Genomic DNA, 112,848 nt, shown 5'->3' with positions numbered 1-112,848 from the left:
GCTGACATCTTTACGGAATAGAAATCTTCATATTCACTGAAAGCCAGACATACCTCGAATATCCTCTCGGCAACCTGCCTCAACTCGTAGGGAGCCCTCCTTTCAGGCATTCCCGAGCGTACGATATAAAACACACGATGACCATGAGCGGCAAACTGAGACATCATCTGCTGCGGTCTTTGATACCGGGCAGACCATTCGATGTTGGCAAAACAGACAATATCAATTTTATCGTTGCATTTTTCGCCAACGAGGGGCACAGCTAGCGGCCGGAGAAGCGGAACTTCCTGGAATTGATTGCGCAGTGATTCTGCATGGAGTCTTCTTTTGAGGCGCCTTGGCAAAAGCAGATTTCCGAGCGTACGGGCAATCGGCGAGCGGTCGGCCAGCAGATACATCAAATCGATCAGCAGATATTTGAGACTTTTGCGACGCCACTCCAGCGCCATCTTTGCAGCTTCTGCTTCTTTTTTCAGCCAATCAATGGCGATGTCTCGGGACGCAATCGTCTCCCTGCTGGTAATCAACTCTTGCTCAAGTTGAGTAATGGCCTGCCGCATCACTGCCATTTCGCCGCAGGAAGGGCATTGATGCGGGCCTTCGGGGTCCCCGATGGCATTCCCGTGAGCTGGGGTGGGCAGTAGGTTTTCCGATTCGTCTGATTCTGGCTTCATAAGAAAATAGTATGAATCTGCTTCAAGCTGACAGGCCTTGCAACCAGCGCCACGCCCTGCGCAAGGGGGCCGTCGTTTTCCAGGACATGGATTGGTGCAACTCCAGCAGTTGGGTTTCAAGATCGAGCGATCTGCGCGTTACCTCCGACAACTGCGCTTTTGCTTCACCAAGCGAATCCTCGCAGCCTATCAAACGAGCCTTCAGATCCCGCAGATGGTCGGCGGATTCCGGATCGCCTGCTCCTGCCTGCCGTTGCCCATGCTCCAGAATGCCAGGCAGCGACATCAAAAAAGCACTCGTCGCGGTCGTGGAGTCCGTCTTGCCCGCTCGAACCACAGCGGCAACATGATTCCAGTAGTTTTCCAGCATGTCATTAGCCTCGACCACCACATCCGACGGTTCTTTGCGGCCCATTCGTTGGGACAACCATTGGGGATCGTCGCAGCCTTCAGGCGGCAACGGATGCACGGTGTCGTATTTGGCTAGCGCCGTGAACTTTCCTTGGGAGAGATCGCTGGAGCTGAATACCGGAACACCACAGGACAGTGCAGTAATCGCAAGGTGATAGCTGTGTCCCGCGACTGCTTCGGATCCGCCTATCAGCGATGCCAGCACCATCGGAGATGGCCATGCGCTGAGACAAAACGTCCCCTGCAGCTCGCTGTCAATGAACGATTCGTGATCACAAAGCACCGGCCCGAGACGGAGCAGAAGCACGCTGAGATTGGGCAACTCCGTACGAAATTTCTTCAAGTAATCGGTAAGCCGCTCGAGATTCTGGGTCGCCTGAATCACGAGATATGGGGCTTTCAGGCCCAGAGCGTCGCGAATCGCAGCCGCCTCATCGGTCGCGGCATGGGATTTCAAACAGCGCCCGATTGAAAAGGCGGTATCAGGCATCACATGCACGCGCTGCGGCTCAACAAATGGCCTGAGTGCGGTCTTCGACGGTTCGTCTCTCACCGCGATATGAGCGCTGGAATCAAGCGCAAGAGAAAGCAGCGGGTGGCTCCAATCTGGAATCTCGTTGCAATGCATGCCCGGAGCATTCCATATGACAGGCACACCATGCTGCGCACCCACCAATGCCGGCGCCAGCCAATATCCCGTGGGATGGTGAATCCACGTTGCCGGTGGCCCATATCCCGGAGCGATGAATTTGTCAAAACGGACAATGAACCCGCCGCCAATCAGGATTGCATCAAGATCACTGGCCATGCGAGGCAATTCCGCCAGTGACTCCACACCATATGGCCAATCCTCCGAGGATTTTGCGTGATAGGAAAATGGGGTGAGTTCAACGCTTCCCAGCCTGCGGGACAACTCCAGTTCTGCAATGATCGGGAAAAGCAGATCACCATAATTCTCTACATCAAACGTGCCAAAGATGCCAATGCGCCAAGAGCGTTGGTTCTTCATTGCATTGGAATCAGTTGCATTCATTTATAGGGTTATAAAAACTGGGCGCTCGCACTTTCAGTCCCATTTGATTATTCATGCCAGAGAAATTCTGAAAATCTAGCGGGCTCCACAGCGAGCCAGCTCCATTTTTTTAGTTGCATGCGCATTTTCCAGAATCTTCAACGTGGCCAGTCCTGCCCGCTCCCATGAAAAACCACGGGAATGCTGGAGTGCATGCGCACCAAGTTCCCGTCTCAATTCCTCATTGGTGACGAGCTTGGTAAGACCTTCGGCAATGGAATCCACGCTAAGGGGATCTACAAGAACACCGCCTTGCCCTACCACCTCTGGAAACGCTGAGGACATGGAGGCCAGCACCGGAGTTCCAAACGACATTGCCTCGGCTGCCGGCAAACAGAAGCCTTCCAGGAGAGAAGGCGCGGCCAAGCATTGCGCATGACAGTACAACGTCGACAGAATCTGATCGTCAACGTTATCCAGGACAAGCACCTTGCCCGCAATCCCCAAGGCTGCAATGTCACTTTTGACAGAGTTTTGTCCCCAGCTCGCGCCCCCCACCAATACTAAAAGTATTTCAGTGTCGCTACGCTTGATCACCTGTTGGAAAGCCTGCAGCAATCTTGCCAAATTCTTTCGTGGCTCGAAACTACCCACAAAGAGTACATAGGGCATTTCAATGCCAAAGGTCTTTAAATGGGTGATCGGCAAGGGGGATGGCATATGCGCCCCACCTTCGGTTGCGATGGACACTTTTTTCCAGACTGTCTCATCAAAATGAAGCCTGATGTCTTCCGCCGTCGATTCAGAAATCGCAATGATCTGTTGGGTGGAGGCAAGGCTTCTGGGCATCAGCACGCGGTCAAGGTGATACGTGACGCGACGCATCGTTTCTGGTTGCTTCAACCAGCACAAATCATGAACAGTTACAGTGGTGGCTGTTTTTCGCGGCAAGAACCATGGCAGCCTGTGCGCAGGACTCCAGTAAACATCAGGTCTATCAATACTCCCCCAAATGACTTGGGAGCAAAACAAACTGGCGATGCGGCCGGCATCCCGAGGTAAATAATCAGACCGACAAGTCACATTTGGCAGATGAGCATAATTCCCTGACGGGCACGCCCTACCATAAAGCAACCAATGATGCCGACCCTCGCTCTGCTCTATCATGATTGGCAGCAGGCATTTGATGTACCTCGCGATGCCTGAACCAGGTACCTCAAGCATGCTGATGTCAACGGCTATACGCATCAATACCTTCCCTTTTCCTTGTTTTTCATGCTGCTCTCTATACGACCGGCATTTTCATGCGGCCCTATACACTCATCGATCACGCCCTTATAGTGAAAGGCTCTTTTACCCCAAGCAAACTCTGCAATGGTGTTTTCATCACGCAGAAACATTGATTGCAATGCCCCGCTTGTCCATCGCGCATGAATTTCGCGGAGGATGCGTTCGATGGAATCTGCCTGGTTCTGGACAACCCATCCTGCCCGGACGCGCATGATCAGTGCGCCGGCCTCGTCCATTGGGGTATTGGCAATATGCAAGATAGGTGAACCTATACCGAGATACTCATAAATTTTTCCTGGAACTTGAAACGGCTGGCTGTTGCCCACGCTAAGCAGCACATCGGAATTCTGCTGCGCGGAAATGCACGTGCCATGATCGACTATCCCGTGAAATTTGACCCCTGGAATGCCATCGAAAAGTGCTTGGTATGCAGCGTGATTTCCATAAAATGTGACTGAAATATCCAGATCACGAATCGACCGCAGCGCCCTTGCAAACTCGACAGGAGAACGGAAGTCTGCATAAAAATTCCCGGTATAAACAAGATGCAGGGACTTGGAATGATGGCTATTTTCTACACGTCCGCTATTTCGACTGGGAAATCCCTGTGCGATGCAGGTGAATTTATTGTCGGCGTCTTGTAATCCGTGGCGCCTTTTCAGGAGATCGACAACAGCCATCGTCGTTACCACTATAGCGTCGGCACGGGCAATAACTTTTGCTTCAAAGACTAGATCGATGCGCTGGCGCCAGCGCGGCGTATAGGGCGCAACTACAGGATCAGCGAGGTCGACGATAAGCGGAATTCGAGTGATCCGTTTGGCCAAGAGACCCAACAGAAGGTCTACGCCGGGCTCGTGCGACGCCACTACCGCGCTGTACCGGGTTGTTCGGAGCAACTGAATCAAACGCAAGGACGCGCTGGGTGCCCATTCGGTACGTAAGTCTGGAAATATAATCTGATCGAGTACCCGGCGCCCCCACCGGTGCATTTTTAACCAGACCGAATCGCCACCCAGCGGCCCCACCGCGCCACCACCTCGTCCCCACCTGGATAAATGTAAATAGGCTTTTTGAGAAAAACCGACATATGGACCAGGCCAGACCCGATGGACGGTAACCCCAGGCGCAAAATCCTCATGAAAAGGGGGCAGCGCAGGCATGTCCGAGCAAAGCACATGCACTTCCACACCGAGCTTTGCCAGTTCATTCGAAAGATAGAACCATCGTAGTGATTGGGCTGCGATGATGGGGGGAAACTCATAGGCAATCAGAAGAATGCGCATAACTGTTTTTTCTCAATGCCTTATGCAATATATCCACGATTTTTTCTGATGCCCTGCCATCGCCGTAAGGGGAATTGCCCCGTGAAAACGATTTGTACACAGTATCATCATCAAGCAGTTGCAGCGATGAATTGACGATGGATTCAAAATCATGCCCCACCAATTTGGTAACGCCGGCTTCTAAGCCCTCAGGCCTTTCGGTTTCATTGCGCAACACGAGCACCGGCTTACGCAAAGATGGGGCCTCCTCCTGGACCCCCCCTGAGTCAGTGAGTATAAAAAACGAAGATTTCATGGCCGCGATGAAATCAATATAGTCAAGCGGGGGGGTCAAACGAATCCGTGAATGATTTGAAAGATACGAGTACGCCGCATCCTTTATAGCTGGGTTAGGATGAACAGGGAAGAGAATAAATACATCGTCCCTCACGTCAGCCAGATATCGCGCCGCCCGGCATATTTCAGAAAATGGCTGCCCGATGTTTTCCCGTCTGTGCGCGGTAAACAATATCATTTTACAGTTCGCGAATTCTGGAAGCACGAAGGGCGGACAACGATCTGCGGTATAAAGCAAGGCATCCACTATCGTATTGCCCGTCACGTAGATGGTATCGGCAGATTTCCCTTCGGCGACGAGATTTTTTTTAGCAATATTAGTCGGTGCAAAATGCCATTGCGCCAGGTTTCCAACCAGTACGCGATTCATTTCCTCGGGAAATGGATTTTTATAGTCTCTCGTTCGCAAGCCCGCCTCCACGTGAGCAAAGGGAATGCGAAGATAGAACGCAGCGAGTGCGGCAACCGTGACTGACGTTGTATCACCTTGTCCAATCACGATATCAGGCTTTTCAGCCTGAAAGCAACGATCCAGTTCACCAAGCAATCGGATGGTCAGTTTTGCCAGGCTCTGATTTGGCTCCATGACGTCGCAAATAAAATCCGGAGTCAGCGAAAAATGCGACAGCATTTTTTCGACCAAGACAGGGTGTTGCCCTGTCGAAACAATCCGTACCGATGCCCAATGGGTGTTGCGCAGCGCAATAATCAGTGGAGCCATTTTGATGGCTTCCGGCCGGGTACCCACTACACAAATGATATTTATCCGGCTAGATGATTGCATTGCAAAGGAATAGAGTTGGGACAAAAATGGTACGCCCGTTGATTGCTTGGTTGGCTTCGTTCTATTCTGGGCCAGTCACAATTTGTTCAGTCTCGGGATTTCGGTGAATGACGCTTTGCGCAACACAAGGTGCAGACCAGCGCTTCAGGCCACATCGCCGTGGCCCCCATCGTACGCCCGCGCCTTTTCGATTGAAGCGTCGGGCCATTGGATCCATAGCAGGTACGCGTGCATGAGAGCTTGACCTGAATCACAGGAGCACACCGCGACGCATGTTTTCCGGAGACCCCAGCGAGCGCTGCGTTTGCCCCATGTCGGCGCTGCGCCATGGGCTTCGTGCGCGATAGCCGGACCCGGCGGACTCTGGCGCACTGCAAGCGATGGCTGGACCACGGCAACTTTTTGCATGGCGCCCCTGCATCTTGCGCTTACCATGCGCCCCTGATTTCCATCAAGGAGCACCCTCCCATGAGCATGAAAAAGCGCAACTTCGTCGCCGCCGGCATGGGCCTGGCAGGCCTGTGGACTGCCACGGGCAGCAGCCACGCCGCCACGCCGGCCAAGGCCCCCAGCGGCCCCACGCTGCTCACCATCAGCGGCGCCATCACCCAGTCCAACCGCGGCGCGCTGGACACCACCATCGACCAGATGATGGGCAAACACGGCATCCAGTTTGACAAGGCCTTCGCGCTGGACGCCGCCGCCCTGGCGCGCATGCCCGCCGTCACCATCAAGCCCACGCTCGAATACGACAGCAAGCCCCACACGCTCAAGGGCCCCCTGCTCACCACCGTGCTGGCCGCCGCCGGTGTGGCAGCGGGCAGCCCCGTGCAACTGGGCCTGCGTGCGGTGGACGGCTACAACGTCAACATCAGCATGGCCGACGCCCAGGCCTACCGCATGATCGTCGCCACCCACATCGACGGCCAGCCCATGGCCCTGGGCGGCTTGGGCCCCCAGTGGGCCGTGTACGACGCCGACGTGCTGCCCGCCTTCAAGGACAAGCCCGTGAAGGACCGCTTTGGCCTGTGCCCCTGGGGGCTGTACCACATTGAGGTGAAGAAGGCCTGAGCGGACGCGTGTCATTTCCCACCTGCTTCAACTGCCGCGCCAGCGTCCCGCCAGGTACATCCAGGTGCCTCAGATGCGGCCGGTGGGCAGGCGGCAGTCCTTCCGCGTCGCGAGATGACCTCAGCCCCAGGGAAGCGGGCTGGGGTCTGCCTCCCTATGTTCTGGAAAGCGCTTCATTTCGCTGGACGTCGCTGCTGGCCCCTTTGTGGGTGCCGCCTTTGGTGATGATCTGGCTTGGGGCCCCTCCCCCGGCAGTGGCCGCCATACTGGCTCTGTTCATCTTCATCCCCGGGCTGTATGTCATCACCAACCTGCCACGCTACTCGCGGTGGGCCAAACTGGTCGCCTCGCTGGGCTATGTGGCGCTGTCTGGCCCCTTGGGTCTAGCTTGCCTGGTTTGGATGGACCGCTTGCTGCAAAAAGCGTAACCCTTGCCTTGCGCGGATTTCGCTCTCATTTGTATAGCTGCCAGCGCATGATCCACTAGCGCTACAGCCATATTTCACCCCAAATCAGCCCCGGCGGCGCCCCATGCGCACCGCCAGCGCCGCCAGCGACCCCACCGTGGCCAAGCCCACCACCCCCAGCCAGCCCCACTGCGCCAGCGCCAGGCTGCCCAGAGCAGCCCCGGCCGACATGCCGATGAACATGCCGGTGAACAGCAGCGCATTGAGCCGGCTGCGCGCTGCGGGGTCAATGCCGTACACGATGGTCTGGTGCGCCACCAGCGTGGCCTGCACGCCAAAGTCAAAGCCAATGGCACTGGCCACGATCAAACCCAGTTGGGCCTGCGCAGGCAGCAGCGGTGCCAGCGCCATCACCGCAAACGACGCGGCAGCCAGCCCGGCGCCATAGCGCGTCACCACCTCGGGCCCGCGCTTGTCGGCCAGGCGCCCGGCCAGTGGCGCTGCCAGTGCCCCTGCAGCCCCGGCCAGGCCAAACGCACCCGCAGCCGCCGTACCCAGCTGAAACTGGCTGTGCAGCATCACCGCCAGCGTGGACCAGAACGCGCTGAAGCCCACGGCCAGCAGCCCCTGCGCCCAGGCGGCGCGGCGCAACGCACTGTGCTGGCGCCACAAGGCCACCATCGAGCCGATCAGCGCGCCGTAGCCCAGCTGCGTGGTGGGCGCAAACCGCGGCAGCCCACGCCACACGGCCACCGTCAGCAGCGCAATCGCCACGGCCGCCGCCACATACACCGTGCGCCAGCCCCACTGCTGCGCTACAAAGCCGCTGACTACGCGCGACAGCAAAATGCCCAGCAACAGCCCCGTCATCACCGTGCCCACCATGCGCCCGCGCTGCGCCGCCGGGGCCAGCGTGGCGGCGGCGGGCACTACGTCTTGCGCCACCGTGGCCGCCAGGCCCACGGCCAGGCTGGCCGCCAGCAGCGCGCCCATGCCGGGCGCCAGGCCGCTCAGCAGCAGCGCCAGCATCAGCGCGATGGACTTGATGACGATGATGCGGCGCCGGTCAAACCGGTCGCCCAGCGGCGCCAGCAGCAAGATGCCCAGCGCATAGCCCAGCTGCGTGAGCGTGGGCACCAGCCCCACCACGCGGCTGTCGGCCTGCATGTCGGGCCCCAGCACGCCCAGCATGGGCTGGCTGTAGTACAGCGACGCCACGCTGAGCCCCGCCGTGGTCGCCAGCAGCAATAAGAGCGGCGCACTCACCGCCCCCTCCGCAGGCGACGCCACCGGGGCAAGCCCCACTGCGCCGCTTGCATGCACGTTTTGAATGGAAGACATCACAACACCATTGGTTAGAAAGGAATGGTGCGATTGTTCTAGCACGCCGCAGCGCTGGGTAGTAGGCTGAATTGCAGATTCGTTATACGCTTGGCGTATGACCAACACCCTGCCAGCCTTGCAACCCGGCGCCGACCGCATCGAGCTGATGCAGACCTTTGTCCGCATCGTCGAGGCCGGCAGCCTGTCTGCCGCCGCCCAGCAACTGGGCACCAGCCAGCCCACCGTGAGCCGCCGCCTGCAGGCGCTGGAGCGCAGCCTGGGCATCAAGCTGTTGCAGCGCTCCACCCATGTGATGAAGCTGACGGAAGACGGCGACCGCTGCTTTGCCCACGCCAAGGCCCTGCTGGAAGACTGGCGCGCCATGGAGGACGACCTGCGCGGCACGGCCGACACCCCGCGCGGCACCCTGCGTGTGCTGGCGCCGCACGCCTTTGGGCAAGACCAGTTCATCGCCCCGCTGATGGCCTACCTGCGCTGCTACCCCGAGGTGGATGTGGAATGGATGCTGCACGACCGCCGCCCCAACTTCATCGCCGAAGGCATCGACTGCGCCATTCAGGTCGGTGCGGTGGACGACCCCAGCGTGGTCGCGGTGCGCCTGGCCGAAGTGCCCCGCATCGTGCTGGCCGCCCCCGCCCTCATGGCCGGGCGCCCCACGCCCCAGCACGCGCAAGACCTGCAGCCCCTGCCCTGGCTGGCCCTGAGCACCTTCTACCGCCGCGAGGTCACGCTGAACCAAGAGCCCGGCGGCGAGGCCCACACGTTTGGCATCACGCCCCGTTTGGCCACCGACAGCCTGTACGCCCTGCGCAGCGCCGCCCTGGCCGGGCTGGGGGCGTGCATTTCATCGGCGTGGATCGTGGACAACGATGTGCGGCAGGGGAAGCTGCTGCACCTGGTGCCCACTTGGCACGCGGCGCCGCTGCCGGTGTACCTGGTGTACCCGTATGCGCGGTTTTATCCGGCTAGGTTGCGGTTGTTCTTGGAGGCGATGCGGGGGGCGATGCCGGGGTTGGTGGGGATGCGGGCGGTGGGGAGTTGAGCGCAATCGGCCTGCGAAAGACTGCGCTGATATGGTGGAATCCTGTCACCTACAAGGGGGATTTTGATGACTGACCAAGAACACAAAGAATGGTTGATGCGTTACCTTGAGGACATGGAAAGATTCTCCCGAGAACGGTTGTCTGCCTCCGCAGATCTAATTGCGAAGTTCACGGCTCTCGCCGCATCCAAGGGCGTGAATCTCAGCACGGATTCATTCGAGTACATCCAGACCACCGGCATCGTCGCAAAGGCACAGGGCATTGCAAAGGCGCTCTTGGGGCCGATAAAGATCGAGCGCGACGGATTACTTTCGTTCAAAGAGATCGCGAGCCGATTCCCTCCCAGCACCTATTCCGAAGGGTGCTTTGCGGGACCTGACTTTATTTTGATGGCCCATCCCTGTTACCGGCGTGGAATGCACCCGGTCAACAATTGGGCACCGAGGTTTATAGACTTATTCTGGCGGTTCGATGAACCCGGTGTAGAAAAGTACATTGCCCTCGATGAAGACCGAGTCCGGATCGACGTTGACGGCTTGGGCTATTTCGAAGCTGACACTTGGTACGGGGCCCCCTTCGATCAGGACATACGAAACATCAAGCCCGGAATCGCCAAGCTGCGCCCACCCCTGGACATTGAATCTCGAGCTGCCTCCTACCTCTTTGCCAACACCTACTGCCTTGACATCAAGTGGAGTGAGTCGGACGGCATCAAGTCGTTCCAGGCCCTGGAAATCAAGACAGAGGACATCCGTATCGAGATCGGTGGGCAGCATTACTTCCCAGCCCGCTACCTGCATGCCGAGTTCGACATTGCTGCCAATTGTTTTAGACACTTCGATGGCGCGATTCAGCTTTTCACGAACGAAGAATATCTACATAGGCGCGACTCCGACTTCAATATGACGTTGAAGAACCCAGCGCATATAAAAGCCAGATCGAGCAAGGTATTCAAAATCAATGGCCCGCTGAAAACTGCAAGCTGGGTCGAATTTTGTTGTCACTTCTACACCGCTAACCCACTTACTTTCGAATACTTCAGTGGTGAATACCCGCGACATGTCACTGAGTCCCTTGAAAGAATCAGGAGCAATGCAGCGCAACACACAAACGGACCTGCCTGACCGCTTTCGGTGAAGGCTGCAAGCGGCGACGACCTCGCCACCGCCGCCAACTCTGCAACGCACTACGCCGGCATCCTGCCCTAAATCGCAAGCCGCCCAACACGCTCAGCAGCCACCGCCACATGACGCAGCAACTCAACGTTGCAAGCGTCAAAACCCACGCTGAATCCTTGTTCATCCTCCAACCGGCGAACAAACACCTGCGCCATCGCAAGCGCCTCTTTCCAAGCCGCCGCGCTGACCTGCTCCCCCACCGTCAATTCAAGCGCCCGCTCCGGCAAACCTCCCCCCGCCGTAGGTGCAAACGCCATGGGCGTCATGTCATACGCAGGGGCCAGCTCGTAAGGCCTGCGCCCCTCAGACAAGCACGACAGATTGCCGCTGTGCATGTCGGTGTTGCCGATCAGCGTGCCAAAGGCCCACAGCAGGCAGGCCGTGTCCAAGGCCTGGGGGGTGATGACGCCTTCCTTCCACAACGCCCTGGCAATCACCGGCCAGTTGCCGCCGCTGCCGACAAACTCGGCGTCCAGCGCGGCGAAGGAATGCAGCGCCCTGCGTCCGCGCGCACCCAGCCGGTCAAACCGCTGCACCTCCAGAAACCGTTGGGTGCCGTGCATCCAGGTCACTGACTGCGCGGCAGCCACGCCGTGGTCGCGCAGCACCTGCAGGGCGATGTGTTCGGCCAGCAGCAGGTCGCGCCAGCGGGCGCTGACGGGGGTGTCGAGTTCTGCGGTGAACTTGACCATTACGTGCGCGGCGGTGCCATCGGCTTGTTCTGCATAGGCGGTGAACTTGGGCTGCTCGCCAGCGGCTGAGGAGCCCGCCACTTCGCCGCGCGCGGCCAGGTCGGCCAACCGGGCGTAGGTGGGCAGCTTTTGCGCAGCTGCAATGGGCACCGGGTCGGGCGCGTTAACGAACTGGTCGCGCGCGGCGGGGCCGATGAGCAGGTTGCCGGGCATGTCGTCGCCCTGGTCCAGGATGGCGCGCAGCACGTGGGTGTCGCTCCAGTCGCCCAGCCGCTCGGGCAAGCCCAGGCGCTGGCCGTGCCGCTGGCAGTAGGCGCGCCCCAGGTAGCCCTGCGGGCGCATGTCAAAAATCCACCAGGGCAAGCCGTCGCTGTGCAGCCGGGCCCCGCCCGCTTCGACCATCACAAAGCCCTGGGGGCACACCGGGATCAAGGTGCCCAGGGTTTCCAGCGCGCCCTGGGGGTTGACGCGGTACACGGTGGCTTCCAGATCGGAGCGCAGCGGATCGCGGAGCGTGTATTGAATAGATCTGGCGGCGCCAAAAGGCACCACCTCGTCACCCAGCGCGCTGAGCGCCCGGGAGACGGTGGGCTGGCTGACCTGCAGCGCCTGGGCCAGCGCCTGTGCCTTGGCAGGGCCGGGGCGCAGCAGGGGGCGGATGGCGTTGGCGTAGGTCTGGGCGGCGGAGGGCATGCCCTAAGGATACGCCGTTTGAATTGAAAATTGAATAGATAAAAGAATAGATAAAACGGGCTGAATGGACGTATCGAGATCGCCCGACTACGCCGGCAACCGCACCGCAGCCTCCCGCAACGCCTCGGCAAACGCCATGGCCGCCGGCTTTTGCTGCGTGCCCCGGCGGTAGGCCAGGTACAGGTCCAGATGCACCACAGGTTCGCGCAGCATGGCGACGTCCAGGCCCTGGCGCAGGCATTCTTCCAGTGCGAACGAGGGCACGATGGCGCTGCCACGGCCTGCGCGCACCATGCCGATGAGGGTGCCGATCAGGTTCATGCGAGGGCGCTCCTGGTGGGCCAAGCCCAGGCGGGAGAGCTGCTTTTCAATCACCACCTGGATGGGGTTGCCCGACGGCAGGCTGACCAGGGGCACGTCTTTGAGGCGGCTCCAGGGCTGGCTGTCGGACAGCTGGCCGCTGGTGTGCGCCGCATCGGGCGGGCTGATGCGCATGAGGCGGAACTTGCACAAGGGCTGGCGCGACAGCCCCACGGCGGGTTTGACGAAGAAGCCAAAGCCGATGTCGGCCTCGCCGTCGAGCACACGCTGGCGCACGGTGCCTACCTCAACGTCGCTGAGCTGCACCTGCACGCCGGGGTGGCTTTGCGCAAAGCCGCGAATCACCTCGGGCAGCAGGCTGGCCGAGATCATGGGGGTGGCCGCCACCAGCAGGCGCGAGCGCACAGCGGCCTCGTTGCCGTCCAGCACGGCGCCCAGGGCGCGCAGCTCGCCCACCACGCGCTCGGCCACGGGCTGCAGGCGGCGCCCGGCGTCGGTCAGCGTGATCGACCGGGTGGTGCGGTCAAACAGGCGGGCGCCCACCTGGTCCTCCAGCTCCTTGACCAGCATGCTCATGCCCGAGGGCGACAGGTGCACCTGCTCGGCCGCCTTGGCAAAGCTTTGCAGGCGCGTGACCTCCAGAAAAGCGTGGAGCTGGCGGGTGCTGACATTCATCAGCTTTGATGAAGAATTCATCAGAATTTTCCGTTTGATCAATGTCAAGAGTGTCGTTGTAATTGTCCTGTAACGCCCTTTCAACGACTAAAGAGACAAGCCCCATGTTCGATCAGCCTGCATTGCGTGCCCACACGCGCCCGCCCTCCCCCCAACGCCGCAGCCTGGTGCTGGGCGCGCTGGCCGCCACGGCTGCAGCCGCCACGCCCAAGGCCTGGGCGCAGACGGGGGCCGATGCACCGGTGCGGCTGGTGGTGCCGTTCACGCCCGGCACGGGCATCGACCTGATTGCGCGGCAGATTGCGCAGCCGCTGTCCGACCGGCTCAAGCGTCCGTTTTTTGTGGAGAACAAGGCGGGGGCGTCCGGCATCATCGGCACGCAAGAGGTGGTGCGCGCGGCGCCCGACGGCACCACGCTGCTGGTCAGCGTGAACACACTGGTGATGAACATGGCGCTGTACCCCAAGCAGGGCTTCAACCCGCTGACGGACCTGGTGCCGGTGAGCCAGACGAGTTGGGGGCAGCTGCTGCTGGTGGCGTCCGCCGGGTCCAAGATCGAATCGCTCAAGGACCTGATGGACCGCGCCCGGGCCAAGCCCGGCTCGCTCAACTACGGCTCGCCCGGTGCGGGCACTCCGCACCACCTGGCCATGGAGCTGCTGAAGAACCGGGCCAAGATTTCGCTCACCCACATCAGCTACCGGGGCACCGCCCCGGCCGTGACAGACCTGCTGGGCGGGCAGATCGACGCGATGTTCTTGCCCATCCACGTGGCCTTGCAGCATGTGAAGGCGGGCAAGCTGAAGGCGCTGGCCATCAGCTCGGACACGCCGCACCCGCTGCTGCCCGAGGTGCCGTCGCTGGGCACGCTGAAGCTGGGCGACCTGAACGTGGACATGTGGTACGGCGTGTTTGCCCCCGCAGGCACGCCCCGCGCCATGGTGGACCGGCTCAACACCGAGCTGCGCGACGTGCTGGCCTCGCCCGCCGTGGCCAAGTCGTTCGAGACCCAGGGCATGACGCCCGCCCACAGCTCGCCAGACGCCTTCCAGAAGCTGGTGACGGCTGACGCCAAGCGCTGGGCCGACCTCATCAAGGCCCAGGGCATCACCGCCGAGTAACTACGACTCGCCCCGCACCACACAGCAGCGCGCAGCGCAGCACAGCACTGCGCAACCCCGCATCGCGACCCGTACCGAACCGAATCGAACAAGACCAACAACATGAACCAGCAAGCAACCGTGGCGCCGCAGCAAGACGCCGAAGTGATCATCGTGGGCGGCGGCCCGGTCGGCATGGGCCTGGCCATTGAGCTGGGCCAGCGCGGCGTGAGCGTGATCGTGGTGGAGCGCTATGTGCAGCCCCAGCCCATTCCCAAGGGCCAGAACCTCACGCAGCGCACCATGGAGCACTTTCACTTCTGGGGGGCAGAAAAGCAGCTGCGCGCAGCGCGCACCATTCCGGTCGAATACGGCATTGGCGGCCTGACCGCACATGGCACGCTGCTGGGGCCCTACAGCTACGACTGGCTGCAACGCGACCTGGTCAAGCCCTACTACTTCACGGCCAACGAACGCCTGCCGCAGTACGCCACCGAGGCCGTGCTGCGCCAGCGCGTGGCCCAGCTGCCGTCGGTGCAGACCCTCTACGGCTGGGAGACCAGCACTGTTGCGCAAGATGACGCGGGCGTGTCCGTCACCATTCAGCAACGCGGCGACGGCAAGGCCCAGCGCGTGCTGCGCGGCGCCTATGTGGTGGGGTCGGACGGAGCGCGGTCGGTGGTGCGCGAGCAAGCGGGCATCACCCACACCCGCACGGACCACGACCGCATGATGGTGCTGCTGGTGTTCAAGTCGCAAGGCCTGCATCAGCTGCTGGAGCGCTACCCCGGCAAGTCTTACTACAACGTGCTGCAGCCCGAGCTGAAGGGCTACTGGAAGTTTCTGGGCCGGGTGGACCTGGGCAGCACCTGGTTCTTTCACGCCCCGGTGCCGCCAGGCACCACCAAAGACAACTTTGACTTTGCCGCCTACCTGCACGATGCAGTGGGCGCGGAGTTTGAGGTGGAGTTTGAGCACATCGGCTTTTGGGACCTGCGCTTCATGCTGGCCGACAGCTACCGCAAGGGCCGCGTGTTCATCGCGGGTGATGCCGCCCACAGCCACCCGCCCTACGGCGGCTATGGCGTGAACTCGGGCCTGGAAGACGCGCGCAACCTGGGCTGGAAGCTGGCTGCCACGCTGCAAGGCTGGGGCGGCGAGCGCCTGCTGGACTCGTACGACGCCGAGCGGCGCCCGGTGTTTGCGTCCACCATCAATGACTTCATTGCGCGGTCCATCGAGACAGACAAGGAGTTTCTGGACACCCACGACCCGGCGCGGGACCAGGCCGCGTTTGAAGCCGCGTGGCAGGCGCGTGCACAGGGTGCCGTGGGTGAGGTGCATGCGTTTGAGCCGCACTATGAGGGCTCGGGCATCGTGTGGGGCAGCGAGGGCCGCGCCAGCAGCGCCAAGGGATCGCACCGGTTTGAGGCGCGGCCTGGCCACCACCTGGCACCCGCCACGCTGCCCAGCGGGCGCAATGTGTTTGAGGAACTGGGCCCGGGCTTTTCGCTGCTGGTGGTGGGCGGCGACGGCGCGCACGCGCCATCGGTGCAGGCCTTTCGCGAGGCGGCGGCGGGCCTGGGACTGCCGCTGCGGCTGGTGGACTGTGGTGACGGGTGTGAAGGCACCGAGCCTGCGCGCTATGGCGCACCGCTGGTGCTGGTGCGGCCCGACCAGTTTGTGGCCTGGACGGCGCCTGCTGGCGGCCCCCTGGTGACCGCCGAGCAAGCCCGCGACGTTCTGGCGCGCGTGGCGGGGTAACCGCACGGGCGAGGCCGCTGCGTTAGCGGCAACGCCCCAGCCCGGGAGTGATCCAGGCCAGGGCGCGATCCAGGCCGGGGCGCTACGCAGCCAATCGCTCAGGCGGCCTTGCGCAGCGCGGCGGGTGCCACCGGTGTCTGCTGTCCGTCGCGCTCTGCCACCTTGGCGCGCACCAGGGGCAGCAGCTCGCGGCCGTACTCGATAGCGTCCACCAGCGGGTCAAAGCCACGGATCAGGAAGGTAGTGATGCCCAGGTCGTAGTACTTGAGCAGTGCGTCGGCCACCTGCTCGGGCGTACCCACCAGCGATGTGGAGTTGGACCGGCCGCCCAGCTCGCGCGCAATGGCCGTCCACAGGCGTTCGTCGACACGGTCGCCCTTGGCAGCGTCGGCCAGCAGGCGCTGCGCGCCTTCGCTCTGCTGCGGGCCCACGCCGCGCGAGTAGCCTTGGCTCACACGCAGGCGGCGCGTGTCTTCCAGAATGCGCTCGGCCTTGGCCCAGGCTTCGTCCTCGGTCTTGCCCAGGATGGGGCGGAACGAGATGCTGAAGTCCACATGCCGGCCCTGCAAGGTGGCCTCGGCGCGCACACGGCGCACCAGGTCGCCCGCCTGGGCCAGCGACTCGCCCCACAGCGCATACACGTCGGCATGTTTGCCGGCCACCTGCAGCGCGGGTGCAGAGGCACCGCCAAAGTAGATAGGCACGCGCTGGCCTTGCAGGGGCTTGACTTCCGACACCACCCCCTTGGCGCGGTAGTAGGTGCCTTCGTGGTCAAAGGGTTTGTCTTCAGCCCACACGCGGCGCAGGACGGTGAGGTATTCGTCGGTGCGCGCATAGCGCTCGTCGTGGTTCAGGAAGTCGCCATCGCGCTGCTGGTCTTCGTCCGAGCCGCCGCTGATGTAGTGCACGGCCAGGCGGCCGTTGGTGTAGTGGTCCAGCGTGGCCAGCTGGCGCGCGGCCAGGGTGGGCGCCACAAAGCCGGGGCGGTGCGCCAGCAGGAACTTGATCTTGTCGGTGACCGATGCCGCGTACGTGACGGTCAGCAGCGTGTCGGGGCTGGACGAGCTGGCAGGCACCAGGATGCGGTCAAACCCCGCGTGCTCGTGCGCCTGGGCAAACACGCGCACATAGGCGGGGTCCACCGCCGGGCCCTTGCGGGCGATGGTTTCAGAGACTTCGTGCGGCTGGATCATGCCGATGAACTGGACGGGCATAGCGGGCTCCTGTGGCGATGGGGTGAAACAAGGTTGGGTGAATGGTTGGCAACGTCACGCGTGCGGGACTGCAGCCATGATCTGCCCGCCCCTGGTGCGCGCCAACGAAGAAAAACGCGTTTGCAAAGTTGTGCGGCGCATAGGCCCCGCCGCACACGGCGATGGGGGTACACCGCCGCCGTGCTCGCCGCTATGCTGTGGCGGGTTGTCATCCAGACTCTGCCGCCTGGCCGTCAACGTCGGCATGGATCGGCCAGTGCATTGCCAACCTGAACGCCTGGCCCTGGCCTCTGACCGCTGGCGCCTCGCTCCTAACTCCTCACAATGGCCAGCCCACTTCGCATCCAGAAAGGACCCGAACCACCATGCTCTCGCACGTTTTTGTTGGCATCACAGATTTCGAGCGCGCCCTGGCGTTCTACCGGCCGGTGCTGGCCTCGTTGGGCATTCAGGAGCGCTTTTGCGAAGCCGAGCGGCCCTGGGCGGGCTGGGAGTCCACCCCCGGCCCCCGGCCGCTGTTCGTGATTGCCCGCCCGTTCAACGGCGAGGTGCCCCACCCCGGCAATGGGCTCATGGTGGCTTTCATGGCCGCCACGCGCAGCCAGGTGGACGCGGCCCATGCGCTGGCGCTGAGCCTGGGCGGCCAGTGCGAGGGCCGCCCCGGGCTGCGGCCCGAGTACCACGCCAACTACTACGGCGCGTATTTTCGGGACCCGGACGGCAACAAGCTGTGTGTGGCGTCGCACGGACAGGCGTAGCGCAGGGTGGCACCGGGTGGGCGGGAGGCCCCTGCGCTGCTCATTTAAGGAGAAATGGCCTCAAGCGCTAGTCAATAAAGCGCTGGCCGCTATTCTTTTAAGAGTAACCTGAACGCGACCCAGGCGTTCGCTCGCGGCCCGCTGCCAACACGCTGGTGGCAGGCACTGTCAGTGCGGGAAGCCACCCCGCACCAGCCGCACGGGCTCTGCGTCCATGCGGCGAATCAGCACCTGCAGGCCATCGCCCGCAGCGTTGGCAGCTACATCGGCAGAAGGCAGCTGCTGGGCCGCTGGCGCAGTGCGGCAGACCAGATCGTCCTCCGACCACGCGGCCTTGCCCGGCTGGCCCCGTGCGCGCAGCCAGCCCGCGCGGTCTGCGATGAGCTGGTGGCCGGGCAGGTCGCTGGCGGGAACGCCCAGCACCAGGGCCAATGCCAACGGCGCTGCAGTATCGGTGGTCAGGCATTCCGCATCGGCGGCAGCAGCATCGGGAGTGTGCGGCGCGCCAGGCCCGGGGTGCGCCACCACCAGCGAGACGAGGCGTGGATCATCGGCAGGCAAGGGGCTGCCGCTGCCTGGCAGCACCACGCGCAGCCGCTGCCCCACCAGGCTGCGCGCCGTGTGCTGGCGCCCCTGGCGGCACAGCACGGCCACGTCGGGCAGGCGCACCGGGCGGTCCCAGGTGCCCGATTCGCGCAGCATCTGGCCTGCGGCATGGGCTTGCAGGTAGTCCAGCACCTCCCACACCTGCGCGTCGGTGAGCTGTGTGGTGTCAAAGCCGGGCATGGTCTGCGCGCCGTTGCGGCCCTGCATGCCGTGGCGCACACGCCAGAAGAGTTCGCCATCCAGCCGCTTCCACAGCAGCGCGCCGTTCAGGTTGGGCGGCCACATGGCCAGCCGGGCTGCATCGGGCCCTTCGCCGTTGGCACTGGCGCCGTGGCAGCGCACGCAATGCTGCTGGTACACCGCCTGGCCGCGCACGATGCCCTGCGCAGTGAAGCCCGTGGGTGACTGGTGCAGGCTGGTGGTCACGGCGGGCGTCAGCAGCAGGTGGCGATGGGGCCAGGGCGCAAACACCACCAGTGCAGCGGCCAGCCACCACAGCGGCTTGCGGCCGCGCCGCCATGCCGCTGAAGTCGCCAGCGCCAGCAGCGCCACACCCACACACAGCAGCGACAACAGCACGCGCCGCGCGTGGCCGGCATCCACCACCAGCATCTCGGCGGCCACACGGTGCGCAAACGGCCAGGCGGGCTGGCCGTGCACGTCGGGCGCCAGGCCCACCGCATGCAGCAGCGTGCGCAGGCCCTGCTGGGTGGCCTGCAGGCCTTCGAGCAGAGCGGCCAGCCACTCGGGCGGCAACGACAGCCAGGTCAAGGCGGCGGCTACCAGCTGGCGTCCAGCCCCAGCAACGCCAGCGCCTCGTGGCGCAGGGCCGCCAGGTGCGGGTCGCCCCGGTGGCGCGGGTACGGCAGGTCGTTGACCAGCACCTGCTTGACGCGCGCAGGCCGGTCAGAGAACACCACCACGCGCTGCGCCATGAACAGCGCTTCTTCCACATCGTGCGTGACGAGCAGGGCAGAGAAACCCGCACGCTGCCACAGCTGCACCAGCTCGGTCTGCATGGACAGGCGCGTGAGCGAGTCGAGCTTGCCCAGCGGCTCGTCCAGCACCAGCAAGGTGGGGTCGTTGACCAGCGCACGCGCCAGCGCCACGCGCTGCGCCATGCCGCCCGAGAGCTGGTGCGGGAAGGCCTTGGCAAAGTCCTGCAGCCCAACCAGGGCCAGCGCTTCGTCCACTCGATGGCGCTGGGATTTGAGGATGCCGCGCGCCTGCAGGCCCAGGGCCACGTTGTCCCACACGGTGCGCCAGGGGAACAGCGTGGGGTCCTGGAACACCACGATGCGCGACGGGTCGGGCTGGGTGATGGGGGCGCCATCCTGCAGCAGCTCGCCGGTGGTGGCGGGCTCCAGCCCCGCCACCAGGCGCAGCAGCGTGCTCTTGCCGCAGCCGCTGGGGCCCAGCAGGGCCACGAACTCGCCGGGTGCTATGGACAAGTCCAGCTCGTCGATCACGTGCAGCGGGCCTGCGGGCAGGTCAAACCAGTGGCTGACATTGCGCACGTCAATGCGTGCGCCGGTCACACGGGCCGCCGTAGAGACTTCAGGAATCGTCGCGGAACTCACCATTTCACCACCCCCTTCTGCCACGACAGCACCCTGTCGCGCAGCACGAACAGCAGCGTGATCACGCCCGAGAACAACAGCGCCATCACGATGAGCGCCGCATACATGTTGGGATACGCCGCCCAGCCCTGCGCCCAGGTGAGGTACCAGCCCAGGCCCGCTTTCACGCCCAGCATCTCGGCCACCACCAGGGTGGAGAACGCCGCGCCCAGCCCCATGAACAGGCCCACAAACACCTGCGGCAGCGCCGCCGGGATGGCCACGCGCAGCACCAGAAACCAGGGCGACGCGCCCATGGTGCGGGCCACGTCATAAAAGTTCTTGTGCACCCCGGCCACGCCCGACCAGGTGAGGATGGCCACCGGGAAGGCCGTGCCCAGCGCAATCAGAAAGATCGCGGTGGACCAGCTGGATGGAAAGAAATAGAAGCTGACCGGCAGCAGCGCGGTGGTGGGCACCGGGCCCAGGATGCGCAGCACCGGGTGGATCCAATAACTTGCCTGGCGCGACCAGCCGATCAGCACGCCCGTGACAAAACCTGCAGCTGCTCCAATCGCAATGCCCAGCGCCAGCAGGCGGATGGAGGCGCCCGCGCTCTCCAGGAGGCGCGGCCAGTCGGTGGCGTACACCTCCACCAGGCTTTGGGGCGGTGCAAAGAAGGGCGGCGGCAGCGTGCCCAGCTTGGCGGTGAACACCTCCCACACCGCCAGGCCGACGGCAATGGCCACCAGCCACGGTCCAGCCGCACGCACGCGGCGCACCACGGCAGCCAGCGGACGGGCCAGCACGGTCAGCGCCAGCAGCAGTGCCGACACGCCCCCCGCACCCCAGGCGAACTCTTCGGTAAACGCCCATTCGCTGAAACCCGCCGGCTTGTTGGGCCACAGGCCCGTGAGCAAGGCCAGCCCCGCCCAGGCCACGGCGGCGGCCAGCCCCACCCACCAGAACCCCAGCGCCGCTTTGGCCGCCTTGAAGTCGGGCGCGGTGGCAGGCTGCGCACCCGCAGCATGGGGCGCACCGGATGATGGGCTGGGCGCACGCAGCGGGGGCTGCGAAGGCTTGGGGCTGATGCCCGGCGGGGCGCCCAGGATGTTGTCGGCAACAGTGCTCATGGAGAGGGTCCTTGCACGGAATGGGAGGAGGCTCAGGCCAGCACGTCAGCGTGGACGTGGGCCGCGAAGCGCGCTGGGTCGGTGCCGGGTTTGAGCACGCCCACCAGCTTGAAGTCGCGGGCATAGAACTCGATCTCCTGCCGCAGCGCCGTGCCCACCGGGTGGCTGCGGTGCGTGAGCGTGCCCAGCACGGCGCGCAGGTCCTCCTGCGGCACCTTGGAATACGGGCTGAAGATGCGCGCCGTTTCGTTGGGGTTGTCGGCCACGAAGTCCGACGCCTCGATGATGGCGCGGGTCAGCGCGGCTGCCGTGCCCTTGTCGTTGCGCACCATGGCGCCGCTCACGCCCAGCACGCAGCAGGTCTTGGCCGCGTATTCGCCCGACAGGTTGGACGCCAGGTCCACCAGGCCCTTGGTGCGGCGCTGGATCAGCAGCAGGTTGGGGTCGCCATCGGCAATGGCCTGGGCCTCGCCTTTTTCCACCGCCAGACCCAGCATGTCGCCAGGGAACTGGCGCCAGGTCACGTCCTTCTCGGGGTTCAGCCCGGCCTTGGTCAGCAGCACCGAAAAGAAATTCTTGCCGGGGCTGTTGAGGTCCGACACCGCAATGGTCTTGCCCTTGAGCTTTTGCAGGCTGGTCACGCCCGCCGCCTCGTAGCCCACCAGGCGCGAGCAACCGCCGTGCGAGCTGCCCACCAGCTTCACGTCAAAGCCTGACTCCAGCGGCTTGATCCAGCGGTGCACCATGCCCAGGCCCGCGTCAGCCTTGGAGGTGGCGATGGTCTCCAGCAACTGGTCGGTGGAGCCCGCAAAGTTGATCAGCTCGACCTTGAGGCCATGTTTTTCAAAAATGCCGCGCTCGATGGCGACCGGCGCGGCCGACAGGCAGATGGCGTTGGCGTTCCACGCCAGCTTTACCTCGCGCAGCTTGCCGGCGGCCAGCACGTGGCTGCCCACCACACTCGACGCCCCCACCACGCTGGCCGCGCCCGCTGTCTGCAACAGCTGCCGGCGCGTCCAGCGCCCTCCCACCCCACCTTGGCCTTGAAGCTTGCTCATGTTGTGCCCTTTTGGTTGTCAAATCCTGATCGGCGCTGCGATTGCCCGTGAATTCCTGTGGATGCCTGCGAGCCGGTCCGCACCGCCGTTACGATGGATTGGCATTGAACTGAAAGACGCCTCGCAACAGAACGAAGAAAAACAGGGATGCATATGCAAAACACGCAACACACGGGCAGCCCGGGCGCTGGTGCAATACCGGGCATGAGTGCATTGCCCAACCCATCGACCCCACCCACGTCCCCCTCCGCCCCCCACACCGCCCGCCTGCGCCACTTTGTGCAGCAGCTGGCCGCGCTGGTGGAGCAGCGCCTGCCCGAGCCCGACACCCTGACCCAGGGCGCGACGCTGCTGCGCACGCTGGTGGCCCATGACGACTGGCTGCCCGACACCTATGCCCAGCCCCACCCCGATCGCTACCAGCAGTACCTGCTGCATGCCGACGCATTGGGGCGCTTTTCGGTCGTGAGTTTTGTGTGGGGCCCAGGCCAGGCCACGCCCATTCATGACCACACCGTGTGGGGCCTGATCGGCATGCTGCGCGGCGCCGAGGATTCGCAGGCCTATGCCCGCACGCCCGACGGCCGCTGGGCACCGCAGGGCGAGCCCGTGCGGCTGCAGCCGGGCCAGGTAGAGGCCGTCTCGCCCAACGACCCCGCCATAGGCGATGTGCACCGCGTGGGCAATGCCTGGGAGGGCCACACCTCCATCAGCATCCACGTGTACGGCGCCAACATCGGCGCGGTGCAGCGCAGCGTGTACCTGGAGGACGGCACGCGCAAGCCGTTCATCTCGGGCTACAGCAACAGCACCCTGCCCAACCTCTGGGACCTGTCCAAAAACCCTGCACCGGCTGCCTGAAGCCGATCCGACCCAACACCAAGACCATGACCGCTCCCGCCCTGCCCCAGACTTCGTTCCACCAGGTTCGCGAGGCCCTGCTCGCCCGCCAGGAAATCGCCTTGCTCGACGTGCGCGAGGAAGACCCGTTTGCCCAAAGCCACCCGCTGTTCGCCGCCAACCTGCCCGCCGGCAAGATCGAGCTGGATGCGTGGACGCGCATTCCGCGCCGCGATACCTTCATCGTGGTGTACGACAACGGCGAAGGCCTGGCCGAGCCCGCCGCGCGCAAGCTGCAGCAGCTGGGCTACACGCAGGTGACGCTGCTGGCCGGTGGCCTGCAGGGCTGGCGCGATGCGGGCGGCGAACTGTTCATCGACGTGAACGTGCCCAGCAAATCGTTTGGCGAGCTGGTGGAGGCCGAGCGCCACACGCCCTCGCTGGCGGCCGAAGAGGTGCAGGCGCTCATCGACGCCCAGGCCGATGTCGTGGTGCTGGATGCGCGCCGGTATGACGAATACCACACCATGAACATCCCCACCGGCGTGAGCGTGCCCGGCGCGGAGCTGGTGCTGCGCGCGCAGGCACTGGCGCCCAACCCGGCCACGCAGATCATCGTGAACTGCGCGGGCCGAACGCGCAGCATCATCGGCACGCAGTCGCTGGTGAACGCGGGCATCCCCAACCCGGTGGCGGCCTTGCGCAACGGCACCATCGGCTGGCTGCTGGCCGGCCAGACGCTGGAGCGCGGCGCCACCCGCCGCTTTGACCCCGCCGTGCATGCCGACCGCGAGCGCGCGCCCCAGCGGGCGCGCAGCGTGGCCGACCGCGCGGGCGTACAGCGCGCCACCCGCGCCGACCTGGCGCGCTTTGGGGCCGAGGCGCAGCGCACCACCTACCTGCTGGATGTGCGCACGCCTGAAGAATTTGCCGCAGGCCACCTGCCCGGCTTTCGCAACACGCCCGGCGGCCAGCTGGTGCAGGAGACCGACCACACCGCCGCCGTGCGTGGCGCGCGCATCGTGCTGGTGGATGACGACGGGGTGCGCGCGAACATGAGCGCATCGTGGCTGGCGCAGATGGGCTGGGACGTGTGGGTGCTGGACGACGCGCCCGCCGCCGACTTCAATGAGACCGGCGCAGTGGCCAACACCGTGCCCGAACCCGAAGGCCCCATTGCCTGGGTCACGCCCGCACAACTGGCGGCCTGGCTGAACGAAGAAAGCAAAGAGAGCCCCGGCCACACCGCCGTGCTGGACCTGACCACCAGCGCCAACTACGTGCAGCGCCACATCCCCGGCGCGTGGTTCGTGATCCGCTCGCAACTGGCACAGGCGGTGGCCAGTATTCCCAAGGCGCAGCGTTATGTGTTGACCTGTGGCAGCAGCCTGCTGGCACGCTATGCCGCGCAGGACCTGGCCCGCCTGACGGGTGGCGCCGAGGTGGTGGTGCTGGAGGGTGGCACGCTGGCCTGGATCGCCCAGGGCCTGCCGCTGGAGCATGGCGAGACGCGCCTGGCCTCGCCACGCATCGACCGCTACCGCCGCCCATACGAAGGCACCGACAGCCCGCGCGAGGCGATGCAGGCCTACCTGGACTGGGAGTTCGGGCTGGTGGAACAACTGGGGCGCGACGGCACCCACGGGTTCCGGGTGATCTGATTCACTATCGATTTAATAGCTGCCAGCGCATGATTCACTAGCGCTACCGGCAGATTTCGCTACAAACCCTCTTCTGGGGAGCCCCAGGGCCGCTCACAACGCCCCGTAGCGCCACGACACGTTCATCGCCAGCACCTCGCCCTGCGCCAAGCTGCGCAGGCCGGGCTGGCCCGGTTGGTGAAAGGCATCGATGGGCTGGGTGATGGGCTCAAAGCAGAACGCCGGGCCCTGTGGCGGGCGGTACACCAGGCAGTAGTGGTGGGCCGCGCCGCCGTCCTTGGCAAAGTCTGGCATGTGGGCGGTAAGGCGCAGACCGCGCTCGGGCCAGTCGATCTGCGCGGTGCCGCCCCAGCCGGTGTAGGCGTTGTCGATCAGGCCGCCATTGGCGGGCGCACCGGTGTTCAAGTCCCAGCCGGGCGGGAAGTGCTGCGTGTGCTGTGTGGGCAGGGGGTCGTCGCCACACAGCCACACGCCCTGCACCGGCGCCGTGATGCGCGTGCCGGGCGTGCGCGGAAACCAGGGGTGCAAGCCCAGGCCGTAGGGCAGCGGCTGTGCGCCCAGGTGCCGCACCTGCACCGACTGGTCCAGGCCGCCCTCCACCAGCCGGAAGGTCTGCACGCACTCGTACTCGTAAGGGTTGCCGTCAAAGCGCTCGGAGCGCAGCTGCATCTGCAGCGTGTCGGGCGCGGGCTGGGTCAGCTGCCAGGGCTGCAGCCACCCGTCGCCGTGGATGGGGTACGGCTCGCCCATACGGTTGGGACGCATGGGGTGGAACTGCCCTGCGTGCTCAAACCCGCCGCCGCTGATGCGGTTGGACCAGGGCACCATGGCAAAGGATGCAAGCTGGTACAGGTCGGGCGTGGCGCCATCCCACGGCCGCCACAGGTCGACGCGTGCATCAGCCTCTTGCGGGTCGTCGATCTGCCAGGCCGCCACGCTGCCGCCCAGTGTGGGCACCAGGCCCAGGTGCTGCCCCGCGTGGTGCAGCCAGACGATGGGGTGGGATGGAGAGGCCTCGGTCATGGGCGGTGTGCTTTCTGCAGGATGGAGAAACAAGGAGGCGGAGCCAGGGGCCTCGCTGCTGCGCGCGGGGCTGGCATCAGCTGCCAAACAGATGCGCGGGCAGGCCGGGCGTGCTGATGTCCACGGCAAACAGTGCCCCGGCCAGTGGCTCGGCCGCGAGCTGCTCGGGCGTGAGACCGGTGCGGGCCGACGTGATGTACAGCATGCACAGGTCCGCACCGCCAAAAGCGCAGTTGGTGACCTGGCTCACGGGCAGCGGGATGCGGGCCAGCTCGTCGGCCGTGTCGGCGTCGTGGCAGGTGACGCAGCCACCGCCCCAGTGCGCCACCCACAGGCGGCCCTGCGCATCGGTGGTCATGCCGTCGGGCACGCCGTCAGCCGCGGGCCAGCGCTTCCACAAGGTCTTGTCGCTCACGGTGCCGGTGGCCGGGTCGCAGCGGTAGTGGTAGGTGGTGCCCTGCACCGTGTCGTTGAAAAACATGGCCGGGCCCTGCGCGGTGGTAGCCCATGTGGGACCATTGGTCACGGCAAAACCATCGTCGTGCCGCACGCAGTCGCCGCTGGCGGTGTAGGTGTAGAGCGCGCCCGTGGGCGCCTCGCACGCAAAGTCCATGCTGCCACCCCAAAAGCGGCCTTGGGCGTCGCACTTGCCGTCGTTGAATCGGTTGCCTGTGCGCTCTGGCTCGGGCTGGTGCAGGTAGCGCGGGGCGATGTCAGCAGCGGGGTCGAACAGTGCAAAACCCCGGCGCAGGGTGACGATGAAGCCCGGGGCGTGCGCGCGCTCAGCAATGGCAGAAATCTCTTCGTCAAACGTCCAGCGCTGGTGGGCGCTGGTGGCCGGGTCCCAGCGGTGCAGCTCGCGCTGCAGGATGTCCACCCAGTACACGGCCTGCTCGCGCACGGACCACATCACCCCCTCGCCCAGTGCGTTACCCAATGTGACTACGCAGCGCACGGCGCCGGTTGTTGTGGGAGCAGAGGCGGACGCGCCGCTGGACGGTGGGATGGGGGTATCCAGCGAAGGGCGCACGTTGGTTGTCTCCGGTCGTTTTTTTGCATCGGCCTGCCGCCAGGCACTTGACGAGCGGCATCTTATCAACGCCAATTGATGCTTGAAATGAATTTTTTTGCCATTGATTGATTGCAATATTGATATGACACAGCTTTTTACCCCCTCTTCTTCCTCGACCGACGCCACCGGCGCTCCCCAGGGCCTGGCGAAATTCCCCAGCCTGCAAGGCCGCGCCGTGTTTGTGACGGGCGGCGGCAGCGGCATTGGCGCGGCCATCGTGGCGGCGTTTGCCGAGCAAGGTGCCCGCGTGGCGTTTGTGGACGTGGCGCGCAACGCCAGCGAGGCGCTGGCCCAGCACATTGCCGACGCAGGCCTGCCCCGCCCCTGGTGGCGTGTGTGTGATGTGCGCGATGTGAACGCCCTGCAAGCCTGTGTGGCCGAAGCGGCGGCCGAGCTGGGCAGCGACTTTGCAGTGCTGGTGAACAACGTGGCCAGCGATGACCGGCACACGCTGGAGTCCGTGACGCCCGAGTACTACGACGAGCGCATGGCCATCAACGAGCGCCCCGCCTTCTTCGCCATCCAGGCCGTGGTGCCTGGCATGCGCAGGCTGGGCGCGGGCTCGGTGATCAACCTGGGCTCCACGGGCTGGCAGGGCAAGGGCACGGGCTACCCCTGCTATGCGATTGCCAAGTCGTCGGTGAACGGCCTCACGCGCGGGCTGGCCAAGACGCTGGGGCAGGACCGGATCCGCATCAACACGGTGTCGCCGGGGTGGGTGATGACGGAGCGGCAGATCAAACTGTGGCTGGACGCCGAGGGCGAGAAGGAGCTGGCGCGCAACCAGTGCTTGCCGGACAAGCTGCGGCCGCATGACATTGCGCGGATGGTGTTGTTTTTGGCGTCGGATGATGCGGCGATGTGTACGGCGCAGGAGTTCAAGGTGGATGCTGGGTGGGTTTGACTTTTTGAAGTCTTTTTGGGCTCTGGCGCTTATCCATTAAGCGCTGGCAGCTATTGTTTTTGTAGTTTGTGAGTGTGGGTGCTGGTCTGGCGGCGTGCTCGGGTTAAGGATGGAGGCCGGGAGTCGCCCGGCGTGCGAGTAACTTTCTTTCGCGTCGCCGAAAGAAAGTCACCAAAGAAAGGGCGACCCTACTGTCTGCGACCCCTTCGCTTCGCTACGGGGCAACCTGGGGTGCTCGCGCGCGGGGTGCACCGCAGAACTCGCTGCGCGCCTTTGGCGCTCCGCTCGGACAACTGCGGTGAGTCAGTTCACGAAGCGCGTGTGTACTTCGGCACACGCGCCACCCCGCGCCCTGCGCGCCCCAGGCGCATCCAGAAGGGAACCCGAGGGACATCCACTCGGGCCATTGCTTCGCTGCGCTGCGCTCGGCCCCGTCTCGCGGGCGCAAGCGTCACGCGCTGCGAAAGCTGGGCCGAACGCAGCGATGGCCCGTGTGGCTGTTCGGCTGTTGGATGTTCGGCTGTCCACCCCCTGCTGGCTGCGCCTGCGGCGGGGCGGTTGTGGGGTGAGCATGGGCGTCGAAGCGCCCATGCTTCGTGAACTGACTCGCCGTGGATGTCTGAGCGGCGCGCGCGAGCGCAGAGCGAGTTCCACGGCGCACCCCGCAACCGCCCCGCCGCAGGTTTACCCCTTCGCACAGCGAAGGGGTCGCAGACTGGGGGGCGCCTTTCTTTTGGGTACTTTTCTTTGGCGAAGCAAAGAAAAGTACCTCGCCCGCCGGGGCGACTCCCGGCCTCCGCCCTGAACCCAGGCACCCGGCCACATCAGCCCAAAGACCTAGAACCAAGGAAGCGCTCACCAAAAGACTATCAAAACAATAGCTACCAGCGCATATCTCACTAGCGCATCCAGCCAATATCAACTCAAAACCATCAATCCCCCACCTCCAACCGCCTCCCGTACTGCACCAGACTCGTCTGCTTCAACGCCTTCATCATCACCTTCGCCGCTGGCGACAGCAGCCGGTCCGACCGCGTGATGATTCCGAACGCATCCATATGGCACGGCATCGCCAGCGGCAACACCGTCACGATCCCATGCGCCGCGTAATAGCGCGCCACATCCTCCGCCACCACCGCAATCATGTCGCTCTGCTGCAGCATGCGCGTGATGAACAGCAGCGCCGATGTCTCCACCGTGTGCAGCGGCGGCGCCAGCCCGTCCTGCTGGAACATCAGGTCAAACCGGTGCCGCAGCACGCTGCCCGCCGGCGGCACGATCCAGCTGGCCGACACCACATCGCGCAGCGTCAGCCCGGTCATGCTCGACAGCGGGTGGCCCGGGCGCGTCATGGCGCAGACCAGCTCCTCCGTCAGCGACTCATAGCGCAGGTTCTCCTTGTCGTGCTCCTCGTAGAGGCGGCCCACCACGATGTCGAGCTTGCCCTGCTCCAGCCGCTCCAGCAGCACGGGGCTGGTTTCGATGTCCAGCGAAATGCGCAGGCTGGGGTGCTCCTGCTTGACCTGTGCCACGGCGGCGGGCAACAGGCTCAGGCCCGGTGAGGTGATGGCGCCAATGCCTACCTGGCCGTAGTGCCCACGCTTGAGCGCGCCGATCTCATCGTGCGCCTGGTTCAGGTTGGCCAGGGCCATGCGGGCGTGGCGGATCATGGTTTCGCCGTACCAGGTGGGGCGCATGCCGCGTGGCAGGCGGTCAAACAGCGACACCTCCAGCACATCCTCCAGGTCCTTGAGCAGCTTGGAGGCGGCCGGCTGGGTCATGCTGAGCACCTGGGCGGCGCGGTGGATGTTGCCCTCTTCGGCCAGGGCCACCAGCAGCAGCAGCTGGCGCGTCTTGAGGCGGGCGCGGATGAACCAGTGGTTGTAGGTGCTCATGAATGGGAGGACGGGAAAAGGGAGGGGTTTTCCAGAATGCAAAGAACGATATGTATTTTGTCTAAAAAACGATTGGATTGATATCTAAACCTTCCATAGACTTCGCCGCAACTGCAACAAAGGCCTCTCTCCATGAAGCTCGGCGACCTCCAGCTCAGCCCCCGGCACCTGATCAACGGCCGGTGGGAAATCGGCACCACCACCGGCATCAGCACCAACCCGTCGGACACCCGCGAGGTGGTGGCCGAATACGCCCGCGCCGACCGCAACCAGACCGAGCTGGCCGCGCGCGCTGCGGCCGACGCCCTGCCCACCTGGAGCCAAAGCACCCCCCAACGCCGCGCCGACGTGCTGGACATGATCGGCAGCGAGCTGCTGGCACGCAAGGACGAGCTGGGCGCACTGCTGGCCCGTGAAGAAGGCAAGACGCTGCCCGAAGGCATCGCCGAAGTGGCGCGCAGCGGGCAGATCTTCAAGTTTTTTGCGGGCGAGGCGCTGCGCATCCAGGGTGAGCTGCTGGCCTCCGTGCGCCAGGGCGTGCAGGTGGACGTGACCCGCGAGCCCGTGGGCGTGGTGGGCATCATCGCGCCGTGGAACTTCCCGTTCGCCATCCCGGCCTGGAAGATCGCCCCGGCCCTCGCCTACGGCAACACCGTGGTGTTCAAGCCCGCCGAGCTGGTGCCCGCCTGTGGCTGGGCGCTGGCCGAGATCATCAGCCGCAGCGGCCTGCCCGCCGGTGCCTTCAACCTGGTCATGGGCAGCGGCCGCGAGGTGGGCCAGACGCTGGTGGACCACCCGCTGGTCAATGCGCTGAGCTTTACCGGATCGGTCGCCACAGGCGACCGCATCCTGCGCGCCGCCAGCCAGCGCCGCGCCAAGGTGCAGCTGGAGATGGGTGGCAAGAACCCGCTCATCGTGCTGGCCGACGCCGACCTGGACCAGGCGGTGGACTGCGCGCTGCAGGGCTCGTATTTCTCCACCGGCCAGCGCTGCACCGCATCGAGCCGTCTCATCGTGGAGGCCGAGGTGCACGACGCCTTTGTGGCGCGCCTGCGCAACCGGCTGGCCAGCCTGAGGGTGGGCCACGCGCTGGAGCGCGGCACCGAGATGGGCCCGGTGGTGGATGACAACCAGCTGGCACAAAACCTGGACTACATCGACATTGCGAAGAGCGAGGGAGCGGAGCATGTCTGGGGTGGCGAGCGCCTGGAGCGCCCCACCCCAGGCCATTACATGAGCCCCGCCCTCTTCCTGGCCCGCCCCGAGCACCGCGTGGCGCGCGAGGAAATCTTTGGCCCCGTGGCCTGCGTGCTGCGGGCTGACGACTACGAGCACGCACTGGCCTTGGCCAACGACACGCCCTTCGGCCTGTGTGCGGGCATCTGCACCACGTCGCTCAAGCGCGCCATGCACTTCAAGCGCCACGCCGCCGTGGGCATGACCATGGTGAACCTGCCCACGGCGGGTGTGGACTTCCATGTGCCTTTTGGTGGCCGCAAGGAGTCGAGCTACGGCGCCCGCGAGCAGGGGCGCTACGCGGCCGAGTTCTACACCACCGTCAAGACGGGCTACATGCTGGCCTGAGCCCTGCCCTTTTCGAGCGTTCCTTCTTTCCATCCCGCAACCATCGTCAACCAACCATTACAGACAGGAGACAAGATGATGAAAATGAACCGCCGCACCGTTGCTGCCGCCTTGGCCAGCGTGCCCGTGGCCGCCTTGCTGCCCGGCACTGCCTGGGCACAAAAGCCCCTCGTGCTGGGCTTCAGCCAGGTGGGGGCCGAGAGCGAATGGCGCACCGCCAACACCGAGTCCATCAAGTCGGCCGCCAAGGAGGCGGGCATCGAGCTGAAGTTCTCGGACGCGCAGCAAAAGCAGGAGAACCAGATCAAGGCCATCCGCTCGTTCATCGCGCAGAGGGTGGACGTGATTGCGTTCTCGCCCGTGGTGGAGTCTGGCTGGGAGCCCGTGCTGCGCGAGGCCAAGGCCGCCAAGATCCCCGTGGTGCTGACCGACCGCGCGGTGAACACCAAGGACACGTCGCTGTACGTGACCTTCATGGGCTCGGACTTTGTGGAAGAAGGCCGCAAGGCCGGCCGCTGGCTGGTGGAGAAGATGAAGGACCAGAAGGGCGAGGTCAACATCGTCGAGCTGCAAGGCACCGTGGGCTCGGCCCCTGCCATCGACCGCAAGAAGGGCTTTGAAGAAGTCATCAAGGCCGACCCCAAGTTCAAGATCATCCGCAGCCAGACCGGCGACTTCACCCGCGCCAAGGGCAAGGAAGTGATGGAAGCCTTTCTGAAGGCCGAGGGCAAGAAGATCAATGTGCTGTACGCGCACAACGACGACATGGCGATCGGCGCCATCCAGGCCATCGAAGAGGCCGGCATGAAGCCCGCCAAGGACATCACCATCATCTCTATCGACGCGGTGAAGGGCGCTTTCGAAGCCATGATCGCCGGCAAGCTCAATGTGAGCGTGGAGTGCAGCCCCCTGCTGGGCCCGCAGCTGATGAGCGCCGTCAAGGACATCAAGGCTGGCAAGTCCGTGCCCAAGCGCATCGTGACGGAAGAAGGCATCTTCCCAATGGAAGTGGCGGCGAAGGAAATGCCGAACAGAAAGTATTAACCCCCTGAGGCGCTGCGCGCCCTCCCCCTTTCTCTCGCATCGCTGCGCGATGCGGGAAGGGGGACGCCACCGGCCCGGCGGGGCGGCCCTTGGGCGGTGGCTCTGGCACTGGGCCGCGACAGTTTCGTAAGGCCGTGACGCATCCAAGCGGCAATCAAATCAAAACAACATCAGGAGACAGACTCAAATGAAGCGTGCAATTTTCAAGGCCGTGCTGGCCACCGTGGCACTGGCTGCCATTGGCGCCACGTCCGTGGCATCGGCCCAGGACAAGGGCACCATCGGCATCTCGATGCCCACCAAGTCCTCGGCGCGCTGGATTGCCGATGGCGACAACATGGTCAAGGTGCTCAAGGACCGGGGCTACAAGACCGACCTGCAGTACGCCGAAGACGACATCCCCAACCAGCTCGCGCAGATCGAGAACATGATCACCAAGGGTGCCAAGGTGCTGGTGATCGCGTCGATTGACGGCACCACGCTGTCCAAGGCGCTGCAAAACGCGGCCGACAAGGGCGTGAAGGTCATTGCGTACGACCGTCTCATCAAGGGCTCGAAGAACGTGGACTACTACGCCACGTTCGACAACTTCCAGGTGGGTGTGCTGCAGGCCACCTCCATCGTGGACAAGCTGGGCCTCAAGCAAGGCAAGGGCCCGTTCAACATTGAACTGTTCGGCGGCTCGCCGGACGACAACAACGCCTTCTTCTTCTACGACGGCGCCATGAGCGTGCTGCAGCCCTACATCGACAGCGGCAAGCTGGTGGTGCGCAGCAAGCAGACCGGCATGAACAAGGTGGGCACGCTGCGCTGGGATGGCTCGGTGGCCCAGGCGCGCATGGACAACCTGCTGTCGGCCTACTACGGCAAGGACAAGGTGCATGCGGTGCTGTCGCCCTATGACGGCATCTCCATCGGCATCCTGTCCTCCCTCAAGGGCGTGGGCTACTGCACCGCCCAGCAGCCCTGCCCTGTGGTCAGCGGCCAGGACGCTGAGGTGCCTTCCATCAAGTCCATCCTCAAGGGTGAGCAGTCTTCCACCGTGTTCAAGGACACCCGCGAGCTGGCCAAGGTGGCCGCCAACATGGTGGACGCCGTACTGACAGGCAAGCAGCCCGAGATCAACGACACCAAGACCTACAACAACGGCGTGAAGGTGGTGCCCTCGTACCTGCTCAAGCCCGTGTCGGTGGACGTATCCAACTGGAACACGGTGCTGGTGGGCAGTGGCTACTACAAGGAGTCCCAAATCAAGTGAGCGCGAGCGGCTTCTGCATGTAGAGCCGCCGCCTGCGAATGCTGCTGAGGCAGCGCAGGCGGCGTGCAACCGGGATGGGGCCCAAGGCCCCGCCAACAGACTGAGAGACCATGCTTCTTGAAATGCGGAACATCCGCAAAACCTTCCCTGGCGTGGTGGCGCTGAACCAGGTCAACCTGCAGGTGCAGGCCGGGGAGATCCATGCCATCGTCGGCGAAAACGGGGCGGGCAAATCCACGCTGATGAAGGTGCTGTCGGGTGTGTACTCGCACGGCAGCTACAGCGGCCAGATCCTGTTCGACGGGCAGGAGCGCGAGTTTGCGGGCATCCGCGACAGCGAGCACCTGGGCATCATCATCATTCACCAGGAGCTGGCGCTAGTGCCACTGCTGTCGATTGCCGAGAACATCTTCCTTGGCAACGAAACCGCGCGGCACGGCGTCATCGACTGGATGGCTGCGCACAGCCGGGCCCAGGCGCTGCTACACAAGGTGGGCCTGCGCGAGTCGCCCGACACACCGGTGGGCCAGCTGGGTGTGGGCAAGCAGCAGCTGGTGGAGATTGCCAAGGCGCTGTCGCGCAAGGTGCGCCTGCTGATCCTGGACGAGCCCACCGCCAGCCTCAACGAAAATGACAGCCAGGCCCTGCTGGACCTGCTGCTGGAGCTGAAAGCCCAGGGCATTACCTGCATCCTGATCTCGCACAAGCTCAACGAAATCTCACGCGTGGCCGATGCCATCACCGTGCTGCGCGACGGCAGCACCGTGCAGATGCTGGATTGCCGAGAGGGCCCGGTGAGCGAAGACCGCGTGATCCAGGCCATGGTGGGCCGCGAGATGAGCGACCGCTACCCCCAGCGCCAGCCACAAGTGGGCGACATTGTTTTTGAGGTGCGCAACTGGCGCGCCCACCACCCGCAGCGCAGCGACCGCGAGCACCTCAAAGGCATCGACCTGAATGTGCGGCGCGGCGAGATTGTGGGCATTGCGGGCCTGATGGGCGCAGGCCGCACCGAGCTGGCCATGAGCATCTTCGGCCGCTCGTGGGGCCAGCGCATCAGCGGCGAAGTGCGGCTGCACGGCCAGCCCATCGACGTGAGCACGGTGGAAAAGGCCGTGCGCCACGGCCTGGCCTATGTGACCGAAGACCGCAAGGGCAATGGCCTGGTGCTGAACGAAGACATCCAGTTCAACACCTCGCTGGCCAACCTGCCGGGCGTGTCGTTCGCCAGCGTGATCGACAGCGGTCAGGAACACCGCGTGGCACAGGACTACCGCGAGAAGCTGCGCATCCGCTGCTCGGGCGTGGACCAGAAGACGCTGAACCTCTCGGGCGGCAACCAGCAAAAAGTGGTGCTGAGCAAATGGCTGTTCACCAGCCCCGAAGTGCTCATCCTCGACGAGCCCACGCGCGGCATCGACGTGGGCGCCAAGTACGAGATCTACACCCTCATCGCCCAGCTGGCGGCGGAGGGCAAATGCGTGATCGTGATCTCCTCCGAAATGCCCGAGCTGCTGGGCATCACGGACCGCATCTATGTGATGAACGAAGGCCGCTTTGTGGCCGAGATGCCCACGGCCGAAGCATCCCAAGAACGAATCATGCGAGCGATTGTGAAAGCCAGTTGATATGAGCCAGACCACCCATCCCCCCGCCAGCACGCTGGCAGACGGCAACCCGACAGCAGCGGCGCGGCACGACAAATCGCTGTTGCAGCACCTGCAGCACAACCTGCGCGAATACGGCATGTTGATCACGCTGGTGGCCATCATGGGCTTCTTCCAGTACATGACCGAGGGCACGCTGATGCAGCCCTTGAACCTGACCAACCTGGTGCTGCAGAACAGCTACATCGTCATCATGGCGCTGGGCATGTTGCTGGTCATCGTGGCCGGGCACATCGACCTGTCGGTGGGCTCGGTGTGTGGTTTCATCGGCGCGCTGGCGGCGGTGCTGATGGTCGAATACAACTGGCACTTTGTGCCCGCCACGCTGGTGTGCCTGCTCTGCGGCGGGCTCATTGGTGCGGTGCAGGGCAGCTTTGTGGCGTTCTCGCGCATTCCGTCGTTCATCGTCACGCTGGCAGGCATGCTGGTGTTCAAGGGCCTGGCGCTGGCGCTTCTGGCGGGTCAGTCGGTGGGGCCGTTCCCCTCGGCGTTCCAGATGCTCAGCTCGGGCTTTATCCCCGACCTGTTCAGCGTGGAGGGGCTGCGCCTGACCTCGCTGCTGCTGGGCGCTGCCGTGGCTGCGGCCCTGGCCGTGGGTGGACTGCGCCAGCGCGCCAACCGCCTGCGCCATGGCGTGCAGACGGAGCCTGCGGGTCTGTTCATCGCCCGCACCGTGGTGTTTGGTGGGCTGCTGGTGTACTTCAGCTACCTGCTCGCCTCGTACAAGGGCTTGCCTAATGTGCTCATCGTGATGGCGCTGCTGATCGTGCTGTTCGACTTTGTCACCAGCCGCACCACCATCGGCCGCCGCATCTATGCCATGGGCGGCAATGAGAAGGCGGCCAAACTCTCGGGCATCAAGACCGAGCGGCTCACGCTGTATGCGTTCATCAACATGGGCGTGTTGGCAGCCCTGGCCGGGCTGGTGTTTGCGGCGCGGCTCAACACCGCCACACCCAAGGCGGGCCTGGGTTTTGAGCTGGACGTGATTGCTGCCTGCTTCATCGGCGGCGCATCGGCATCGGGCGGCGTGGGCAAGGTGATGGGCGCGGTCATAGGCGCCTTCGTGATGGGCGTGATGAACAACGGCATGTCCATCCTGGGCATCGGCATTGACTACCAGCAGGTCATCAAGGGCGTCGTGCTGCTGGCCGCCGTGCTCGTGGATGTCTACAACAAGAACAAAGCGTGATGACCCCCATGGACGCGTCCACCGCTCACGCCCCAGCCGCTGCGCCGGTGCTGCAGCTTTCGGGAATCCACAAGCAGTTCGCGGGCATCCCCGTGCTGCGCGATGTGCAGCTCAATCTGTACCCCGGCGAGATCCATGCGCTGATGGGGCAAAACGGTGCGGGCAAGTCCACACTGATCAAGGTGCTGACGGGCGTGCTGGAGGCCAGCGGCGGGCAGATGCGGCTGGGAGGGGAAGCCGTGTGGCCCGACTCGCCGCTGGCGGCCCAGCGCCTGGGCATCAGCACCGTGTACCAGGAAGTCAACCTTTGCCCCAACCTCTCGGTGGCCGAGAACATCTTTGCGGGCCGCTACCCGCGCTGCGGCATTGCACAGGGTTTTCGTATCGACTGGGCCACGCTGCACCAGCGCGCCCGCGAGCTGGTGGCGCGCATCGGCCTGCAGATCGACGTGACGCGCCTGCTGTCGGACTACCCCGTGGCCGTGCAGCAGCTGGTGGCGATTGCGCGCGCACTCAGCATCGAATCGCGCGTGCTGATCCTGGACGAGCCCACCTCCAGCCTGGACGACGACGAAGTGCAAAAGCTCTTTGAGGTGCTGCGGCGGCTGCGCAGCGAGGGCTTGGCCATCGTCTTTGTGACGCATTTCCTGAACCAGGTGTATGCCGTTTCCGACCGCATCACCGTATTGCGCAACGGCAGCTGGGTGGGCGAGTGGCGCGCGCAGGACCTGGGCCCACAGGCACTGATCGCGGCCATGCTGGGGCGCGACCTGGCCGCAGCGTCGGAGCAACCCGCACCAGCGCCCGCCGTGGACAGCCGCCAGGCCACGCTGCTGCAAGCCGAGGGCCTGGGGCAGGACACGCAACTGCAGCCGCTGGACCTGCAGATCCGCGCAGGCGAGGTGGTGGGCTTGGCCGGGCTGCTGGGCTCAGGCCGCACCGAGCTGGCGCGCCTGCTGTTTGGCCTGGAGCAGCCTGACCGGGGCGCGCTGCGCATCGACGGGCAGGTGGTGAAGTTTGCCAACCCCATGGACGCGATCCGCCATGGCCTGGCCCTGTGCCCCGAAGAGCGCAAGACCGATGGCATCGTGGCCGAGCTGTCGGTGCGCGAGAACATTGCGCTGGCGCTGCAGGCCCGCATGGGCGTGGGCAAATTCCTCTCGCGCGCCGAGCAGACGGCACTGGCCGAAAGCTATGTGAAGCTGCTGGGCATCAAGACCGAGACCGTGGACAAGCCCATCGGCCTGCTCTCGGGCGGCAACCAGCAAAAGGCGATCCTCGCGCGCTGGATGGCCATCGAGCCGCGCCTGCTGATACTGGACGAACCCACGCGCGGCATCGACGTGGCCGCCAAGCAGGAAATCATGGACCAGATCCTGCGCCTGGCCCAGGGCGGCATGGCCGTTCTGTTCATCTCTTCCGAAATGAGCGAGGTGGTGCGCGTGGCGCACCGCATCGTGGTGCTCCGCGACCGCCACAAGGTGGGTGAGCTGCCTGCGGGCAGCAGCGAAGACGCCGTCTACGAACTCATCGCCGCAGAACATGCTTGAACGTCCCCCCTCTCCTTCCCTTTTTGCCGCGCTGATGCGACACCGCTTGGCGTGGCCCGCCGTCACGTTGCTGCTCCTGCTGGCCATCAATACGGCTTTCAACGCCAGTTTTCTACACATCGAATGGCGCGATGGGCACCTGTACGGCAGCCTCATCGACATACTGAACCGCGCCGCACCGCTGGTGCTGGTTTCGCTGGGCATGACGCTGGTGATTGCCACACGCGGCATCGATATTTCGGTGGGCGCGACGGTGGCCATTGCAGCGGCCGTGGCAGCGTGGCTGATCGGCGGCTCGGTGTCGGGCACCGAGAGCCGGTTTCCACTGCCCGTCGCCATCCTGGGCGCCATCGGCGTGGCGCTGCTGTGCGGGCTGTGGAATGGCGTGCTGGTCGCCAAGGTGGGCATGCAGCCCATCATTGCCACACTGATCCTCATGGTGGCGGGCCGGGGCATTGCCCAGCTCATCACCGACGGGCAGATCATCACCATCTACTACACGCCCTACTTCTTCATGGGCGGTGGGTACCTGGCAGGGCTGCCGTTCTCTGTGTTCGTAGTGGCCGCAGTCTTCGTGGTGCTGTACCTCGCCATCACGCGCACGGCGCTGGGCCTGTTCATCCAGGCAGTGGGCATCAACCCCACGGCGGCGCGGGTGGCGGGCGTGCAGGCGGGGCGGCTTATCGTGGCGGCCTATGTGTTCTGCGGCGTGTGCGCGGGCATTGCGGGGCTGCTGATCAGCTCCAACGTGAAAAGCGCGGATGGCAACAACGCTGGGCAGCTGCTGGAGCTGGACGCCATCCTGGCCGTCACGCTGGGTGGCACCGCCCTCACCGGAGGCCGCTTCAGCCTGGTGGGCAGCGTGATTGGTGCGCTCATCATCCAGACGCTGACCTACGCCATCTACTCGCTGGGCGTGCCGCCCGAGATCAACCTGGTGGTGAAGGCCGTGGTGGTGTTCATCGTGATGCTGCTGCAGTCGCCCGAGTTCCGGGCGCAAGTCGGCGCCCTGGCACGCCGCCCCGGCGCGGGAGCTCTCCAATGAGCGCCGTACCCAAAACCGCAGGCTTCGGCACCGTGAACCACCCTGCCCCACAGGCCACCGCCGCGCGCGCGCGGTTCAACCCCAAGTACCTGCCGCTGGCAGCCACCATCTCGCTGTTCGTGGCCATGGCCACGCTGGGTTCGGTGCTGTACACCGGGTTCTTCTCGGCCCAGGTGTTCCTCAACCTGCTGATCGACAACGCCTTCCTCATCATCGTGGCGGTGGGCATGACGTTCGTGATCCTGTCGGGCGGCATCGACCTCTCGGTGGGCTCGGTGGTGGCACTGACCACCATGGTGCTGGCCGCGCTGGTGGAACACCGGGGCTGGAACCCCATCGTCGCCATCCCGCTGGTGCTGCTGATGGGCACCGCATTTGGCGCGTTCATGGGTTTCCTCATCGAGCGCTTTCGGCTTCAGCCCTTCATCGTCACGCTGGCAGGCATGTTCCTGGCGCGGGGGCTGTGCTACCTGATCAGCATCGACTCCATCAGCATCACACACGAAGGCTATTCGGAGCTGGCCCAGTGGCGCCTGCCGCTGTGGGAAGGCGCATCCCTATCGCTGGGGGCGCTCATCGCCATCGCCGTGCTGCTGGTTGCCCTGTTTGTGGCGCACTGCACGCCGTTTGGCCGCAGCGTGTATGCGGTGGGCGGCAGCGAGCACTCGGCTGTGCTCATGGGCCTGCCGGTGCGCCGCACGCTCATTGGCGTCTACACGCTCTCGGGCTTTTGCTCAGCACTGGCGGGCGTGGTGTTCACGTTCTACATGCTGTCGGGCTACGGCCTGCATGCCGTGGGCATGGAACTGGACGCAATTGCCGCCGTGGTCATTGGCGGCACGCTGCTCACCGGTGGCGTGGGCTATGTGGCGGGCACGCTGTTTGGCGTGCTCATGCTCGGAATCATCCAGACCCTGATTTCCTTCGACGGCACGCTCAGCTCCTGGTGGACACGCATCGTCGTTGGTGTGCTGCTGTTCGCTTTCTGTCTGCTGCAGCGGCTGCTTTCGCGCCGCTCGGGCAAGGCCCGTTGAGTCTTCATTTTTCCTCTTTCTCTCGCACCCCACCATGACCACCCCCAAGCGCAAACTCCGCTCCGCCGAATGGTTCGGCACGGCCGACAAGAACGGCTTCATGTACCGCAGCTGGATGAAGAACCAGGGCATCCCCGACCACGCGTTCGACGGCCGCCCCGTGATCGGCATCTGCAACACCTGGTCCGAGCTGACCCCGTGCAACGCCCACTTTCGCAAGATCGCCGAGCATGTGAAGCGCGGCATCTACGAGGCGGGTGGCTTTCCGGTGGAGTTTCCGGTGTTCTCCAACGGCGAATCCAACCTGCGCCCCACGGCCATGCTCACGCGCAACCTGGCCAGCATGGACGTGGAAGAGGCCATTCGCGGCAACCCCATCGACGCGGTCGTGCTGCTGGTGGGCTGCGACAAGACCACGCCTGCCCTGCTGATGGGCGCGGCCAGCTGCGATGTGCCCGCCATCGTGGTCACGGGCGGGCCCATGCTCAACGGCAAGCTCGACGGCAAGGACATCGGCTCGGGCACGGCCGTGTGGCGCCTGCACGAGTCACTGAAGGCGGGCGAGATCAACGAACACCAGTTCTTTGCGGCCGAGGCAGGCATGTCACGCTCGGCGGGCACCTGCAACACCATGGGCACGGCCAGCACCATGGCCTGCATGGCCGAGTCGCTGGGCACTTCGCTGCCACACAACGCAGCCATCCCGGCCGTGGATTCGCGTCGCTATGTGCTGGCCCACATGTCGGGCAAGCGCATTGTGGAGATGGCACACGAAGGGCTCACGCTCTCCAAGATCCTCACGCGCGAAGCCTTCGAGAACGCTATCCGCACCAACGCGGCGATTGGCGGCTCGACCAACGCGGTCATCCACCTGAAGGCCATCGCGGGCCGCATCGGCGTGCAGCTGGACCTGGAGGACTGGACGCGCATTGGCCGTGGCACGCCCACGCTGGTGGACCTGCAGCCCTCGGGCCGCTTCCTGATGGAAGAGTTCTACTACGCGGGCGGCCTGCCCGCCGTGCTGCGCCGCCTGGGCGAGAACGGCCTGCTGCCCCACCCCAACGCACTCACCGTCAACGGCAAGAGCCTGTGGGACAACGTGCGCGAGGCGCCCCAATACAACGACGAGGTGATCCGCCCGATCAACAACCCGCTGATTGCCGACGGTGGCATCTGCATCCTGCGCGGCAACCTGGCGCCGCGTGGCGCGGTGCTCAAGCCCTCGGCCGCCTCGCCCGAACTGCTCAAGCACCGGGGCCGCGCCGTGGTGTTCGAGAACCTGGAGCACTACAAGGAACGCATCGTCGATGAGAACCTGGACATCGACGCCAGCTGCGTGATGGTGCTCAAGAACTGCGGCCCCAAGGGCTACCCCGGCATGGCCGAGGTTGGCAACATGGGCCTGCCGCCCAAGCTGCTGCGCCAGGGTGTCAAGGACATGGTGCGCATCTCCGACGCGCGCATGAGCGGCACCGCCTACGGCACCGTGGTGCTGCACGTGGCGCCCGAGGCGGCAGCCGGTGGCCCGCTGGCTGCTGTGCGCGATGGCGACTTCATTGAGCTGGACTGCGAGAACGGCCGCCTGCATCTGGACATCAGCGACCAGGAACTGGCCGCACGCCTGGCCGCATTGGCTGGCGCGGACAACGGCGGACGCGGCGGCTACCAACGTCTGTATGTGGACCACGTACTGCAGGCGGACGATGGTTGCGACTTTGACTTCTTGGTCGGCTGCCGGGGGGCCGCTGTGCCCCGCCACTCGCATTGATGCGCACTCTGAGACGCTCGCCGCAGTCAAACGCTACAAATTCCATAGCCACCAGCGCTTATTCAACTAGCGCTAGAGGCATATTCAACTCAAATTCTTGCCCATACCCGCCATGCCTGCCCCCCATTCCCTCCAGAACCCTCGCTACCGAGGCATCTTCCCCGTGGTGCCCACCACCTTCCACGAAGACGGCACGCTCGACCTCGACAGCCAGAAGCGCTGCCTCGACTTCATGATCGATGCGGGTGTGGATGGCGTTTGCATCCTAGCCAACTTCTCCGAGCAGTTCTCGCTATCGGACGCCGAGCGCGAAGTCCTCACCCGCACATCGCTGGAGCATGTGGCAGGCCGTGTGCCCGTCATCGTCACCACCACCCACTACGGCACCCGCGTGTGCGCCGAACGCAGCCGCGCCGCGCAGGACATGGGCGCCGCCATGGTGATGGTCATGCCGCCCTACCACGGTGCCACCTTCCGCGTGCCCGAGGCGCAGATCTACGAGTTCTATGCCCGCGTGTCGGATGCGATCCGCATCCCGATCATGGTGCAGGACGCGCCCGCCAGCGGCACCGTGCTGTCGGCCCCGTTCCTCGCCCGCATGGCGCAGGAGATCGAGCACCTGGCCTACTTCAAGATCGAAGTGCCCGGCGCCGCCAGCAAGCTGCGCGAGCTGATCCGCCTGGGCGGCGCCGCCATCGAAGGCCCGTGGGACGGCGAAGAGGCCATCACGCTGCTGGCCGACCTGGATGCCGGCGCCACCGGCGCGATGACGGGCGGCGCGTTCCCGGACGGCATTCGCCCCATCATCGAGGCGCACCGCCAGGGCGACATGGACCAGGCGTTTTCGCTCTACCAGCGCTGGTTGCCCCTCATCAACCACGAAAACCGCCAGGGCGGCATCCTCACGGCCAAGGCGCTGATGAAGGAAGGCGGCGTGATCACCTGTGAGGCAGGCCGCCACCCCTTTCCCGCCATGCACCCTGAAGTGAGGCGCGGCCTGATCGATATCGCGCGGCGGCTGGACCCGCTGGTGCTGCGCTGGGCACGTTAATCAGGACACCCATGGCGCCTGCACGTTATCTGGTGCCCGCCGAGGCGGGCCTGATTGCCCTGGACTGGGGCACCAGCGCATTGCGCGTATTCCGCATGGGCGCGCATGGCGAGGTTCTGGAAACGCGGCACCGCCCCTGGGGCATCATGAACCTGCCCCCCTCCACCGCGAGCGTGGCAGACGGCGGGCTCGGCGCCGCGTTTGAACGCGCACTGCAAGACACCTGCGGCGACTGGCTGGCCGCCGCACCCGGCCTGCCCCTGCTGGCCTGCGGCATGGTGGGCAGCGCCCAGGGCTGGCGCGAGGCCAAATACCTGCCGACGCCCACCTCGCTCGATGCATTGGCGCGGGGCCTGACGCTGGTGGAGCGGCGCGACGGCCCGCCGCTGCACATCGTGCCGGGCCTGTTGCAGCAGGGCGCGCTGCCCAACGTGATGCGCGGCGAAGAAACCCAGGTGCTGGGCGTGCTGGCAGGCCTTGCACTGCCTGCGGATGCGCCCGTGCTCATCGGCCTGCCCGGCACCCACAGCAAATGGGTGCTGGCACGCCAGGGGCGCATCGAGCAGTTCCACACCTTCATGACCGGCGAGGTATTTGCCGCACTGCGCGGACACACCATTCTGGGCAAGACCATGCAGGCTGCGGCGGCACCCGACGACGATGCCTTTGCGCGCGGGCTGGAGGTGGCGCGAGGCAGCGATGCCGCGCTGGGACTGCTCTCGCACATCTTCAGCACCCGCACGCTGGGGCTGACCGGCGCGCTGGCGCCTACCGCGCAAGCGGACTACCTCTCGGGCCTGCTGATCGGGCACGAGGTGGCGAGCCTGAGCCGCGCACAGGGTCAAACCCCAACAACACCACCAACGCTGGTGCTGTGCGGCGAGCCCGACCTGTGCCGCCGCTACGCCGTCGCGCTGCAGACCCATGGCTTTGCCACACCCACCATCGCCACGCAGGCCACGGCCACCGGGCTGTGGCAGATCGCGCTGGCGGCAGGGCTGGTCGTTGCGCCCGCACCCTCCTCCTCACACCCCTTCACCGCCGGGAGTCTGGCTGCATGAACCCCATCGACAAAACCCTGTTCCACATCCTGCAGCGCTGCGGACTCATCGCCATCCTGCGCGGCGTGCAGCCGCACGAGGTGGTGGCCATCGGCCATGCGTTGTACGACGCAGGGTTTCGCATCATCGAAGTGCCGCTCAACTCCCCCGAGCCGCTGGCCAGCATCCGCGCGCTGCGCGATGCGCTGCCCGCCGACTGCCTCGTGGGTGCAGGCACGGTGCTCTCCATCGATGCCGTGGCCGATGTGGCCGCAGCCGGTGGGCAGATCATCGTCATGCCTCACAGCGACCCCGATGTGATCCGCGCTGCCCGCGCCGCTGGCATGGCCTGCGCGCCCGGCGTGGCCACGCTGACCGAAGCCTACGCCGCGCTGGCAGCGGGCGCCAACATGCTCAAGCTGTTCCCGGCCGAGGCGCTGCCGCCCCATGTGCTCAAGGCCTGGCGCGCCGTCATCACGCCGCCCATGGCGCTGGTGCCCGTGGGCGGCATCGTGCCCGAGAGCATCGCGCCGTATGCCGCCGCTGGCGCAAGCGGCTTTGGTTTGGGCTCGGCCCTGTACCGGCCCGGTGACCAGGCCCCTGAGGTGGCGCACAAGGCTGCAGCGTTTGCGCGGGCCTGGCAGGCATCGTTTGGCTCCTCGCCCGCGACCGCCTGACCTGCCCCATTCCCTCAAGACAACCCCGTACTTCCGCCCCCTTTGCATCGCCCCATGAAGATCACCCGACTCACCACGTTCATCGTTCCGCCACGCTGGTGCTTCCTCAAAATCGAAACGGACGAAGGCATCACCGGCTGGGGCGAGCCCGTGCTGGAAGGCCGCGCGCACACCGTGGCGGCTGCGGTAGATGAACTGGCCGACTACCTCGTTGGCAAAGACCCGCGCCACATCGAAGACCACTGGACGGTGCTGTACCGGGGCGGCTTCTACCGAGGCGGCGGCGTGCACATGAGCGCGCTGGCCGGCATCGACCAGGCACTGTGGGACATCAAGGGCAAGGCACTGGGCGTACCCGTGTCCGAGCTGCTGGGCGGCAATGTGCGCAGCCGCATCAAGGTCTACAGCTGGATCGGCGGCGACCGCCCCAGCGAAACAGCCGCCGCTGCCCAGGCCGCCGTGGCGCGCGGCTTCACGGCCGTGAAGATGAACGGCACCGAAGAAATGCAGTACGTGGACAGCTACGACAAGGTGGAACGCTGCCTGCAAAACGTGGCCGCCGTGCGCGAGGCCGTGGGGCCGAATGTGGGGATTGGCGTGGACTTCCACGGCCGTGTGCACCGGCCCATGGCCAAAGTGCTGGTCAAGGAGCTGGAGCCCTACAAGCTCATGTTCATCGAAGAGCCTGTGCTGAGCGAACACGAAGAGGCGCTGAAGGAGATTGCCCGCATCTCCTCCACCCCCATCGCCCTGGGCGAGCGCCTGTACTCGCGCTGGGACTTCAAGCGCGTGCTGCAGGGCGGCTATGCGGACATCATCCAGCCCGACCCCTCACACGCAGGCGGCATCACCGAAACCCGCAAGATCGCCAGCATGGCCGAGGCCTACGACGTAGCCCTCGCCCTGCACTGCCCGCTGGGCCCGATTGCACTGGCGGCCAACCTGCAGCTGGATGCGGTTTGCTACAACGCCTTCATCCAGGAGCAGAGCCTGGGCATCCACTACAACCAGGCCAACGACCTGATGGACTATGTGTCCAACCCCGGGGTGTTTGCGTACCAGGACGGGATGGTCGCCATCCCCACCGGGCCGGGGCTAGGGATTGAGGTGAACGAAGACTATGTGCGCGAGCGGGCGCAGGAGGGGCACCGGTGGAGAAACCCGGTGTGGCGGCACCGGGACGGGAGTTTTGCGGAGTGGTGAGGTGGTTGGGCGCATTGTTATTGATACGGGGCGGTTTACTCCAGAGTATCGATGGCGCTGTACCTCAGCTTGCCCAGGGCTTCGGCAACCTCGGCTCGAACGGGGCTCATGAATGGATTGCGCCAGATCAATAGGCTAGGAGCAGTCGCCCAGTTTCATCTTTCGAACGCTTGCTGGTACGGGGATGATTCTGTCAGCTCAGAGAAAGTCAGAGCGGTTTGGGCAAATCACAGGCTGCAAAAAGCGCGACACGAGCTTCATCAAGCACCTCGACAAGCTCGTCTGCAACAAACTGTCTGCTTCCGATTTCAAGCAAACCTTCGCCTTGCAACACGTGTGCCAGCCGGTAAGCCCGCTCTAACAAGGCTGCAGCTTCAGGCAACTCCTTTTGTCCGCTCATGCTGTGTCAGTGTGCCTGGATCAGGTTGGCTGCACCCAATCCGAGGAACACCATAAAAAGTGCCTTCTGGAAGACGGGACCGACAAGGCGGCTACGTAGCAGCTCACCAAGCTTGAGCCCGCTCAATGCGCCGATCAATGCTCCACCGACTGCAATAGCAACAGACGACGAGATCAACCCCAAAGGGGCGGACATCTGCACTTTCACGGCGAGCGACAGAGTGGCCACGGTGAATGAAAGGCCCAGCGCTTGCACCATCTCGTCCTTGCCCAGCCGCAGCGTCTGCAAGTAGGGAACCCAGGGCAATACGAAGACGGCAGTGAGCGCCGTCACGAACCCAGTGGCCGCGCCTGTCGGCAGGCTGAGCCATTTGCTGGTGAGTGAAAGATCGGGCAGCTGAGGTCGCCACAAGCCCCAGATGCCATAGGCCATGAGAATCCCGCCCAGCCAGCCCTTGGTCGTTTGTGCGGAAACGGCGTCCCCCAGACCGGGCGCGCTCACAGTCACGATCGCGATTGCCAGCCAACCAGGCCACAGCCGGGATACCAGTGAGCGCAGGTGAGGACCACGGCATTGCGCGATATTGGTTGCCAGCGAGGGTATGACCAACAGTGCGGCCGCTTGCACAGGAGGCATCCACAGCCCGAGCAAGCTCACGGCCACTGCAGGCAGTCCCATGCCGGTGACGCCCTTCACACCACCGGCCAGAACGAAAACAACGACCACCATCAAGAGCTGCAAAATGTCCATGCCCTATGGTGTGTGCATGGCCCAAGTGCTGTCCATCGGATTGCAGTGAACAGATCCTTCACGTATTCCGTAGGATGGCGGTCATGAGTACCCCTAAGCGCCGCACCACGGACTACCGCGTTGATCCGTTTGACCTGCACCTCTTTGCCGCCGTGATGGAGCACGGAACCATCACTGCCGCTGCTTCGTCCGTGAATCTGTCGTTGGCTGCGGCCAGCGCTCGCCTCAAGGGTCTTGAAGACGCGACCGGTTCGCGGTTGTTGGAGCGGTCCAAATCGGGCGCAATACCCACCGATGCGGGACGCGCTCTGCTGCGCCATGCCAACCGCGTGCTGGCTGAGCTCGAATCGCTGCATGTAGAGATGGCGAGCTTTGGTCATGGATTGCGCGGGACCGTTCGGCTGCTGTGCAACACAGCCGCCATGTCCGAGAGCCTTCCGCGCACGATTGGCCAATTCTTGGTGAAGACCCCTGATCTTGATGTGGACGTGCAAGAGCTTTCGAGCGAGGCGGTTGTGGAGGCATTGCGCCGTGGCACCGCCGACCTGGGCATCGTCGCCGATTACGTCGACACCTCTGGGCTGCTTGTGCAGCCATGGGTCGATGACCGTCTGGTGGCACTCTTGCCAAAGCGCTGGTCTTTGGGCCGCCGCCGTTCCGTGGCGTATGGCGAATTGCTAGTGCATCCCTTTGTGGGTTTGGCCCGGGAGAGTGGACTCAGCCGCTTTCTGGCAGCGCAGGCCAGTCGCAGTGGCCGGGTCCCGCGCCATCGGGTGCGTCTGGGCGGATTTGACGCTGTCGCGCAATTGGTAGCCGAAGGCGTGGGAGCGGCGGTCATGTCCGAGAGCGCGGCTGCGCGCTTTGCCAAGTCAGGTACCCAGATCCTAGGACTATCTGATGCTTGGTCTCGGAGAAAGCTGCTCGTTTGCATGACCCCGGCAGGCAGCGAACTGCCCAGCGTGAGCGCGCTGGGCAATGCGCTGCTGACAGCGCGACCGCAGGTTGGGAACCGGTGAGCAGAGGACGTTGGCAGGGTATGGGATAAGGATTGCTGTTGCCCGGTAGCCTGCTATCAGCGTCAGAACACTGACCGGCCGCAAACGCTACGTTGCAGCCTCACGCAACCGCTTCCAATTTTCCTGCGGCATAGACGGCCACGCGACAACAACTTCCGGTTGTTAGCCCAATGGCGGGCAGGAGCGTCCTCATTCAGGCCCCTGGGGACTCATTGCTTCAACCTCGGAATGTCACCGTGGGGATGCTCACATTTCAATAGCTGCTAGCGCCCACCCATATTGCGCTAGGTGCCGATCACACCCCCAACTCCTCTGCAACCCTGTTCTACCCTTGTTCAAAAAACAGTCCCTCCCAGACACTGTGATTAAAATCAGTATCCTGCCAGCCCACCCACTCCTCCATGACGGTGCTGCCCTCCCCCAACTCGGACTCCCCGCCCTCCATCACCCGCTTTCACCGCACGCGCCTGATGCAGATCTGGCGCTCGGCAGGCTGGCCGTGCAAGGATGGTCTGGAGATCGACCTGCTGGCTGCGGGCCTCATCAGTCTGCACATTGCGGCCGATGGTTACGAAACCCTGCGCCTCACCGACGAAGGCATCCGCACGCTGGCGCAGGCCCGCCAGCGTGGCGTGCGGGCGCTGAGCCTGCACGACCGGCTGGGGCAGAAGTTTGCAGCGCAGTTGCTGGCTTCGGGCCGCATCGTGTGGACCGAACTGTCACTGCGCGCGGTGATCGACACCGTGCCGATGGGGGATGTGGTGCCGACTGCGGCCACGGCCGATGCGCCCGCCAACACTGCGCCCGCCATGGCGCCGCTGTGGGCCGAAGATGACCACGCCCCGGCTGCCCGCGCCGCTGCCAATGTGTGGCGCATGGCCCGGCCCGATCTGTTCTCGGTGCGCAATACCTCGGTGCCCGCCTACCTGCAGCCCATGGTGCACGAGGTGAAGGCGAGCCGGGCCGACCTGCTGTCGGACCTGCGGCACGATGCCAAGCGGCAGGCCTATCAGTGGTTGTGCGAGGAGTGCTACTACGTCTTCCCGGCAGGCATAGCCGAGCCCGACGAGATCCCTCAGCACTTCGGCATCTGGGTATTGCACGGCAGCGTAGATGACGGGCGCTTTGAGCTGCTGCGCCCCGCGCGGCACAACCGCTGCACCCTGCCCTTTTCTGTGTGGATGGCGCTGTGCAAGGCCACGCCGCTGCGCAGCGATGACGACATGGCTCAGACCCATTTGGGCGAGCCTGCTCCTCCCGCCACCGACACCCCGACCACCCCGCCATGACCTATACCGTGGCGGTGCGCGAGCTGTGCGAGTTCACCGCCAAGCAGGGCGACCTGGACCTGCGCTTTACGCCTGCGCCCACCGCGCTGGAGGGCATGGCGGGCCATGCGGTGGCAGCGTCGCGCCGGGGTGCAGGCTATCGCGCCGAAGTGGCACTCAGCGGCAGCTACCAGAGCCTGCGCGTGCGCGGCCGGGCCGATGGCTACGATCCCGCGCAGCAGCGCATCGACGAGGTCAAGACCTTCAAAGGGCGGCTGGACCGCCAACCCGCATCGCACCGCCACCTGCACTGGGCGCAGGCCAAGGTGTATGGCTGGCTGCTGTGCGAGCAGGAGCAGCTGGCGCACATCGACGTGGCGCTGGTGTATCTGGACGTGGGCACGCAGCAGGAGACGGTGTTCACCGAACACTGCAACGCCGACGACCTGCGCCAGCACTTCGAGGCCCAGTGCCAGCGCTTCATTGCCTGGGCCGAACAGCAGGTGGCCCACCGTGCCGCACGCGATGCGGCACTGACCACCTTGGCGTTTCCCTTTGGCGACTTTCGCACCGGCCAGCGCCCGCTGGCCGAGGCCGTGTACAAGACGGCAGTGGCGGGCCGCTGCCTGCTGGCCCAGGCGACCACGGGCATTGGCAAGACCATGGGCACGCTGTTCCCACTGCTCAAGGCAGCACCGGCCCAGCGCATCGACAAAGTGTTCTTTCTGGCCGCCAAAACCTCGGGGCGGCAGATGGCGCTGGATGCGCTGGCGCGCCTGGCCGACAGCGCACAGGCGCTGCCCCTGCGTGTGCTAGAGCTGGTGGCGCGCGACAAGGCGTGCGAACACCCAGACAAGGCCTGCCACGGCGAATCCTGCCCGCTGGCCCGGGGCTTTTACGACCGGCTGCCTGCCGCCCGCGCTGTCGCCGTGACCCCCGCCAGCGCAGGCAACCCCGCGCCCGTCCTGCAACAAGCCCGTGTGCGCGACGTAGCCCTGCAGCATGACGTCTGCCCCTACTACCTGAGCCAGGAACTGGCCCGCTGGGCCGATGTGGTGGTGGGCGACTACAACTACTACTTTGACCTGGGCGGGCTGCTGCACGGCCTGGCCCAGACCAACCAGTGGCGCACGGCGCTGCTGGTGGACGAGGCCCACAACCTGGTGGAGCGCGGCCGCAAGATGTTCACCGCCGAGCTGCACCCCGCCGCCTTGGCCCAGGCCCGCAGCAGCCCCACCGCTGCGCAGCACGCGCCGGTGAAGAAGGCGCTGGACAAGGTGCGCCGCGCCTGGGTGGCGCTGGACAAGGCGCACCCGGCCCCGTACACGGTGCTCGAAACCTTCCCCGACAAGCTGCTGGCCGCGCTGCAGCAGTGCACCACCACGCTCACCGAACACTTCACCGACCACCCCACGGAGCCAGACGGCGCGCTGCAGACCTTCTACTTCGACGCCCTGCACCTGCAGCGCATGGCCGACCTGCTCGATGCGCATTCGATGGTGGACATCACCCAAACTTCGTCAAGCCACCACCAGCGGGCCGCTAAACCCGGCGATTCCGTGGTCTGCATCCGCAACGTGGTGCCCGCGCCCTTCTTGCAACCCCGCCTCGCAGCGGCACACACCAGCACCTTGTTTTCGGCCACGCTGCAGCCCGCGCGCTACTACGCCGACCTGCTGGGCCTGCCCGACCACCATGTATGGGTGGATGTGGAATCGCCCTTTGCCGCACACCAGCTGCAGGTGCAGGTGGCGCGCCACATCTCAACGCGCTACCCGCACCGCGCGGCATCGCTGGCACCGATTGCGGCGCTGATGGCGCAGCAGTTCCGTGCGCGGCCCGGCAACTACCTGGCGTTTTTCAGCAGCTATGACTACCTGCAGCAGGCTGCTGCATTGTTTGCGCAGCAACACCCCGACGTGCCGCAATGGTGCCAGTCGCGCCGCATGCTGGAGGGCGAGCAGCGCGATTTTCTGGCGCGCTTTACCGACAGCAGCCAGGGTATTGCCTTTGCTGTGCTGGGCGGCGCGTTTGCCGAGGGCATCGACCTGCCGGGCAAGCGGTTGATTGGCGCCTTTCTGGCCACGCTGGGCCTGCCGCAGGTCAACCCCGTCAACGAGCAGATCCGCGAGCGCATGCAGGTGCTGTTTGGCGCGGGCTACGACTACACCTACCTCTACCCCGGCCTGCAAAAGGTGGTGCAGGCCGCAGGCCGCGTGATCCGCACGCCCAGCGACGAGGGCGTGGTGCACCTGATGGACGACCGGTTTGCGCAGGCCCAGGTGCGTGCGCTGCTGCCTGCATGGTGGCAGGTGGACTGAGAGGCTAAGAGGCTGAGAGTCTTTTGCCTATGCCCGCCTTGCACGCCATAACACCGCTGCTCGTCGTTGCAAATGCGCGCCATAGCCCGAGCTATGGCTGTGCCTTGCGCCTCGATCAGCGGTGTTATGGCGCACCTTTCGGGCACTGGCGAAAAACTCTCAGCCTCTCAGCCACAAAAAAAAGGCCGGTCACCTGTTGGGGACCGGCCTTGCAAAGGCCGCCAAAGCGGCACACAGAGAGTCAATCTTCAGGATGCAACGGGCTCCGTCACCACCAGCTCCTTGGCCTTGCCACGCTGGCGGAAAAACGCCACCGTTTGCCACAAGACGAATGCGGCGATCAGGCTGATCAGCGTGCCGCTGATAGGACGGTTGATGAACACCTCAAAGCTACCGCGCGACAGCAGCATGGAGCGGCGGAAGTTCTCTTCGAGCATGGGGCCCAGGATGAAGCCCAGCATCAGCGGCGAGGGGTCCATCTCCAGCCGCATGAACAGGTAGCCCAGTGCACCAAACGCCACAGTGATGAACACATCGTCCAGGTTGTTGTTGATGCTGTAGGTGCCAATGCAGCAGAAGAACAAGATCGCGGGGAACAACACGTTGTACGGGATCTTGAACACCGACAGCCAGTAGCGCACCAGCGGCACGTTCAGCACCAGCAGGAAGCAGTTGCCAATCCACATGCTGGCGACCAGACCCCAGAAGAGTTCGGGGTGGCCGGCAATCATGTTGGGGCCGGGCTGGATGCCCTTGATGATGAACGCGGCCATCATCAGCGCCATCACGGCGTTCTCGGGGATACCGATGCTCATCAGCGGGATGAAGCTGGTGCGTGCAGCCGCTTCGTCCGCTGCAGCCTGGCCAGCCACGCCTTCGATGCAGCCGGTGCCGATTTCGTGACGGTACTTGCTGACCTTCTTGTCCAGCGCATAGGCCGCAAACTGGGCGATCACGGGGCCGCCGCCGGGCAGGATGCCCAGGATGGAGCCCACAACGCTGCCACGCAGTGCGCTGGGGATGATGCGCTTGAACTCGGGCCAGGTGGGCATGAGCTTGATCTTGCCGTTGAAGGGCGAGCGCTCTTCACGCGAGTCCAGGTTCTTGGCGATCTCTGCAATGCCGAAACAGCCCAGCGCAATGCTCACAATGCCCACGCCGTCAGCCAGGAACGGAGCGTCCCAGGTGAAGCGGGCCAAGCCGCTGTTCACGTCGGTACCGATGGAGCCCAGCAGCACGCCCACCATGCACATGGCCAGGCCATTGAGCAGGCTGCCGGTGGTCACGAAGCTCACGCATACAAAACCCACCAGCATCAGCGCGCAGTAGTCGGCAGGGCCAAACAGAAAGGCCACCTCGCCCAGACTGGGCGCCAGGAACGCCAGCACCACAATGGCCACCGTGCCCCCGATGAAGCTGGAGAACCCGGCGGTGAACAGGGCCAGCCCCGTTTTCCCTTTCAACGTCATCGCATACCCGTCGATACACGCCACGATACTGCTCGCATGCGGGATCTTCATGGTGATGGCGCTCACGCTGTCGCCGTATTGCGCACCATAGTAAATACCGGCCAGCATGATGAGTGCGCCGGTGGTGTCGATGGAATAGGTCAGCGGCAGCAGCAGGCTGATGGTGGCCAGCGGGCCCAGGCCCGGCAGCAAGCCCACCAGGGTGCCCACCGTGCAGCCCAGGGCGCAGAACATCAGGTTCTGCAGCGTCAGCGCGTGGCTGAAGCCAAACGCGAGGTTGTTCAAGACTTCCATGGCGGCGACCTCAGTACAGCGGCAGGCTCACGCCCAGCAGCTTTTGGAATGCAAACGCGATGCCGACCAGCACCGCAGCGATCTTCAGGTTGCGCTTCCACGAGTACGACGTACCCGCAAACCCCGAGCAGAACACCAGAAACACGATGCCCGCGATCATGTTCACAAAGTGCGACAGCGCCGCAAAGCCGCACAGGCTGCCCAGAATGATGGCGATGTTGCGCACCTGGAAGTCCATGGGCACCGGCGCCACCAGGCGCGCGCGCACCACGGTGATGACCCCGATCACAAACAGCATGCAGCTGACGATGAACGGGAACATGCCCGGCCCTGCGCGGCCGAGCGTCCCCAGCGAATAGCTCATGGACGGCAGGCCAAAGCCCAGCGCCAAAGCCATGAGGGCAAAGCCTCTGAGTAGATTGCGGTTGATCATGTAAAGGTTGTCTCCTGATAGGCTGGACGACCCCATCCGGCGGTGCAAACGGCGCGCAGGGCTGGGGTATGCTGACGGGCAGACTATCTCCATCGAACCTGATCGCAGGCTGATCTTGGCCATGCGTAATTTCACGTAGAACCCCGACCTCCATGCGCCTCCTCCTGGTGGAAGACGACCCGGTGCTCAGCCGCACCATGGCCCAGGGCCTCGAAAACGCGGGCCACCGTGTCGAGCTGGCCCATACCGTCGAAGAAGCCCAGCACTGGTGGGCCGTACAGGCTTTCGACGCTGTGCTGCTGGACCTGAACCTGCCCCACGCTGCCCATGCGCGCAGTGGCCTGGGCAGCGGCCTCACCGCCCTGCGCAGCGCCCGTGCGCGCGGCGACCGCACCCCCGTGCTGGTGCTCAGTGCCCGCGACAGCACCGAGGAGCGCATTGCCGGGCTGGACGCGGGCGCCGACGACTATCTGGGCAAGCCCTATGAACTCAAAGAGGTGGAAGCGCGCCTGCGCGCCCTGCTGCGGCGCGCCAGCGGCACCGCCGACATCGTCACCGTGGGCCAGCTGGTGCTGGACCGCCAGGCGCGCCGCGTCAGCGTGGCCGGGCAACCGCTGGAGCTGCCCGCGCGCGAGTTCGATTTGCTGTGGGAGCTGATGACCCCGCCCGGCCGTGTGCTGAGCAAGGGCGACTTGTCCTCGCGCCTGTCGGACGGCAGTGAGGTGGTGGGCGAAAACGCGCTGGAGGCCTCGTTCTCCCGCCTGAGGCGCAAGATTGCGGGCAGCGGCGCGGCCATCCGCACGCTGCGTGGGCTGGGTTACGTGCTAGAGGATGACGTTGGCCAGTCCTGAACCCGGCCCCGCACCGCTGCACCAGCAGCCGCCCGACCTGCGCCAGCGCATCGGCCGGCGCGTGCTGCTGTCACTGGTGCTGATCTGGGGGCTGGGCAGCACGGTGGTGCTGGGCGTGGGCAACCACTTTGTGGCCGAGGCATTTGACCGAGCGTTGCTCGACGACGCACACGCCGTGGCCGCCCATGTGCGCGGCGGCCAGCCGACAGATCCTGCGCGCGACCCTTTGCGGCTGGACCTCACGCCGCGCGAGGTGGGTCTGCTGCGTTTTGACCAGAGCGAAACCGTATGGTTTGCGGTGTACGCGCCCGATGGCAGCTTCATCGCAGGCGACCCCCATTTGGCGCCGGGCGTGGTGGCGGCGGGCAGCAGCCACGCCTTTTCGCAGCTTTCGCAAGACGGGCGCGAGCTGCGGCGCGCCACCTTGCAGATTGCGGGGCCGCCCTCTTTCACCGTCGTCATGGCGCAGACCACCGCCGAGCGCACGCAGCTGCTGCGCAGGCTGCTGGTGTACTCGGGCCTGGCCCAGCTGTGGCTGCTGGTGGTGCTGGGGTCGTGGCTGCTGCGTGGCATCGAGCGCGACCTGCATCCGCTGGGTGCACTGCAGGACGCCATGGACCAGCGCGACGCTGCCGACCTGCAACCCCTGCCGCCCGCGCTGACGCAACAGGCCAGCACCAGCGACGTGCAACGCCTGGGCGTGGCCCTGGACGGCTTGCTGGCGCGGGTGCAGCAAAGCCTGCACGCGCAGCGCGAATTTGCGGGCAACGTGGCGCACGAGCTGCGCACTCCGCTCGCTGGCATCCGCGCCCAGGCCGCCCACGCACTGGCCCACAACGACCCGGCCGTCTGGCGCAGCGAAATCGAGGGCATCGCCCAAGCCGAACAGCGCGCCAGCCGCACCGTGGACCAGCTGCTGGCCCTGGCCCGTGCGGCCGAGGGTGGCATCGCGCTGACGTTGCAGCCCTTGGCCTTGCACTCGCTGGTGCGCGACGTGCTGCTGCGCTACCTGCCACGCGCCGATGCCCTGGGAGTGGACCTGGGCGCCGAGGGGCTGGACCAGGCCGTGGTGGTGCGGGGCAACACAGCGCTGGTCGAAGGCATCCTGAACAACCTGCTGGACAACGCACTGCGCTACGGGCGCGGCACGCCACCCCGCATCACCGTGGCGCTGCACACCGAGCCCGGCTTTGGTGTGCTGCGCGTGACCGATAACGGCCCCGGCGTGGACGCCACGCTGGCGCAGCAGCTGCAACAGCGCTGGGCGCAGGGCGACCAGGGCCAGCGCCTGGGCCAGGGTGCAGGGCTGGGCCTGGCCATCGTGGCGCGGTATGTGCAGCTGATGGAAGGACGGCTGGAACTGGCGGCAGCCAGCGACACAACCGACGGATCTGGCCTCGCGGCCAGCGTGTGGCTGCCGTTAGCGCCCAATGCGCCTGCCCCCTCCAGCACGCTCCCCACAACCCCATGACGAGCCCGCCCGACCCAGCACTGACCGAGGCAGAGCAAGCGGCCTTCCTGCAGTCCATCGCCCGCGTGCGCAGCGCGGCCGGGCGGGCCTTGCGGGCGGTGCAGGCCCACGCCATGCAGGGCGCTGCAGCCCATGGCACCGAGGCCAACGCCGCCGCCCAGGCCGCCGTCGATTTCATCGCCCAACTGCACAAGGGCCTGGATACCGTGGCAGAACAAGCCCGCGCCACCGGCCCCCAGCCAGCGTGCCAGGCGGGCTGCGCGCACTGCTGCCACCTGCGCGTGGAGGCGACGGAGCCCGAGGTGCTGCGCATCGCCCAGCACCTGCGCACGCTGCCCGGCGCGGACCAGGCCACAACCCTGCTGCGCCTGCAGCAGCACGTGGCGGCGGCAAGCGCGGGCAGCACACGCCAGCCCTGCAGCTTCCTCGTCAATGATCGGTGTGCCATCTACAGCGTGCGCCCTGCCGCCTGCCGCAAGGCGCATTCCTTGTCGGCTGCGCACTGTGCAGAGCAATCTCCCACCATCCCGCAAAACCTGCGCCTGCTGGTGGACGCCGAAGCGCTGATGGCCGGCACCGCCCTGGCCTACCGCGACCAGCCCTTGCCCGCGAGCGCCCACGAACTCAACGCCGCCGTGCAGGCAGCCCTGGGCGGCACACCGCTCGACGCACCCAGCGCTCTGCTGCGCTGGTACCGGGGTGACGAAGGCGCGCTGGCCCTGCCCACCACATTGCCGTGAAAGCCCACGCGCCTTGATGTCCGTCAAGACCCACCGCAACCAGCCGCCCACAATGCAGCCAGCCCCGCAGCCGCCTGGCCGTGCGGCCGAACTTCTCGACGACCCCCCGCCTCACGCCTGATGACCCAGCCCACCCTCCGCTCCTGCGCCCCCCTCCACCTGGCAGCCGCTGCCGCCATGGTGGTGGGCCTGGCAGGCTGCAGCAAGCCCGAAGCCACCGGCCCCGCCACCACCAGCTTCGATGCCATCACCACCGCGTGCACCCAGTTCCTGGCCGCACGGCAACCCCATGTACTGCCTGGCGCCGCGGGCGACTGGACCCTGACCGGCTACAGCCCTGCCCTGGTCCAGCCCGAAGTCACGCGCACCGAATCCACCGTGACACCCTACGTAGGCAAACTCGTCATCAAGGACAACGAGGCCCAGGCCCACGCACCCACCGAAGCCGCCGCCCAGGCCATCACCCTCACCCCCGCGCACCTGCTGTCCAACCGCACGCACACCTTCATCTACAGTTTTGACGGCACCCAGTGGCGCTGGCAGAACGGCCAGCGGCTGACCAAGATACCGGGGCAGAACGACCGGCTGGAGGCCGTGGCGCTGGCGGATGTCTCGGCAGCAGGGCCCAGGGGGTTTGCGGGGTGCTTGCCGCGTTGAGTCGGATCAACACGCTCTCTTTTTGATAGCTATTACCGCATGATTCACTGGCGCTTCCGGCTGTTTTTGATCAAATTCCGCATCAAAACAGCACAGCGCCGCCCACCTCCGCCTCGTGCAGCCTGGTGCCGCACGCCGGCCCTGAGGGCCGTCGCGCAGCCAAGCCATTCACACCGCTCATTCCAGGTCGGCATCCAGCCGGGCGATAAGGCCCTGCGCATTCACGGTGATGTCGAGGTTGCCGATCTCGTGACCAAAATCCCCCGTGAAGTCCACCCGCACCCTCGCGCGCTGCGGCCCCAGGCGTTGCATCGACAGGAACCGGGTCACCGTCTGGTAACCGACGAAGTACTGTTCGACATAGCGGCGTATTCCGGCATGGCCATCAAAACGGTGGCCCGTGGAGGGGTCGTCGATCACGGCATCGTGTGCAAAAAGGGCGAGCACCCGCTCCACCGCCAATGCGTTGGTGGCCGCGATCAGCGCATCCGCCACGTGGCGCAGGTGTTCGTGCGTCGGGGCCATCGCACCATGCCGCAGGCCTGCAGCGTCGTCCCTGCTGGCTGGCCCGCTGGCGCTTTCTGCCAAAGGTTGACCCGGCTGGCTCATGGCAGCACGCTCACCACCACCTTGCCAAGGGCGCGGCCGCTGGCGACCAGGGCGTGCGCCGCTTCGGCCGTGTCCAGCGTGAAGCTGGTCAGGTCGAGCAATGGCTCCAGTTGCCCCGCTTCCGCGAGCAAGGTGGCCTGCTCCATGATCTCGCCGTGGTGTTCACGGAACTCCCCCGTGAGGATGGGAAGCAGCGTGAACACCCCAGAGAAAGTAGCACCCCGGAACGACAGCGGCGCCAGCTTGTGGGTGCCCCAGCCCAGCGAAGTCACCACACGGCCCGAGTAGCGGCGGACCGCCACAAACGACGCATCCAGCACTGGCCCACCCACGGTGTCGTAAACGATATCGAAGCCCTGGCCGTCGGTGAACGCGTGGACATAGGCCTCGACCGAAGTCGTTTCATGGTCAATCGGCGTGGCGCCCAGGGACCGGATGTAACCGGCCTGCGCCGCCGTGCCCGTGGCGAACACTTCGGCACCCCGCGCGCGGGCCAGCTGCACCGCCACATGGCCCACGCCCCCGGCGCCGCCATGCACCAGCACCTTGTGCCCGCTGCGCACGTTGGCGCGGTCCACCAGTCCTTCCCAGGCGGTGATGAAGACCAGCGGCAAGGCCGCTGCCTGGCGCATGGTCAGCCGGCCCGGCTTGTGGGCCAACAGGCGTGCATCCACCGCCGCGTATTGCGCCAGGCTGCCTTGCAGCCCGCCAATGCCGCCGGTAAATCCATACACCGCGTCCCCCACCTTGAAGCGAGAGACGCCCTGCCCCACCGCCTCCACCACGCCGGCGAGGTCCATGCCCAAAACGGCGGGCAGCGGCTGCTGGGCGTGCTCGGCGGCGCCCGCGCGGATCTTGGTGTCCAGCGGGTTCACGCCGCTGGCGTGGATGCGGACCAGCACCTGGCCCGCCGCGGGCTGGGGCCGGGGCAGCAAGGTGGGGGTCAGTGCGCCGTGGGGGGATGCGAGCACCAGGGCCTGCATGGTGGGGACGGGAGAGGTGGACATGGCGTTTTCCTTCGCGGGGTTGAACAGTGCCGCCAGTTTTCACCTTTCGCTTTTGAATGAAAATCCACAAGATTGAAACCTTGTCATTCACTTTTGTATGATCCAGCCAATGAACTGGGATGACGTACAGGTGTTCTTGGCCATTGCCCGGCACGGCACGCTGGGTGCGGCAGGCCGCGCCCTCCAACAAAGCCAGCCCACCATGGGCCGCAGGCTGAAGGCGCTGGAGCTTTCTCTGGACCACACCCTGTTCCAGCGGACCTCCGAGGGTTTCGTCTTGACCGACGAAGGAGCCGCCGTGCTGCGCCACGCCGAGGGCATGGAAGCGCAGGCGCTGTCGTTCTCCCGCCAACTGGACGGCGCAGACCAACAGCTGGAAGGCGCGCTGCGGGTATCGACCTCTGACTGGTTTGGACTGCATGTGCTGGCGCCGCTGTGCGCCGCGTTCACCAACCACCACCCCCGCGTCAGCATCGAACTCCTGACCGATGCGCGCCTCTTCAGCCTGGCGCGCCGCGAGGCGGACCTGGTGGCGCGCATCGTTCCTTTTGACGAGCCCGACGTCATACAGCGGCGGCTGATGCATGTGCCCTATGCGCTGTACATGCAGCGGGGCGCAGACATGCCCACGGACGATGCGGACGTTCGCCTCATCACCATGGACCTGGGCTTCAGCGAGATGCCGGACGCGGCCTGGCTGCGCGAAGCCTTTCCTTCGGCGCGCATCGCGTTTCGCAGCAACAACCGGCACGTGCAGGCCGTGGCCTGCGCATCGGGCGCGGGCCTGGCCGTACTGCCTTGCCCGTTGGGTGACTCACACCCCGGCCTGCAAAGGGTGGAGGTCGCCCCAGCGCCGCCAGGGCGCGATGTGTGGCTGGGTTACCACCGGGACCTGCGCCGGGTCCCCCGGCTGCGCGCGCTGGTGGAAATGCTGATGCAAGCGCTGGGCCCTGCTCAGGGCGATGCAGGCGACCAGGGCGGCTGACAAAACGCTGGGAGCTCCGTCGCAGCGCTTGGCTGATGGCGGTCAGCGACCCAGCCCCGCCCCAACGGCCAGCACATGCTCGATGAAGCTGTGACACGGGTGGCTCTGGTGCGCCAGCACATCTGCCTTGACCAAGATGCCCAGCGGCCCCACCGCCTGTGACTTCCACGGCAAGACCGCCAGCTCTCCACGCTGAACCAGCGGCCGCAGCAGGCTGGCGGGCGCGCACATCAGCATGTCGCTGTCGGCCAGCATGGCGTATGCAATCTCGGTCGAACGGCTCGACACGCGGCACAGCTCGGGCACACCACCCAGTTCATCGAAGAGGCTCTCCACCTGCTGGGGTCCCAGCCCGGTCAGGGGTGGGGCCAGCCAGCGCTGCGCCAGCAGCTCTGCGGCGGTGACGGTGGCCTGCCGGGTCAGAGGATGCTCCGGGCGACAGGCCACCACAAACCCATCCTGCAGCGCGGCGCAAAACGCGAACCCTTGCGGCAGCGGGGTCGGTTCGCGGCAGATGGCCAGGTCCAGCGTCCCCTCCTGGATGCTCTCCAGCAAATTGTCGATCGTGACCTCGTGGACATCGATGGCCGCATCCGGGTGTGCGGCAACGTAGGTCGGGATGGCCATCGTGAGCAGGCCGTTGATGCCCGCCGCAATGCTGCCGATGCGGATCAGCGCAGACGCTGCGCCCTGCTGCAACAGCGCAGCATTGCCTGCGGCGGCCTGGAGCGGAACCAGCGATGCGCGCAACAGCGGCAGGACCGCCTCTCCCAGGCGGGTCAAGCGCATGCCCTTGGAGTGCCGCTCGAACAGAGGGCCGCCCAGAGAGCTTTCCAGCTCGACCAGCGCATGGGTCGCGGCGGGCTGGCTCAGGCCAATGGAGGAAGCCGCCCGGTGCAGGCTCTGCAGGTCGGCGATCGCAATGGCCAGCTGCAGGTGCTTGAGGCGCACCCGCCCCAGGATGCGGTTGAACAGGACGGAAGGCGTCAAATCCGGCATGACTTATTCAAAAATTGAATTCACTTGAAAAAGAAGCATTGGCCTTGCGGAGTCTGCTATGGAACGATCTCGCGCTGGCAAGGGGCAAACCCACGCCAGATGCATTCAATTAACGAATCTTATTCCCGCACCAGCCCGCCGCTGGATGCGAGAGATCTCAGGAGACAAACCACCATGCCATCACCTCAGCGCCAGCCCCTGCGCACGATCACTTTGCGCCCCACCCACTTCCTGCTCGCTCCGGTCGTGGGCGCCCTCCTGGCCATGGGCCAGGCACAGGCCGCAGACACCCTGGACACCGCCTGCAAGACCACCGCCGAATGCCAGGCACAGGTCGCCAAGATCCAGGGTCTGGTCAAGGGGGACGCCACGAGCGCCTTGTCCAAGTCGCAGGACACCTTCTACTGGTTTGGCCGCATCAACATGGCGTCGACCGTGGTCAACGTGGAGCAAGGCATCATCCCCAAAGCCCAGGCAGGCCGCATTGCGCGGGGCGTGGAGTTGTCGATCACGCAGGCAACGGCCCCGGGTGGCAAGCGCCCCACCGATGTGCTGCAGGTCGAGAAGATCATCACGGACGCCGTGGGCCCCGAGGCCACGCTGATCCACACCGGGCGCAGTCGCCAGGACATCCACTCCACCCTGAACGCCGCGCAGTTGCGCCTGGAGATGCTGGACTTTGCCGATGCCCTGGACCAGGTGCGCGCACGGCTCATCACCATCGCACAGGCGCACACCGCCACCTATGTGCCCGCCTACACCAATGGCGTGCAGGCCATGCCCATCAGCTATGGGCACTACCTCATGGCGTTTGCCGATTCGTTCGCCCGCGACTCGGCCCGCATCCGCGAAGCCTACGCGCGCATCAACCTCAGCCCCATGGGCACGGCCGTGCTGGCCAACTCCAGCTGGGGCATCAACCGGGAGCGCCTGGCGCAACTGCTGGGGTTTGACGGGCTCATCGTCAACTCGCTGGATGCCGGGCAGATCAGCACGTATGACATCCCGATCGAGGCCACGTCCATCGCCAGCTCGACCGCCATCCGCGTGGGCGCTTTCATGCAGGATGTGCACACCCAGTACCACCAGACCCGGCCATGGCTGCTGCTGGCCAGCTCCAAGACCTACACCAGCAGCGCCATGCCGCAGAAAGCGAACCCGGGCATCATCCAGAACACCCGCGCCAAGGCCAGCGATGTGGTGGCGTCGGCCCAGGCATCGCTGTGGCGCGCCCATAACGTCACGCCCGGCATGATCGACTACAAGAACACCTGGAGCCCCGGTAGCGCCAAGACTTTTGTCCAGGGCGTGGAGATGCTGCAGCAGTTGGCCGATGTGCTGGACTCGCTGCGCATCGACCCGGCCCGCGCGCTGGACGAACTGGAATCCGAATGGACCACGTCGATGGAGCTGGCCGAAACCCTGCAGCGCACCCATGCCATTCCGTTCCGGGTGGGCCACCACTTTGCGTCGGACGTGGTGGTGTATGCCAAGGAGCGCAACATCCGGCCCAAGGACTTTCCGTACGCCGAAGCCGTGCGCATCTACCGCGAAGCGGGCAAAAAGTACGACATCAAGGACCAGCGCCTGCCGCTCACGGAGAAGGAATTCCGCCGCGCCCTGTCCCCCGCCGAGATGGTGCTGACCCGCACCGGCACAGGCGGCCCCCAGCCCCAGGAGGTCGCGCGCATGGTGGCCGCTGCCAAAGACACGCTGGCCAAGGACCGCGCCTGGTCGGGTGAAGCCCGGCAGCGCCTGCTGGCCGCCGAGGCGGCGCTGAACGCGGCGTTTGAGGGCGTGAAGTCACTGCCCTGAACGGGGGATGTCCGGGGGCGGGCCTGAGGAGAACAAAAAACCGGCGGCGTCGCCTGCGTCATTCCAGCCTGCGCCCGTCGGTGTCATCTGCCACGCCATCACCGCCCTGCTGCACCGCTTTTTCGACCGCTTCGCGCGTGAGCGTCGGCACAAAGCTTTCAATGAACCGGTAGGCATACCCGCGCAGCCAGGCACCTCGCCGCAGACCCAGCCGGGTGAGGTTGACCTCGAACAGATGGCCCGCGTCGATGAGCCGCAGGTGGCGGTCGCGCTCTTCATCGACCGCGATGGACGCGACGATGCCCACGCCCATGTCCAGCTCCACATAGGTCTTGATCACGTCAGCGTCCATGGCGGTGAGCACGATGTCGGGCGCAATGCCTTCGCGCGCAAAGGCCTCGTCGATGTGCGCACGGCCGGTGTAGCCCAGTTCGTAGGTGATGATGGGATATTGCGCCAATTGCTCCAGCGTCACCGGGCCGGGCAGGTCCAGCAGGCGGTGGCCCGGGGGCACCACGATGCTGTGCGTCCAGCGGTAGCACGGCAGGGTGACCAAGGCGTCGTAGCCGGCCAGCGCCTCGGTAGCCACGCCGATGTCGGCCTCGCCGGACAACAGCATCTCTGCCACCTGGCGGGGCGAGCCCTGGTGCAGGTGCAGCGACACCTGCGGGAACAACGCCCGAAAGTCGCGCACCACCTGGGGTAGCGCGTACCGCGCCTGCGAGTGCGTGGCCGCCACCGACAGGCGCCCCTGCGCGCTGTCGCTGAAGTCCTGGCCGGCACGCCTGAGGTTGTCGGCCTCCAGCAGCAGGCGCTCCACCGTCGGCAACAGCACTTCGCCAGGCGGTGTCAGGCCCGTGAGGCGCTTGCCCGCCCGCACAAAAATCTCCACGCCCAGTTCTTCCTCCAGCTCGCGGATCTGGCGGCTCACCCCGGGCTGCGAGGTGTGCAGGATGTGTGCCACTTCGGTCAGGTTGAAGCCCCGCCGCACGGTTTCGCGCACAGAGCGCAGTTGCTGAAAGTTCATGGATAAAAGCCGGTCTCACAATGTCGATGTGACTGCCACCGCGCGGGGACCGTGTTGGCGACGGCCCCATGCGTTCCGTAGCCAGACAGCCCGTAGCGCAGGGGCCTGTAAATACTATGTTTTTAATAGCATCAAGCGCATATTCCACTGGCGCATCAGTCACTTTTCTTTGGTTTTTTGCCCGTACGGGCCTTACATGCCCCGCTGGGACAGGTCGGGCACATAGCGGTCGGCCTGGATGTCGGGCGACAGCCCGTGGGTGATGACCTCGTCGGTGATGGGCAGGAACTGCGCATTCCACTGCTCCCACGCCGCGCGCAGGCGCTCGAACACCTCGGGGTGCTTGTGGCGCAGGTTTGCGCGCTCCAGCGTGTCGTCCTCCACGTCGAACAAAAACTCGTTGTCGTTGATCTTGAGGTACTTGAAACGGCCCTCGCGCACGGCGCGCTGGCGCTGCGACTTGTAGCGCCAGAACAAGGTGCGCGGGTGCACGGGCGCGTGGCCTTCCAGCACGGGCAGGATGTCTTCGCCGTCGGGCGGGTAATCGGCGCTGGGCACCACCCCTGCGCCTGCGAGCAGCGTGGGCAGCCAGTCCATGGTGGCGGTGACCTGGTCGCTCACCTGCGGTGCAATGCGCGCAGGCCAGCGCAGCAGCGTGGGCACGCGGATGCCGCCTTCGAGCAGCTCGGTCTTCTGGCCGGTGAAGGGCCAGGTCTTGGAAAAGCGCTCGCCGCCGTTGTCGCTGGTGAAGACGACGATGGTGTTGTCGGCCAGGCCTTGTGCCTTGAGTGCATCCAGCACCTGGCCCACCGCCTTGTCGAGCGAGCGCACCATGCGCGCATAGGTGGCCAGGTTGCCGCCGTCGTAGTGAAAGAGGTCTTTCAGGCCCAGCGAGATCTCTTCGTCCTCGGGCCCCACCCAGGGCCAGTGGGGCGCGGTGAAGTGCAGCGACAGAAAGAACGGCTTGGCCGCGCTGCGCTCGCCGATCCAGCGCGTGGCCTCATCGGCCAGCAGCTGGGTGTAGTAGCCCACGCGCTCCACCGGCACCTCGCCTTCGTACAAATCGCGCGCCACGGCATCGCCCACGCCGGGCTTGTGCGTGAAGTAGTCGATGGCACCGCCATAGTTGCCAAAGAAGCGGTCGTAGCCACTCTTGAGCGGGCCGAAGGTGGGCAGGCTGCCCAGGTGCCACTTGCCAATCAGCGCCGTGTCATAGCCCGCATCGCGCAGCAACGATGGCAGCGTGGGGTGCTCCGGCGGCAGGCCGTGCACATGGGCCTTGCGCACCAAGGGTTCCTCCAGCCCGCCGCGCAGGCGGTACTGGTAGCGCCCGGTGATCAACGCAAACCGCGTGGCCGAGCACACAGCCGAGTTGGCATAGGCCTGGGTAAAGCGCACGCCCTCGCCCGCCAGCGCATCGAGGTGCGGCGTGATGAAGTCGGCCTGGCCGTACACGCTCAGGTCGGCCCAGCCCAGGTCGTCGGCCAGGATGAAGACGATGTTGGGTGCCTGCGTAGAAGCAGTGAGGGTGGTGGTGCTCATGCAGCCCCCTTGGCCTTGCCAGCGGCATCGGTCTCGCGCCACTGCTTGTCGAGCTTGAGGTCCTTGACGGCCTGCTGCACGAAGGCGGGCTGGAACCAGGCCTTCACGTCAAACGTCTGGCGGATCAGCCCCAGCTTGACGCCGTCATCCAGCACGCCCTGGTAACCGGCGATGAAGCCCTCGTCGAGCAGCGGCGAATATCGGGCGGTCAGGTTGTCGCCCGCCAGCTCTTCGCGGAACGAAAGCTCGGGGTTGCCGCTGTTGTCGGCATACAGCTTGATGAGCGCCTCGCGGTTGCCCTCTTGCGAAGACCAATGGGCGGCGCGCACCAGTTGGGTCACCAGGCGCTGGGTGAGCTGCGGGTTCTGTGCAGCGAAATCCTCGGTGGCCAGGATGCCGGAGTTGATGGTGTAGTCCGGCCCACGGCCCTTGGTGCTCAGCGCAATCTGCGCGCCCTGGGCTTTGAGCAGGAACAGGTCCGAGCCGCCGAACGTGGCGTCGATCTGCCCAGCCACCACGGCGGCCTTGGAGGTGGGCCAGTCCATGTTGATGAGCTTCACGTCCTTTTCGGTCAGGCCCGCCGTGGCCAGCAGGTTGTCGAAGGTGCGCTGGTAGGCGGTGCCCTTGAGCACCGTGACCTTCTTGCCCTTGAGGTCGGCCACGGTCTTGATGCTCACGCCGGGCGCCGTGGCCAGATAGCTGTTGCTGCCCCGGCCCGTGGCCGCAATGAAGCGGGTGGGCAGACCGCGCGCACGGCCAATGACGGCGGCCAGGTCGCCCAGCGAGACGATGTCGAGCTGCTTGGCCGACAGCGCCTCGTGCACGGCCGGGCCTGCGCCGCGAAAGAAGTTCCACTCGATCTTGATGCCGTCCTTGGCAAATTCATCTTCCAGCCACTTGTTGGCCTGCAGCACCGCAAACACGCTGCCGCCCGGCGAGGGCTTGCCGGCCGTACCCAGGTCGGGCGAGCCGATGCGGATGACCTTGGCGGGCGACTGGGCGCGCAGCACCATGGGGGCAGCCAATGCGGCAGCGCCAGTCACCAGCAGCGAACGGCGCGTGGAGAAAACGAGGGGGTTTTGTTGTGTCATGGGAATCTCGGGGATCGGTAAAAGGGGAACAAACAATCAAACGGCAAATTGCCACTGCGCGGCAGGCGCCAGCTGCTCGCCGCGCTTGAGCGGCGGCTCGGCCAGGTCGGCCGCCGGGTGGCCAGAGAACTCGCGCAGCACGCTGTCCTTGATGGCGGTGAACGCGTGGGAGGTGCGCTCGCGCGGATGGGGCAGCCCCACCGGAACCGTGCGGCGGATGCGGCCGGGGCGCGGCTCCATCACGACCACGCGGTCGCCCAGGTACACGGCCTCTTCCACGTCATGGGTCACCAGGATCATGGTGATGCCCTCCTGCTGCCAGATGCGGTGCAGCTCCTGCTGCAGGTGGGCACGGGTCATGGCGTCGAGTGCGCCAAAGGGTTCGTCCAGCAGCAGGATGTCGGGCCGGTTGACCAGCGCCCGCGCAATGGCCACGCGCTGCGACATGCCGCCCGAGAGCTGGTGCGGGTAGGCGGTCTCGAACCCCTCCAGCCCCACCAGCGCAATGTGCTCGCGCACGGTGGCGCGCTGCAGGCCTTCGGTCAGGCTGGAGTTGAGCAGGCCCAGCGCCACGTTCTTCTCGACCGTGAGCCAGGGGAACAAGCGGTGCTCCTGGAACACGATGCCCCGGTTGAGGCTGGTGCCCACAATGCGCTGGCCGTTCAGCAGGATTTCGCCCTGGTAATCGCCCTCCAGGCCAATCACCAGCCGCAGCAGCGTGGACTTGCCGCAGCCGCTCGAGCCCACGATGCTCACGAACTCGCCGGGCTCGATGATGAGGTGGATGTCCTGCAGCACGGGCAGGGCTTCGCCCTTGACCTCGTACTGCTTGTTCAGGCCGCGAATGGCCAGGGTACCGGCGTGTGCCATGGTGTGTTCCTTTTCAAATGACGTTGTTCTCAGCAATGGCCCGCAACTGGCGCGGCCCAGGCCAGTGCCCCCGGGGAGCTGGCTTTGCCAGGCCCCTGGGGGCGTCCCCCTGAGGGGGATGGCGCGCAGCGCCTCAGGGGGCTCAATACCTTGCGATCGTGCGATCACGCCAGGCCAGCAGGCGCTTTTCCAGTGCGGCCAGCAGCGCGTTCAGTACAAAGCCCACCAGGCCCACCACCACCACGCCAAACAGCACCAGGTCCATCCAGAAATGCTCGCGCCCGTCGATCAGCGTGTTGCCAATGCCCTTGCCCGAGGCCAGCAGGTATTCGGCCCCCAGCGTGGCCAGCCAGCTGTAGATGAGCGAGAGCTGGATACCGGTGAACAGTGAGGGCGCGGCGGCAGGCGCCACCACGCGGCGCAGCGTTTGCCACACGCTGAACTCGTACACGCGGGCCACCTCCAGGTACTCACGCGGCACGCTGCGCAGGCCCTCCAGCGTGTTGAGCACCACCGGAAAGAACGCCGCCATGGCCACAAACGCTACCTTGGCGGTATCGCCCAGGCCAAACCACATCGACAGCATCGGAATCCACGCAAACAGCGAGATCTGCTTGAGCGTGTGGAACGTGGGCCCCGCCAGCCGCTCGGCCCAGCGCGACCAGCCCAGCAGCGCACCCACCGCCAGCCCGATGCCGGAGCCAATGCCGAACCCCCAGCCCATGCGCCACAGGCTGGCCGACAAGGCCACCCACAGTTCGCCGCTGACAACCTGGCCCACACCGCGCTGCCATACGGCCAATGGCGATACCAGCAGGGGCGAATCGGACGTTCCCGAAGCCACCACCGCCCACCACACCGCCAGGATCAGCACGGGCAGCAACCAGCCCCGCAGGCGTGCGGGCACTTTTTGGAACACGTTGCGTTGCACGTTCACAGAAGACATTGGCACACCCCGTTCACAAACCCGGCTTGCGCCAGCGCAGCAGCCAGGCCTCGGACACGGCCAGCAGCTTGTCGATCACAAACCCCACGATGCCCACGGCCAGCACGGCGGCCAGCACCACGTCCAGCTGAAAGAGCTGGCGGCCATAGACGATGAGGAACCCAATGCCCTCCGATGACGCCAGCAGCTCCACCACCACCAGCGCCAGCCAGGCATGCGTGAGGCCATAGCGCACGCCGTTCCAGATGGGCGCCGTAGCTGCCGGAAACACCACCTTGCGCAGCATCTGCCAGCGGGTGAAGCCATACACACGCGCCACCTCCACCAGCCGGTTGGGCACGTTCTGAATGCCCTGGCAGGTGTTGATGGCCACGGGCACCAGGGCCGCCTTGGCGATCAGCAGAAACTTGAGCCCCTCGTCAATGCCCACCACCAGGATCAGCAGCGGCAGCCAGCCGATCACCGGCACCTGGCTGAAGGCCTTGAACAATGGGAAGAAGTAGTCACGGAATGTCGGCGACAGGCCCATGGCACCACCCAGCACCAGGCCCAGCGACAGGCCGATGCCAAAGCCCGCAAACACGCGGACCATGCTGATGCGCAGGTGGTCCCACAACTCTCCGCTGGCCAGCAGCTCGCCAAACACCTTGAACACGGCGGCGGGCGGGGGCAGCACCTGCTCGGGCACCCAGCCCCACAGGGCGGAGAGCTGCCACAGCGCCAGCACGGCCAGCGGAAAGGGCCAGGCCCAAAGCGAACGCCTCGCCCAAGTCCAGGCGGCGTTTTGCCTTACCGCTGGGGGGCGGCGTGTGGGAGCATCCGGCAGCGCGTCCAGCGGGCTCACGGGGCTGCCTGGCCCGGCCGCGTTCAGTGCGGGTATCGCCATCTTTTGCATTTCCTTTGTGGGTGGTGGAGCTGCTACCACCTGGGGTGAGCGCAGCGCCATCGATAACAACCAAAAGAAATGTAAAAGACGTTTGTTATAAAAATAAATGGTTAATACTCATATGCAATGACAAAGATGTTTGCGGCATGAGCAGCGACGCCTGCGTTATGAGGTTGCCTCGGCGCAGGCACAAAAAACCCGCCGCGCACAAGGTGCGGGCGGGTTGCAACGAGCGGTGGTGAGCGGCTTTTTCCCGGGCTTGGACACCGTGGTTTGGATTGGAGACCTGGATCAGGGGGCGGCGACCAGATCCCCATTGGCGCCATACACAGGCCAGTAGCTCTCCAGCTTCAGCTCCTTGAGTGCAGCGTTCAGATAGCGGCGGTCAAACCAGCTATCGATCTCTGGCTTCTTGCGGATGAGTTTGAGCTTGTGGGCCTCGTCGGCCGCGTCCTTGTAGCGCGCCACCAGAAATGGGTCGAGCAGTGGCGACAGGCGCACGCGCAGCGGCTGTCCAATAAAGTCTTCGCGCCACACCTTCTCGGCGTACTCGGCCTTGCCCCACTGCGCAAACAGTTCGGCACGGCGGTTTTCGTCGGAATATTTATGGGCGTACAGCACCACCGTCTTGACCACGCGCTCCACCGCCTTGGGGTGGCGGGCGGCGAAGTCGTCGGTCACCAGCAGCGCCGTCTGGCGGGTGTACTTGTAGGAATCTTCCGCAGCCGACCACACCACCTTGGCCAGGCCCTGGTCACGCAGCTTGAAAAAACCCACATAGCCAAATGCGGCGTCGATGTCCTTGCTGACCAACGCCGCCTCAGCGCTGGGCAAATCCAGATTGAGCAGTTTCACATCGCGCTCGCTCAGACCCTTGTCGGCCAGCGCGCGCACGGCTGCCAGATGCAGGTTCGTGCCCTTGAACACGGCCACCTTGCGGCCCTTGAGGTCTTCCAGGCGGCGGATGTTGGAGTCGGGCGGCACCGCAAGGTAGAGCCCGCCGCGCACGCCACTGCCCAGAATGATCTTGGTCTTCACGTCACTGGCCCGGTGCACGATAGAGGGCAGGTCGCCCTGCCACGCAAAGTCCAGTTGCTTGTTGACCAGTGCCTCATTGACGGCCGGACCCGCGCCCTTGAAGAAGGTCCATTGCACCTTCACACCGTCCTTCTTGAACTCTTCTTCCAGCCCGCCATCGGTGTAGGCCAGCGCGGCCGAGGTGCCACCATGGCGCACCGGGTCGCTGCCCACACCGCCGGTGGCGATGCCGATGCGGATCACCTTCAGGGGATCTTGCGCCTGTGCGGCTGCGCTACCCGCCCACAGGCCCAGGGCCACCGCTGCGCTGGCTGTCGTGGCGGCCGCCCAGAGCGCTGTTTTCCATTGCGTTTTTTTCATCTGTTGACCCTTCGTGCCTGTTGTTTTACCTGTTGTCGTTCCGGTGTGCGTGCGCAATGTGCTGCACACGTCGCCGATCACTCTAGGCAGGCCCTGCGCGTGGGCCAACGACCAAAAACAGATATCCAAATTTGCGGATGGCAGGCCCACGCGCGCCAGTGCAAGGCGCAGTTTTCCGACTATGCATATGCAAACTGCTTCGTTGATGCGCGCACTGCGCGCTGTCCCAATCGTGTGGGAGTTCTCTTTCATCACCCCACCGTTTCAGAAAGTAGCGCCATGTCCAAGATCAACGATTTGCACCCCACGTTCACCCGCTTTGCGGTAGAGCCTTACACCCCCACCATCGGGGCAGTCATCCACGAGCTGGACCTGCGCCAGCCCCTGGACGCCGCCACGCAGGCCGAGCTGCGCCAGGCACTGGCCGTGCACGAGGTGCTGTTCTTCCGCGACCAACACATCACGCCGCAGCAGCAGGTGGACTTCACCCGCAGCTTTGGCAATGTGGCCGAGGTGAAGGCGTTCTTCCCCCGGCTGGAGAGCCACCCTGAGATCGAGATCGTGGAGAGCACGGCCGAGCGCCCCAAGGCGTCCAACCAATGGCATGCGGACATCACCTGGCGCGAGCAACCGCCGCTGGGCACCAGCCTCTATGCACAGGTGATCCCGGCCAGCGGCGGCGACACGCTGTGGGCCAGCCTCACGGTCGCGTACGCCAGTCTGCCGCCTGCCTTCCAGGCTTACCTGGAAACGCTCACGGCCGTGCACACCTGGGAGATCAGTGGCTGGACGGAGTACCTGCTGCGCAAGGACGCCAGCGGCGAAGAACTGAAGGCCGCCCGCGCCAAGTACCCGCCCGTGGAGCACCCCGTGGTGCGCGTGCACCCCGTCACGGGCAAGAAGATCCTGTACGTGAACCCCACCTTCACCAGCCACATCAAGGGCCTGCACCGCACGCACAGCGATGCGCTGCTGACCCAGCTGTTTGCCCTGCCGCAGGTGGCCGAGTTCCAGGCCCGCCTGCGCTGGGCGCCGGGCACGCTGGCCGTGTGGGACAACCGCTCCACCCAGCACTACGCAGTGGGCGACTTCTTTCCGCAGCACCGCAAGCTGCATCGCATCACTATTACCGAGTAGCCCCCCTGAGTCGCCTTCGGCGCCATCCCCCTTGGGGAGACGCCCCCCTGGCCTGGCAAAGCCGGTTCCACGGGTGCACTGGCCTGGGCCGCGCCAGTGTCGAAGGCCGCGAGCCATCTCCACAAGTTTTGGAATCTCACATGACCCAACCCGACACATCCAGAAAACTGCGCCTCGGCGCCTTCATCATGGCCACGGGCCACCACGTAGCCGCCTGGCGTCACCCGGGCTCACAGGTCGATTCGGGTGTCAACATCGATCACTACATCGAGGTCGCCAAAACCGCCGAACGTGGCCTGTTTGACCAGGTGTTCGTGGCCGACAGCCCCGGCGTGTGGCACAAGGGCGACCGCGAGTCCTTCAGCCGCCAGGGACGGATCTCGCACTTTGAGCCCGTGACGCTGTGGGCAGCGCTGTCGGTCGTCACCAAGCACATCGGCTTTGTGGCCACAGCCTCCACCACCTACGAAGACCCCTACCTGCTGGCGCGCAAGTTTGCGTCGCTGGACCACATCAGCAAGGGCCGGGCCGCCTGGAACGTGGTGACCACCAGCGCCGAAAACGTGCACGGCAACTTTGGCCTGGACACGCACCCGGACCCCGCCACGCGGTACGAGCGCGCCCACGAATTTGTGGACGTGGTCAAGGGGCTGTGGGACAGCTTTGACGACGACGCCCTGGTGCGCGACCAGACAAGCGGCATCTACTTTGACCCCGACAAGCTGCACGCACTCAACCACGTGGGCAAACACCTCAAGGTACAAGGGCCGCTCAACATCGAGCGCTCGGTGCAAGGCCACCCAGTGATTGTGCAAGCCGGCTCCTCGGAAGACGGCAAGGAACTGGCCGCCGCGACGGCCGAAGCCATCTTCACCGCCTGGACCAGCCTGGCCGAGGCCCAGGCCTTCTACAAGGATGTGAAGGGTCGCATGGCCAAGTACGGCCGCAGTCCTGAAGAACTGCTGGTGCTTCCCGGCATCTCCCCCGTGATTGGCCGCACCGAGGCAGAAGCCCAGGCCAAGTGGGCCGAGCTGCAGGCCCTGATCCACCCCAGTGTGGGCCTGGCCACTCTCACCCCCTTCTGGCCCGGAGAGGACCTGTCGAAGTGGAACCTTGACGCACCTCCGCCGTACATCCCCGAGCCACCCAAGGGCATCAACAGCCGCGCCCACGTGGTGCTGGAGCTGGCCCGGCGAGAGAAATACACCGTGCGTCAGCTGTACGAATACCTCGCCGGTGCACGCGGCCACTGGGTGGTGATCGGTACACCCGAGACCATTGCCGACCGCATGCAGGAATGGTTTGAGAACGGGGCGGCGGACGGCTTCAACGTGATGCCGCCTGTATTGCCCCAATCACTCAACGAGTTTGTGGACCTGGTGGTGCCTGAACTGCAGCGGCGCGGTCTGTTTCGCACCGCCTACGAAGGCACGACCCTGCGGGAAAACCTGGGCTTGGCACGGCCCGCGAGCCGGTACACAACACTGCTCGCGAAGGCGGCCTAGGCATCATGCATGGCGATCCCAATGACATCGGCAGGGCTGTCCGCAGGGCTCCTTCGTCATGTGCCACCCTGCAGCGCCGCAGGGTTGGGATGACTCGGCAGGCGCGGCTGGCCTGCCTTGACACGGCGCACGGGCAGATCGGTCGCCAGGCGTTTCAGGGCGGCCCCCCGGGATGCGGACTGAAAGCCGTGCGGTACCACCAGCACGTCCGTGCGGGCTTCATGGAGGATGCGTTGCGCAACGCTCTCGAACAGCCAGTCTGCGCACCGGGACGCGGGATGCTTGCCCACCACGATCAGGTCGGCCCCGGCACCTTGCTGCGCCACCAGCACCTGCCGCGCCGGGTCGCCCCGGCCGATGGAGGATGAAAGCCGGTTGCGCCGCGCATCGTACGAGTCGGTCAGCTTGAACATGCGGTCCTGCGCATGGCGCCTGCACTGCTCGCGGTAGATCTGGATGGCGCGTTCCGACACTTCGGCATAACGCAGCTTGCCCTCATTGGCAGTGCTGACGGCATGGAACAGTTCCACACGTGCGCGGGGGTGGAGCGCCAGGCCCAGCTCCACCAGGCGATGCGAAGCCTGAGAAAAGTCCACCGCCACCATCAGGCTCTGGTAGGGCTGTGCCGCTGCGCTACGCACCACGATCACGGGGCGCCGGCAGGCACGGAGCAACTGGATCGCAGGGTGCGCGCCGAACCAGGCCCGCAACCCGCGCTGCGGGGCCATGCCCCACACCACCAGGTCGTGACCCGCTGCCGCGCGGGCGATATCCGCCACCGTGCAATCCATGCGCGTTCCGGCATGAACAGAAATCTGGTGGCGCTGCCGAATCTGCAGCGCATGGTGCGACAGTCGCACGGCCACGTCGGGTGGCGGCACTTCGCCGGGTTGGGAGAGATACACCAGCTGCAACGCAGCCCGATGCTCTGCGCCCAGCAGCGCCGCACGCGCCAGCGCGTGCCCTCCCTGTTCAGAAAAATCGGTGACGGCAAGGATGGAACGAGGGGTCATGGTGGTACGTCCTTCTGTGGTGAACAACGCGCACTCCTCCAACGGCTGCCAATGCGATTGGCGCCAGTCTGGTGGGCAGTGATCTGGTGGTACGGCCCGCAACGGGCCGGAATACGGAGGCGACTAGGTGAGGTAGTCGCCCGTGGCCTCAGGCTGGTACTGGATGCTTTCGATGGTGGCGGAGCACTCTTCGCCATGGGGCGTTTGCCAACGGGCCACGTCTCCGGCCCGCAAGCCCAGCAGGCTGATGCCGACCGGCGACAGCACCGAGATGAAGCCCGCCGCAGGCTCGGCGTCCTGCGGGTAGCACAGGGTCAGCACCTGGCGCCGGTGGGTGTGCTGGTCCACCAGCTCCACGCGTGAATTCATGGTGACCACGTCTGCCTGCACGGTGCGCGGGCTGGTGATATCGGCGTTGGCCAGCAGGTCGTCCAGCAAGGGGGCTGGCCGGTTGCCGACCAGCCTGGTCAGGCGCGAATAGTCCAGGTCGGTGAGCGTGCGCTCGCCAGGGGTCACAACTGCATGCATACAAAGCACTCCATCGAATGCGGCGGTGCCCCGTGGGGACAAGACGGCCGCTACCGCGCTTGGCTGGTGCCCGGCGGTGGATGGTTGCGCTACAAGGGGATGAGGAGAGAGGGTGCCGCCGGGCTCAGGAATGTGCTGGCGTCAGCTGACGACGCGCGTTCTTCTTGGCCACCGCTCGCGCGCAGGCCGCTGCGCGGGGCAGCACAGCCAGGGCGGCAAAAGGGTAAACCAGAAAGGTCGTCATAAGCCGGAGTGTAGGCAACACGGGCGGTTCTGGGGGCAATAGCCCCAGGGTTCTTGCCAGATACCCGGCGGCCGGGTGGCCGGGTGGCCGATCTTTGTCGCCACCAGGGGCCACCCAGAGCGTCACGCCAGCTGGGTGGCCCCTGCGCGGCGTACTCAGGCCACTTGCGGCAGGTAGCTGGGTCGCGTGGCTGTCATCGCGAGCTTGACATGCTGTGTGAGCTCATCGGCCAGCACCTCGTCCGCGCCTGCTTCCAGGCCATCCAGCGCGCGCCGAACGATCTGAACCGGGCTGGTCTTGGGCACGTCAAAGCCGCGCGTCAGGTCGGTATCCACATACGCCATGTGCAGGCCCAGGACCTGCGTGTTTTGCGCGGCCAGCTCATGGCGCAGTGCATTGGTGAGCGACCAGGCCGCAGACTTGCTGGCCGAGTAAGCAGCCAGCTCGCCGCCATTCACCCACGACGCCACAGACAGCACGTTGAGCAGCGCCCCGCCTCCGTTGGACTGCAGGACCGGGGCAAAGGCTTTGCTGACACGCAGCACGCCAAAGACATTGGTCTCAAAGATGCGGCGCATCACCTCTTCGCTGTCGGCCGCCAGAAACCCGCCGGGCTGGGCGATGCCCGCGTTGTTGATCACCAAACTCACGTCAGACGCCTGCGCGGCGGCGGCCGCCACCTCTTCGGGGTTGTTGACGTCCAGGCGCAAAGCCTGCACGCCGGGTTGCGGGACGATGGTGGACGGATCGCGCGCCGCGGCGTAGACCTTGCGCGCACCGCGTGCGAGCAGCTCGCGAACAAAGGCCAGGCCAATGCCGCGATTGGCACCGGTGACGAGGACAACAGCGTTTTCGATCTTCATGGGAATCTCCAGGGTTGGGGTGGGACTGAACAGGGATATGCACGGGCTGTGCAACGGATGGATATGGAGTGAGGGCTCGATAGGTGCGAGACGGACGCGAGACGGGTGCGAGGCAGCAGTAAGCGAGCAGCTCAGCGCACCTTGACGACGACCTTGCCCTTGGCACGGCCGGTTTCCACGTAGGCGATGGCTTCGTTGGTTGCATCGAAGGGAAACACCTTGTCGATCACCGGGCGGATGGCCCCTGCATCCACCAGACGCGTGATCTCCTGCAGCTGGCTGCCCTGTGCACGCATGAACAGGAACGAGTAGCCAATGCCCAGCACTTGGGCACGGCGCCGGGTAACGGCGCTCAACAGCCGGAACACCATCCGCAAGAAGCCCGACGCATGAAGGGTTTCGCCGAATGCGGGATCGGGCGGGCCCGAAACGGAGACAAGTTGGCCTCCGCGCTTGAGCACGCGCAGGGACTTGGCCAGCGCCTTGCTGTCCTGGCTGTGCAGCACCACGTCATAGTTGCGCAGCACGTTTTCAAAATCTTGCTGGCGGTAGTCGATGACAACGTCCGCGCCCAGGCTTTGGACCAGTGCGGCACTGCCCGCGCCGGCGGTGGTAGCCACGGTGGCGCCCAAGTGCTTGGCCAGCTGGATGGCGATGCTGCCCAGCCCCCCCGACCCCGCCTGGATGAAAACCTTCTGCCCTTTGCTGACCTGGGCCTTCTCCACCAGCGCCTGCCATGCCGTCAAGCCCACCAGCGGGATCGACGCTGCCTCTTCCATGGTCAGGCTGCGGGGCTTGAAGGCCAGCGAAGATTCCTTGACCGCAATCAGCTCCGCAAAGCTGCCGATGTGAAAGTCGTCCGCCCGGGCATAGACCTCGTCCCCCGGCTTGAACTGCCGCACGCGCGGCCCTACTCGCACCACCACGCCCGCCACATCGTGCCCGAGGATGAGCGGCATCTTGTAAGGCAGCAGGAGCTTGAACTCACCATCTCGGATCTTGGCGTCGAGCGGGTTGACGCCCGCTGCATGGACCTCCACCAGCACCTCATCGTCGCGCAGGGAGGGAGCAGGAACATCGACAGGCCGGAGTACGCCCTTTTTGGCATAGCGATCCAGAACAAACGCTTTCATGGGGTTTCCTTTGCTGCAAGGGATTGCATGGCTGCGCGGCAGAGCCACATGGACTGGAGAGGCTCCACCAAAAACGCCGTCCCTCCATGACGCACCAGATGCTGTGCAGGGGTTGGTCCGCAATTTCGCATGATAAACATCATATGTAATGATAAAAAAATGCGTGCCATCGCACGATCAAGAAAAGGCTGGGTGTGAATCCGCGTTATGCCGTTTCTGCCGGCAACAGGTGCTTGAGCGCGGCTTCGCGCAGGCTGTCGGACAGCGCGGCGTCGTCCACAGCACGGGCAAGCACGAGCGCTCCCACCATGGTGGACAAGGTGACAAGCGCTTGTTCATGGTTTTCTGGCTGGCCCCACTGGGGTGACTGGCGCGCAATCAGATCGACCATTTCCTTGATGTGCCGGGTGGAGACGCGTCGCACCTCAGGGGACTGGCGCGAGGTTTCGGAGCCCAACGCGGCCAGAGGGCAACCCGTTTCGATGCTCTCGACATGTTCGCGCGAAAGGTAGGCCTTGAGCACGGTTGCCATCGCCTGCGAGGCGCCCCCCCCCGCCACAGCGCCCGCAACCGTCGCCACAGACTGAGCGCACGCCTGTGTTGCCGCTTCGGCGAGCATGGCCTCGCGAGACTCGAAGTGCGCATAGAAAGCACCATGCGTCAGGCCTGCTTCCTTCATGATGTCCGCAACCCCGGTGCCATGGTAGCCCTGGCGACGGATCGCCCGCGCCGCTACCGACACGATGCGCTCATGGGTCGCCTCTTTGGCGGCGGCTCGGGCATTGGGCTGTCTATTTCGCATGATGTTTATCATACATAAATCCACCATCCAGTGCAACGGCGCTTCGTCCACGGGGTTACACACACGCCCGTGCATCGTCCCCCCCCAAAAAAAATCAGGCCCCTGTGGGGCCTGGAATACGAGCAGCGCCATCAACAGGCACGTGGAGGATGGTAAAAAAGAAGGCGGGCTGCGGCTGTCTTGATGAGCCCCCAGCCCTCCCCTCCTGCGATGCGACCGTTTCCAAGCGAGCTATTCGCCTGTCGCAGTCTTCATCCAGAGCACAGCAGGCCCCCGCACGCAGCGGATCGCCTCAAGCGCCCGTTTTGTGCGCGATTCAGCCGCAACACCAGTGGTGGCGGCGGGCCGTGCTTCATCACAGCTTGGCGATGGACACCTCCGTGGACTTGACCAGTGCGACCACATCGGAACCCACGACCAGGCCCAGGTCGTCCACCGAACGGGTGGTGATGACGGAGGTGACGATGCCCCAGGGGGTTTCGACATCGACCTCAGAGACGACATCGCCGCGAATGATCTCGCGCACTTTGCCCTTGAACTGGTTGCGTACGTTGATGGCTTGAATGGACATGGGGTTCTCCTTGAATAGTCCGTTGAAAAATGAAAACAGTGGGTGAGAGAAACAGAAAAATCACACCGCCCAGCGCAGGCCATGCGCTGGCACACCTGGCCATGGCGCCTCGTGCGCAGGGTCGCCATCGGGCTTTTGCAGCACGCGGTCCAGGATGCGTTTTTCGATGGCGGCAAACGCGGCGTCACCGTGCGAACGGGGGCGTGGCAGGTCGATGCGCTGGTCCAGCGCGATCTGGCCGTCTTCGATCAGGATCACGCGGTCGGCCAGGGCCACGGCCTCTTGCACGTCGTGGGTGACCAGCAATGCCGTAAAGCCGCTGGTGCGCCACAGGCCTTCAATGAGGCGGTGCATCTCGATGCGGGTCAGTGCGTCGAGCGCACCAAGGGGTTCGTCCAGCAGCAGCAGGCGCGGGTTGTGCACCAGCGCACGCGCCAGGGCCACGCGCTGGCGCTGGCCGCCCGACAGGCGTGCCGGCCATTCGCCCAGCCGGTCGCCCAGGCCCACGCGCGCCAGCACATCGGCCGCAGCGCCGCGCCGCTCGGGAGGCAGGCCCAGGGCCACGTTGTCTGCCACACGCTTCCAGGGCAAAAGGCGCGAGTCCTGGAACATGATGCGGGTGTCACCGCTCAGGCCCGTGATGTCCCGGCCGTCCAGGCGGATCGCACCGCCAGAGACTGACTCCAGGCCCGCCACCAGGCGCAGCAGCGTGCTCTTGCCGCAGCCACTGCGGCCCACAATGGCGACAAACTGGCCGGGTTCAATCGTGAGCTCGGTCTTCTTGAGGACATCGCGCGTGCCGTAGCGCTTGTCCACACTGCGCACTTCCAGGCGCACGCCCTGCGCTGTGTTGGGATCGTTCTGGCTCATGACATCAGGCTCCGGGTTTGAAGAGAGGCACATCGAGGGCATTCACGCGCCTGGGCAGCAGCTTTTCAGCCCAAAAGGCATCCGCAATGCGCTGTTGCTCGGCAAGGGCCGTGGGCACCACGGCGCGCACCTCATAGCTGCGGCGACTATTGGCCAGCTCGATCACGCCCGCATCCAGCCCCCACACCGGTGCCAGCAGCGCGGCTGCGTCCTTGGGACTTTGCTTGACCCAGGCACCCGCCTTCTGCAGCTCGTGGAAGAACACACCGAGTACATCGGGTCGGGCCTTGGCATAGGGAGTCCCGGCCAGGTAATAGCGCTGGTAAGACGCCAGATCACGCCCGTCGGCCAGCACCCGTACCGCCGACTGCTTTTGCACGGCGGCCAGGAACGGGTCCCACACCACCCAGGCGTCAATGGCGCCACGCTCAAAGGCTGCACGGCCGTCGGCCGGCGTGAGGTAGGCGGGCTCGATGTCCTTGAACGCCAGGCCGGACTTCTCCAGGGCTGCAATCAGCAAGAAGTGCACGCCCGCCGCCTTGGCAAAACCGATCTTCTTACCCTTGAGGTCGGCCACGGTCTTGATGGGTGAATCGGCACGCACCACGATGGCCTGGGCGGCGGGCGATGGCGATTCCTGCGCCACGAAGGTGAGGTTGGCGCCGGCCGCCTGGGCGAAGACGGGCACGGTGTCGGCCACGTCGGCACTGACATCGATGTTGCCCAGGTTCAGGGCTTCGAGCAAAGGCAGGCCACTGGTGAACTCGTGCCACGAGACCTTGACGTTCAGCGGTGCCAGCAATTGCTCCAGCGTGCCCCGTGTTCGCAGGATTGTGGTGAGTGTGGATGATTTCTGCAAACCAATGCGCAAGGTCTCGGGCTTGCCTTGCGCCGCAGCCAGGCCGCTGGACAGGGCCGCAATGGCACCGAGCACGGTGCGCCGATGAATCAGGAAAGGAAGGGTCATGGTCGTGATGAATGCGTTGTAGGAATGTCGGAGTCAGGGCCCCGCAGCTCAAGCCGTCTGGTAGCCGGGGTGCCAGCGCAACCAGTAGCGCTCCAGCCCCTTGGCAAACACGTCAGCCAGCTTGCCCAGCAACGCGTACAGCAGGATGCCCACGAGCACGATGTCGGTCTGCAGGAACTCACGCGCATTCATCGTGAGGTAGCCAATACCCGCCTGTGCCGAAATGGTCTCTGCCACGATGAGGATCACCCACATCAGGCCGAGCGAGAAGCGCAGTCCCACCAGGATGCTCGACAAGGCGCCGGGCAGAATGATCTGGCGGTACAGCTGCCAGCGCCCCAGTCCGTAGGTGCGGCCCATCTCAATCAAGCCCGGGTCCACATTGCGGATGCCGTGGAAGGTGTTGAGATAGATCGGAAAGAACACCGACACGCTGATGAGGAACAGCTTGGCCGACTCGTCGATGCCGAACCACAAGATCACCAGCGGAATCAGCGCCAGCGCAGGGATGTTGCGCACCATCTGGATGGTGGAGTCGAGCAGCGTCTCGAACAGCTTGACCGAGCCGGTGAGCAGACCCAGCAGCAATCCCAGCCCGCCCCCGATGGCCAGACCCGCCAGCGCCCGGCCTGCGCTGACCTTGACGTGGGTCCACAGCTCGCCAGACAGGGTCAACGTCCAGGCTGCCTTCACCACTTCCAGCGGTGCAGGCAACACGCGGGTGGACAGCCAGCCCGAAGAAGAGGCGATCTGCCACAACACGATGAGCCCTACAGGCACGGCCCAGGGCAGCAGACGCTGCGCCACGTTGGCCACAAAGCGGACTAGCGACGCTGGGAGCAAAGGCCCTTCGAGCGGGAGATCGACGGAGTCCGCCACAGGCGATATCTGCAGCTCTCGGGTGGTCTGTGTCATGGTGTGATGTCCTGTTCGTTATCGGGCTCCAGGAACTCCAGCTGGTTACCCGCCGGGTCCTTGACGTAAAAGCGCAGGTAGCCGGGCAGCGCGCGGTTTTCCACCAGCGGCAGCTCGGCCTGCAGCAGGCGGTGGCGCAGCGCGGGCAGGTCCTGCACCTCGAAGGCCAGGTGCGACACCGCAGGCGCCGGTTGCCAGTGCTCGGTAGGCACCAGATCGATGCGCTGGGTGCCCGCGGCAAACCGCAGCGTGTTACCGGCCTGCAAGCGCACCTCCGGCAGGCCCAGCAGGCTGGCGTAAAAGCGCCGGATGGGCGCCTCGGCCCCAGCCGGGAAGGCCAGTTGCACGTGGTTGATGGACTGGATGCTCATGGCATATCTCCTGCGGTGCCGATTCAGCTTTGCGACGCACGGGGCACAAAGTCATTGGCGACGGTCTCGCCAAACGGCCCCAGCGGGTTGCCGCCAGAGAGCTTCTCGCGCACGCCCACGGGCAGCAGCGGGAACACCAGCTCGGCAAACCGGTAAGCCTCTTCCAGGTGCGGGTAGCCCGAGAGCACAAAGGTGTCCAGCCCCAGCGCCGCGTATTCCTCGATGCGCGCCGCCACCGTTTCCGGGTCACCCACCAGCGCCGTGCCCGCACCACCACGCACCAGGCCCACACCAGCCCACAGGTTGGGGCTGATCTCCAGGTCGGCCCGGCTGCGCTTGACACCACCCGCATGCAGCTGTGCCATGCGGCGCTGGCCTTCGGAATCCATGCGTGAGAACACCGCCTGGGCACGCGCCACGGTCACGTCGTCCACATGGCTGATGAGTTCTTCTGCAGCGGCCCAGGCCTGGTCTTCGGTTTCGCGCACGATGACGTGCAGGCGGATGCCAAACTTGACCGTGCGGCCCCGCTTTGCAGCGCGGGCGCGCACGTCGGCCACCTTCTTGGCCACTTCGGCGGGGGGTTCACCCCAGGTCAGGTAGGTCTCCACCTGCTCGGCCGCCAGGTCGTGGGCGGCGTCGGACGACCCACCGAAGTACACCGGTGGGTGCGGCTGCTGCAAGGGCGGAAACAGCAGCTTTGCGCCCTTCACCGTGAGGTGCTTGCCCTCGTAGTCGAGGCTTTCGCCCTGGTGGCTGCGCGTGAGGATTTCGCGCCAGATGCGGATGAACTCGGCCGACTGCTCGTAGCGCGTGGCGTGGTCCAGAAACACGCCGTCGCCCTCCAGCTCGGCCTGATCGCCCCCGGTCACCAGGTTGATGAGCAGTCGCCCGCCCGAGAGCCGGTCGAACGTGGCCGCCATGCGTGCAGCCAGTGCGGGCTGGTGCAGGCCGGGGCGCACAGCCACCAGGAACTTGAGCTTCCTGGTCACGGCAAGCAGGCTGGACGCAACCACCCACGGGTCTTCGCAGGAGCGGCCGGTGGGTATCAGAACGCCCTCGTAGCCCAGGCTGTCAGCGGCAACCGCCACCTGCTGGAGATAGTCATGGCTGAGCTGGCGAGCGCCTTTGGCGGTGCCAAGGTAGCGGCTGTCGCCGTGGGTGGGAATGAACCAGAAGATTTGCATGGGACAGGTCTCTTCAAAACGGGATCTCAACGAGGTCCGAACGAAATCAGTAGGAGATGGCAAAGCCGAACTGGGGCGGGCGCAAGACTGCGCGCCGCTGCTGACCGTTCAGCCCCCAGGCGGTGGCCGTGACGCACAGAACGCGTCGCAGCTGGGCGTGCAACGGGAAAGGCATGGGCGCAGGCATGGCAAGCTCCTTGGAACGTGTTTGTGGTCTGGGTAGTGGGGTTACAGCAGATCGACCGGCGCGGCGTGCAGCAGGTTGAGCTTTTTGGGGATCAGCTTCAGGTCGAAGAAGGTGTCGGCAATGCCTTGCTGCTCGGCCAGGATCTCGCGCGTGACCGGGGCGGTGCCGAACTGCGCGCGGTTCAGGTACAGCTCGGTGATGGACTTGTCCAGCCCCAGCACGGCAGAGAGCTCTGCGGCTGCAGCCGCCTTGTTCTTGGACGCCCAGGTGTCAATCGCGTTGACCTCTTCGATCGCAATGCGCAACACATCGGTGTTCTTGGTCGCGAAGTCGCGCGAGGTGAAGTAGTAGGCGCGGTTGTTGACCACACCCGTGGCGTCGGCCAGCAGGCGGGCGTCCAGCGTCTTCTGGGCGGCAGCGAGGAACGGGTCCCAGATGATCCAGGCATCGACTGCGCCCTTTTCAAACGCGGCGCGCGCGTCGGCTGGGGCCAGGAAGACAGACTGCACGTCGCCGTATTTCAGGCCGTTCTTCTCCAGCAGCTTGACCAGGAAATACTGCACGTTGGAGCCCTTGTTGTAGGCCACGCGCTTGCCCTTGAGGTCGGCCACGCTGCGGATCGGGGAGTCCTTGGGCACGATCACGGCCTCCAGCGCGGGGCGCGGCACCGTGGCGCCAGCGTAGACCAGCGGCGCGCCAGCGGCCTGGGCGAAGATGGGCGGGGCTTCGCCCACGTCGCCGAAGTCGATGGAGCCGACGTTGAGCGCTTCCAGCTGCACGGGGCCGGCGTTGAACTCGGTCCAGGTGACCTTCACGCCCAGCGGGGCCAGTCGCTTTTCGAGCGTGCCACGGCCCTTGAGGATGGAAAGCCAGCCCTTTTGGTGGCCCACGCGCAGCACGCGGCCGGGCGCAGTCGTTTGTGCAAGGGCCGGGGCCCCCGTGACGCCGAGAGCGGCGGCGGCCAGACCGGTGAGCAGCGCCTGGCGGCGATGAAGAGAGAAAGGTTTCGTCATGGTGATGGTTTGTTTCTAGAAAAATGGGGCGGCAAAAAGAGGCCAAAACTGCGGGAATTCAGCCCGCGACAGGCACCACCGGCATGAGCAAGAAGGCACCGATGACCACAAGCGAAGCCACCACCAGCAAGGCAACACCCAGCCAGCGCAGGGCGTCGCGCAAACCCAGGGGACGGTCTTCGAGGACCGATGGAGCCTGTGGCTGTGCGGACAGAGGGATTGCGTCACCGGACATGAACAGCACCTTTTTTTGTACAAGCAGGCAACAGCCCACCCTGCCTGCGCTCAGCGGGCATTACCAGGAAAACAATGGAAAGGAGGAAGGCGGGCGGAGCGTGGGCACCCGCGGCCAGGGCCGCAGGCGCGCGGTCCGTCAGACGCTACATCGCACTTGCGAGAAATGCACGGGCGCGAACCGTGTGGCCTGGGCGGGCGATGGGCGAAGGGTTTCGGTGACCAGCACGTTCACCGCGTCATCCAGCCGGGCGGCAATGTCGGCCTGCACGTGGTAGGTGCCCTCGGGCGTCAGCGTGACCTGGGCGTCGGTGGCGTAGATGCCGGGCAGGATGCTCTTGGCACCCAGCGACTGCAGCACGGGGCGCAGCGCGTAGTCCAGCGCCAGCATGTGGTGCGGGCTGCCGCCCGTGGCCAGGGGCAGCACGGTCTTGCCCTTGAGTGCTGTCTGCGGCAACAAATCCAGAAACACCTTGAGCACGCCGCTGTACGCCGCCTTGTAGACGGGCGTAGCCACCACCAGCACGCTGGCATCTGCCACCTGGTCAATCGCCTTCACCACGGTGGGATGGCCAAAATCGGCCAGCAACAACGCCTGGGGCGACAGGTCGCGGATATGGACGCGATCCACCAGCGCGCCACGCACCGACAGGCGCTGGGCCACGGCGTCGAGCAAGGCGGCGGAGCGGGAGCGCTCTGAAGGGCTGCCAGCGATGAGCAAGGCGGACATGGTGTTGGTTCCTTTGTTACTACTGTTTTGATAGCTACCAGCGCATGACGGACTAGCGCTTGAGCTTGTTTTTCTTATAAAAAGGACAAACAACGCCCCGCCCGGCCCGTTGGGGCCAGGGTTCTTCCATGGAGGCTGGAGCATCGCCCCAGCCGCCTTCGGGGCGGTTGGGCCTGCTTACTTGCGCGTGTAGATCTGATCGAAACTCGCGTTGTCCGCAAAATGGTCCTTGGCAGCCTTGTCCCAGCCACCGAACGCGTCGTTGATGGTGAACAGGTTCAGCTTGGGGAACTGCTTGGCGTACTTGGCCTTGGCCTTGTCAGAGACTGCGGGGCGGTAAAAATGTTTGCCCGCAATGTCCTGGCCTTCTTCGGTGTACAGGTACTGCAGATAGGCCTCGGCCACGGCACGCGTGCCCTTCTTGTCCACGTTCTTGTCCACCACCGACACGGCGGGCTCGGCCAGGATGGAGATGGACGGCGCGATCACGTCGAACTTGGTGCCGAATTCCTTTTCGAGCAGGTAGGCCTCGTTCTCCCACGCAATCAGCACGTCACCCTGGTTGCGCTGCGCAAAGGTGATGGTGGAGCCGCGTGCGCCGGTGTCGAGCACGGGCACGTTGCCGTACAGCTTGGCCACGAAGTCCTTGGCCTTGGCGTCGCCACCGTACTTGCGCTTGGCGAATTCCCACGCGGCCAGGTAGTTCCAGCGGGCGCCGCCCGAGGTCTTGGGGTTGGGTGTGATCACTTTCACATCGGGGCGCACCAGGTCGTCCCAGTCCTTGATGCCCTTGGGGTTGCCCTGGCGCACCACCAGCACGATGGTGGAGGTGTAGGGCGAGCTGTTGTGCGGCAGGCGCTTTTGCCAGTCTTTCGGGATCCAGCCTCCGTTGGTGTGCAGCGCATCGGTGTCGCCCGCCAGCGCCAGGGTGGCCACGTCGGCGTCCAGCCCGTCGATGATGGAGCGCGCCTGCTTGCCTGAGCCGCCGTGGCTTTGCTTGATGGTCACGTCCTGGCCGGTCTTGGCCTTCCAGTGCTTGGCAAAGGCCTGGTTGAACTCCACGTACAGCTCGCGGGTCGGGTCGTACGACACATTGAGCAGCGTCACAGACTGTGCAAACGACGGCAATGCCGTCAGGGCCAAACTGCCCACCAGGGCAGCGGCGAAGGGAAACTTGATAAAGTCGCGGCGAAAGTTCATGGAAGGGCCTCTTTTTGTGAATGTGTTGCGGTGCAAATCACCGATGGAACGCATTCTGGAAGGCCCTCTTCAAAACTGGAACTACTGAGATTTCAGTTCTTAATATCAAAATCATCTGAGCGAAGCCTTTTTCGCTCGCCCCACACCAAGGACATCCCATGGCACGTACCGTTCAATGCATCAAGCTCGGCAAGGAAGCCGAAGGCCTCGACTTCCCCCCCTACCCCGGCGAACTGGGCAAACGCATCTGGGAAAGCGTGAGCAAGGAAGCCTGGGCGGGCTGGCTCAAGCACCAGACCATGCTGGTCAATGAAAACCGCCTGAACCTGGCCGATGCGCGCGCCCGCCAGTACCTGGCACGCCAGATGGAAAACCACTTTTTTGGTGGCGGCGCAGACGCCGCGGCGGGCTACGTCCCGCCCAGCGCGTAACGGAGCGACGCGAAGTGCAGCGCTGCAAAAAGTGGTTTCGCCAAAACCATTTCTTCGGCAGCGGTGCTGACGCTGCGGCGGGATATGTCCCGCCCGGCACGTGACGCAACGCAACGCACCCTGGAGCGGTTCGCGGTAAAAACCGCCTTCCCTTTCCAACAGGCCGGCGCCACGCCGGCCTTTTGCCGTCCACATGACTGAACCCATCGAGTGGCTGCCGGATGGCACCCCCTACAGCCCCCGCTTCGGCGACCGCTACCACAGCGAAAACGGCGGCCTCACCCAGGCCCGCCGGGTGTTTTTGCACGGCTGTGGCCTGCCCGAGGCCTGGGCGGGGCAATCGCAGTGGCGCATTCTGGAGACCGGGTTTGGCTTTGGCCTGAATTTCCTGGTGACCTGGGCCGCCTGGCGCGCCGACCCGAAGCGCCCCACGCTGCTGCACTTCGTATCGACAGAAGCCTGGCCCGTGAGTGCAGCCGATCTGCTGCGTGCCACCTCGGTCCACCCTGAGCTGGCGCCGCTGGCTGAGGCATTGCACCGCCAGTGGTGGGGCCTGCTGCCGGGCGTGCACCGCCTGCGTTTTGATGAAGGCCGGGTGCTGCTCACCCTGTATGTGGGCGACACCCAGGCCATGCTGCGCCAGCAGAACCTGACGGTGGACTCTATCTACCTCGACGGCTTCAGCCCCCAGCGCAACCCCGAAAGCTGGGACCTGCACACGCTGAAGGCCGTGGCACGCTCTTGCCGTCGCGGTACACAGCTCGCCACCTGGACCATCGCACGCGCCGTGCGCGATGCCCTGGCGCAATGCGGCTTTGAAGTGACCCGCGTGCCCGGCGTGCCGCCCAAACGCGACAACCTGCATGCCACCTTCAACCCGCGCTGGGAGCCCCGCACCCCGCGCCAGCCCGGGGCAACGCCGGAACCCTCTCTGCCCGGCCCCTGCATCGTGATCGGTGGCGGCATTGCAGGTGCCGCCGCCGCCGCCAGCCTGGCCCGACGCGGCTGGCAGGTCACTGTACTGGACCAGGCCGCCGAGCCCGCCGCAGGCGCGTCCGCCCTGCCCGCCGGGGTCTTCGCGCCCCATGTGTCTCCCGACGACAGCGTGCTGTCGCGCCTGTCGCGCAGCGGCATCCGCTCCACGCTGGAGCAGGCCCGCTGGTTGCTGAACGAGGGGGTGGACTGGGCGTATTGCGGCGTGCTGGAGCACCGCACTGACGGCAGCCCCGGCCTGTCACCCGAATGGACACAAGGGCCGGGTGCCGCCTGGAGCGAGCCTGCCCCCCCCGCTGCCCTGGCTGCTGCCCAGTTACCGCCCGACGCAACCGCCTGCTGGCACCACCAGGCGGGCTGGGTGCGCCCGGCGCGTCTGGCCAGGGCCTTGCTGGGCCAACCTGGCATCCAATGGCGGGGAAATTGCGCGGTAGCCCAGCTGCGGCGCGTGGAGACACCCGCCACGACACACAGTCCGGACATCGCCACCTGGCAAGTGATCGATGCCCACGGCCAGGTGCTGGCCGAGGCGCCCACCGTGGTCATTGCGGCAGGCGCGGGCAGCGCGGCGCTGCTGAACCACCGCTGGCCCCTGCAGCCGGTGCGCGGCCAGGTGTCGTGGGGCGTGCACGCCGACCCGGCAACACTGCTGCTGCCATTGATTCCGTTCCCGGCCAACGGCAACGGCAACCTGGTACCCCGTTTCCCCATGGGGGATCAAGCCGACGGGGATCAAGGCTGGGTGATGGGCTCGACGTTCGAACGCGATGTGCAGGCCCTGCCGCCCAGCACAGCCGACATCCACACCGCCCATGCCACCAACTGGGCCAAGCTGCAGGGCCTGCTGCCCGGCATCGCGCCCCAGCTGGAGCCTTTGTTCACCCAGGCGCTGGCCATGTCGGCGCCTCAGCCCGCCCCGGGCGAGTCCCCCGCTCTGCGCACCTGGGCCGCCGTGCGCTGCACCGCGCCCGACCGGCTGCCTCTCGTGGGCCCGGTGGATGCGGTCCACCTGCCGGGCCTGTGGGCCAGCACGGCCATGGGCGCACGGGGGTTGACACTGGCGCTGTTGTGCGGCGAACTGCTGGCTGCCCGAGTGCAGGGCGAGCCCCTGCCGCTGGATGCGCGGCTGGCCAAGGCGCTGGGCACCGAGCGCCTGCCGTAACGCGGGCGCCGCAGGCATCCCAAGGCAGCCCTCCGCCAGCCCGCGCCAATCCTTGCTTATAAACAAATAGACATATTGGCAGAGCAAAACAATAGTTTGCATCCATAAGAAGCCCCTCTACATTCGCCGCCATGCATGAATTGGCGTTTGTTTTTGCGGGCTTTGCCGTCGGGCTCATCGTTGGCCTGACCGGTGTGGGCGGCGGCTCGCTCATGACGCCGATCCTGATCTTCTTCTTCGGTATCAAGCCCCACATGGCGGTCGGCACCGACCTGCTGTTCGCGGCTTTCACCAAAATGGGCGGCACCGTGAGCCTGGCCCGCCAACGGCTGGTGCCCTGGAAAGTGGTGGGCCAGTTGTGCGCCGGCAGCATTCCGGCGGCGCTGCTGGCGCTGTGGGCGCTGAAAGTCCTGGGGCCCGCCAGCGGCACGGCGCAGGCCATCATGACCACCACGCTGGGCTTTGCCCTGCTGCTCACGGCGGCGGCCACGCTCTACAAGGTGGTGGCGTTTTCTGCCCAGCGCCAGGCAGCCGAAGCCGCTGCCCGCAAAAGCCACACCGGAGACCCCACCCGCCCCCGCCACTGGAGCCTGCCGGTGCTGCTGGGCGCCGTGATCGGCACGCTGGTGACCTTTACCTCGGTGGGCGCAGGCGCCATTGGCGTCACGGTGCTGTTGCTCGTCTACCCCATGCTGCCGCTGCCACGCATCATCGGTGCCGACATTGCCTATGCCGTGCCGCTGACCCTGGTGGCGGGCCTGGGCCACGCATCCCTGGGCTCGGTGGATTGGCCTTTGCTTGCACAATTGCTGGCTGGCTCGCTGCCGGGCATCTGGCTGGGCTCTCGCCTCGTCGCCCGTACTCCTGAGCGCCTGATTCGCTCCGCCTTGTCCATTCTGCTGGCCTGGGCAGGCTTCAAACTGATTCTGATCTGAGTCCCTATGTACCAATACACCGCTTTCGACACCCAGTTCGTGAAACAGCGTGCCGCACAGTTCCGTGACCAGCTCACGCGCTGGCAGACGGGCAAGCTGAGCGAGGACGACTTCCGCCCCCTGCGCCTGCAAAACGGCTGGTACGTGCAGCGCTACGCGCCCATGCTGCGCGTGGCAGTGCCTTATGGCGAGATCGCCAGCCGCCAGCTGCGCGTGCTGGCGCAGATTGCCCGCGAATACGACGAGCCCGAAGCCGCCGTCTTCAAGGCCGCCATGGAAGGCCAGGGCAAGCTGGGCACCACGTTCCTGCCCACGCACTGCGCCCACTTCACCACCCGCACCAATGTGCAGTTCAACTGGATTCCGCTGTCCAAGAGCGCCGACGTGATGGACCTGCTCGCCAGCGTGAACCTGCACGGCATCCAGACCAGCGGCAACTGCATCCGCAACACCACCACCGACGCGCTGGCAGGCATCGCCGTGGACGAGATCGTGGACCCCCGCCCCTATGCGGAGCTGATCCGCCAGTGGTCCACGCTGCACCCCGAGTTCGCGTTTTTGCCCCGCAAGTTCAAGATCGCCATCACCGGCGCCAAGGACGACCGCGCGGCCACCGGCTGGCACGACGTGGGCTTGCACCTGGTCAAGAACGATGCAGGTGAGATCGGCTTCAAGGTGTTCGTGGGCGGCGGCATGGGCCGCACGCCGGTCATCGGCACCGTGATCCGCGAGTTCCTGCCGTGGAACCAGATCATGAATTACATCGAGGCCATCGTGCGCGTGTACAACGAGCACGGCCGCCGCGACAACAAGTACAAGGCCCGCATCAAAATTTTGGTGAAGTCCGAGGGCCAGCAGTACATCGACGATGTGGAAGCCGAATACCGCCAGATTTTGGAGATCGACGGCGGCCCCCACACCATCCCGCAGGGCGAATTTGACCGCGTGGCCGCCTGCTTTGTGCCACCCAAGCTGGCCGACATTGCCGACGTGGCCCCCGCAGCCTTGCAGGCATCGCTGGACGCACAGGCGGCAGAGCATGTGATGTTTGGCCGCTGGCTCAAGCGCAATGTGCACGCCCACCAAAATGCCCAGCTGCGCGCTGTCACACTGTCCTTCAAGCGCCCTGGTCAGTCGCCCGGCGACGCCACCAGCGAGCAGCTGATCGCACTGGCCGACCTGGTGGACAAATACTCCGCCGGCGAAGCCCGCGTGACGCACGACCAGAACGTGCTGCTGCCCTGGGTGCACGCCAGCCGCCTGTTTGACCTGTGGCAAGAAGCCAAGGCCCTGGGCCTGGCCAGCGCCAACGTGCAGCTGCTGACGGACATGATCGCCTGCCCCGGCGGCGACTTCTGCGCGCTGGCCAACGCCCGCTCGCTGCCGATTGCCGAGGCCATCACCCAGCGCTACCAGGACCTGGACGAGCTGGATGACATCGGCGAGATCGACCTGCATATCAGCGGCTGCATCAACAGCTGCGGCCACCACCACAGCGGCCATATCGGCATCCTGGGCGTCGATAAAGACGGCAAGGAGTGGTACCAGGTCACGCTGGGCGGCTCCGACGGCTCTGACCTGTCGGGCGCTGCCGTGGCCGGCAAGGTGATTGGCCCCTCGTTCTCGGCGGCCGAAGTGCCGGATGTGATCGAGGCCGTGCTCGGCGCCTACCGCGACCTGCGCGAAAGCGGCGAGACCTTCCAGAACACCGTGCGCCGCACTGGCCTCGACCCGTTCAAGGAAGCCGCCAAGCAGGCACGCCACAAAGAACCAGAAACCGCTGCCGCCTGAGCCCCGCAGCGCCGTACAGCACAGCCCCACAGACATGATGTTGAAACTAATCGCCGCCCAAGACCACCAGCCGCCTGCCGACGGCGACGCCCGCGCCGTGGCCCTGCCCAACGATGCCGATGCGCTGGCCCTACCGCTCGATGGGGTGGACCGTGTGGATCTGCACTTCCCCAACTTCACCGATGGCCGCGCATTCAGCCAGGCCTTCTTGCTGCGCCGCCGCCGTGGCTTTACGGGCGAGATCCGCGCCACCGGCGATGTGCTGATCGATCAGCTGGTGCAGATGCAACGCACGGGCTTTTCCAGCGCCGTGCTGCGCGAGGGCGTGGACGCTGCCGATGCGCAGCGCCAGTTTGAACGCTTCCCTGGCTTCTACCAGGGCGACGCCGTGAACCCCCAACCCCTGTTTGCCGCCCAGGCCGCCTGACAGGCGCACCGCACCGAAACACGAGCCCCTCACCATGAGTCACATCGATCTCGCACGCATCAACGCCGACCTGGGCCGCAACGCGCCCGCCCTGGTGGAATGGGCCCTGGGCCTGGGCAAGACCAGCATCGTCACCACCAACTTCCGCCCCTTCGAAGCCGTGATCCTGCACATGGTCACGCAGGTGAATCCTGACGTGCCCGTGGTCTGGATGGACAACGGCTACAACACCGAAGCCACCTACCGCTTTGCCGACGAAGTGACCCAGCAGCTGGGGTTGAAGCTGAAGATCTACCTGCCCCTGCGCTCGCGCGCCCACCGCGAAGCGGTGGACGGCCCTACGCCCGCGCTGGATGACCCACGCCACGCCGCCTTCACCGAAGAGGTGAAACTGGAGCCCTTTGCCCGCGCCCTGCGCGAGACCGCGCCGCAAGTCTGGTTCACTGCGCTGCGCGCCACTGACACCGCCGTGCGCGCGCAGATGGACCCGGTGAGCATCAACCCCGACGGCCTCATCAAGGTCGCGCCGCTGCTGCACTGGTCGTCCAAAGACCTGCACGAGTACTGCGTGAAACACGGCCTGCCCAACAACTTCGACTACGTGGACCCCACCAAGGGCGAAGACAACCGCGAGTGTGGCCTGCATATTGCCCACTGACCCCAGGTCCGACCATGAATGCCCGCACCGACTCAGCGCTGCTTGAGAAAACCAACAACATGAGCTACCACCTCAACAACTCCCACCTCGACGCCCTGGAAGAAGAAACCATCTTCATCCTGCGCGAAGTCGCCGCCGCCTTCGAGCGCCCCGCCCTGCTGTTCTCGGGCGGCAAGGATTCGCTGGTCATGCTCAAGTGCGCCGAAAAGGCCTTTGGCGCGGGCCGCATCCCTTACCCGCTCTTGATGATCGACACGGGCCACAACTTTCCTGAAGTGACGGACTTCCGCGACTTCCGGGCGAAGGAGCTGGGCGCCGAACTCATCGTGCGCAGCGTGGAAGATTCGATGGCGCGCGGCACCGTGCGCCTGGCCCACCCCGGCGAATCGCGCAACGTGCACCAGTCGGTCACGCTGCTCGAGGCCATCGAGGAATTCCGCTTCGACGCGCTGATCGGCGGCGCCCGCCGCGACGAGGAAAAGGCCCGCGCCAAGGAGCGCATCTTTTCGCACCGCGACAGCTTCGGCCAATGGCAGCCCAAGGCCCAGCGCCCCGAGCTGTGGACCCTGTTCAACACCCGCCTGCAGCCCGGCGAGCACTTCCGCGTTTTCCCCATCAGCAACTGGACCGAGCTGGACGTGTGGCAGTACATCGACCGCGAGCAGATCGGCCTGCCCAGCATCTACTACACGCACAAGCGCCAGGTGGTGGACAAGAAGGGCCTGCTGATGCCGGTGACCGAGCTGACCCCGCCGCGTGAGGGCGATATGGTGGAAACGCGCGATGTGCGCTTCCGCACCGTGGGCGACATCACCTGCACCGCCCCCGTGGAAAGCACCGCAGCCACCCCGGCCGAGATCGTCATCGAGACCTTGGCCGCCGACGTGAGCGAGCGTGGCGCCACACGCATGGACGACAAGACATCGGATGCTTCGATGGAGAAGCGCAAGAAGGACGGGTATTTCTGATGACCGCTATCAATTCAATAGCTACTGGCGCAAACAACACTAGCGCTACCGGCCAAAACGACCATATTTCCGCCCTCAAGTTCATCACTTGCGGCTCCGTCGATGACGGCAAGAGCACGCTGATCGGCCGCCTGCTGGTGGACAGCAAGGCCGTGCTGCAAGACCACTTGGCCGGCGTTCAGCGCCAGGGTGAGACCGACCTGGCCCTGCTGACCGACGGCCTTTCCGCCGAGCGCGAGCAAGGCATCACCATCGACGTGGCCTACCGCTACTTCGCCACGGAAGAGCGCAAGTTCATCATTGGCGACGCGCCCGGCCATGAGCAGTACACCCGCAACATGGTGACGGCCGCCAGCAGTGCCGACGCCGCCGTGGTACTGGTCGATGCGACCAAGCTCGACTGGAAGAACCCCGGCCTCGCATTGCTGCCGCAGACGCGCCGCCACAGCCTGCTGGCCCATTTGCTGCGCGTGCACTCGCTGGTGTTTGCCGTGAACAAGCTGGACGCGGTGGAAGCCCCCGCGCTGGCCTGGAAGCATATTCAAGGCGCACTGCAGGCCTTTGCCCAGGCGGCAGGCATCACCGTGCGCGCCATGGTGCCGGTCTCCGCCCTCAAGGGCTGGAACGTGGTGGACGCCCACGCAGGCTGGTGCGGCTATGACGGTCCTACCCTGCTGCAAGTCTTGGAAGAACTGCCCAACACCCCCGCCGACACAGCGCTGGCACCTGCCTTCCCGGTGCAGTGGGTCGAGAAGTTCTCGTCCTCGTCGGACACCAGCCAGGGCCGCCGCGTGTTCTGGGGCCGCGTGGCCGCCGGCAGTTTTGCGCCCGGCACGGCGGTGCAGATTTTCCCCAGCGGCCAGCTCGCCACGGTGGCCCAGGTGCTGGACCACGCCCGCCACCCCAAAGACGTGCCCGCAGGCACCAGCGCGGGCATCATCCTGGACCGCGAGGTGGACGTATCGCGCGGCGACTGGATTTTGGCAGCGCCCACACCCGCAGCAGCCCCAGCCGATGACGACTTTGGCGACACGCCCGCCGCCACCCCGGCCTGGCCCGCCAGCCGCGAGCTGCGCACTACCGTCGCCTGGATGGACGACGAGCCGCTGGTTGCAGGCCGCGTGTATTGGGCGCTCCACGGCCACCGCTGGGTCAAGGCCAAGGTCAAGGCCGTGGTGCACAAGCTCAACATCAACACGCTGGCCGAAGAAGCCGCCACACAGCTCGATCCCAATGCCATAGGCCATGTGGACCTGCTGCTGCAGGAGGCGATTCCCGCCGCAGCATTCAGCCAGGCCCGCGTGCTGGGCTCGCTGATTCTGGTGGACACCGCCAGCCACAAAACCGCTGGCGCCGTGCTCGTCAACTGATCCAGATCAGCGCCCCAAGCCCCAGTCACCCCATCGGGGTGAGGGACCCTGCAACCAAAGGTCGGTGAAAGCTTTTAAAATCGAGGGTTTTCACCGACCCACACAACTCCTGTCATGACCCACGTCGTTTCCGAAAACTGCATCAAGTGCAAGTACACCGATTGTGTGGACGTGTGCCCCGTGGACTGCTTCCGCGAAGGCCCGAACATGCTCGTCATCGATCCCGATGAGTGCATCGATTGCGCCGTCTGCATCCCCGAGTGCCCGGCCAACGCCATCTTTGCCGAAGAAGACCTGCCGGCCGACCAGATCGCCTTCATCAAACTCAACGCCGATCTGTCCTTTGCCGACGGCTGGAAGAGCATCACCAAACGCAAGCCCGCGCTGCCTGACGCCGACGAGTGGAACGGCAAGCCGGGCAAGGTCAACGAACTAGTCAAGTGACCCCCCTGAGTCGCTTCGCGCCATCCCCCAAGGGGGACGCCACCAGTGGCCTGGCAAAGCCAGTTCCACGGTGGCACAGGTCTTTGGCAGCGCCAGTTTCGGGCGCTGCGCGCGTGGCTTGAGCATGATTCAAGATACCGACGCCGTCGTCATCGGCGCGGGGCCCGTGGGCCTGTTCCAGGTCTTCCAGCTGGGCCTGCAGGGCATCACCGCTCACCTGATCGACGCCCTGCCCCATGCGGGCGGCCAGTGCGTCGAGCTGTACGGCGACAAACCCATCTACGACATCCCGGGCATCCCGGTGTGCACCGGGCGTGAGCTGGCGGGTCTGCTGCTGCAGCAGATTGCGCCGTTCAAGACCCAGTGGCACCTGAACACGCTGGTGTCCGCACTCACCGTGCAGGCCGATGGAAGCCTGCTGGTCGAAACCTCGCAAGGTGCGCAACTGCTGGCCCGCTGCGTGTTCATTGCCGCAGGCGTAGGCGCCTTTGTGCCGCGCGCGCTCAAGGTGGACGGCATCGAGCGCTTTGTGGGCAACCAGGTCCACTACCAACACCTGCCCGCGACTGCGGATGTGGCCGGGCGCCACGTCGTCGTGCACGGCGGCGACGAGCCCGCCGTGGCCCGCGCCGTGGATCTGGCCGAGCAAGGTCAGGCCGCACGCGTCAGCCTGCTGCACCGCCGCGACGTGTTCCAGGCGCCTGAAGCCCTGTTGCAACGCCTGCAGCAATTGCGCGATGCGGGCCGTATCCACGTCGAGGCCGCACAGATCACCGGCATTGACACTGCGGGCGACCGCCTCACCGCACTGCAGGTGGTGGATGCCGACGGCAGCACCCGCGCCCTGGCGCTGGACCTGCTGGTGGCCGTGCTGGGTATCTCCCCCCGCCTCGGACCCATTGCGGACTGGGGTTTGGCCATGGACCGCAAACAGCTGGTGGTGGACACCGAGGCCTTCCGCACCAGCGTGCCCGGCATTTACGCCGTGGGCGACATCAACACCTACCCCGGCAAACGCAAGCTCATCCTGTGCGGCTTCCACGAAGCCACGCTGGCGGCCTTTGGTGCGGCCGAGGTGCTCAAGGGCGACAAGGTGGCGCTGCAATACACCACCACCAGTCCACGGCTGCACCAGTTGCTGGGTGTCGCACCGTTATCGGCACCTTCTGCCGCCGTGTAGCCCCGGCGGGCCAGGGCTCGTCACTTCGTGCCCAAACGACGGGCCCACAAATAAGCACAAAATGTCCAAAAGGCGCGCAAGCGCCCGGCACGATGGCGTCTCCATCCACCCACCAGGAGCACGCCATGAGCCAACCCCCCCTTCAATCCATCTGGGACACCTACACCGCGTCGTGGAAGACCGATTCGGCCGCGGACCGCACAGCCCTTTTTACCCAGTCCCTCGACCCCGCCTGCACCTACAACGACCCGCTGGCCACCGCCCAGGGCTGGGACCAATTGACGGCCTACATGGACAACTTTCACAGCCAGGTGCCCGGCGGGCATTTTGTGACCCACTATTTCGCCAGCCACAACCAGCAGAGCATCGCCAAATGGAACATGGTGGATGGCAGCGGACAGGTGATCGGAGAAGGCGTGAGCTACGGCCGGTACAACGACCGGAATCGCCTGGTTGCCATGACCGGTTTCTTTGAAATCCCTTGAACCGACGCCGCCGTGCTTTATCTCCGGCAAATCCAGGAGGGCATCGATTTCATCGAGGCCCATCTCGAATCCGATATCCAGCTTTCCGAGGTGGCACGGGCTGCCGGGATGAGCCAGTGGCACTTCCAGCGGATCTTCAAGGCGCTGACCAACGAAACCCTCAAGACCTATATCCGGTCGCGCCGGTTCTCGCGGGCGCTGGAGCAGTTGACCAACACGCGGCTGAGCGTGCTCGACATTGCGCTGGCGTCCGGGTACGAGACGCAGGAGAGTTTCACGCGCGCGTTCAGGGATTGCTTTCGGCTCACGCCGTCGCAGTACCGCAAGATGGGCAACCGCTCGCTGTTCGTGCGCAAGATCCGCTTCGACGAAAGCTACCTCGCGCACATTCACCACAACATTTCGCTGAAACCCGACATCAAGGAGCAGCCTCCCATGCAGCTGGTCGGGCTGCCCACGGACTACTACGGCATCGACTCCGAAAAGAACAATCTGGGGCAAAAACTGCCGCCCCTGTGGGCGAAGTTCCTGCCCCGGCTGGGCGAGATTGCGAACACCGTGCCCGGGGTCTGCTACGGCGTCGTAGCCCCAGCGGGGCCCCACACCGAAGAACTGCGCTACCTGGCCTGCATCGAAGTGCGGGGCCTCGGTGCGCTGCCACCGGGCATGGTGGCCATGGAAATCCCCGGATCGACCTATGCACGCTTCACCCACCGGGGCCCTGCGCAGAACGTCGATGCGACGGTGAACTACATCTATGCGAGCTGGCTGCTGTCGGCCGGCCCGTCGCACACCCTGGGGCCGGATCTGGAAATCTACGGCTCGCAATACCACCCGACGTCCAGCGACTCCGTGATGCACTACGCGATCCCGATCGCCCAGGGCAAGCGCTGACCCTCCCCCTCCAAGAGGACCGTGCTCCTTTGGGGCGCCATCGCTAAGGGCGTCGAACCGGCCTGCCGGAACCGACTGAAAGAGTCCCTTTGAATCTGATTAAGATCATCCGGAGCCAGGGTCGGAACAGTAATCGAGCTCCCCGCTACCTACTGGCCAGGAGCGGACATTGGAGCCACAAATGCCACTCGAATGGAAACACTCCGCAGATGGAGTCGACTGGGAAGAACTTTCTGCCCTCTATCGGGCTGCACCACTAGGCGAGAAGCCGCCGCTTCATCTGCAGAAAGTCTTCTCAAACAGCATGTTCAAGTGTTTCGTCTACGAGAATGCGAAGCTCGTAGCGGTGGGACGCGCGCTCGCTGATGGTGGAGATTGCTCGTACATATGCGACGTTGCGGTATTGCCCAGCTATCAAGGCACAGGCCTCGGCAAACAAGTTGTCAGTGACCTGGTGGAAATGTCATCCGGTCACAAGAAAATCATCTTGTATGCGGTCCCTGGCAAAGAACCTTTCTACAGGAAATTCGGCTTCATGCGAATGAAGACGGCTATGGCGATCTTCAAGAATCAGCAGCAGCAGGTGGAGGGGGGCTACCTTAGTGAAAGCTAATCCTCAAATCAAGATGACGCGTACCGGCAAGTCGTCTGCTGCCGGGGGGCCAAAGGTCTGCAACGGGCCCGCTAGCGTCCTTCTGTGTGGGGCAGAATCCGGCCAGAAGCTGACAGTCAAGGATCGCACTGTTATGAAGAAGCTATTGACACCTCCCAAGTCAGACTACTTTCACCTTCGGCTGCTTTTTGCTGGCGTCTGGCGCTGGCTACGGCGAGAGCCGCGTCTCTTTGGGGGTGCGATACATCGTGCCGCTCTTGAGAATGCGAAGGTTCAGGATGCAAAAGAGCAGCCTAGAAAACGTTGATCGTGCCGCGTTACCTGCTTAGCTACTCATTAGCAGACCGAAGTCGGCCAGGAGCCGACGTCCGGTACCCTCGCCCATTTCGCTTGGACGCTGAGCCTACGGGTCGCGTTTTGATGGCGTTGATCGACTCTTTCCGCCTGGCGACCCTAGCAGCGCGTGTTCTGTTGCTGCGGCTATCTGGTCTGCGAAGTTACTTCCTACGGAACGTGCAAGCGTAACCGCTCCCGCAAGCGAAGAGAGGGCGGCGCAAGCGGCTCCAATGTCTCGTGGTGCATTTGGCGAGGCTGGACCGTCGACGATCACCTGCGCAATGTCGCGCAAAGCCTTTTCAAACATTTCACGGGAACCTTCATCCGATCGCGCGACTTCTGCCGGCATCGTCTGAAGCGTGCAACTCTCTGACAAGTCACAGGTCCGCTTGGCACTGAGGTAAAAGCGCACAAACTCCGGCCACCACGTGGGTCCGTGCTTTTCCTGGAAGTGCAGCACGCCGCCTCGCAATTCGGCCATGCCCTGTGCGACCGACTCCCGGAATGCGTGGGCCTTCGAGTCGAAATGAACGTAGAAGGCACCCGATGTCAGGCCTGCTTCCTTCGCCAGGCCGTCAACGCCAATCCCGCCAAATCCTGCCTTGCGAAACCCACGCCCTGCGCCGTCCAGTATGCGTTGCCGCGTCTGCACCTTCTGTTCGGACCTTGACACGAGGGGCTCCTTCAACATGTGAAGCTGACGATTGTAGTTGTTCAAAACACGATCGTTATGTATTATCGAATAACGGTCGTTACTTGAAATGTTCTGCGGTTCGCAGCGCATGAGCGACGCCGTTCTTTCTGTTTGGAGTACCCATGCCACTTACTCTCACCCTCACCGAGGGCGTTCTTCCAAAGGGCCAGGAAAAAATCGCCTTCAGCCGCCTGTCAGATGCCATGCTGAGATGGCATGGCTTGGCAGGAAACAAGGCGATGACGCCCAACATCGTGGGTTCGATCCACGTCTTGCCAACGGAGCACACGTACTCCGGATCAAAGGAGGCCTCTGTGGCATTCGTCGAATGGAAGGTCCCGTCCTTCGCGTTCGCCAGTCGGGAGGTTCAAGTTGGCTACATAGAAGAAGCCACGAACATCATTCATGAGCTGTCGGGCGCGCAGCACCCGAAGGAGCGCATATGGGTCAACGTCGTGCACGCGGTAGACGGGGCCTGGGGCATCGCCGGGATGGCTCTCACCAATGCGCAGCTCGGCGAAGGAGCCGCCTCGGCCTGACGCCCATCTACCTCTGGGAATACCAACATGCAACTCTCGAACTATTTGTTTTTCACCACCACCTGTGATGACGCCCTGGCTTTCTATACTCAATGTGGTCTCGGACGTGTCGTCGAGGTGCTTCGCTACGGGGTCGATGGCATGCCCGTGAAGAACGAGGCCATGCGCGGCAAGGTCATGCATGCCAAGTTCGAGGGACCGGGCTTGCTCTTCTATGCCTCCGACAACGATGATGCGGAGCCGATGCGAGGCTCCGCGCATTTGCTTGCGATGAACGGTCGAGATTCAACGAACAATCTCTTCCGCGCTTTGGCTGCAGGTGGAACAGTCACGACCCCCTTGGGCATTCAGCCGTGGGGGGACTACTACGGCAAATTGACCGACCGGTTCGGTGTTCAGTGGATGCTGAACTGCGCTGAGTAAAGTAAGAGCGTTGAAGGCCCAGTTGCGGATGGCTGCTTCGTGAAATTTCGCAGTACCGCTTTGGGCCTACAGCCGTCCTTCAATTGAGCACGCTATATGTCACGAACGAAAACCTCAGATTTCCAGTTACATGAAGACATACGCTGCGTCGGCGGGGAGTCTGACGACGAAGAGCCTGACGGTCCACTAAGTGCGGGGCAGCAAGCTCGCGTTGAAGCGCTATCGCAATGCCAAGTAGCTGCAGCCGACGATGCGCTCATGAGTGCGGCGGCACCCCACTGGCAAAAAGTCGCCCGTTTGGTCGCAGAGGTAATGACGAGCAATTGGCCTAACAAACCGAGCGGGATTGCGGATGTTTACTACGCTCAGCGTGTGGATAGGCTGGTCCAGAAAGGCATCCTGGAAGCGCGGGGAGACTTAAGAAGAATGCGATTTAGCGAAGTGCGATTGGCAATTTCACACAAGCCAACGTGACCTAGCAGCAAGGCTGACACACCAAAAGCAGCCCGCTTGCTTTGTCAGTTGAGTGCGTGCTTTTATCTATCGCCAACGACTGCTCCTGGCCGAATGCTTCCCCACGGCGGGGGACGCGAACGGGCCCGCTCTAGACGGTCACCGCTGCCTCAAGGCGCCATTCGCACCCATGAAGGAAATGAACTGCGCCACTTGTGAAACAGCTCGCTGACCTCACTCAACCCTGTTTAACTAGAATCCAACCATATCGCTGGGGGTGTCCTGCAATAAATTCGTTGCTGGGCTGAGATCAAACCCTTCGAACCTGTTGCCTGCATTGTTCTACTTTGCAGGCTTGAGATCATCCTCGCGCAGGGAAGCAAGTCCGCCATGGCACGGCCCTGAACACGTCAGGGCGCACTGGTGGGCGGCCCCTGCTCTGTATCTGCTTACGGAGCCATTCCATGTCCTCATCGCCTGCCACGCACGCCACCAACGAAGCGCTGGCTCCCGTCTCCCCCGATCGCCGCGTCTTCCAGTGGCATGACCACGCCTCGCTCTGGTTCAGCCTGGGTGTGGGCCTGCTGGTCATGCAGGTGGGCGCCTACCTGATGCCTGCGCTGGGCACCAAAGAGGCACTCGTCGCCATCGTCGCCGGTTCCATCGTGGGCGCGGGCCTGCTGGGCTGGGTGGCCAAGCTGGGCTGCGACAGCGGCCTGGCCAGCGCCGGGCTGATGCACGCCGTGTACGGCCGCACGTTTGCCAGCCTGCCCATCATCTTGAACATCGTGCAGCTGGTGGGCTGGGGCACGTTCGAGCTGGTGGTGATGCGCGATGCCACCGTGGCCATCGGCCAGCAGTCGTGCGCCATGGCTGGTGCCCACTGGCCGGTGCTGGCGACGCTGCTGTGGGGCGGCGTGGTGATGCTGCTGATCAGCGGATCGATGGTGCAGCTGGTGCGCAAGCTGATTGCGCGCATTGCCCTGCCGCTGGTGGTGTTGTCGCTGCTGTGGCTGTCGTGGCAGTTCCTCTCGCTGGCGCAAACCCAAGGTTTTGAAGCGCTGTGGACACGCAAGGGCGACGGCGGCATGGGCGTGCTGCCCGCGCTGGACCTGGTGATCGCCATGCCCATCTCTTGGCTGCCGCTGGTTGCCGACTACGCGCGCCATGGCAAGAACGGCGGCTCCGCACTGCGCGGCACCTGGCTGGGCTATGCGTTGGCCAATATCTGGTGCTACAGCCTCGGTGTGCTGGTGGCGCTGACCTTGCCCAGCCAGGACCTGGTGCAGGCGCTGCTGCTGGCCCAGGGCGGGCTGATTGCGCTGTCGCTGATCCTGATTGACGAGGTGGACAACGCCTATGGCGACGCCTATTCGGGCGCCGTCTCGGCCCACAGCCTGCTGCCGCGCTGGGGCGTACGCGCTTGGGGCCTGCTGGTGGCCGCGCTGTGCACTGGGCTGGCACTGGTGCTACCCATGCACAGCCTGGAGCCGTTCTTGCTGCTGCTCAGCTCGGTGTTTGTGCCGCTGTTTGGCGTGATCCTGGGGCGCCTGGCCTTCGGCACCGATGCGCCCGCCCTGCTCGCGGCTGCGCGCAAGGTGAATGCGGCGCCCGTGGCCATCTGGCTGGCGGGTATCGCGGTGTACCACCTGGCACCCAAGGTACTGCCTGACGCGGGCTCTGCACTGCCCGCACTGGTGTTCAGCTTTGTGCTTGCCTGGGCCACGAGGCCCAAGGCACACTGAACCAATCAATCACTATAAAAAGATGAGCACTCAGCGTATGATTGACTAGCGCTTGAGCCTCAAAACACCCAAAAATCGCTCTACAGTGCCTGAAACACCCGCTGCGCCACGGGCGCGTAGCCGTGGTTGAGCGGGCCATGGCCGTGGCCGGTGGTGACATCCGCCCCGGCAGCAATGGCCCCCAGGATGTAGGCCCGTGCCTGCTCTACGGCCTGCTGCAGCGGCTGGCCCAGTGCCAGCTGCGCGGCAATCGCTGACGACAGGGTGCACCCGGTGCCATGCCCGTTGTGGGTGGCAATGCGCTGTGACTGCAACCGGTGGCCCCGTCCTTGTGCGTGTTCCCCGCCTTGCACGGCCAGCACATCCACCACCCAGTCGCCCGGAAGGTGCCCGCCTTTGAGCAGCGCGGCGCGGGCGCCCAGTCGCAGCAGGTCTTGCGCGGCCAGCTCCAGCGCCTCCACGCTCTCGATGCTGCGCCCCAGCAGCCATCCGGCCTCGTCCAGGTTGGGCGTGACCACTTCGGCCAGCGGAAACAGCTCCTGGACCAGCACGGCCACCGTCTCCTGGGCAATCAGCCGATCGCCACTGGTGGCCACCATCACCGGGTCCAGCACCACGTGCGGCAGCTGATAGGTCCGAATGGCTTCTGCCACCACGTGCACCACGTCCGGTGAGTGCAGCATGCCGATCTTGACGGCGTCCACGCCAATGTCCTGCACCACCGCATCGATCTGGGCCTTGAGCATCTCGGGCGGAATGCCGTGGATGCCTGTCACCCCACAGGTGTTCTGGGCCGTGATGGCGGTGATGGCTGTCATGCCATAGCAGCCCAGGGCACTGAAGGTCTTGAGATCGGCCTGGATGCCCGCGCCGCCGCCGCTGTCAGATCCGGCAATGGAGAGCACGCGTGCGTAGCGATGGCCCGCGGAGGGCAAGGAGGTCGTCGGTGAAATCATGGCAAAAATTATGGCCTATGCGCCACGTCAAAACGGGGCGCATGGGGGATGTGCTGTAATTCATTTTCCGGACGAAACAGGGGTGTCCCACCCTAGAGTCGGTTCCAAGTCTTTTTGGAGACTGCATTGGAGTGCAATCGGGATGAGTGGATGCTTCGGGTGCGCCGCATGGGCTCATGCCCATGCAAGCAGCCGGGGCGTCCAATCGCCCGATTTCACTCCAACCCTTCGGGCAAGTGCCTTGCCGGGCGGTCTGCGGCGTTGCGGCGCTTGTTGATAGCCGAGCTATCAACTGCGCACCGCGCCTAGCACCCCTTCCCGGCAAGGTACTTGTGCAACTCCAAAAAGACTTGGAACCGGCTCTTGGCACGCGACTGAGAAATACCCTGGGGCCCGCACAGAACCCTGTGCACTGCGGCACATGCAGCAGCCCCGCTACCCGATCCAGATCATGCTGGCGTGGGGAGTTTCCATCAACGGTGACCCCGTTTTGTCCATGGCTGCTTGCCACTACATGGACACACTGACGGAGCTATGTCACTTCCACCTTCTTCCTTTGCCATCCTGGGCGCAGGGCTCATGGGCCGTCTGCTGGCTGTGGAGCTTGCGCGTCTGGGGCACCGTGTAGACATCTACGACGCGGGCAGCCCCGCCGCCGAAAACTCGGCCGCCACCGTGGCTGCGGCCATGCTGGCCCCGCTGGCAGAGTCTGCGATCACCGAACCCGGCGTGGTGCGCATGGGCCACCACGCGTTGACGCGCTGGCCCGAGTTGCTGGCAACCTTGTCGGCGCCTGTGTTTTTCCAGCAGGCCGGCACGTTGATCGTGTGGCACCGCCAGGACGCGGCCGAAGCCCAGCGTTTCACCCGCCAGCTCGAAAACAACCAGCGCGGCCTGCCCGAGCTGCCCACCCTGCAAAAGCTCGACAGTGGCGCCCTGGAGCAGGTGGAGCCCGCCCTTGCGCACCGCTTCAACCAGGGCCTGTACCTGCCCGGCGAAGGCCAGCTGGACAATCGCCAGTTGCTGGCCGCACTGGTGGTGGAAATGGAGCGCCTGGGAGTACGCATGCACTGGCACACGCCCCAGTCGCCCGAAGCCTTTACGCCCGGCGCACCCGGCCAGCCTGACCGGGTGCTGGACTGCCGGGGCCTGGGCGCCAAGGGCCAGTGGAGTGCCTTGCGCGGCGTGCGTGGCGAAGTGGTGCGCATCCATGCGCCCGACGTCACGCTGCAGCGCCCCACCCGGCTGGTGCACCCGCGCTACCCCATCTACATTGCGCCCAAGGAAGACCATCTGTTTGTCATTGGCGCGACCGAGATCGAGTCCGACGACCGCTCCCCGGCCAGTGTTCGCTCCACCCTGGAACTGCTGAGCGCCGCCTATGCGGTGCACCCCGGCTTTGGTGAAGGCCGCATCCTCGAGCTGGCCACGCAGTGCCGCCCCACGCTGCCCGACAACCTGCCCGCCATCCGCCAGACCCGTCCAGGCGTGCTGGAGATCAACGGTCTGTACCGCCACGGCTTCATGATCTCGCCCGCCATGCTGGATGTGACCCTGGAGGTGCTGAACACGGGACAATCGACCCTGTCCGAACGTTTTGACCTCCGGCTGAAACTGGAGCCAGCCGCACCCGCCCCGACCGGCGTTGCAGCCCCCGCATTTGCATGAACATCTCGATCAACCAAATCCCGCACGAACTGCCCGAAGGCGCCAGCGTGGCCGATGCCGTGGCCGCCATCGAAGCGCGCCCCCCGTTTGCCGTGGCGGTGAACACCACTTTTGTGCCCAACACCCGCTACGCCGCCCATGCGCTGCAGCCTGGCGACCGTGTGGAGATCATCTCGCCGGTCACGGGCGGCTGAGTCAGCAAAAATTCAATCAAAAGAGCTGTAAGCGCATGTAAATCATGCACTAGCAGCTACAAAAATCATAGTAAACCAATGACCACTACGACGCCCCAAGACCCGCTGGTGCTGTACGGCCAGACCTTCGCCAGCCGCCTGCTGCTAGGCACCTCGCGCTACCCATCGCCCGCCGTGCTCGAAACCGCTGTGCAACGCGCCAAGCCCGCCATGGTCACTGCCTCACTGCGCCGCCAGGGCAGCAACCCGGCCGAAAGCGGCAGCAGCTTCTGGGATCTGCTGCGCAAGCTCAACGTGCCCGTGCTGCCCAACACCGCCGGCTGCCACAGCGCGCAAGAGGCCATCACCACCGCCCAGATGGCGCGTGAGGTGTTCAACACCCCCTGGATCAAACTGGAGCTGATCGGCGATGACTACACCCTGCAGCCGGACACGCTGAACCTGGTGGGCGTGGCCGAACACCTCATCAAGGAAGGCTTTCAGGTGCTGCCTTATTGCACCGAAGACCTGGTGCTCTGCCAGCGCCTCGTCGATGTGGGCTGCCAGGCCGTGATGCCCTGGGCCGCGCCCATCGGCACCGGGCGCGGCCCGGTCAACCCCTATGCGCTGCAGACGCTGCGCGAGCGCCTGAACGTGCCCATGCTGGTGGATGCCGGGTTGGGCCTGCCTTCGCACGCCTGCCAGGTCATGGAATGGGGCTATGACGGCGTGCTGCTGAACACCGCCGTGGCCCTGGCACAAGACCCCGTGGCCATGGCCGGTGCATTTGCCGATGCCGTCAGCGCCGGGCGCGCAGCCCGCCTGGCCGGTGCCATGGCCGCACAAGACGCCGCCCAGCCCAGCACCCCCGTGCTGGGCACCCCTTTCTGGCACCACGCCCATGCATGACACCACCACCCTGGCGCACGCCATCCTGAGCCACCACGCGGCCACCTTTGCGGGGTTTGCGCCCGAGCCCGTGCCAACCCCCACGTTGCAGGACCCTGTCTACCTCGCCGCGCTACAGGCCTGCAGCCAGTTGGGTTTCATTGCCCATGACGCCGAATGCCTGGCCCGCGCCTGGCAGGCGCGCGCGCTGCGCACTGGCAGTGCACAGCCCGAGCAATGGCCGGACGAACCCCAGGACTTTGGCCTGCAGCGCCTTCCGCGCGCCCAGCAGTTCGCCGCGTGCCCGGAGCACCTGGGCTTGTATGCCGTACTGCCCGACGCCCAGTGGGTGGGCCGCATGGCACGTGCCGGGGTGCCCACGGTGCAATTGCGCTTCAAGTCGGACGACGCCCAGGCCATCCGGACCGAAGTGCAAGCCACCGTCCAGGCGGTGCAAGGCACGGGCGCGCTGTTGTTCATCAACGATCACTGGCGGGACGCCATCGAAGCTGGCGCCTACGGCATTCATCTGGGCCAGGAAGACCTGGACGCACTCACCGCCGAGGAACTGCAAACGCTTCATCGCTCGGGCCTGCGCCTGGGCGTGAGCACCCATGGATATGCCGAAATGGTGCGTGCCGACGCCGTGGGGCCCAGCTATATCGCGATGGGTGCAGTGTTCCCCACGACCCTGAAAAAAATGGCCACCGCTCCCCAGGGCGTGGGCAGGCTGGGCGTGTATGCGCGGCTGATGCGGCACTACCCGCAGGTGGCGATTGGTGGGATCAGCGCCGAGCAGTTCCCCAGGGTACTGGCCACTGGCGTGGGTTCCGTGGCCGTGGTGCGTGCCTTGGTCAATGCACCGGACCCTGAAGCATCGGCCGCAGAGCTGATGGCGCTGATGCGGTGACGGCTCGGTGGCGATAGCTGCCACGGCGGTTATCGCGCATCCCTCACGACCATCGCAGCGCCACCTGGATAGTCGCCGGGAGGCCGATTGGTCGCCTGCTCGCTACTTGTTGTCGGGCTTCTTCATCTGCTCCAGCTCAAGGCGGAGCTCCATGAGATCGTTCTCCATGCCAAAGCCGACCGGCTGGCCCGCTGGCGGCGGCGCCGTCACGGGCACCGGGGGCAGATCGCTCAGCGTGAGGTGGGGTGGGTCCGACAGATCGAGGTCAAGCGGAATGCCCCGCGAATCCTCGCCTAATGCTGCTGCAGGCCTGGAGGGAGTGGCTGCAGAGCGCACGGGCTCGGGCTCCTGCTGGGCCTTCATCGCGAACTCGAACTCCAAGCTGGCTGCCAGTGAATCAAGCGGCTGGTCGTCGTGCAACGCCACCGGTGCAGGAGCTGCAGGTGCCACCAGGGTCTCGGACCGGGGCGGTGCCAGGGGCGTCGTCCGCTTGCGCGGGGGCGCTGCACCGCGCGCACTGGCGGGCGTGGTCTGTGCAATCGCCAGCAGCAGCAAAAGATCGTCATAGGCCGCCAGATCAAACGGCTCCACCGCTTCAGCGCCCGTGCGGCGGAACAGGAATTTCTCCAGCAAGCCCAGCACCGCAGGCGTTGTCCACTCGGCCTCGATCTCGGCGAGTGCGTCGGTGTAGTGGTACAGCATGCGGCCCGTGCGGTGAAAGCCCGCAAACTCCGGCACTTGCGCGTTGAAGGACTGCATGAACTGCGTTCGCAGCTGCGCAAACTCATCCACACGGCTGAGCGTGTGGTACAGCCGCAATAGCTCCAGGTAGGCCAACGGAGAGGTCTGGCGGTGCTCGGCAATGTGATTCTTCAGCACCTCGATGGCCTGCTGGTGCTCGCCCACCGAAACAAAAAATTCAGCCTGCTGCTGGATGTCAAACAGCTCTTCAGGGTTGACGATGTGGGGCGCTACCGAGGCGGCGGCCGGCGCGGAAACCGACTTCGCCTGCAAGGGAGCGGGAGCACTCGCCGCCGGGCTGGTCGCTACGAAGCGTGGTTCCACGGCCGCAGGGGCTGCCTTGCGCAGGGGCATGGCACCGGACTCGGGATTCGCCGCGACGGCATGAGGCTGGGTTTCAGACGGCAGCCAGGTGTCGCCGGGATGGGGGGTAAGACTGACCGCTTCTTCATGCGCCGATGCTGCATCGCCACGTGCGCCCAAGGCCACAGAATCGCGCCACGAACGCACTGCCTTGTCAGAGGCGCTGCGCATCCGCGACCACATCCATGCCACCCCCGCCAAGGCCAAGGCCAGCAGACCGCCCAAGGCATATACCACCGTCGCAGGAAAACGCGCCTGCTCCATCGCCTCCAGCTGCTGCTGCAACTGGCCAGCGGCTCCACGGTCCTTGGCGGCCTGTGCTCGCAATGCGGCGGTGTCTGATTCCAGCGCCTTCAACCGTTCGCCGTCTTTTTGCAATTCTTCCGGCTGCGCGTTCAACGACCTCCACAACGCGGCGGCCTGGGTGCGCAGGGCCGACATCTCTTCAGAAGGCGCCGTGGGTAGCTGCGCGGTAGAGCGCAACGCCACAGGACTGTCCAGCCAGGTATCCAGGGGCTCAACCACCAAACGCGAGCGCGCTGCAGGTGCAGCGGCCACCACCGACTTGCCAGGTGCTGCCGTGCCCACACGCACGGAAGGCCGTGCGGCAGCTGCAGAGCCGGGAGCGCGGCTCTCAGCGGAGGGCGAGCCCGAGGCCCTTGCCAGTGCAGGCGCCTTGTCACGGGGCCTGGTGGCCTGCATAGCACCGGCGGCAGCCGCAGATGCACTGCCACTGCCCTGTGAAGGCGAACGCTGTGACTCTGAAGCTGCGCTGGGGGTTGCTGCAGGAAGCCGCGCCAAGTCCACCGGGGATGCAGAGGCGGACCGGGTGACGGTGGTCGGCAAATCCGAGAGGAAGGTGTAGCTGCGCGTGGTTTTTCCGTTGCACCCTGCGGTCAGGGTCACGGTGAGAACCGGTTCATCCAGCGATACCGAGGCCAGCACGCGGACCCCTGAAGGACGCCCACGCACCTCGGGCAATGGGACCACGCGCACCTTGTTGTCACTGATGGCGTTGTCGCCTGCCACCAGCTTGGCCGTGACGCAGGACGATGCGACATCCGTGCCCGGGTCGGGCTGCAACTCGAACGAGAGATCGACCGGGGCGCCCAACACGACCGTACCACTACCATTGCCCAGGGACAGCGCCGAAGCACCGGCTGCAAGCGCCCACAATCCTGGTCCAAAAACGGTGTTACGGATTTTCACAATCAATTCTGTTTTTCGGTCCGGAGGATTCTTGCACATAAGACCCAGATAAGGCCAGAGCCATAATGCCGCTATGAAAATTCAGTTTCCCAACATCGCCATCGTGGGTACCGGTGCCATGGGCCGAGGCATCGCACAAATTGCTGCCCAGGCTGGCAGCCAGGTTTTTCTGCTGGACGCCAACCCCGGAGCCGCCGACGCCGCACGGGCCGCCCTGCAGGAGCAATGGAACAAGCTGGTCGCCAAGGGCCGGATCGAAGCGGACCAAGCCACAGCGCTGACCGCGCGGCTGCACCCCGTCAAAACAGCGGCAGACCTCGCGGCCTGCGATCTGGTGGTGGAAGCCATCGTGGAGCGGCTGGATGCCAAACAGGCCCTCTTCGTCGAACTGGAAGGGGTGGTGCGCGCCGATGCGGTGCTGGCCACCAACACGTCCTCTCTGTCCGTGACGGCCATTGGCGCAGCGCTCAAGCGCCCCGAACGCCTAGCCGGGTTCCACTTCTTCAACCCCGTGCCTTTGATGAAGGTGGTGGAGGTGATCGCGGGCCTCAAGACAGATCCAGCGATCTGCACTGCGCTGGCCGCGTATGCCAAGGAAATGGGCCATACCCCTGTACAGGCGCAGGACACCCCTGGCTTCATCGTGAACCACGCGGGGCGCGGCTTCGGCACGGAGGCCCTGCGCATCGTGGGCGAAGGTGTGGCCGATTTCGCCACCATCGACCGCATCCTGCGCGACCAGGTCGGCTTCAAGCTGGGGCCCTTCGAGTTGATGGACCTGACGGCGCTGGACGTGTCGCACCCGGTCATGGAGTCTATCTACCGCCAGTACTACGACGAACCCCGTTTCCGCCCCAGCGTGATCACCGCGCAACGTCTGGCGGGGGGCGTGGTGGGCAAGAAGGTGGGCGAAGGCTTCTATCGCTACGTGGAAGGCATGGCGCAGGTGCCTGCCGAGGCGCCGGCCCCCGTGGTCAACGACATTCCGCCGGTGTGGGTGTCCCCGCGCGCTGCACGCCGGGCCGAGCTGTACCAGTTGCTCAAGGACCTGGGGGCCACCATCGAAACCGGCCAATCCCCCTCCCCCCAGGCCATCACGCTGGTTGCCCCACTGGGCTTTGACGTGACCACCGTCGCGGTGGTGGAGCGGCTAGACCCGGCCCGAACCATCGGCATCGACATGCTCATCGATGACGCCGCGACCAAGCGCCGCGTGCTGGCCACCAACCCCGCCACGCGCGTTGACATCCGCAACGCTGCGCATGCCCTGTTTGCGCGCGACGGCAAGGCTGTCAGTGTGATCCGTGACAGCGGTGGTTTCGTCGCGCAGCGCGTGGTGGCCACCATCGTGAATATCGCCAGCGACATCTGCCAGCAAGGCATTTGCACCCCCAAGGATCTTGAGACCGCCGTGACCCTGGGCCTGGGCTACCCACTGGGCCCCCTGGCAATGGGTGACCGCTGGGGCCCCACCAACATCCTGGAGGTGTTGTTCAACATGCAGACTGTGTACGGCGACACGCGCTACCGCCCCAGCCCATGGCTGCGCCGAAGGGGTGCGATTGGCCTGAGCCTGAGCCATGTCGAAGAAGACTGATTGCCAAGCACCACGGCCACCTCACTGAACACCACCATGCCCGCAGAACTCCAGAGCACCAGCCAGGGCCAGACCCTGATCCTGACCCTTCGCAACCCCGAGCGGCGCAATGCCATCGACCCGGTGATGTATGCCGCGGGTGTGGAAGCACTGGGCGTGGCCGAAAGCAGCCCCGACATCCGCAGCGTGGTCATCACGGGCGCCGATGGCATGTTCTGCTCGGGCGGCAATCTGCAGCGCCTGCTGGCCAACCGCCAGGAAGCGCCGCAGGTGCAGGCACAAAGCATCGAGGGCCTGCACAACTGGATCGAGACCATCCGCACCTACCCCAAGCCGGTGATCGCCGCCGTGGAGGGCGCTGCGGCCGGTGCAGGGTTTTCGCTGGCACTGGCCTGCGATTTCATCGTGGCGGCCCGCAATGCCGTGTTTGTGATGGCCTACAGCAACGTGGCCCTGTCGCCCGATGGCGGCGCCAGCTGGAGCCTGGCCCACGCGCTGCCCCGCCAGATTGCCACCGAGATCCTGATGTGCGGGGACCGCATCGGCGCAGAACGCCTGCACGCATTGGGCCTGGTCAACCGCCTTGCCGAAGCAGGCAATGCACTCGACACCGCCCTGGCGCTGGCTGAGCAGCTCAATGCCCGTGCACCCAATGCACTGGCCAGCATCAAGGAGCTGCTGAACGAGGCTCCCCATGCCCAGCTCACGCACCACCTGGGCCATGAGCGCGACCACTTCGTGAAGAACCTGCACCACGCCAATGGCGGCGCAGGCATCTCCGCATTTCTGGAAAAGCGCGTGCCCCGCTACGAGTAGCGCTGCACCACAAACGCCTCGACGCATCCACCGTCGCAGACCCATCAACCCCCGGTACGCTGCCACCCAGCGCCGGGGGTTTTCTTTTGGCCTACGCGCAGACACGCAGGTGACAACCCTGACGCATTGCGCAGGTCCCTGACGCGACAATGGGCCTGTTTCTAGTCACCCAAAAGACAGGCCATGGACGACCCGATTCTTACTATCGAAGAACGTGAAGCGATCAACTCCGGTCGCTGGTTTTCATCACTCTCACCTTCGCTACGCCACGACATCCTGCGATGTGCATACGTCAAACGCTTCAAGGACGGCGGCCTCATCGCCGCACGCGGCGACCCGCCCGAGGAGTGGATTGCCTGCGCGCGCGGTGCAGTGCGGGTGAGCTCCACATCCATCTCGGGCAAGCAGATCACGCTGACCTATGTGGAGCCGGGCATCTGGTTCGGCGACGTGGCGATCTTCGATGGGGACCGGCGCACGCACGACGCCTACGCGCACGGCGACACCACGATCCTGTGTGTGGCCAAGGCCGATTTTCGCAAGATCCTGGCCGTGCACACCGAGCTGTACGAAGCGATGCTGCGCCTGCATGCGCGGCGCATTCGCCAGCTGTTCGGGCTGGTGGAAGACCTCAACACGCTGCCCCTGCGATCGCGCCTGGCCAAGCAGCTGGTGCACCTGGTGCGCAGCTACGGCGTGCCCAGCCTGTCGGACGGCAGCGAAATGCGGATCAGCCTGCAATTGGCGCAGGAAG

At 65.0% G+C, this 112,848-nt stretch carries 106 protein-coding genes (2 of these 106 running past the window's edge); 57 read left to right on the top strand and 49 right to left on the bottom strand.

The features are described 5' to 3' along the window. The 5 genes from ASD75_RS07370 to wecB all read right to left on the bottom strand — a co-directional run. Positions 1-674 carry the 5' end (the start) of a glycosyltransferase gene (locus ASD75_RS07370; RefSeq protein ID WP_082564934.1) on the bottom strand. 1,645 nt of this gene lie to the left of the window's left edge, so only the first 674 of its 2,319 coding nucleotides appear in the window; its start codon is at positions 672-674; its stop codon lies off the left edge, out of view. Between the two features lie 22 nt (positions 675-696). Next, complete coding sequence (locus tag ASD75_RS07365; RefSeq protein WP_082564933.1) at positions 697-2,118, bottom strand: polysaccharide pyruvyl transferase family protein; 1,422 nt, start codon at positions 2,116-2,118, stop codon at positions 697-699. 75 nt (positions 2,119-2,193) lie between these two features. Next, positions 2,194-3,000 carry a glycosyltransferase family 1 protein gene (locus ASD75_RS07360; RefSeq protein WP_235511563.1) on the bottom strand — a complete coding sequence of 269 codons (807 nt, stop codon included), beginning with the start codon at positions 2,998-3,000 and terminating at the stop codon, positions 2,194-2,196. Positions 3,001-3,344: 344 nt separating this feature from the next. Then, positions 3,345-4,673, bottom strand: a complete 1,329-nt coding sequence (locus tag ASD75_RS23225; protein WP_082564931.1) for a glycosyltransferase — start codon at positions 4,671-4,673, stop codon at positions 3,345-3,347. After that, the gene (wecB, locus tag ASD75_RS23220; protein WP_082564967.1) at positions 4,648-5,793 is read right to left on the bottom strand and encodes a non-hydrolyzing UDP-N-acetylglucosamine 2-epimerase; all 1,146 of its coding nucleotides are present in this window, start codon (positions 5,791-5,793) and stop codon (positions 4,648-4,650) included. The genes ASD75_RS23225 and wecB overlap by 26 nt, the downstream gene beginning before the upstream one ends. Positions 5,794-6,267: 474 nt before the next feature. On the opposite strand from wecB, the gene ASD75_RS07350 reads away from it, so the two are divergent. Beyond that, positions 6,268-6,864, top strand: coding sequence for a hypothetical protein (locus ASD75_RS07350; protein ID WP_056745116.1), 597 nt, complete (start codon positions 6,268-6,270; stop codon positions 6,862-6,864). Between the two features lie 512 nt (positions 6,865-7,376). On the opposite strand, the gene ASD75_RS07340 is transcribed toward ASD75_RS07350, so the two are convergent. After that, positions 7,377-8,612, bottom strand: a complete 1,236-nt coding sequence (locus tag ASD75_RS07340; protein ID WP_156400961.1) for an MFS transporter — start codon at positions 8,610-8,612, stop codon at positions 7,377-7,379. Positions 8,613-8,709: 97 nt separating this feature from the next. On the opposite strand from ASD75_RS07340, the gene ASD75_RS07335 reads away from it, so the two are divergent. Next, positions 8,710-9,657, top strand: a complete 948-nt coding sequence (locus ASD75_RS07335; RefSeq protein ID WP_056744361.1) for a LysR family transcriptional regulator — start codon at positions 8,710-8,712, stop codon at positions 9,655-9,657. A 66-nt stretch (positions 9,658-9,723) separates the two neighbouring features. Then, on the top strand, positions 9,724-10,782 hold the full coding sequence (locus ASD75_RS07330) for a hypothetical protein (RefSeq protein WP_056744359.1): 1,059 nt from the start codon (positions 9,724-9,726) through the stop codon (positions 10,780-10,782). Between the two features lie 80 nt (positions 10,783-10,862). On the opposite strand, the gene yjjJ is transcribed toward ASD75_RS07330, so the two are convergent. Both yjjJ and ASD75_RS07320 read right to left on the bottom strand, forming a co-directional pair. Continuing rightward, positions 10,863-12,221: a type II toxin-antitoxin system HipA family toxin YjjJ gene (yjjJ, locus tag ASD75_RS07325; protein WP_056744357.1), complete on the bottom strand. Its 1,359-nt coding sequence runs from the start codon at positions 12,219-12,221 to the stop codon at positions 10,863-10,865. An 87-nt stretch (positions 12,222-12,308) separates the two neighbouring features. Next, positions 12,309-13,238, bottom strand: coding sequence for a LysR family transcriptional regulator (locus ASD75_RS07320; protein WP_235511562.1), 930 nt, complete (start codon positions 13,236-13,238; stop codon positions 12,309-12,311). Between the two features lie 83 nt (positions 13,239-13,321). Here ASD75_RS07320 and ASD75_RS07315 point away from each other — a divergent pair, with 83 nt between their 5' ends. Then, on the top strand, positions 13,322-14,338 hold the full coding sequence (locus ASD75_RS07315) for a tripartite tricarboxylate transporter substrate binding protein (protein WP_056744355.1): 1,017 nt from the start codon (positions 13,322-13,324) through the stop codon (positions 14,336-14,338). Positions 14,339-14,440: 102 nt separating this feature from the next. Further along, positions 14,441-16,081, top strand: coding sequence for an FAD-dependent monooxygenase (locus tag ASD75_RS07310; protein WP_056744353.1), 1,641 nt, complete (start codon positions 14,441-14,443; stop codon positions 16,079-16,081). A gap of 98 nt (positions 16,082-16,179) precedes the next feature. Here the strand turns inward: ASD75_RS07310 and ASD75_RS07305 are convergent, their stop codons facing one another. Then, a complete protein-coding gene (locus ASD75_RS07305; protein ID WP_056744351.1) occupies positions 16,180-17,295 on the bottom strand; it encodes an LLM class flavin-dependent oxidoreductase in 1,116 nt (371 codons plus the stop codon). Between the two features lie 365 nt (positions 17,296-17,660). Here ASD75_RS07305 and ASD75_RS07300 point away from each other — a divergent pair, with 365 nt between their 5' ends. Further along, on the top strand, positions 17,661-18,053 hold the full coding sequence (locus tag ASD75_RS07300) for a VOC family protein (protein ID WP_056067560.1): 393 nt from the start codon (positions 17,661-17,663) through the stop codon (positions 18,051-18,053). A 168-nt stretch (positions 18,054-18,221) separates the two neighbouring features. Here the strand turns inward: ASD75_RS07300 and ASD75_RS07295 are convergent, their stop codons facing one another. The 4 genes from ASD75_RS07295 to ASD75_RS07280 are packed head-to-tail and all read right to left on the bottom strand — an operon-like array spanning position 18,222 to position 22,409. Then, a complete protein-coding gene (locus ASD75_RS07295) occupies positions 18,222-19,430 on the bottom strand; it encodes a cytochrome c (protein WP_235511561.1) in 1,209 nt (402 codons plus the stop codon). A gap of 8 nt (positions 19,431-19,438) precedes the next feature. Beyond that, positions 19,439-20,242, bottom strand: a complete 804-nt coding sequence (locus ASD75_RS07290; protein WP_056744349.1) for an ABC transporter ATP-binding protein — start codon at positions 20,240-20,242, stop codon at positions 19,439-19,441. Next, positions 20,236-21,351: an ABC transporter permease gene (locus ASD75_RS07285; protein WP_082564929.1), complete on the bottom strand. Its 1,116-nt coding sequence runs from the start codon at positions 21,349-21,351 to the stop codon at positions 20,236-20,238. Before ASD75_RS07285 ends, ASD75_RS07290 begins: the two co-directional genes overlap by 7 nt. Positions 21,352-21,383: 32 nt before the next feature. Continuing rightward, positions 21,384-22,409 (bottom strand): ABC transporter substrate-binding protein, encoded by a 1,026-nt coding sequence (locus ASD75_RS07280; protein WP_056744347.1) that lies wholly within the window; start codon positions 22,407-22,409, stop codon positions 21,384-21,386. A gap of 204 nt (positions 22,410-22,613) precedes the next feature. Here ASD75_RS07280 and ASD75_RS07275 point away from each other — a divergent pair, with 204 nt between their 5' ends. Both ASD75_RS07275 and ASD75_RS07270 read left to right on the top strand, forming a co-directional pair. Then, positions 22,614-23,270, top strand: a complete 657-nt coding sequence (locus tag ASD75_RS07275; RefSeq protein ID WP_056744345.1) for a cysteine dioxygenase — start codon at positions 22,614-22,616, stop codon at positions 23,268-23,270. A 26-nt stretch (positions 23,271-23,296) separates the two neighbouring features. Next, the gene (locus tag ASD75_RS07270) at positions 23,297-24,910 is read left to right on the top strand and encodes a rhodanese-related sulfurtransferase (RefSeq protein WP_056744343.1); all 1,614 of its coding nucleotides are present in this window, start codon (positions 23,297-23,299) and stop codon (positions 24,908-24,910) included. A 93-nt stretch (positions 24,911-25,003) separates the two neighbouring features. Here ASD75_RS07270 and ASD75_RS07265 read toward each other — a convergent pair whose 3' ends face one another. Both ASD75_RS07265 and ASD75_RS07260 read right to left on the bottom strand, forming a co-directional pair. Next, entirely contained in the window at positions 25,004-25,933 is a 930-nt protein-coding gene (locus ASD75_RS07265; RefSeq protein ID WP_056745106.1) for an aldose 1-epimerase, read from the bottom strand. A gap of 76 nt (positions 25,934-26,009) precedes the next feature. Continuing rightward, entirely contained in the window at positions 26,010-26,963 is a 954-nt protein-coding gene (locus tag ASD75_RS07260) for an SMP-30/gluconolactonase/LRE family protein (protein ID WP_056744341.1), read from the bottom strand. Positions 26,964-27,087: 124 nt separating this feature from the next. On the opposite strand from ASD75_RS07260, the gene ASD75_RS07255 reads away from it, so the two are divergent. Then, complete coding sequence (locus ASD75_RS07255) at positions 27,088-27,909, top strand: SDR family NAD(P)-dependent oxidoreductase (RefSeq protein WP_055401789.1); 822 nt, start codon at positions 27,088-27,090, stop codon at positions 27,907-27,909. Positions 27,910-28,841: 932 nt separating this feature from the next. On the opposite strand, the gene ASD75_RS07250 is transcribed toward ASD75_RS07255, so the two are convergent. Beyond that, positions 28,842-29,804 (bottom strand): LysR substrate-binding domain-containing protein, encoded by a 963-nt coding sequence (locus tag ASD75_RS07250; protein ID WP_056067548.1) that lies wholly within the window; start codon positions 29,802-29,804, stop codon positions 28,842-28,844. 132 nt (positions 29,805-29,936) lie between these two features. Between ASD75_RS07250 and ASD75_RS07245 the strand changes: the two genes are divergently transcribed. The 13 genes from ASD75_RS07245 to dgoD all read left to right on the top strand — a co-directional run bounded on the left by ASD75_RS07245 (position 29,937) and on the right by dgoD (position 45,917). After that, positions 29,937-31,388, top strand: a complete 1,452-nt coding sequence (locus tag ASD75_RS07245; protein WP_056744339.1) for an aldehyde dehydrogenase family protein — start codon at positions 29,937-29,939, stop codon at positions 31,386-31,388. 78 nt (positions 31,389-31,466) lie between these two features. Then, entirely contained in the window at positions 31,467-32,432 is a 966-nt protein-coding gene (locus ASD75_RS07240) for an ABC transporter substrate-binding protein (protein ID WP_056745104.1), read from the top strand. Between the two features lie 187 nt (positions 32,433-32,619). Beyond that, positions 32,620-33,690: a multiple monosaccharide ABC transporter substrate-binding protein gene (chvE, locus tag ASD75_RS07235; RefSeq protein WP_056067543.1), complete on the top strand. Its 1,071-nt coding sequence runs from the start codon at positions 32,620-32,622 to the stop codon at positions 33,688-33,690. A 110-nt stretch (positions 33,691-33,800) separates the two neighbouring features. After that, a complete protein-coding gene (gene mmsA / locus ASD75_RS07230) occupies positions 33,801-35,318 on the top strand; it encodes a multiple monosaccharide ABC transporter ATP-binding protein (RefSeq protein ID WP_056744338.1) in 1,518 nt (505 codons plus the stop codon). 1 nt (position 35,319) lies between these two features. After that, complete coding sequence (gene mmsB / locus ASD75_RS07225; protein ID WP_056744336.1) at positions 35,320-36,549, top strand: multiple monosaccharide ABC transporter permease; 1,230 nt, start codon at positions 35,320-35,322, stop codon at positions 36,547-36,549. Beyond that, positions 36,549-38,099, top strand: a complete 1,551-nt coding sequence (locus tag ASD75_RS07220) for a sugar ABC transporter ATP-binding protein (protein WP_200947569.1) — start codon at positions 36,549-36,551, stop codon at positions 38,097-38,099. The genes mmsB and ASD75_RS07220 overlap by 1 nt, the downstream gene beginning before the upstream one ends. Next, complete coding sequence (locus ASD75_RS07215; RefSeq protein ID WP_056744334.1) at positions 38,092-39,144, top strand: ABC transporter permease; 1,053 nt, start codon at positions 38,092-38,094, stop codon at positions 39,142-39,144. The genes ASD75_RS07220 and ASD75_RS07215 overlap by 8 nt, the downstream gene beginning before the upstream one ends. Further along, positions 39,141-40,178: a galactofuranose ABC transporter, permease protein YjfF gene (gene yjfF / locus ASD75_RS07210; protein ID WP_056744332.1), complete on the top strand. Its 1,038-nt coding sequence runs from the start codon at positions 39,141-39,143 to the stop codon at positions 40,176-40,178. The genes ASD75_RS07215 and yjfF overlap by 4 nt, the downstream gene beginning before the upstream one ends. Positions 40,179-40,212: 34 nt before the next feature. Continuing rightward, the gene (locus ASD75_RS07205; protein WP_056744330.1) at positions 40,213-41,946 is read left to right on the top strand and encodes an IlvD/Edd family dehydratase; all 1,734 of its coding nucleotides are present in this window, start codon (positions 40,213-40,215) and stop codon (positions 41,944-41,946) included. A gap of 112 nt (positions 41,947-42,058) precedes the next feature. Continuing rightward, positions 42,059-42,997 carry a dihydrodipicolinate synthase family protein gene (locus ASD75_RS07200; protein ID WP_056744327.1) on the top strand — a complete coding sequence of 313 codons (939 nt, stop codon included), beginning with the start codon at positions 42,059-42,061 and terminating at the stop codon, positions 42,995-42,997. An 11-nt stretch (positions 42,998-43,008) separates the two neighbouring features. Continuing rightward, complete coding sequence (locus ASD75_RS07195; RefSeq protein WP_056744325.1) at positions 43,009-44,058, top strand: 2-dehydro-3-deoxygalactonokinase; 1,050 nt, start codon at positions 43,009-43,011, stop codon at positions 44,056-44,058. Further along, positions 44,055-44,714, top strand: coding sequence for a 2-dehydro-3-deoxy-6-phosphogalactonate aldolase (locus tag ASD75_RS07190; protein ID WP_056744323.1), 660 nt, complete (start codon positions 44,055-44,057; stop codon positions 44,712-44,714). Before ASD75_RS07195 ends, ASD75_RS07190 begins: the two co-directional genes overlap by 4 nt. Before the next feature lie 42 nt (positions 44,715-44,756). Beyond that, positions 44,757-45,917 carry a galactonate dehydratase gene (gene dgoD, locus ASD75_RS07185; protein ID WP_255356267.1) on the top strand — a complete coding sequence of 387 codons (1,161 nt, stop codon included), beginning with the start codon at positions 44,757-44,759 and terminating at the stop codon, positions 45,915-45,917. A gap of 208 nt (positions 45,918-46,125) precedes the next feature. On the opposite strand, the gene ASD75_RS23635 is transcribed toward dgoD, so the two are convergent. Next, positions 46,126-46,317, bottom strand: a complete 192-nt coding sequence (locus tag ASD75_RS23635; RefSeq protein WP_156400960.1) for a hypothetical protein — start codon at positions 46,315-46,317, stop codon at positions 46,126-46,128. Between the two features lie 6 nt (positions 46,318-46,323). After that, on the bottom strand, positions 46,324-47,067 hold the full coding sequence (locus ASD75_RS07180; RefSeq protein WP_056744319.1) for a sulfite exporter TauE/SafE family protein: 744 nt from the start codon (positions 47,065-47,067) through the stop codon (positions 46,324-46,326). A gap of 83 nt (positions 47,068-47,150) precedes the next feature. On the opposite strand from ASD75_RS07180, the gene ASD75_RS07175 reads away from it, so the two are divergent. The 3 genes from ASD75_RS07175 (at position 47,151) to ASD75_RS07165 (ending at position 51,672) form a co-directional block, all read left to right on the top strand. Next, on the top strand, positions 47,151-48,083 hold the full coding sequence (locus tag ASD75_RS07175; protein WP_162251079.1) for a LysR family transcriptional regulator: 933 nt from the start codon (positions 47,151-47,153) through the stop codon (positions 48,081-48,083). A gap of 401 nt (positions 48,084-48,484) precedes the next feature. Beyond that, positions 48,485-49,372, top strand: a complete 888-nt coding sequence (locus ASD75_RS07170) for a hypothetical protein (RefSeq protein ID WP_082564927.1) — start codon at positions 48,485-48,487, stop codon at positions 49,370-49,372. Then, a complete protein-coding gene (locus ASD75_RS07165) occupies positions 49,369-51,672 on the top strand; it encodes an ATP-dependent DNA helicase (protein WP_056744315.1) in 2,304 nt (767 codons plus the stop codon). Before ASD75_RS07170 ends, ASD75_RS07165 begins: the two co-directional genes overlap by 4 nt. Before the next feature lie 248 nt (positions 51,673-51,920). Here the strand turns inward: ASD75_RS07165 and ASD75_RS07160 are convergent, their stop codons facing one another. Next, a complete protein-coding gene (locus ASD75_RS07160) occupies positions 51,921-53,435 on the bottom strand; it encodes a tripartite tricarboxylate transporter permease (protein WP_056744313.1) in 1,515 nt (504 codons plus the stop codon). 10 nt (positions 53,436-53,445) lie between these two features. After that, entirely contained in the window at positions 53,446-53,868 is a 423-nt protein-coding gene (locus ASD75_RS07155) for a tripartite tricarboxylate transporter TctB family protein (protein ID WP_056067517.1), read from the bottom strand. Positions 53,869-54,020: 152 nt separating this feature from the next. Here ASD75_RS07155 and ASD75_RS07150 point away from each other — a divergent pair, with 152 nt between their 5' ends. From ASD75_RS07150 to ASD75_RS07135, 4 genes are all read left to right on the top strand, one after another. Continuing rightward, positions 54,021-54,719, top strand: coding sequence for a response regulator transcription factor (locus ASD75_RS07150; protein WP_056067514.1), 699 nt, complete (start codon positions 54,021-54,023; stop codon positions 54,717-54,719). Further along, a complete protein-coding gene (locus ASD75_RS07145; protein WP_056744311.1) occupies positions 54,700-56,190 on the top strand; it encodes a sensor histidine kinase in 1,491 nt (496 codons plus the stop codon). The genes ASD75_RS07150 and ASD75_RS07145 overlap by 20 nt, the downstream gene beginning before the upstream one ends. Continuing rightward, on the top strand, positions 56,187-56,930 hold the full coding sequence (locus ASD75_RS07140) for a YkgJ family cysteine cluster protein (RefSeq protein ID WP_056744308.1): 744 nt from the start codon (positions 56,187-56,189) through the stop codon (positions 56,928-56,930). The genes ASD75_RS07145 and ASD75_RS07140 overlap by 4 nt, the downstream gene beginning before the upstream one ends. A 120-nt stretch (positions 56,931-57,050) precedes the next feature. After that, entirely contained in the window at positions 57,051-57,587 is a 537-nt protein-coding gene (locus ASD75_RS07135; protein WP_056744306.1) for a hypothetical protein, read from the top strand. 177 nt (positions 57,588-57,764) lie between these two features. On the opposite strand, the gene ASD75_RS07130 is transcribed toward ASD75_RS07135, so the two are convergent. Both ASD75_RS07130 and ASD75_RS07125 read right to left on the bottom strand, forming a co-directional pair. Beyond that, positions 57,765-58,196: a nuclear transport factor 2 family protein gene (locus tag ASD75_RS07130; RefSeq protein ID WP_235511560.1), complete on the bottom strand. Its 432-nt coding sequence runs from the start codon at positions 58,194-58,196 to the stop codon at positions 57,765-57,767. Continuing rightward, positions 58,193-59,203, bottom strand: coding sequence for a zinc-dependent alcohol dehydrogenase family protein (locus ASD75_RS07125; protein WP_056744304.1), 1,011 nt, complete (start codon positions 59,201-59,203; stop codon positions 58,193-58,195). The genes ASD75_RS07130 and ASD75_RS07125 overlap by 4 nt, the downstream gene beginning before the upstream one ends. A gap of 109 nt (positions 59,204-59,312) precedes the next feature. Here ASD75_RS07125 and ASD75_RS07120 point away from each other — a divergent pair, with 109 nt between their 5' ends. Further along, the gene (locus ASD75_RS07120) at positions 59,313-60,188 is read left to right on the top strand and encodes a LysR family transcriptional regulator (RefSeq protein WP_056744302.1); all 876 of its coding nucleotides are present in this window, start codon (positions 59,313-59,315) and stop codon (positions 60,186-60,188) included. A gap of 42 nt (positions 60,189-60,230) precedes the next feature. Here ASD75_RS07120 and ASD75_RS07115 read toward each other — a convergent pair whose 3' ends face one another. After that, positions 60,231-61,187: a LysR family transcriptional regulator gene (locus ASD75_RS07115; RefSeq protein WP_056744300.1), complete on the bottom strand. Its 957-nt coding sequence runs from the start codon at positions 61,185-61,187 to the stop codon at positions 60,231-60,233. Positions 61,188-61,361: 174 nt separating this feature from the next. On the opposite strand from ASD75_RS07115, the gene ASD75_RS07110 reads away from it, so the two are divergent. Next, a complete protein-coding gene (locus ASD75_RS07110; RefSeq protein ID WP_056744297.1) occupies positions 61,362-63,002 on the top strand; it encodes an argininosuccinate lyase in 1,641 nt (546 codons plus the stop codon). Positions 63,003-63,060: 58 nt separating this feature from the next. Here ASD75_RS07110 and ASD75_RS07105 read toward each other — a convergent pair whose 3' ends face one another. The 7 genes from ASD75_RS07105 to ASD75_RS07075 all read right to left on the bottom strand — a co-directional run bounded on the left by ASD75_RS07105 (position 63,061) and on the right by ASD75_RS07075 (position 70,762). After that, positions 63,061-64,029, bottom strand: coding sequence for a CysB family HTH-type transcriptional regulator (locus ASD75_RS07105; RefSeq protein ID WP_056744295.1), 969 nt, complete (start codon positions 64,027-64,029; stop codon positions 63,061-63,063). A 192-nt stretch (positions 64,030-64,221) separates the two neighbouring features. Continuing rightward, positions 64,222-65,571 (bottom strand): sulfatase, encoded by a 1,350-nt coding sequence (locus ASD75_RS07100; RefSeq protein WP_056744293.1) that lies wholly within the window; start codon positions 65,569-65,571, stop codon positions 64,222-64,224. Beyond that, a complete protein-coding gene (locus tag ASD75_RS07095; protein WP_056744291.1) occupies positions 65,568-66,662 on the bottom strand; it encodes an ABC transporter substrate-binding protein in 1,095 nt (364 codons plus the stop codon). The genes ASD75_RS07100 and ASD75_RS07095 overlap by 4 nt, the downstream gene beginning before the upstream one ends. A 36-nt stretch (positions 66,663-66,698) precedes the next feature. Continuing rightward, positions 66,699-67,532 (bottom strand): ABC transporter ATP-binding protein, encoded by an 834-nt coding sequence (locus ASD75_RS07090; protein ID WP_056744289.1) that lies wholly within the window; start codon positions 67,530-67,532, stop codon positions 66,699-66,701. A 142-nt stretch (positions 67,533-67,674) separates the two neighbouring features. Next, positions 67,675-68,478: an ABC transporter permease gene (locus tag ASD75_RS07085; RefSeq protein ID WP_056744288.1), complete on the bottom strand. Its 804-nt coding sequence runs from the start codon at positions 68,476-68,478 to the stop codon at positions 67,675-67,677. Between the two features lie 13 nt (positions 68,479-68,491). After that, positions 68,492-69,364: an ABC transporter permease gene (locus tag ASD75_RS07080; RefSeq protein ID WP_056744286.1), complete on the bottom strand. Its 873-nt coding sequence runs from the start codon at positions 69,362-69,364 to the stop codon at positions 68,492-68,494. Positions 69,365-69,655: 291 nt separating this feature from the next. Continuing rightward, a complete protein-coding gene (locus ASD75_RS07075) occupies positions 69,656-70,762 on the bottom strand; it encodes an ABC transporter substrate-binding protein (protein WP_056744284.1) in 1,107 nt (368 codons plus the stop codon). 279 nt (positions 70,763-71,041) lie between these two features. Between ASD75_RS07075 and ASD75_RS07070 the strand changes: the two genes are divergently transcribed. Then, on the top strand, positions 71,042-71,899 hold the full coding sequence (locus ASD75_RS07070; RefSeq protein ID WP_056744282.1) for a TauD/TfdA family dioxygenase: 858 nt from the start codon (positions 71,042-71,044) through the stop codon (positions 71,897-71,899). Positions 71,900-72,039: 140 nt separating this feature from the next. After that, positions 72,040-73,404, top strand: coding sequence for an LLM class flavin-dependent oxidoreductase (locus tag ASD75_RS07065; protein WP_056744280.1), 1,365 nt, complete (start codon positions 72,040-72,042; stop codon positions 73,402-73,404). A 56-nt stretch (positions 73,405-73,460) separates the two neighbouring features. Here ASD75_RS07065 and ASD75_RS07060 read toward each other — a convergent pair whose 3' ends face one another. The 16 genes from ASD75_RS07060 to ASD75_RS06990 all read right to left on the bottom strand — a co-directional run bounded on the left by ASD75_RS07060 (position 73,461) and on the right by ASD75_RS06990 (position 86,232). Beyond that, complete coding sequence (locus ASD75_RS07060; RefSeq protein ID WP_056745096.1) at positions 73,461-74,417, bottom strand: universal stress protein; 957 nt, start codon at positions 74,415-74,417, stop codon at positions 73,461-73,463. A gap of 123 nt (positions 74,418-74,540) precedes the next feature. Then, on the bottom strand, positions 74,541-74,945 hold the full coding sequence (locus ASD75_RS07055; RefSeq protein ID WP_056744278.1) for a GreA/GreB family elongation factor: 405 nt from the start codon (positions 74,943-74,945) through the stop codon (positions 74,541-74,543). Between the two features lie 399 nt (positions 74,946-75,344). Next, on the bottom strand, positions 75,345-76,052 hold the full coding sequence (locus ASD75_RS07050; protein WP_056744276.1) for an SDR family oxidoreductase: 708 nt from the start codon (positions 76,050-76,052) through the stop codon (positions 75,345-75,347). A 131-nt stretch (positions 76,053-76,183) separates the two neighbouring features. Then, complete coding sequence (locus ASD75_RS07045; RefSeq protein ID WP_056744274.1) at positions 76,184-77,185, bottom strand: NADP-dependent oxidoreductase; 1,002 nt, start codon at positions 77,183-77,185, stop codon at positions 76,184-76,186. 205 nt (positions 77,186-77,390) lie between these two features. After that, a complete protein-coding gene (locus ASD75_RS07040) occupies positions 77,391-77,999 on the bottom strand; it encodes a TetR/AcrR family transcriptional regulator (RefSeq protein ID WP_056744272.1) in 609 nt (202 codons plus the stop codon). A 343-nt stretch (positions 78,000-78,342) separates the two neighbouring features. Beyond that, positions 78,343-78,558, bottom strand: coding sequence for a molybdopterin-binding protein (locus tag ASD75_RS07035; protein ID WP_015013774.1), 216 nt, complete (start codon positions 78,556-78,558; stop codon positions 78,343-78,345). Positions 78,559-78,618: 60 nt separating this feature from the next. Next, a complete protein-coding gene (locus tag ASD75_RS07030; protein WP_056067467.1) occupies positions 78,619-79,428 on the bottom strand; it encodes an ATP-binding cassette domain-containing protein in 810 nt (269 codons plus the stop codon). Between the two features lie 4 nt (positions 79,429-79,432). Then, positions 79,433-80,395, bottom strand: coding sequence for an aliphatic sulfonate ABC transporter substrate-binding protein (locus tag ASD75_RS07025; RefSeq protein ID WP_056744270.1), 963 nt, complete (start codon positions 80,393-80,395; stop codon positions 79,433-79,435). A gap of 48 nt (positions 80,396-80,443) precedes the next feature. Next, on the bottom strand, positions 80,444-81,310 hold the full coding sequence (gene ssuC, locus ASD75_RS07020; RefSeq protein WP_056067463.1) for an aliphatic sulfonate ABC transporter permease SsuC: 867 nt from the start codon (positions 81,308-81,310) through the stop codon (positions 80,444-80,446). Continuing rightward, complete coding sequence (locus ASD75_RS07015; RefSeq protein ID WP_056744268.1) at positions 81,307-81,681, bottom strand: VOC family protein; 375 nt, start codon at positions 81,679-81,681, stop codon at positions 81,307-81,309. The genes ssuC and ASD75_RS07015 overlap by 4 nt, the downstream gene beginning before the upstream one ends. Before the next feature lie 23 nt (positions 81,682-81,704). After that, positions 81,705-82,868 (bottom strand): FMNH2-dependent alkanesulfonate monooxygenase, encoded by a 1,164-nt coding sequence (ssuD, locus tag ASD75_RS07010; protein WP_056744266.1) that lies wholly within the window; start codon positions 82,866-82,868, stop codon positions 81,705-81,707. Positions 82,869-82,914: 46 nt separating this feature from the next. Further along, the gene (locus ASD75_RS23895) at positions 82,915-83,055 is read right to left on the bottom strand and encodes a hypothetical protein (RefSeq protein WP_165836556.1); all 141 of its coding nucleotides are present in this window, start codon (positions 83,053-83,055) and stop codon (positions 82,915-82,917) included. 41 nt (positions 83,056-83,096) lie between these two features. Then, on the bottom strand, positions 83,097-84,068 hold the full coding sequence (locus ASD75_RS07005; RefSeq protein WP_056744263.1) for a sulfonate ABC transporter substrate-binding protein: 972 nt from the start codon (positions 84,066-84,068) through the stop codon (positions 83,097-83,099). A 58-nt stretch (positions 84,069-84,126) separates the two neighbouring features. Next, the gene (locus ASD75_RS07000; protein WP_156379578.1) at positions 84,127-84,303 is read right to left on the bottom strand and encodes a hypothetical protein; all 177 of its coding nucleotides are present in this window, start codon (positions 84,301-84,303) and stop codon (positions 84,127-84,129) included. A gap of 138 nt (positions 84,304-84,441) precedes the next feature. Continuing rightward, a complete protein-coding gene (gene ssuE / locus ASD75_RS06995) occupies positions 84,442-85,032 on the bottom strand; it encodes an NADPH-dependent FMN reductase (protein WP_056067455.1) in 591 nt (196 codons plus the stop codon). Between the two features lie 177 nt (positions 85,033-85,209). Next, the gene (locus ASD75_RS06990) at positions 85,210-86,232 is read right to left on the bottom strand and encodes a sulfate ABC transporter substrate-binding protein (RefSeq protein WP_056744259.1); all 1,023 of its coding nucleotides are present in this window, start codon (positions 86,230-86,232) and stop codon (positions 85,210-85,212) included. Positions 86,233-86,390: 158 nt separating this feature from the next. On the opposite strand from ASD75_RS06990, the gene ASD75_RS06985 reads away from it, so the two are divergent. The 13 genes from ASD75_RS06985 (at position 86,391) to ASD75_RS06925 (ending at position 98,583) form a co-directional block, all read left to right on the top strand. Then, positions 86,391-86,663, top strand: coding sequence for an oxidative damage protection protein (locus ASD75_RS06985; protein WP_010461281.1), 273 nt, complete (start codon positions 86,391-86,393; stop codon positions 86,661-86,663). 193 nt (positions 86,664-86,856) lie between these two features. Continuing rightward, the gene (gene mnmC, locus ASD75_RS06980) at positions 86,857-88,818 is read left to right on the top strand and encodes an FAD-dependent 5-carboxymethylaminomethyl-2-thiouridine(34) oxidoreductase MnmC (RefSeq protein WP_056744257.1); all 1,962 of its coding nucleotides are present in this window, start codon (positions 86,857-86,859) and stop codon (positions 88,816-88,818) included. 131 nt (positions 88,819-88,949) lie between these two features. Beyond that, positions 88,950-89,753, top strand: a complete 804-nt coding sequence (locus ASD75_RS06975) for a sulfite exporter TauE/SafE family protein (RefSeq protein ID WP_056744255.1) — start codon at positions 88,950-88,952, stop codon at positions 89,751-89,753. Positions 89,754-89,759: 6 nt separating this feature from the next. Then, the gene (locus tag ASD75_RS06970; RefSeq protein ID WP_056744252.1) at positions 89,760-91,544 is read left to right on the top strand and encodes a nitrite/sulfite reductase; all 1,785 of its coding nucleotides are present in this window, start codon (positions 89,760-89,762) and stop codon (positions 91,542-91,544) included. A 40-nt stretch (positions 91,545-91,584) separates the two neighbouring features. Then, positions 91,585-91,971, top strand: coding sequence for a DUF934 domain-containing protein (locus tag ASD75_RS06965; protein WP_056745094.1), 387 nt, complete (start codon positions 91,585-91,587; stop codon positions 91,969-91,971). Between the two features lie 34 nt (positions 91,972-92,005). After that, a complete protein-coding gene (locus tag ASD75_RS06960) occupies positions 92,006-92,629 on the top strand; it encodes a phosphoadenosine phosphosulfate reductase family protein (RefSeq protein WP_056744250.1) in 624 nt (207 codons plus the stop codon). 14 nt (positions 92,630-92,643) lie between these two features. Continuing rightward, on the top strand, positions 92,644-93,597 hold the full coding sequence (gene cysD / locus ASD75_RS06955; protein WP_056744248.1) for a sulfate adenylyltransferase subunit CysD: 954 nt from the start codon (positions 92,644-92,646) through the stop codon (positions 93,595-93,597). Then, complete coding sequence (locus ASD75_RS06950) at positions 93,597-94,967, top strand: sulfate adenylyltransferase subunit 1 (protein WP_056744245.1); 1,371 nt, start codon at positions 93,597-93,599, stop codon at positions 94,965-94,967. The genes cysD and ASD75_RS06950 overlap by 1 nt, the downstream gene beginning before the upstream one ends. Positions 94,968-95,081: 114 nt before the next feature. Continuing rightward, positions 95,082-95,411, top strand: coding sequence for a ferredoxin FdxA (fdxA, locus tag ASD75_RS06945; RefSeq protein WP_056744243.1), 330 nt, complete (start codon positions 95,082-95,084; stop codon positions 95,409-95,411). A gap of 124 nt (positions 95,412-95,535) precedes the next feature. After that, positions 95,536-96,591, top strand: a complete 1,056-nt coding sequence (locus tag ASD75_RS06940) for an NAD(P)/FAD-dependent oxidoreductase (protein ID WP_056745092.1) — start codon at positions 95,536-95,538, stop codon at positions 96,589-96,591. Between the two features lie 125 nt (positions 96,592-96,716). Beyond that, on the top strand, positions 96,717-97,076 hold the full coding sequence (locus ASD75_RS06935; protein ID WP_056744238.1) for a nuclear transport factor 2 family protein: 360 nt from the start codon (positions 96,717-96,719) through the stop codon (positions 97,074-97,076). A 12-nt stretch (positions 97,077-97,088) separates the two neighbouring features. Then, positions 97,089-97,970 (top strand): helix-turn-helix domain-containing protein, encoded by an 882-nt coding sequence (locus tag ASD75_RS06930; RefSeq protein ID WP_056744236.1) that lies wholly within the window; start codon positions 97,089-97,091, stop codon positions 97,968-97,970. Positions 97,971-98,151: 181 nt separating this feature from the next. Then, entirely contained in the window at positions 98,152-98,583 is a 432-nt protein-coding gene (locus tag ASD75_RS06925) for a GNAT family N-acetyltransferase (RefSeq protein ID WP_056067433.1), read from the top strand. A 403-nt stretch (positions 98,584-98,986) separates the two neighbouring features. On the opposite strand, the gene ASD75_RS23215 is transcribed toward ASD75_RS06925, so the two are convergent. Continuing rightward, entirely contained in the window at positions 98,987-99,637 is a 651-nt protein-coding gene (locus tag ASD75_RS23215; RefSeq protein ID WP_235511559.1) for a TetR/AcrR family transcriptional regulator, read from the bottom strand. Positions 99,638-99,735: 98 nt separating this feature from the next. Between ASD75_RS23215 and ASD75_RS06920 the strand changes: the two genes are divergently transcribed. The 4 genes from ASD75_RS06920 (at position 99,736) to ASD75_RS06910 (ending at position 102,773) form a co-directional block, all read left to right on the top strand. Continuing rightward, positions 99,736-100,152 (top strand): hypothetical protein, encoded by a 417-nt coding sequence (locus ASD75_RS06920; RefSeq protein ID WP_021007135.1) that lies wholly within the window; start codon positions 99,736-99,738, stop codon positions 100,150-100,152. Between the two features lie 27 nt (positions 100,153-100,179). After that, positions 100,180-100,575: a VOC family protein gene (locus tag ASD75_RS06915; protein ID WP_047787334.1), complete on the top strand. Its 396-nt coding sequence runs from the start codon at positions 100,180-100,182 to the stop codon at positions 100,573-100,575. Positions 100,576-100,671: 96 nt separating this feature from the next. Continuing rightward, the gene (locus ASD75_RS24280) at positions 100,672-101,049 is read left to right on the top strand and encodes a DUF3658 domain-containing protein (RefSeq protein ID WP_082564924.1); all 378 of its coding nucleotides are present in this window, start codon (positions 100,672-100,674) and stop codon (positions 101,047-101,049) included. A gap of 443 nt (positions 101,050-101,492) precedes the next feature. Beyond that, positions 101,493-102,773 (top strand): cytosine permease, encoded by a 1,281-nt coding sequence (locus ASD75_RS06910; protein ID WP_056744234.1) that lies wholly within the window; start codon positions 101,493-101,495, stop codon positions 102,771-102,773. Positions 102,774-102,853: 80 nt separating this feature from the next. Here the strand turns inward: ASD75_RS06910 and thiD are convergent, their stop codons facing one another. Further along, positions 102,854-103,729, bottom strand: coding sequence for a bifunctional hydroxymethylpyrimidine kinase/phosphomethylpyrimidine kinase (gene thiD / locus ASD75_RS06905; protein WP_056744232.1), 876 nt, complete (start codon positions 103,727-103,729; stop codon positions 102,854-102,856). A gap of 534 nt (positions 103,730-104,263) precedes the next feature. Here thiD and thiO point away from each other — a divergent pair. From thiO to ASD75_RS06885, 4 genes are all read left to right on the top strand, one after another. Beyond that, the gene (gene thiO / locus ASD75_RS06900; RefSeq protein ID WP_056744230.1) at positions 104,264-105,397 is read left to right on the top strand and encodes a glycine oxidase ThiO; all 1,134 of its coding nucleotides are present in this window, start codon (positions 104,264-104,266) and stop codon (positions 105,395-105,397) included. Continuing rightward, positions 105,394-105,591 (top strand): sulfur carrier protein ThiS, encoded by a 198-nt coding sequence (thiS, locus tag ASD75_RS06895; protein WP_056744228.1) that lies wholly within the window; start codon positions 105,394-105,396, stop codon positions 105,589-105,591. Before thiO ends, thiS begins: the two co-directional genes overlap by 4 nt. 78 nt (positions 105,592-105,669) lie before the next feature. After that, the gene (locus ASD75_RS06890) at positions 105,670-106,479 is read left to right on the top strand and encodes a thiazole synthase (RefSeq protein ID WP_056744227.1); all 810 of its coding nucleotides are present in this window, start codon (positions 105,670-105,672) and stop codon (positions 106,477-106,479) included. Next, entirely contained in the window at positions 106,472-107,368 is an 897-nt protein-coding gene (locus ASD75_RS06885) for a thiamine phosphate synthase (protein WP_056744225.1), read from the top strand. The genes ASD75_RS06890 and ASD75_RS06885 overlap by 8 nt, the downstream gene beginning before the upstream one ends. A 102-nt stretch (positions 107,369-107,470) precedes the next feature. Here the strand turns inward: ASD75_RS06885 and ASD75_RS06880 are convergent, their stop codons facing one another. Continuing rightward, positions 107,471-109,588, bottom strand: a complete 2,118-nt coding sequence (locus ASD75_RS06880; protein WP_235511558.1) for a hypothetical protein — start codon at positions 109,586-109,588, stop codon at positions 107,471-107,473. Between the two features lie 166 nt (positions 109,589-109,754). Here ASD75_RS06880 and ASD75_RS06875 point away from each other — a divergent pair, with 166 nt between their 5' ends. The 3 genes from ASD75_RS06875 to ASD75_RS06865 form a co-directional block, all read left to right on the top strand. Then, positions 109,755-111,278: a 3-hydroxyacyl-CoA dehydrogenase gene (locus ASD75_RS06875; RefSeq protein WP_056744222.1), complete on the top strand. Its 1,524-nt coding sequence runs from the start codon at positions 109,755-109,757 to the stop codon at positions 111,276-111,278. A gap of 36 nt (positions 111,279-111,314) precedes the next feature. Then, positions 111,315-112,094, top strand: a complete 780-nt coding sequence (locus tag ASD75_RS06870; RefSeq protein WP_056745090.1) for an oxepin-CoA hydrolase, alternative type — start codon at positions 111,315-111,317, stop codon at positions 112,092-112,094. A gap of 183 nt (positions 112,095-112,277) precedes the next feature. Next, a protein-coding gene (locus ASD75_RS06865; RefSeq protein WP_015013747.1) for a Crp/Fnr family transcriptional regulator crosses the window boundary here: on the top strand, positions 112,278-112,848 show its 5' portion. The gene runs 149 nt beyond the window's last position; the window shows 571 of its 720 coding nt (coding positions 1-571); the start codon lies at positions 112,278-112,280; its stop codon lies off the right edge, out of view.

The sequence above is a fragment of the Acidovorax sp. Root568 genome (genome assembly GCF_001427445.1).
Lineage (GTDB): Bacteria > Pseudomonadota > Gammaproteobacteria > Burkholderiales > Burkholderiaceae_C > Acidovorax > Acidovorax delafieldii.
Note: the sequence above shows the minus strand (reverse complement) of the source record. Positions and strands in the feature narration are given on the sequence as shown.

Excerpts from the sequence above, each read along its gene's own strand:
- ASD75_RS07365 (WP_082564933.1), bottom strand. The coding sequence starts at position 2,118 with ATGAATGCAACTGATTCCAATGCAATGAAGAACCAACGCTCTTGGCGC.
- ASD75_RS23225 (WP_082564931.1), bottom strand. The coding sequence starts at position 4,673 with ATGCGCATTCTTCTGATTGCCTATGAGTTTCCCCCCATCATCGCAGCC.
- wecB (WP_082564967.1), bottom strand. The coding sequence starts at position 5,793 with ATGCAATCATCTAGCCGGATAAATATCATTTGTGTAGTGGGTACCCGG.
- ASD75_RS07350 (WP_056745116.1), top strand. The coding sequence starts at position 6,268 with ATGAAAAAGCGCAACTTCGTCGCCGCCGGCATGGGCCTGGCAGGCCTG.
- ASD75_RS07340 (WP_156400961.1), bottom strand. The coding sequence starts at position 8,612 with ATGTCTTCCATTCAAAACGTGCATGCAAGCGGCGCAGTGGGGCTTGCC.
- ASD75_RS07335 (WP_056744361.1), top strand. The coding sequence starts at position 8,710 with ATGACCAACACCCTGCCAGCCTTGCAACCCGGCGCCGACCGCATCGAG.
- ASD75_RS07330 (WP_056744359.1), top strand. The coding sequence starts at position 9,724 with ATGACTGACCAAGAACACAAAGAATGGTTGATGCGTTACCTTGAGGAC.
- yjjJ (WP_056744357.1), bottom strand. The coding sequence starts at position 12,221 with ATGCCCTCCGCCGCCCAGACCTACGCCAACGCCATCCGCCCCCTGCTG.
- ASD75_RS07320 (WP_235511562.1), bottom strand. The coding sequence starts at position 13,238 with ATGAATTCTTCATCAAAGCTGATGAATGTCAGCACCCGCCAGCTCCAC.
- ASD75_RS07315 (WP_056744355.1), top strand. The coding sequence starts at position 13,322 with ATGTTCGATCAGCCTGCATTGCGTGCCCACACGCGCCCGCCCTCCCCC.
- ASD75_RS07310 (WP_056744353.1), top strand. The coding sequence starts at position 14,441 with ATGAACCAGCAAGCAACCGTGGCGCCGCAGCAAGACGCCGAAGTGATC.
- ASD75_RS07305 (WP_056744351.1), bottom strand. The coding sequence starts at position 17,295 with ATGCCCGTCCAGTTCATCGGCATGATCCAGCCGCACGAAGTCTCTGAA.
- ASD75_RS07300 (WP_056067560.1), top strand. The coding sequence starts at position 17,661 with ATGCTCTCGCACGTTTTTGTTGGCATCACAGATTTCGAGCGCGCCCTG.
- ASD75_RS07290 (WP_056744349.1), bottom strand. The coding sequence starts at position 20,242 with ATGGTGAGTTCCGCGACGATTCCTGAAGTCTCTACGGCGGCCCGTGTG.
- ASD75_RS07285 (WP_082564929.1), bottom strand. The coding sequence starts at position 21,351 with ATGAGCACTGTTGCCGACAACATCCTGGGCGCCCCGCCGGGCATCAGC.
- ASD75_RS07280 (WP_056744347.1), bottom strand. The coding sequence starts at position 22,409 with ATGAGCAAGCTTCAAGGCCAAGGTGGGGTGGGAGGGCGCTGGACGCGC.
- ASD75_RS07275 (WP_056744345.1), top strand. The coding sequence starts at position 22,614 with ATGAGTGCATTGCCCAACCCATCGACCCCACCCACGTCCCCCTCCGCC.
- ASD75_RS07270 (WP_056744343.1), top strand. The coding sequence starts at position 23,297 with ATGACCGCTCCCGCCCTGCCCCAGACTTCGTTCCACCAGGTTCGCGAG.
- ASD75_RS07265 (WP_056745106.1), bottom strand. The coding sequence starts at position 25,933 with ATGACCGAGGCCTCTCCATCCCACCCCATCGTCTGGCTGCACCACGCG.
- ASD75_RS07255 (WP_055401789.1), top strand. The coding sequence starts at position 27,088 with ATGACACAGCTTTTTACCCCCTCTTCTTCCTCGACCGACGCCACCGGC.
- ASD75_RS07250 (WP_056067548.1), bottom strand. The coding sequence starts at position 29,804 with ATGAGCACCTACAACCACTGGTTCATCCGCGCCCGCCTCAAGACGCGC.
- ASD75_RS07245 (WP_056744339.1), top strand. The coding sequence starts at position 29,937 with ATGAAGCTCGGCGACCTCCAGCTCAGCCCCCGGCACCTGATCAACGGC.
- ASD75_RS07240 (WP_056745104.1), top strand. The coding sequence starts at position 31,467 with ATGAAAATGAACCGCCGCACCGTTGCTGCCGCCTTGGCCAGCGTGCCC.
- chvE (WP_056067543.1), top strand. The coding sequence starts at position 32,620 with ATGAAGCGTGCAATTTTCAAGGCCGTGCTGGCCACCGTGGCACTGGCT.
- mmsA (WP_056744338.1), top strand. The coding sequence starts at position 33,801 with ATGCTTCTTGAAATGCGGAACATCCGCAAAACCTTCCCTGGCGTGGTG.
- mmsB (WP_056744336.1), top strand. The coding sequence starts at position 35,320 with ATGAGCCAGACCACCCATCCCCCCGCCAGCACGCTGGCAGACGGCAAC.
- ASD75_RS07220 (WP_200947569.1), top strand. The coding sequence starts at position 36,549 with ATGACCCCCATGGACGCGTCCACCGCTCACGCCCCAGCCGCTGCGCCG.
- ASD75_RS07215 (WP_056744334.1), top strand. The coding sequence starts at position 38,092 with ATGCTTGAACGTCCCCCCTCTCCTTCCCTTTTTGCCGCGCTGATGCGA.
- yjfF (WP_056744332.1), top strand. The coding sequence starts at position 39,141 with ATGAGCGCCGTACCCAAAACCGCAGGCTTCGGCACCGTGAACCACCCT.
- ASD75_RS07205 (WP_056744330.1), top strand. The coding sequence starts at position 40,213 with ATGACCACCCCCAAGCGCAAACTCCGCTCCGCCGAATGGTTCGGCACG.
- ASD75_RS07200 (WP_056744327.1), top strand. The coding sequence starts at position 42,059 with ATGCCTGCCCCCCATTCCCTCCAGAACCCTCGCTACCGAGGCATCTTC.
- ASD75_RS07195 (WP_056744325.1), top strand. The coding sequence starts at position 43,009 with ATGGCGCCTGCACGTTATCTGGTGCCCGCCGAGGCGGGCCTGATTGCC.
- ASD75_RS07190 (WP_056744323.1), top strand. The coding sequence starts at position 44,055 with ATGAACCCCATCGACAAAACCCTGTTCCACATCCTGCAGCGCTGCGGA.
- ASD75_RS23635 (WP_156400960.1), bottom strand. The coding sequence starts at position 46,317 with ATGAGCGGACAAAAGGAGTTGCCTGAAGCTGCAGCCTTGTTAGAGCGG.
- ASD75_RS07180 (WP_056744319.1), bottom strand. The coding sequence starts at position 47,067 with ATGGACATTTTGCAGCTCTTGATGGTGGTCGTTGTTTTCGTTCTGGCC.
- ASD75_RS07175 (WP_162251079.1), top strand. The coding sequence starts at position 47,151 with ATGAGTACCCCTAAGCGCCGCACCACGGACTACCGCGTTGATCCGTTT.
- ASD75_RS07170 (WP_082564927.1), top strand. The coding sequence starts at position 48,485 with ATGACGGTGCTGCCCTCCCCCAACTCGGACTCCCCGCCCTCCATCACC.
- ASD75_RS07165 (WP_056744315.1), top strand. The coding sequence starts at position 49,369 with ATGACCTATACCGTGGCGGTGCGCGAGCTGTGCGAGTTCACCGCCAAG.
- ASD75_RS07160 (WP_056744313.1), bottom strand. The coding sequence starts at position 53,435 with ATGGAAGTCTTGAACAACCTCGCGTTTGGCTTCAGCCACGCGCTGACG.
- ASD75_RS07155 (WP_056067517.1), bottom strand. The coding sequence starts at position 53,868 with ATGATCAACCGCAATCTACTCAGAGGCTTTGCCCTCATGGCTTTGGCG.
- ASD75_RS07150 (WP_056067514.1), top strand. The coding sequence starts at position 54,021 with ATGCGCCTCCTCCTGGTGGAAGACGACCCGGTGCTCAGCCGCACCATG.
- ASD75_RS07145 (WP_056744311.1), top strand. The coding sequence starts at position 54,700 with ATGACGTTGGCCAGTCCTGAACCCGGCCCCGCACCGCTGCACCAGCAG.
- ASD75_RS07140 (WP_056744308.1), top strand. The coding sequence starts at position 56,187 with ATGACGAGCCCGCCCGACCCAGCACTGACCGAGGCAGAGCAAGCGGCC.
- ASD75_RS07135 (WP_056744306.1), top strand. The coding sequence starts at position 57,051 with ATGACCCAGCCCACCCTCCGCTCCTGCGCCCCCCTCCACCTGGCAGCC.
- ASD75_RS07130 (WP_235511560.1), bottom strand. The coding sequence starts at position 58,196 with ATGAGCCAGCCGGGTCAACCTTTGGCAGAAAGCGCCAGCGGGCCAGCC.
- ASD75_RS07125 (WP_056744304.1), bottom strand. The coding sequence starts at position 59,203 with ATGTCCACCTCTCCCGTCCCCACCATGCAGGCCCTGGTGCTCGCATCC.
- ASD75_RS07120 (WP_056744302.1), top strand. The coding sequence starts at position 59,313 with ATGAACTGGGATGACGTACAGGTGTTCTTGGCCATTGCCCGGCACGGC.
- ASD75_RS07115 (WP_056744300.1), bottom strand. The coding sequence starts at position 61,187 with ATGCCGGATTTGACGCCTTCCGTCCTGTTCAACCGCATCCTGGGGCGG.
- ASD75_RS07110 (WP_056744297.1), top strand. The coding sequence starts at position 61,362 with ATGCCATCACCTCAGCGCCAGCCCCTGCGCACGATCACTTTGCGCCCC.
- ASD75_RS07105 (WP_056744295.1), bottom strand. The coding sequence starts at position 64,029 with ATGAACTTTCAGCAACTGCGCTCTGTGCGCGAAACCGTGCGGCGGGGC.
- ASD75_RS07100 (WP_056744293.1), bottom strand. The coding sequence starts at position 65,571 with ATGAGCACCACCACCCTCACTGCTTCTACGCAGGCACCCAACATCGTC.
- ASD75_RS07095 (WP_056744291.1), bottom strand. The coding sequence starts at position 66,662 with ATGACACAACAAAACCCCCTCGTTTTCTCCACGCGCCGTTCGCTGCTG.
- ASD75_RS07090 (WP_056744289.1), bottom strand. The coding sequence starts at position 67,532 with ATGGCACACGCCGGTACCCTGGCCATTCGCGGCCTGAACAAGCAGTAC.
- ASD75_RS07085 (WP_056744288.1), bottom strand. The coding sequence starts at position 68,478 with ATGTCTTCTGTGAACGTGCAACGCAACGTGTTCCAAAAAGTGCCCGCA.
- ASD75_RS07080 (WP_056744286.1), bottom strand. The coding sequence starts at position 69,364 with ATGGCGATACCCGCACTGAACGCGGCCGGGCCAGGCAGCCCCGTGAGC.
- ASD75_RS07075 (WP_056744284.1), bottom strand. The coding sequence starts at position 70,762 with ATGAAAAAAACGCAATGGAAAACAGCGCTCTGGGCGGCCGCCACGACA.
- ASD75_RS07070 (WP_056744282.1), top strand. The coding sequence starts at position 71,042 with ATGTCCAAGATCAACGATTTGCACCCCACGTTCACCCGCTTTGCGGTA.
- ASD75_RS07065 (WP_056744280.1), top strand. The coding sequence starts at position 72,040 with ATGACCCAACCCGACACATCCAGAAAACTGCGCCTCGGCGCCTTCATC.
- ASD75_RS07060 (WP_056745096.1), bottom strand. The coding sequence starts at position 74,417 with ATGACCCCTCGTTCCATCCTTGCCGTCACCGATTTTTCTGAACAGGGA.
- ASD75_RS07055 (WP_056744278.1), bottom strand. The coding sequence starts at position 74,945 with ATGCATGCAGTTGTGACCCCTGGCGAGCGCACGCTCACCGACCTGGAC.
- ASD75_RS07050 (WP_056744276.1), bottom strand. The coding sequence starts at position 76,052 with ATGAAGATCGAAAACGCTGTTGTCCTCGTCACCGGTGCCAATCGCGGC.
- ASD75_RS07045 (WP_056744274.1), bottom strand. The coding sequence starts at position 77,185 with ATGAAAGCGTTTGTTCTGGATCGCTATGCCAAAAAGGGCGTACTCCGG.
- ASD75_RS07040 (WP_056744272.1), bottom strand. The coding sequence starts at position 77,999 with ATGATAAACATCATGCGAAATAGACAGCCCAATGCCCGAGCCGCCGCC.
- ASD75_RS07035 (WP_015013774.1), bottom strand. The coding sequence starts at position 78,558 with ATGTCCATTCAAGCCATCAACGTACGCAACCAGTTCAAGGGCAAAGTG.
- ASD75_RS07030 (WP_056067467.1), bottom strand. The coding sequence starts at position 79,428 with ATGAGCCAGAACGATCCCAACACAGCGCAGGGCGTGCGCCTGGAAGTG.
- ASD75_RS07025 (WP_056744270.1), bottom strand. The coding sequence starts at position 80,395 with ATGACCCTTCCTTTCCTGATTCATCGGCGCACCGTGCTCGGTGCCATT.
- ssuC (WP_056067463.1), bottom strand. The coding sequence starts at position 81,310 with ATGACACAGACCACCCGAGAGCTGCAGATATCGCCTGTGGCGGACTCC.
- ASD75_RS07015 (WP_056744268.1), bottom strand. The coding sequence starts at position 81,681 with ATGAGCATCCAGTCCATCAACCACGTGCAACTGGCCTTCCCGGCTGGG.
- ssuD (WP_056744266.1), bottom strand. The coding sequence starts at position 82,868 with ATGCAAATCTTCTGGTTCATTCCCACCCACGGCGACAGCCGCTACCTT.
- ASD75_RS23895 (WP_165836556.1), bottom strand. The coding sequence starts at position 83,055 with ATGCCTGCGCCCATGCCTTTCCCGTTGCACGCCCAGCTGCGACGCGTT.
- ASD75_RS07005 (WP_056744263.1), bottom strand. The coding sequence starts at position 84,068 with ATGACGAAACCTTTCTCTCTTCATCGCCGCCAGGCGCTGCTCACCGGT.
- ASD75_RS07000 (WP_156379578.1), bottom strand. The coding sequence starts at position 84,303 with ATGTCCGGTGACGCAATCCCTCTGTCCGCACAGCCACAGGCTCCATCG.
- ssuE (WP_056067455.1), bottom strand. The coding sequence starts at position 85,032 with ATGTCCGCCTTGCTCATCGCTGGCAGCCCTTCAGAGCGCTCCCGCTCC.
- ASD75_RS06990 (WP_056744259.1), bottom strand. The coding sequence starts at position 86,232 with ATGAACTTTCGCCGCGACTTTATCAAGTTTCCCTTCGCCGCTGCCCTG.
- ASD75_RS06985 (WP_010461281.1), top strand. The coding sequence starts at position 86,391 with ATGGCACGTACCGTTCAATGCATCAAGCTCGGCAAGGAAGCCGAAGGC.
- mnmC (WP_056744257.1), top strand. The coding sequence starts at position 86,857 with ATGACTGAACCCATCGAGTGGCTGCCGGATGGCACCCCCTACAGCCCC.
- ASD75_RS06975 (WP_056744255.1), top strand. The coding sequence starts at position 88,950 with ATGCATGAATTGGCGTTTGTTTTTGCGGGCTTTGCCGTCGGGCTCATC.
- ASD75_RS06970 (WP_056744252.1), top strand. The coding sequence starts at position 89,760 with ATGTACCAATACACCGCTTTCGACACCCAGTTCGTGAAACAGCGTGCC.
- ASD75_RS06960 (WP_056744250.1), top strand. The coding sequence starts at position 92,006 with ATGAGTCACATCGATCTCGCACGCATCAACGCCGACCTGGGCCGCAAC.
- cysD (WP_056744248.1), top strand. The coding sequence starts at position 92,644 with ATGAATGCCCGCACCGACTCAGCGCTGCTTGAGAAAACCAACAACATG.
- ASD75_RS06950 (WP_056744245.1), top strand. The coding sequence starts at position 93,597 with ATGACCGCTATCAATTCAATAGCTACTGGCGCAAACAACACTAGCGCT.
- fdxA (WP_056744243.1), top strand. The coding sequence starts at position 95,082 with ATGACCCACGTCGTTTCCGAAAACTGCATCAAGTGCAAGTACACCGAT.
- ASD75_RS06940 (WP_056745092.1), top strand. The coding sequence starts at position 95,536 with ATGATTCAAGATACCGACGCCGTCGTCATCGGCGCGGGGCCCGTGGGC.
- ASD75_RS06935 (WP_056744238.1), top strand. The coding sequence starts at position 96,717 with ATGAGCCAACCCCCCCTTCAATCCATCTGGGACACCTACACCGCGTCG.
- ASD75_RS06925 (WP_056067433.1), top strand. The coding sequence starts at position 98,152 with ATGCCACTCGAATGGAAACACTCCGCAGATGGAGTCGACTGGGAAGAA.
- ASD75_RS06920 (WP_021007135.1), top strand. The coding sequence starts at position 99,736 with ATGCCACTTACTCTCACCCTCACCGAGGGCGTTCTTCCAAAGGGCCAG.
- ASD75_RS06915 (WP_047787334.1), top strand. The coding sequence starts at position 100,180 with ATGCAACTCTCGAACTATTTGTTTTTCACCACCACCTGTGATGACGCC.
- ASD75_RS24280 (WP_082564924.1), top strand. The coding sequence starts at position 100,672 with ATGTCACGAACGAAAACCTCAGATTTCCAGTTACATGAAGACATACGC.
- ASD75_RS06910 (WP_056744234.1), top strand. The coding sequence starts at position 101,493 with ATGTCCTCATCGCCTGCCACGCACGCCACCAACGAAGCGCTGGCTCCC.
- thiD (WP_056744232.1), bottom strand. The coding sequence starts at position 103,729 with ATGATTTCACCGACGACCTCCTTGCCCTCCGCGGGCCATCGCTACGCA.
- thiO (WP_056744230.1), top strand. The coding sequence starts at position 104,264 with ATGTCACTTCCACCTTCTTCCTTTGCCATCCTGGGCGCAGGGCTCATG.
- thiS (WP_056744228.1), top strand. The coding sequence starts at position 105,394 with ATGAACATCTCGATCAACCAAATCCCGCACGAACTGCCCGAAGGCGCC.
- ASD75_RS06890 (WP_056744227.1), top strand. The coding sequence starts at position 105,670 with ATGACCACTACGACGCCCCAAGACCCGCTGGTGCTGTACGGCCAGACC.
- ASD75_RS06885 (WP_056744225.1), top strand. The coding sequence starts at position 106,472 with ATGCATGACACCACCACCCTGGCGCACGCCATCCTGAGCCACCACGCG.
- ASD75_RS06875 (WP_056744222.1), top strand. The coding sequence starts at position 109,755 with ATGAAAATTCAGTTTCCCAACATCGCCATCGTGGGTACCGGTGCCATG.
- ASD75_RS06870 (WP_056745090.1), top strand. The coding sequence starts at position 111,315 with ATGCCCGCAGAACTCCAGAGCACCAGCCAGGGCCAGACCCTGATCCTG.